Genomic DNA, 113878 nt, shown 5'->3' with positions numbered 1-113878 from the left:
CGGATCCTCCTCAGCCGAATCCTCCCCAGCCGGACGTTCCTCGCTCACGCTCAGACCGGGTCAGCGGAAAGCGCGAGTTCGCGCTCGACCACCGTGGCCAAGTCCTCGGCCTCGCGGCGGGCCTGCTCCTCGTCGGAGGCCTCCACCATCACACGGACCACGGGCTCGGTCCCCGAGGGACGCAGCAGCACCCGGCCGGTCTCTCCCAGGCGGGCCTCGGCGTCAGCCACGGCGGCCTGCACCTCGGCGTCTCCGGCCGCACGGTCCCGGTCAACGTCCTTGACGTTGATGAGCACCTGCGGGAGGCGATCCATCACGCCGGCCAGCTCGGCCAGGGTCTGGCCGCTCTCCGCCATGCGCGCGCCCAGCTGCAGGCCGGTCAGCACGCCGTCACCGGTGGTGGCGTAGTCGGAGAAGATCACGTGGCCGGACTGCTCGCCGCCCAGGGAGTAGCCGCCGTGCTTCATGCCCGCCAGCACGTACCGGTCCCCCACCTTGGTCTCCACCAGGCGGACGCCCTCGCGCTGCATGGCCAACTTCAGGCCGAGGTTGCTCATCACGGTCACCACGAGGGTGTCCTCCTTGAGGCGGCCGCCCTCCTTGAGGGCCACCGCGAGGATCCCCATGATCTGGTCCCCGTCCACCACCGTGCCGGTGGCGTCCACGGCCAGGCACCGGTCGGCGTCGCCGTCATGGGCGATGCCGAAGTCCGCACCGGTCTCCACCACCTTGGCCTGGAGCTTCTCCAGGTGGGTGGAGCCGTAGCCGTCATTGATGTTGATACCGTCCGGGTCCGCCCCGATCACCACGACGTCGGCGCCGGCGGCCTTGAAGACCTCCGGCGAGCACCCAGCGGCGGCACCGTGGGCGCAGTCGAGCACGACCTTCAGTCCGTCGAGGCGGTGCGGCAGGGTCTTGAGCAAGTGCAGGATGTAGCGGTCCTCGGCGTCCGCGAAGCGCTGGATGCGCCCGACGTCGGCGCCCGTCGGCCGGTGCGGCTCCTCGTCCATCTGCCGCTGGATGGCGTCTTCCTGATCGTCGGTGAGCTTCTCGCCACCGCGCGCCAGGAACTTGATGCCGTTGTCCGGGGCCGGGTTGTGGGAAGCGGAGATCATCACGCCGAAGTCCGCATCCAGGTCGTCCACCAGGAAGGCGGCGGCCGGGGTGGGGAGCACGCCGGCGTCGTAGACGTCCACACCCGCACTGGCCAGACCGGCCGAGACCGCAGAGATGATGAATTCACCACTGATGCGGGGGTCACGGGCCACCACGGCGACCGGGCGACGCCCATGGGTCTCCTGGTGCCCCAGCACCACGGCGGCGGACTGGGCCAGCTGGATCGACAATTCGACGGTCAGGATGCCGTTGGCCAGGCCACGGACGCCGTCGGTTCCGAATAATCTGCTCATCACCGTGGATTCTATGCCCCCTGACTCGATAATCCTCGCCACGGCGTGGCTCAGTTCCGTCAGGCCAGCATCAGCAGACCCCGGACCACGGCCACGGCACCACCGAGGCCGGCCAGGGTGATGGCCACCGTCCGCGCGGTTCCCAGCGAGACCTTCCCGGCCAGCCAGGCACCCAGCCGGATGCCGACCACCACGGTGACCACGATGATCGGGAACAGCCACCACGGCGGGAGCTGGTCGAACGTGGTGGCGCCCACCGCCAGCTTCGTCGCCACCGAGAAGATCCCCATGGTCATGAACGTCGGTTGCATGGTGGCGGCGAAGGACCGCTGGTCCCAGCGGGCGAACCTCGAGTACATCACCATGGCCGGTGCTGCCACGCCGGCACTGGTGTTGAGGAATCCTCCCACCGCTCCGGCGGCGGCGGTCAGGAATCCCGAGCGGATCCTGGGCACGGACGGCGTCCCGAAGGTCAGGGCCAGGGCCACCAGCACCACCGCGCCGATGACGATGTTCAGCCACGCCGCATCGAGTTCCCGCACCATGAAGGCCGCCGGGACCGCGCCCAGCAAGGCCATGGGCAGGAACAGCAGGTAGCGCTTCCAGTCCACGTCTCTGATCACGGCCAGCATGATGAGGAAGCCGGAGACCACCGTGGTCGAGTTCGTCACGAAGACCCCGAGCGCCGGCCCCATCAGCAGGGCCAGCACAGGTGCCACCACCAGCCCCACCCCAGTTCCGGAGAGCCGCTGCAGCGTCGAGCCGACCAGGATGGCGGCCACGGCAGCGAACACGAGCCCCAGGGTCACCGTTGGATCACCCCTCCCATCGAATAGAGCCGCGCCAGATGGTACTTGGCTGGTGTGGCCAGGGCGGCTCGGGCCAGGGTGTCACGTCCACGGCGGACCCCGGCCCACAGCGGGCGCCCCAGCACCATGTTCACCTCCGCCATCCGGGCGGCCCGACGCGCGGCGCGGAGCCGGTCCCGCTCGAAGGACGCGAAGTCCGAGGGCCCCTCGGATAACCCGCTCAGCAGAGGCGCGAGGGCGAGTGCGTCCAACCAGCCCACGGTCATGCCCTGGCCGCCGATCGGGCTGATCGCATGCGCCGCATCACCGATGACCACCGTCCGGCCCGCCACCATCCGGCGGGCCAGCTGCCGGTACACCGTGAAGGCGCTGATCATGGTGGCCGTCGCGGCGTCAGGCAGTTCCGGTACTTCCGGTAGGCCCGGTAGTTCCGACGCGTTCTCACCCCGGCGCTCACCCCGGCGTTCGCGGACCAACGCCACCAGGCCCCCAACACTCTCCGGCCGCTGCTGCCGGCCGGTGTGCACCACCCAGCGGCGCTGACCGCCGGGCAGCGGAAAGGACTCGACCACGCCGTGCCGATGCAGGTGAATCACCGCGGTTCGGTCAGCGGTCGCCCCAGCCGCCGAGTCAGCGGCCGGCCCAGCCACCGAATCGGCGTCCGGCTCAGCGACGGGTGCAGCAGGACCTGCCGATGCGGTGTCCGCGAAATCCCCCATGAGGTAGCTGTCTCCCCAGTCCCGCCGGTCCACGCCGATGCCGGCCAGCCACCGCACCGTGCTGTGGGCGCCGTCGGCGCCCACTACCACCCGGGCCGACCAGTGGCGGGTCTCCCCCTGCACCGTCCGCGCGGTCACGAGAACCGGAGCGCCGGCGTCGTGGTCCTTGACCGCCACGACCTCGACGCCGCGGTGCACGGCACCGGGGACGAGCCGCTCGAGGTGCTCGGCCAGCAGCTGCTCGGTCCGTGACTGCGGCAGGGTCAGGACGAACGGGTACCGCGGATGGGCGCGATCGAAGGTGATCTCGCCCAGCAACCGCCCGTCCCCGTAGCCGACCCCGCGGCGCACCGTGATGCCTTCAGCCACGGCGGCCCGGTCCAGGCCCAGGACCGCGAGCGCCTCCAGGGCCGGCGGATGCAGGCCGATGGCCCTCGAGTGCTCGGGAGGGTGCTCGCGGCGCTCCAGCACAGCCACGTCCACGCCCCGGGCCGCGAGGAGTCCGGCGAGGAACAGGCCGACGGGGCCGGCCCCGACGATGAGGACTTCCGTGCGTTCCATCCGGGTTCCCGGCTCAGAGTCCGTAGTGGCGGGCCTGTTGCAGCGCCTCCGCCGCACTGGCGGCACCCAGCTTGGCGTACAGGCTGCTCAGCTGCGCCTTGATGGTGTTCTCCGAGCGGAAGGTGGTCTGGGCCATCTGCCGCCGGGTCATGCCCTGCCGCAACAGGTCCAGGACCGACTGCTCCCGTTGGGTCAGCTCCGGGCGGGGGCTCAGGGACGTGACCGTCATCCCGGTCGATTCCAGCCGGGTGACATCGTCTTGGTCCAGGACACCGGCGGCGTGGAGCACAGGGGTCCACCCCAACTGGTGCAGTCCGGCCAGATCCGCGAGCGCCGCGCCCCTGGCCCGTGCCTCGGCCACGGCGCCGAGCACGTGCTCGTCCGCTGTCTCCGGGAGGGCCCCGGTGCGCGCGAGCACGCCCAGCAGATCGGCGACGGCGAGGTTACGGCTCCCGGTGCGCACGGGCCGGTACAGGACACGCACGGCCTCGTCCGGGTTTCCGGTGCGCAGGCAGCGCAAGGCCTCCAGATTCGCCAGGCTGGGGCTACTCTCCCAGTGCGGGACAGGAGGGTTCTCCCCGGTGACATGCTGGGCCAGGTGGAAGACCTCCGTCAGCAGCCGTTCTGCCAGTGGGGCCCTCGCCGAGTAGGGCCGCTCCTGCCGCCAACCGACCACCAGGCTCGCGGCGGCGTCCGGCTGGCCCCCAAGGGTCTGGGCCAGGGCCAGCACACGGGCGTGGGCGCACCAGTACTCATCCGTGTCCACGTCCTCGGGCAGCAGGTCCAACTGCTCGCGAGCTCCGGCCAGGTCCAGGTCCGCCAGGGCCAGCTCGATCCGGGCCAGGATCCCAGTGCGGGCCACCATCGGGTGACCCCATTTGACGGTGGACAGCGGCTGGACGTGCCGGGCCAGCCAGTCACGGGCCGCCTCCGGGTGCCCCTCGTGCACGGCGAGCAGTGCGAGCTTGCCGCTGGCGTCGGCATACACATAGTCATTGACGCCATCCCGGGTCAAGTAGGCGGCCGCCTCGAAGGCCGCCCGGGCCTCCGGCAGTCGGTCCGCGAGATGCAGCGAGATCCCGGCCTGCAGCTCAGTGAACCCGGCCAACACGGGCCGGACCCCGCTCTGGGTCGTGACCTTCTCCAGCGCCTGGCGCAGTCGTAGCGCGGCGTGACCGGACTCCACGAAGTGCCCGGCCAGCCGCAGGTGACTCAGCTCGAGCATCCCCATGGTCAGCGCCCAGGTGTCCGGCGCCCGGTACAGCCGCGTGGTGGTCTTCTTGAGCCGGTGGGCGGTCTCATCCCGAGCGTAGTCCGGTTCCAGGCTCGGCAGGAGGAACACCATCCGGTCCGGCCCGGCACCGGCCGCCACCCGGGCGGCTACCCCGATCGCGTTTACCCGTTCCAGCACGAACCGGGGCAACCGGGCCATGAACTCGCCCAGCAGCTGCGCGTTGGCGATGTAGAGATCCACCCAGTGTTCGAGCATCAGCTCGGCGATCCGGTTCCAGGATCGCGACTGCAGTGCGGTCTCCATGGCCTGCTCCACGCTTCCGGTGTCCGCCAGGGCCTGCGCCGCCGCCACGTTGAGAGCGCTCGCCCGGTCCGGGTCCTCGTCCCGGAACACCTGCTGCAACAGGTTCCGCACCAGTGCCGGCATGAACCATTCGCCCCGGTCATCCCGGCTCAGCAGTCCCAGCGCGTGCAGCTCCTCCACCGTCGGCAGGGCTCCGGGCAGATCCGGGCTGAACGCCTCCAGCGTCTGCTGGGAGAAGGCGGGCAGGAAGGCGGTGGCCGCGGCCAGTCTCTCCGGATCCCGGTCGGCGAGCCAGCGCAGCAGCGGGGAGAGCAGCGCGGACTGCGCTCCCTCCAGATTGTCCGGATCCGCCAGCAGCACCTCCACGGCGCCCAGCCAGCCGCCGGCCGCGGCAAACGCGCGCGCGGTGGCGTCCGGGCCACCGAGCCCGGCGACCTCCTGATGGGTGAGTATCACGGCGCGCGGCCCGGCCATCGCGCACGCATGGGAGGCGGCCAGCCGGTGCACCGGGACGGTCGGTCCGGCGACGACGGCGACCCGGCCCCCGTGCGGATCGGCCAGCAGGTTGCCCACCAGCTCGATGAACGCCTGGGGCTCACCGGCGGCGTGCTCCCAGTCAAGGATGCGGGAACTGACGCTGGACTCGTCAGCTCCAGGAATCTCGCCTCCCGCTGTGAGCCAACCGCTGGCGAACCGATGCCGGCCGGTCCCTCCCGGCGCCTGCAGGATCAGGAGCCGTTCACGGCTGTCCGGGCGGGCGAGGAATCGTCCCAGCGCCGGGTGTGTCGCGTCGATGGATGTTTCGTCGGCAGGGCCGCGCCGCGGGTCAAGGACCTCATGACGTTCCATCCGTGCGCTCCCCTCGCTCGTCATGGCCGTCATCCTATACGGGGCTAGTCATGGGCCTGATGCGGGACCATGGCCGGGGGTCTGACCGGATCTGCCTACGGTGTGGTGCCTGGAGCCGGCCTCGAACACCGCAAGGTTCCGCCAGGGCAGTTGCGTCTGCACCCGCCAGCCCGGGCGCAGCACGGCGGCGAGTTCATCCGGCGTGTAGCTGCGGCGGATCGAGGCGAGCCCGTCCGGACGGATGAACGAGCCGGGGAACAGCGGACTTGCCAGGCCGGCCCCAGCCGAGAAGAGGGCGTAGGCTGCGGGGCTGCGGCGGATATCTGAGTGAACGGCCCGGTGCACGGCCAGCCGCTCCGAGTCGGCCAACAGGCCTTCGAGCGATTCCGGGTCCAGGTGATGCAGCAGGTGGTTGGACACCACCACGTCATACCGCTCCCCGGCGGCCGCCAGATCCCCGCTGGTGGCCCGGCGGAAGGCCAGCCCCGGCACGGCGGGGCGCGCGGTCGCCCAGGCGTGGGCCCGCGCGTCGGGATCAATGGCGGTGATGTTCACGCGGAAGCCGTCCCGCCGGGCCTGCCGCGCCAAGGCACGGGGCCGGTCCCCGCCGCCGGAGCCGATGTCCAGAACCGTGACGGTGCGGGCCGGGTCCAGCAGCGGGCGGATCCAGCGCCGGTAGGTCAGCTGCCAGCCGGCGACCACCGGGTTGACCACGCCGAAGCCACGGTAGGTACGGTGCAGCGCTTCAAGGTCACAGTCCGGGTAGTCCATCTGCTCGACGGCCTCCGGGCTGCGGGTGCGCAGGTCCGGGACCGGCCCACTCAACCGGCGCGGCCGTACCGGCCTACTCAACCGGCCCCACCGACGCGCGTCATCAGAGCCGACTCCACGGTCAACCCGGGCCCGAAAGCCATGGCGCAGACCCGCTCCCCCTCAGCGGCGGGTTCGGTGCCATCGGTGCCGTACAGCAGGTGCTTCAGCACGAACAGGACGGTGGCGCTGGACATGTTGCCGTAGTCCCGCAGGGTGTCCCGGGCCGGTGCGAGCTGGGCGTCAGTCAGTTCCAGCCGGGCCTGCACCTTGTCCAGGATGCTGCGCCCGCCGGGGTGGATGGCCCAGTGCTCCAGCTCCGCGTAGGGGCGTGCGGCCAGCTCGGGTTCGGCGGCCAGCAGGGGCTCGAGGGCGCCGGTGATGTGCTCGTCGATGATGTGCGGGACATAGGTGCCCAGGATCATCTCGAAGCCGTGATCGCCGATGTTCCACGCCATGGCCTCCTCCCCCACCGGCGTCAGCACCGTGGCGAAGCCGTCCAGCCGCAGGGCCGGCGTCCGGCTGGCGGCCGATCCCTCTCTCGCCTCCGCTGTCTCCCCCGTCACGATCGCGGCGCCCGCCCCGTCCGAGAACAGCGAGGCCCCCACGATGGTGTCCTGGTCGTTGGCCACGCGGACGTGCACGGTGCACAGCTCGGCACTGACCACCAGCACGACGGCGGCCGGGTCCGCCTCGCACAGCGCCGCGGCCTCGCGCAGGGCCGGGATGGCGGCGTAGCAGCCCATGAACCCCAGGTGGATGCGCTTGGTGGTGGCGGCCAGACCGAGGCGGCGGACCAGCTGGTAGTCGGGGCCCGGAGAGAAGAAGCCCGTGCAGGAGACGGTGATGACGTGGGTGACGTCCTCGGGGCCCACGTCGGGGCAGCCCTCGAGCGCACCCCGGGCAGCCCGCTCGTAGAGGTCGTTGGCGTGATCGGTGAAGACCGTGTTGCGGACCCCGGTGCTGGGGTTGAGGATGTGGCCGGTCTCGGGGTCGAAGAAGATTCCGGCACCGCCGCCGGTGCCGCGGCCTCCGTCCTGCCATTCCTCCACGACCGTGTGTCTACGCTCGATGCCCGAGGCGTTGAACGCCGCCGTGACCAACCGGGTGCCCAGCCGGCTCAACCCGGGCTGCGCGGCCAGCACGTCACGCACCTCCTCCTGATACAGCACGGTGGGTGGAACGGCGGTGTGCAGCGATCTGAGCAGGGCGGTCATGCCTCATTGTGTGGGGACGGGGCCGGTGGGGACAACCGTCAGAGACCGAAGTGGCGCGCCCGTTCCACGGCCTCCGCCGCATTGGAGGCGCCAAGCTTGGCGTACAGGCTGCGGATCTGGCCCTTGATGGTGTTCTCGGACCGGTAGGTTCTCCTCGCCATCTCCCGCCGGGACATGCCCGCCCGCAGGGACTGGAGCACCTCGCGTTCCCGCGGCGTCAGCACCGGTGCGGAAGGGACGGTGAGGGTGGGCGTGGGCAGCCGGGCCAGCCTGGCCGCTTCGGCCTCGTCGAGCATCTCCGCCGCCCGGAAGACCGGGGTCCACCCGAGCAGGTGAAAGGCCGCCAGGTCCTCGAGCTCGCCGCCGTGGCGATGGATGGTGGCCAGCCGTTGCACCACGAAGTCGTCCACAGTGTCCGGTGTGGCGCCGCTGAGGGCCAGCACGCCGATGATCGCGGCCTTGTTCCGGTGGCGCTGGCCCGTCCGCACCGGCAGGCGCAGGGCCCGCAGGGCGCCATCCGGATTGTCGTCCAGCAGGCACCGCAAGGCCTCCAGGTTCGCGAGTGACTGATGCTGATCCCACCCGGGCATCTCGGTGCGGTCCCCGGTGCCCATCCGGGCAGCGAGGAAGGCCTCCGCGAAGAGCCGTTCCGCCAGCGGTGATTGCGCGGCGGAGGGCCGTTCGCGGCGCCATTCGGTCACCCGCTGGGCCGCCTCGTCGCTGCGGGCGGCGTGGTTGGCCACCCGGGCCAGCAATGCGGCGTGGCTGGCCCAGAATTCGTCCGTGTCCGGTTCGGCGGGCAGCCGGTCCAGGACGGCCCGCGCGGCGGGCAGGTCCACCTCGGTCAACGCGATGTGGACGCGGGCGAGCTCAGCCGCGAAGCCGACCAGGGACCGGCCCCACTTCAGCCGGGCGAAGGGCTCGTCCACCTTCGCCAGCCACTCCCGGGCGGGGGCCGTGTTCCCCTGCTGAGCGCACAGGAGGGCCAGCTTGCCGGCGGCGTCTGCCAGCACGAAGTCCACGCCGCCGTGCTCGGCCCAGTGGTAGGCCGCCTCATAGGCGGCTTTGGCCTCCGGGAGCCGGTCCGCCAGGTGCAGGGAGATGCCGGCCTGCAGCTCCACCACCGCGGTCATCACGGGCCGGACCCGGCGGAAGCCCAGCGCCACGCCCAAGGCCTCCTGGAGCCGGACTACGGCCTCGGCAGACTCGTCGAAGAGCCCGGACTGGCGCAGGTGACTCGCCTCGATCATGCCCAGGGTCAGGGCCTGCTGGTCCGGCCTGCGGTACAGCTTGGCCGTGGTGGTACGGAGCTGACGGGCCACCGCATCCCTGGCGTGGTCCGGCGGGCCGGCTGAGGGTGAGAACCGGATGGTGTCCGCATTGGTGGCGGACAGCAGGCGGGAGAGGAGTCCGGTGGCGTCCATCCCGCCCAGGTCCACCCGGGGCACGTATTTGACCGCTGCTGCCAGGGCGGGTGCATTCTGCACATAGAGGTCCGGCCAGTACTCCAGCAACAGGTCCCACAGCCGCCTCCAGGCCCGGCCGCGGACCGCCAGTCCGACGGCTGCCTCGACCTCTCCGGCCGCGGACAACGCCTCCTCAGCGGCCCGGAGCAGCTCCGGAACCAGGCGCGGGTGGTCCTCCTCCATGGAATCGCGCAGGCAGTTGCGGACCAGCGGGGGCATGAACCATCCACTGGTGGTGTCCCGGACGATCAGTCCCAGGGCCTCGAGCTCCCGCATGCTGGGCATCGGCCCCAGCCCGCGCGGGTTGAAATACTCGATGACCTGTTCTGTCAATGCCGGCAGGTACGCGACCTGGCCGAAGCTGCCGTCCGCATCCCGCGGGTGAAGCCATTGCCGGAGGCCCGAGTACAGGGACCGTTCGGCCGCCTGGAAGCCCCGTGGATCGGCCATGAGGATGGTGGCCGGGACGAGCCAGCCGCCCGTGAGCCGGTGGATCCGCTGCGGCGTCAGTGGCAGCGGCGGAGGTGGGAGATCCTGCCGGTCACCCCCGGTGCCCGTGCTGGCCCTCGCCTGTGTCAGCAGCTGTGAGGCCAGAGCGCGGATCTCGGCCTCCGTCAGGAGCATGTCCCGGACCTTGACGGTCCGCACCGGGAAGGCGGCGGCCAGGTGACCCACCGGGGCCCCCGGGCCGGCGACGACGGCGACGCGGCCGGCGTCGTCCTCCTCCAGGAGCGCTCCCACCCGGCTGATGACCTCGTGGCCGTTCGTCCAGCGGGCCTGCTGCGGCTCCCAGCGGAGCACCCGGTCCGGGCGTTCCGCCCAGCCGTGGGCGAACCGTTGCGCCCCCGTACACGGGGGCGCATCGACCACCAGGATCCGCTCGCCGGAATGGGGCAGGGCCAGGAACCGGTCGAGGGCGGGGTGGGTCTGTGACGCGGAGTCGGCCAGGGATGGGAACGTCGAGGAGGGGTCTGGCATGCCGGGTCTCGAGTGCTCGTAGGTGCGGTGCTAAGGAAATCCAAGAGTCGCATATTCGAAAGGAATTGTCCCCTGATGACTGACTTTCATTTGCTCATAACGGTGTTTTCTATTCCGATCAGATGCCGTTCTGCCGTCGGTTTCCGAGCACCCGGACGTCTTGATGCGTGCCCTGAGGCGGCGGTGTTCCTCCCGGGGCTCAAGTTACGGAAGGGTAAGCTACCGACCAGACCGTGGCCGGGGTCACCGCGCACAGCGCCGTCGACTCAGCGCTGTCCCGTGGCACCACACGTCATCACTCCGCCACTCCACCATTCGAAGGGACATCCTCGTGAGAGAGACCCGATTCAGGACCGCCGTGAGGGCCCTCCTCGCGGCGTTCGCCACGTTGGGGGTGCTGCTGCTCGGCCTCGCCCCCGCAGCCACCGCCTCCGGGACGGACGGCCCGGCCACCACGCCGGTCACCGCCGCTGGGACCGAGGCCAGTGGTTCCGAGGCCGGCGGCACCGGCGAGACCTACGTCATCGGCACGGACACCACCTTCGCGCCCTTCGAGTTCCGCCAGGGCGGCGACCTGGTCGGCATCGACATCGACCTCATGGAGGCGATCGCCGAGGACCAGGGCTTCGAGGTCGAGTGGCGCTCGCTCGGCTTCAACGCCGCGCTGCAGGCCCTGGACTCCAACCAGGTGGACGGCGTGATCGCCGGCATGTCCATCACGGAGGAGCGCCAGGAGGTCTACGACTTCTCCGAGCCCTACTTCACGGGCACCGTGACCCTGGCGGTCAACGAGGGCGACGAGTCCGAGATCTCCGACTGGGAGGACCTGGCCGGCAAGCAGGTCGTGGTCAAGACCGGGTCCATCTCCGAGGAGGTGGCCAACGAGCGCCAGGACGAGATCGGCTTCGAGGTCACGGCCCTGGACCAGACCACCACCCTGGTCGAGTCCGTGAAGTCCGGCAACGCGGATGCCCTGATCGACGACTACCCGGTGATCGCCTACGGCGTGCAGCAGGGCTCCGGCCTCGTGACCGTCGGCGAGCAGGTGGAGGCCGGCGACTACGGCTTCGCCGTCAACCAGGGCCAGAACCCCGAGCTGCTGGAGAAGTTCAACACCGGGCTTCAGGAGCTGCGGGCCTCTGGGGAGTACGACGAGATCCTCAACGAGTACCTCGGCGCCGAGGACGATGGCGTGGACCCGAGCTCCTTCTGGGGCTTGATCGTCACCTCGCTGCCGTCCCTGCTCAACGGCCTGGGCAACACGCTGCTGGTCACGGGCATCTCCTTCGTGCTGGCCATGGTGCTGGGCCTGGCGTTCGGGTTCATGAAGATCGCCCGCAACCCCGTGCTGAGGGGCATCGCGGTCACGTTCATCAGCATCTTCCGCGGCACGCCCATCCTGGTCTGGGCGTTCTTCTTCTACTTCGGCCTGCCCCCGCTGATCGGGGTCCCCGTGAACATCTGGGTGGCCGGCGTGATGACGCTGACGTTCAACGGTGCGGCGTACATCGCGGAGATCGTCCGTGGCGCCGTGCAGTCCGTGGACCCGGGGCAGGCCGAGGCCTCCCGCTCCCTGGGGCTGGGCCACGGCAAGACCATGCAGCGCGTGGTGCTGCCGCAGGCGTTCAAGATGATGACGCCGTCCCTGATCAACCAGCTGGTCATCATGCTCAAGGACTCCTCGCTGCTGCTGGCCATCGGCTTCGCCGAGCTGCTCTACCAGGCCCAGCAGATCTACGCGGCGAACTTCCGCGTCACCGAGGTCCTGCTGATCGCCGCCCTGCTGTACTTCATCGCGATCACCGCCCTCACCCAGCTCGCCAACTACGTGGACAGGAAGGTCAACAGATGAGCACCGCGACCACAGACAACTCCGGCGGGCGCGTCGTCGGCGAGCGCGTGATGGTGGACGTGCAGGGCCTGGAGAAGTCCTTCGGGGACAACCACGTCCTGACCGGCATCACCGACCAGATCCGCGAGCGCGAGGTGGTGTGCGTGATCGGCCCCTCGGGCTCCGGCAAGTCCACCTTCCTGCGCTGCCTGAACCGGCTCGAGGAGGCGACGAGCGGCACCGTGCAGGTCGGCGACTACGACCTCACGGATCCCCAGGTGGACATCAACAAGGTCCGCCGGCACATCGGCATGGTCTTCCAGCAGTTCAACCTCTTCCCGCACATGACGGTGGCGGAGAACATCATGTTGGCCCCCGTGGAGCTCGGGAACCTGACCAAGCCGGAGGCGCGCAAGCGCGCCGAAGAACTGTTGGACCGCGTGGGTCTGGCGGACAAGGCGGACGCGCGGCCGGCGTCGTTGTCCGGGGGTCAGAAGCAGCGCGTGGCGATTGCCCGCTCGCTGGCGATGAGCCCCAAGATCATGCTGTTCGACGAGGCCACCTCCGCCCTGGACCCCGAGATGGTGGGCGAGGTGCTGCAGGTCATCCGCGACCTCGCCGCCGAGGGCATGACCATGGTGCTCGTGACGCACGAGATGGGCTTCGCCCGCGAGGTGGCGGACCGGGTGCTGTTCATGGACGGCGGGAAGATCGTGGAGTCCGGCACCCCGTCCGAGATCTTCGACCACCCGCAGCAGCCTCGACTACAGGAGTTCCTCTCCAAGGTCCTCTGACTCATCTGCCCGTACATGGCCGCCTGGGGCCGGAGGGCGGGGCGTAGGCTCGTCGGCGTGTCCCAGCCCGCCGCCCGTCCCGTCCCCACCGGCCCCTACCGGCGGATGCCGTTGCAGCCGGCCGGCTCCGTGCCGGTGGACTTCACCAGCGTGGGCATCGCCGAGTCCCTGGACACGGCCACCCGCTGGCCGGACCACTCGCACACGGTGCATGAACTGCTCTGGAACGACGCCGGCCCCTCCACCCTGCGCGCCGGACCGCGGACCTGGACGGTCACCCCGGCGATCGGGCTCTGGTTGCCTGCCGGGACCGTGCACTCCGCCGAGGCCCCGGCAGGCACCGTGTACCGGGCCACGTACTTCTCCCTCGAGGTGGCCGGGGAGGCGGCCCGCCCCCTGCCCACCGAACCGGTCTCCCTGCGGGTCACCGGACTGCTCCGGGAACTGCTGCTGCGGCTCGGCGAAGAGGGACTGAACGAGCACTCACGCCGGTTGACCGAGACCATGGTGCTGGACGTCCTGGCCCCGGCCCCGCACCAGTTCCTCGTCCACGAACCCACCGCCGGGCTCCTGCAGCCGATCGTGGCCGCCGTCCTGGCCGACCCCGCCGACGCCCGGACCCTCGGTGACTGGTCGCAGCAGCTCAAGGTCAGCGAGCGCACCATCACGCGGGCGTTCCGGGCGGAGACCGGCTTGGGCTTCGCCCGCTGGGTCGGCTCGGTACGGATCCAGCGGGCCACCACCCTGCTGGCGGACGGCGAACCGCTTGAGGACATCGCCGAGGCCATGGGCTACCGCAGTCCCAGCGCCTTCGGTGCGGCATTCCGCAAGCTGACGGGCACCACGCCGAGCTCGCTCCGGGGCTGAGCCTCCAAGCCAAGTTGTCCGAAATGCGACAGAACCCTGCGGTTCATCGCGATTGCTCATTAGCGCACGTCTGTCTACATTATTTAGGCAAGCCTTACCTGACAGTGGCCCGACTGTGGAGCCACCGTCTCTGTCTCAGCCAGCCTCAGCCAGCCTCAGTCCGTTTCATCAGAGTGGAGTCATCATCGTGCGCACCTCCCGTCCCGTCGCAGCCCGCCCCTTCGCCGCCTCGGTTGCCGCCGTCGGCCTCGTCCTCGCCCTGTCCGCCTGCGGATCCGGAACGGCGGACCCCGCTGCGGACTCCTCGGCCGCGGCCGGATCCTCCGCGGCCGGTTCCTCCGAGGGCGCAGAGTCCGGCCAGCAGTTCCCCATCGAGGTGGAGCACGCCTTCGGCACCACCACCATCGAGTCGAAGCCCGAGCGGGTGGCCACCGTGAACTGGGCCAACCACGAGGTGCCGCTGGCCCTGGGCGTGGTCCCCGTCGGCATGGCCGCCGCCAACTTCGGTGACGATGACGGCAACGGCGTGCTGCCCTGGGTCGAGGACGAACTCGCCGAGCTCGGCGCCGAGACCCCGGTGCTGTTCGACGAGACGGACAGCATCGACTTCGAGGCCGTCGCGGACACCGACCCGGACGTCATCCTGGCCGCCTACTCGGGCCTGACCCAGCAGGACTATGACACCCTGTCCGAGATCGCCCCCGTCGTCGCCTTCCCGGAGACCGCCTGGGGCACCGACTGGCGGGACATGATCCGCCTGAACTCGCAGGGCATGGGCATGGAGGCCGAGGGTGACGCGCTGATCGAGGATCTCGAGGGCCAGATCACGGAGACCGTCTCCGAGCACCCCGAGCTCGAGGGCACCTCCGCCATGTTCCTCACCCACGTGGACACCGCCGACCTGTCCACGGTGAACTTCTACACCGGCCATGACACGCGGACCATGTTCTTCGAGGACCTCGGCATGACCGTGGCCAAGTCCGTCCAGCAGGTCACCGATGAGACCGACCAGTTCTCCGGCACCGTCTCCGCCGAGCAGGTGGACCAGTTCGACGACGTCGAGGTGATCGTGACCTACGGCGATCAGTCCCTGGTGGACACCCTCGAGGCGGACCCGCTGCTGTCCCAGATGCCGGCCGTCGAGAACGGGGCCATCGTGGCCCTGGACGGAACGGGCCCGCTCGGCACTGCCTCCAACCCGACGCCGCTGGCCCTGCCCTACGTCCTCGAGGACTACGCGGACCTGCTGGCCGAGGCCGCCGCGAAGTCCGAGTGACCCTGTCCGCGTGACCCTCACCGCCACCTCCACCGCGACCCGGCCGTCCCGACGCCGGCCCGGCACCGACGCGCCCCGCTCACCGGCGTTGCCCACGCGCACCGCATGGCGTCGCCGCCTGGCCTGGCTCGGGGCCGGGCTCGTGGTGCTGGTCCTGCTCTGCGCGGCCTCCGTCGCCATCGGCTCCCGCACCGTGGACATGCCCGCGATCGTCGAGGCGCTCGGCTCGCTCGGCGAGCCGGTCGAGGGGCTGGACCAGGCCGCCGTCGTGAAACGCATCCCACGCACCGTGCTGGCCCTGGTGGTGGGTGCCGCGCTGGGCGTCGCCGGCGCCGTGATGCAGGGCGTGACGCGCAATCCGTTGGCCGATCCGGGCATCCTCGGCATCAACATGGGCGCCTCGCTGGCCGTGGTGGTCGGCATGGCGTGGTTCGGGATGTTCGCCGCGCACCATATGATCTGGATGGCCATCCTCGGCGCCGCCTTGACCGCCGTGCTGGTCTACGCGATCGCCTCGGCGGGCCGCAGCGGGGCCTCCCCGCTCAAGCTGGCCCTCGCCGGGGCGGCCCTGACCGCGGTGGCCACCTCTTTCATCACCGCCGTGGCCATGCCCCGCGGGGACATCTCCGCGAACATCCGGTCCTGGCAGATCGGCGGGGTCGGCGGAGCGGCCTGGGACGCGATCGGCCTCGTGGCCCCGTTCCTGGCGGTCGGGATGCTGCTGGCGCTGGCGAGCGCCCGCAGCCTGAACTCCCTGGCCCTGGGCGACGACCTCGCCGCCGGCCTGGGCGAACGCGTCATGCTCGCCCGCGGGCTGGCCGCCCTCTCCTCCGTGCTGCTGGCCGGCGCCGCCACCGCCGTGGCCGGGCCCATCGGCTTCGTCGGCCTCGTGGTACCGCACGCCTGCCGCCTGCTCGCCGGCCCGGATCACCGCTGGCTGTTGTCCTACTCCGCCGTCGCCGGCGCGGGCCTGCTGCTCGCCTCGGACGTGCTCGGCCGCATCATCGCCCGCCCCTCCGAGATCGACGTCGGCATCCTCACCGCCCTGATCGGCGCGCCGTTCTTCATCCACATCGTCCGCCAGCGGAAGGTCCGCGAACTGTGACCGCGACCCTCACCCCCACCGCATCCACCGGCTCACCCACTGGCTCCCCCGCCGGCACCCTCGCGAAGGTGACGGGCGCGCGGCTGGGGCGGCGCCGGCGTCGTGCGCTGGTGATCGGCATCCTGTCCGTGCTCGTGGTGGCGGTCTTCGCCGCGTCCCTGATGGTCGGGCGGACCTTCTACGGGCCCGCCGAGGTGCTCGGCGTGGTGTTCGGCCAGGACGTGGACGGGGCCACCTTCACCGTGGGCACGCTGCGGCTGCCGCGCGCGGTCCTCGCCGTGGTGGCCGGCGCCTGCTTCGGACTGGGCGGCGTGACGTTCCAGACCATGCTGCGCAACCCGCTGGCCAGCCCGGACATCATCGGCATCTCCTCGGGCGCCTCGGCCGCGGCGGCGTTCGCGATCATCGTGCTCGGGATCGACGGTCCGGCCCGCTCCGCGTTCGCCATCGTGGCGGGACTGGGCGTGGCCCTGCTGATCTACCTGCTGTCCTCGAAGGGCGGGGTGGCCGGCACCCGGCTGATCCTGGTGGGCATCGGGATCGCGGCGATCCTCACCTCCCTCACCAACTACCTGCTCTCCCGCGCCGGATCCTGGGACCTGCAGGAGGCGCTGCGGTGGCTGACGGGCTCGCTCAACGGGGTGGGCTGGGAGCAGGTGCTGCCCACGTTGGTGGCCCTGCTGGTCCTCGCCCCCGTGCTGCTGGGCCAGTCCGCGAACCTGGAGTCCCTCACCCTGGGCGATGACACCGCGGCCGGGCTCGGCGTCCGGGTCAACCGCACGCGCCTGGTGGCGGTGATCGCCGCCGTGGGCCTCGTGGCCTTCGCGACGGCGGCCTGCGGTCCGATCGCGTTCGTCGCCTTCCTGTCCGGTCCCATCGCGGCCCGGCTGCTCGGCCCGAATGGCTCCCTCCTGGTGCCCTCCGCCCTGGTGGGGACGCTGCTGGTGCTCGTGGCCGACTTGGTGGGCCAGTTCGCCATCGGCACCCGCTACCCCGTGGGCGTGGTGACCGGCGTGCTTGGAGCGCCCTTCCTGCTGTACCTGATCGTCCGCCAACACCGCATCGGAGCCACCTCATGACCACCCACCTGAACCTCACGGCCAGCACCCACGAACTGCGGGCCGAGGGGTTGGCCGTCGGCTACGGCGAGCGGCATGTGCTCTCCGGCCTCGACCTGGAGATCGAGCCGGGCACCGTGACCTCGATCGTGGGGGCCAACGCCTCCGGCAAGTCCACGCTGTTGCGGACCCTGTCCCGGCTGCTCTCCCCTGCCGGCGGCCAGGTGCTGCTGGACGGCCGCTCGGTCCACTCGATGCCCTCGAAGGAACTGGCCCGGGTGCTCGGCCTGCTGCCCCAGTCCCCGGTCTCCCCGGACGGGATCACGGTGGCGGACCTGGTGGGCCGCGGCCGGCACCCGCACCAGCGGATGTTCCGCGCCTGGAGTGCTGCTGACGACGCCGCTGTGGCCCACGCCCTCGACGCCACCGCCACCGCGGACCTGGCCGACCGGCCCGTGGACGAGCTCTCCGGCGGCCAGCGCCAACGGGTGTGGATCGCCATGGTGCTGGCCCAGCAGACGGACCTGCTGCTGCTCGACGAGCCCACCACCTTCCTCGACGTCAGCCACCAGATCGAGGTGCTGGACCTGCTCGCGGACCTCAACCGGGACCGCGGCACCACCATCGTCATGGTGCTGCACGACCTCAACCTCGCCGCCCGCTACTCGGACCGGCTCGTGGCATTGGAAGGCGGCAGGGTCTACGCGGCCGGGCCGGCCTCCGCGGTCCTCACCGAGCAGTGCGTGCAGGACGTGTTCGGGCTGCGCAGCCGGATCATCGACGACCCGGTGTCCGGCGGTCCCCTGGTGGTCCCGGTGGGCCGGCACCACGTTGCTGCCGGCTGACGGACCTGACACGGGGTACCGTGGACTGTTGCCCGTCCGGCACCTGTTGCTGTCCCCAGCGTGCTATCCCCAGCCGAAAAGTCCTCATGTCCCTGCCCCACGCGTACCCCGGTGCCCGTCCGACCTCCCGTCCCCGAGCCCAGTGGGTGGACACCGCCAAGGGGATCTCGATCCTGCTGGTGGTCCTGCTGCACACCAGCCTGTGGCTGCGCCAGGCGGACATGGACCGGATCCCCGCCTTCAGCACCCTGAACACCGCGTTCGAGGACCTGCGTATGCCGCTGTTCTTCGCCATGTCCGGGTTGTTCGCCGCGAAGTGGCTGGCCGCGGGGTGGGGCGACTTCCTCCGCACCAAGGCCTCGCTGCTGGTCTGGGTGTTCCTGCTGTGGCAGATCCCCGTGATCGCCTACCGGATCATCGGTGGGCACCTGCTGCCGGGCATGGTGCACACGGACCTGGGGACGCAACTGGAGACCTGGGCGTGGTCACCGCTGCGGGCCAACGCCGAACTGTGGTTCCTGTGGGCCCTGGTGCTGTTCCTCCTCGCCGGGCGTCTGTTGCAGAAGGTCCCCACCGGGTGGGTGGTCGGCTCGGCCGCGGCGCTGTCCGTGGTGTGGTCCGGGCTGGTCTGGCCGGGTGCCACCGGGCTGGAGGGCGGCGAACTGCGGCACCTGGTGGGCACCGGACTCTATGAGGCCCCGGCCTATTTCCTCTTCTTCATCGCCGCCGCGCGCGGCAGCTCCCGAGTGCGCGACGGCGTCGCCCGGGTCCCCCAGACCGTGTGGGCCGCCGTCGCGGTCGGCTGGCTCGTGACCTTCGCCTGGCTCGGGGCCTTCGAGGACCAGCGGGACCAGCCGGGCGTCGTGTTCCTGTGCCAGGTCTGCGGGGTGATCGGCGGGATCGCCCTCGCGGTGTCCCTGCAGCGGATTCGCCCGGCGGCCCGCGCGCTGGCATTCCTGGGCCGGCACACGCTGGAGGTGTACCTCTCCCACACCACGATCGTGGTGGCCCTGGCCTCCGTGCTGTATCTGACCGGTTCACCCCTGCTCGCGGCCCCCTGGGCGGCGTGGACGGTGGTGGCCGTGGCCCTCGCCGCGATCGCCCTAGGGCTGCTGCTGGGCCGGGCGGCCCGGAGCACCTGGCTGCTGGAGCCGCCGGCGGTCCTGTGGCGACTGTCGGGCTCGCTGTGCCGAACCCCTGACTCCCCGGCCGCCCCGGCCACGTCAGCATCGTCGCACTCCCCGGCCACATCGGCGGCCTCCCCACACTCCCCCGTCTCGCCAGTCGATACCGGTTCTCCCTCGCCTCGGACCACCACAGCTCGGCGTTGACCACAGCACGTCGGTAGTACGGCAGTGACCGCCACCCACCGGTGGTTCACGTCCGGAGTGCTCGCTACAGTGGGCGGCACGTGATCGACGACAGGAGACGAGCATGACTCCAGCACCCGAGACGAACACCGACCGCTTTCCCGAGCACATCCCCGCCCAGCAACAGCAGCCGCCGGGCGTGCAGTCGCAGATGACTCCGCTGCCGGATTGCGGCGAGACCAGCTACCGGGGTTCCGGCAAGCTGGAGGGCCGGGCCGCCATCATCACCGGCGGGGACAGCGGAATCGGCCGGGCCGTGGCCATCGCCTTCGCCCGCGAGGGTGCGGACGTGCTGATCGCCTACCTCAATGAGGACGAGGACGCGCAGGACACCGCGCGGTACGTCGAGGAGGCCGGACGCCGCGCCGTGCTGGTCCCCGGCGACCTCTCGGATCCAGCCCACTGCCGCAGTGTGGTGCAGAGGGCCGTCGACGAGTTCGGCCGGCTGGACGTGCTGGTGGCCAACGCCGCGTTCCAGATGAGCCACGAGAACCTCGAGGACATCTCGGACGAGGAGTTCGACCACACGTTCCGGCTCAACGTGGGCCACTACTTCTACCTGGCCAAGGCCGCGCTGCCGCACCTGAAGCCCGGGGCCTCCATCATCGGCACCTCCTCGGTGAATGCGGACTCCCCCAGCCCGACCCTCGCTCCCTATGCGGCGACCAAGTCGGCCATCGCCAACTTCTCCGCGTCCCTGGCGCAGCTGCTCGGCCCGAAGGGCATCCGGGTGAACTCGGTGGCCCCCGGCCCGATCTGGACTCCGCTGATCCCGTCCACCCTGCCGGAGGACCAGGTCAAGGACTTCGGCCAGCAGGTGCCGCTCGGCCGCACGGGCCAGCCCGCCGAACTCGCCCCGGTCTACGTGATGCTGGCCAGCGACGACGGCAGCTACGTCTCCGGGGCGCGGGTGGCCGTCACGGGCGGCTCGCCGATGCTGTGAGCGGGGAAGCTGTGAACGGGGCGGCTGTGAGCGGGCGCATGACACTGGAGGACCGCCGCGACGGCTATGTGGACCTGCGCTCCTATGCCGCGATCGGCAACGGCCGGACCGTGGCCCTGGTGGCGCATGACGGCTCCGTGGACTGGTTCCCCGTGCCGGACCTGGACTCCGCCCCGGTGTTCGCCCGACTGCTGGACGCGGACCACGGCGGCTGCATCGAGTTGGCTCCGGACGAGGAGGCCCTGAGCGCCGCGGGCGTGGAGGTGGCTGCCGATCTCGGGGTCCACCGCGAGTACATCCCCGGGACGAACGTGCTGCGCACCACGTACAGCACCCCGGTGGGCACCGTGCGGGTCACCGATTCCGTGAACATGGGCTCCACCGGCGCCCTGCCCTGGACGGAGCTCGCACGCTGCGTGGAGGGCCTCGACGGCCAGGTGCCGATGCGGTGGCGCGTGGTCCCGGGGACCATGCTGAACACCGCCTCCCCGTGGGTGCAGCAGACGGACCAGGGCCCGGTCATCCGCGTCGGCGAGGTCTCCCTCGCCGTGCGCGGCGAGGACATCGGAGCGCACGACGCCGGCCCCCAGACCCTCTCCGGCCGGTTCACCTCCGGCGAGGGGACCGAACACCTGCTGGCCGTCGTCGGGACCGCGGCGGAGCCGCTGCGCCTGCCCGAGCCGCACGCGATCCGGCGCAACGTGGACCTGAGCGTGGACCTGTGGCGGCGCTGGACCGACCTGCTGGAGTACGACGGTCCCTACGAGGACGAGGTGCGCCGCAGCGCTCTGGTGCTGAAGCTGCTCGGCCACAGCCCGTCCGGGTCCATCGCGGCGGCCGCCACCACCTCCCTGCCGGAGAACCGCGAGGGCACCAAGAACTACGACTACCGCTTCGCCTGGATCCGTGACGCCACCTACTCGCTGCACGCCCTCCTGCGGCTGGATGAGCAGGAGGACGTGCACGCCGCCGTCTCCTGGCTGTTGCGGCTGGCGCGGGAGCAGCAGCCCCGGCTGCACGTGCTGAACCGGCTCAACGGGCACGTCCCGGAGGCCGGCACCACGGAACTGGAGGTGCCCGGCTGGCGCGGCATCGGCCCCGTGGTGTCCGGCAATGACGCCGCCGACCAGTTACAGCTCGGCGTCTACGGGGACATCTTCGACATGGCGACCCTGTACGTGGGCGGCGGCAACGTGCTGGACGCCGAAACGGCCCGGATGCTGTCCGGACTGGCGGACGCCGTGTGCGACCTCTGGATCCGGCCCGATGCCGGCATGTGGGAACTGCCCGAGCACCGGCACTACACCAGCTCGAAGATGGGCTGCTGGGTGGCGCTGGACCGGGCCATCACCCTGGCCGACGGCGGGCATCTGCCGGGCACGGACGACCGGTGGCGGGATGAGCGGGACCGGATCCGGGCGTGGATCGACGAGCACGGCTGGTCCGAGGAGCGCGGCGCCTATGTCATGTACCGCGGGAGCGAGGAACTGGACGTCTCCGTGCTGCTGCACACGATCAGCGGGTTCGACACCGGCCCGCGGATGTCCTCCACCATCGATGCCCTGCGCGAGGAACTGGGCCGCGGACCCCTGCTGTTCCGGTACAGCGGGATGGACGCGGAGGAGGGGACCTTCACGGCGTGCGGCTTCTGGTGCGCGGCCGCCCTCGCCCTGGTCGGGCGGCGGGCCGAGGCCCGGGAGCAGATGGACGCAATGCTGGCCCTGGCCAACGACGTCGGCCTGTACACCGAGATGATCGATCCTGCGGATGACTCGTTCCTGGGCAACATGCCGCAGGCCTTGAGCCATCTGGCCCTGCTGGTGGCCGCGCTGACGCTGAACGGTCAGTGAGGGAACGGACGGTGAAGTAACGGGCGGTGCGGCAACGGGCCATGCGGGCCGGCCGCCGGGGCGCTCATTGCATCACGTCGTTGCGTCCCACCGTTGCATCACGTCGTTGCACAATACGGCATGATTCCGTAGATTAATTAGGCGTGCCTAACCTACTATCGTCAGGCACGCGGAGGCCCCCGCCTCGTTCCCTACGGAAAGCAGACCATGACCGCGACCGCGACCCAGACGTACCCCTCGACCCGCGCCTACCAGACCCGGGTGACGCGGATCAACCGGCTCGGCGAGCACTTCGTCCGGTTCACCTTCGCCGACGACGACTTGCAGTTCTTCGGCACCGGCGGCCTCGATCAGCGCATCAAGCTCATGCTGCCCCGTGCGGACGGCACCCTGCCGGACGTGGGTCTGTTCTCCGACCCCGCCCCCGCGATGATGGAGTGGTACACCCGCTGGCGTGAGCTGCCGGACGCCGAACGCAACGCGATGCGCACCTACACCGTCCGCGCGGTTCGCCCGGAAGTCCGCGAGATCGACGTGGACTTCGTGCTGCACGGCACCGCGGGGCCAGCGTCCGCCTGGGCGCTGGGGGCCGCCGTCGGGGACGAGATGGTGATCCTCGGGCCGGATGAGCGCTCCGAGACGCGCGGCCGTGGCCGCAGCGGGGGCATCGAGTGGGACCCGGGCTCGGCACGCACGGTGCTGCTGGTGGGCGACGAGACCGCCGCCCCCGCGATCTGCGCCATCCTGGAAACCCTCGACGAGAGCTTCAGTGGGCACGTGTTCATCGAGGTACCGGACGCCGGGGATGTCCTGCCCGTCTCCACGCCGGCCGGGGTGCAGCTGAACTGGCTGGTCCGCGGTGACCGTCCGCACGGCGAGGTCTTGACCGAGGCTGTACAGGCCTGGGGCCGCGAGTTCGGCGCGGAGGTGGCCGGCGCCGCGGCTACGGGCCTGGGCGCCGCTGGGACCGGAACCGACAGCGCTGCTGGCGCGGCCGGCGTCGTGGGCGAGACCGATGTGGAGGCGGCCGAGTCGGAGGCGACCCTGTGGGAGGTCCCGCCGGAGAGCCCCCATGGCCACTGGTACGCGTGGCTGGCCGGCGAGGCCGGCACGATCACCGGGTTGCGCCGCCATCTGGTCAAGGGCCTGGGCATCGACCGGAAGTGCGTCTCCTTCATGGGCTACTGGAAGATCGGCCGCGCCGAGGGCTCCTGACGTCCTCTCGTTTTCAGCCGCCGAACCAGGCGCGGGACAGCTCTGCGTAGTGCCCGCCGGCCGCCCGCAACTCCTCGTGGGTCCCGGTCTCCACGATCCGCCCGGCTGACATCACCAGGATCCGGTCTGCGGCCACGGCCTGGCTGAGCCGGTGCGCCACCACCAGCCCGCTACGGCCTTCCAGTACCCGGACCGCGGCGATGTCCAGCCGGCGGGCTCCGGCCGAGCTGGCCTCCGCCGTGGCCTCGTCTAGCACCACCAGCTGCGGGTCGGCGAGCGCCACCCGGGCCAGGGCGAGCATCTGCAGCTGCATGGGATCCAGCCGGTAGCCGCCCTCCCCGACCTCGGTGTCCAGGCCCTGCGGTAGGTGCGCCACCCAGCCGGCCCCCACGGACTCGAGGGCCGCCTCCAGTGTTGTTCGATCAGCCTCCGGCCGGGCCACCCTCAAATTCTCGGCCACCGTGGTGGCGAAGCCGTGCACCTCCTGGAAGACCATGGTGATGTGCTCGCGCAGGCTGCCCGGATCGGCCTCGACCAGCTCAACCCCACCCAGTCGCGCCGTCCCGGACGTCGGTGCCACCAGTCCCGCTGCGATCTGCGCCAGCGTGGACTTGCCCGCCCCGGTGGTCCCGACGACGGCCACCACCTCCCCCGGCCCAATCGTCAGGTGGACGTCGTGCAGGGCGGGGGTGCCGTCGTCGTAGGTGTGGGAGACGTCGGCCAGTTCCAGCGTGCCGCCGTGCAGCCGCGCGGTGCGCTCGGGTACCGGCAGGGAGACGACGCCGGCCATCCGGGCCAGTGAGGCGCCGGCGGACTGGACCTGGTCGAACATGCCGACGAGTGCCCCGATCGGGTTGAACAGCCGGTGGAACAGCAGGGCCGCCGTGGTCACGGCGCCGGCGGTGATGTATCCGGCGGAGACGAGCAGGAACCCGGCACCCAGGATGGCCCCGAGCACCACGGCCTCGGCCCGGTTGTTCCGGCTGAACGCGCGGGTGAGGAAGCCGAACACCCCGATGGAGAGGTCGCGGGCCTGAGCAGAGGCGGCGTGGATGCGCTCGAGTTCCGGGCCCTGGGCGTCGTAGGCGCGCAGGGTCCGGGCGCCGGTGATCCCGCCCAGCAGCCGGGAGGCGCGGGTGCCGAAAGCGGCCCGTTCCTCCCGGTAGATCGGCCCGGAACGGGGCAGATACCAGCGCAGGGTGGTCCAGTACATCGGGATGGCCAGCAGTCCCACGAGCCCGAGCCTCCAGTCGACGGCGGCCAGGCCCGCGGCCGAGACCACGACCGTGAACAGCGACTGCACCACCAGCGGCACCACCGTGGTGGCCGCCTGGCTGACCTCACGGGCGTCCTCGGCCACCCGGGACACCAGATCGCCGGTCTCGGTGCCGTCCAGCCGCGAGGAGCCGATCCGCAGGGCCCGGTCCATCACGGCCTCGCGCAGCCCCGCCACCGTGGGCTCGGCGGCACGGGCCAGCCAGGCCTGGCCGGCCCAGGCGCAGGCGGCGGCGATGAGGCCCGCTCCAGCCACGGCGGCCGCGGCCCACCACACGGCAGCGGCGGGGGCGTTGGCACCAGGGCCACCGGCAGTACCTGCAGCCGCGTCAGCGTCAGCAGCAGCCGGGGTCTGCTCGGCTCCGCCGACTCCGGCGGCCAGCAGGACGTCCACGAGCCAGCCGATCATCCACGGTGCCACCAGGCCGGCGACGGCGGCCAGCAGGCCCGCGATCCCCACCAGCCACACGAACGAGCGTTGGCCGCGGGTGTTCCGCCAGAGCAGGCGGAAGGATTCTCTCGGCCGAGCCAGGGGAAGGGCCAACGGCTGGGCGGTGTCCACACTCTGAACAGTCATCGGGCCACCGCCATCCGGTAGTCATCCGAGGTCTCCAGCAGGGAGTGATGCGTTCCGGTGGAGGTGGCGCCGTCCCTGTGCACGTGCACCACGGTGTCCGCGACGGTGAGGAAGGCCGGCGATGAGGTCACCACCACGGTGGTGCGTGGGCCTGTGAACGGGCCGGTGCGTGTGCCGGTGCGTGGGCCGGGGCGTGTGGTGGCGGATCCGGAGCCGTTCTCAGCGCGATTCCCGGCGGCGGCCTCGGAGCGCAGCGACTTCACGGCCTGGGCGATCTGGAACTCGGTGACGGCATCCACCGCGCTGGTCGGCTCGTGCAGGATGAGCACCTCCGGATCGGCGTGCAGAGCGCGGGCGAGGGCCAAGCGCTGACGCTGGCCGCCGGAGAGGTTGCGGCCGCCCTCGTCCACCCGGTGCTCCAGTCCGTCCGCGAAATGGCCGATGATCTCGGTGACGCCCGCGGCCGCCAGCACCGCCGGATCGATCTGGGAGCCCCCACGGTCCGGGAGCTCGATGGCGACCCGGGCACGGTGTGTGGCCTGGGCACGGTGTGTGGCTGCGTGTGAGCGGCCCGACCCCTCGTCGTGGTGCAGGATGATGTTCGAACGCACGGTGCCGGCGAACAGGTCCACCCGGTGCGGCGCCACCACCAGGTGGTCGGCCAGCCGTGGCACCAGGCGACTGCGCGGATGCCCACCGATCAGCACCGTTCCGGCTTGGTCCCCCAGACCATCCACGGCCTGCAGGATGGTCTCGGCCTGGGCCGGATCGTCCACCACCAGTCCCAGGAAGCGGCCCGGCGGCACCTCCAGGTTCAGCTGAGATGACAGATTTGGCCGGGATGACAGGTCGAGCCGGGCTGACCGATCCAGCCGGAGCGCACCACCGCGCTGGACACCTTCCTTCACCGGAACCTGTCCATCGCGCTCGGCCGGGGAGCCGGCGTCGTGCTCGGGAGGCGTGACCAGCGCCAGACCGGTGATGCGCAGTCCCGCCGTCTCCGGGACCTCGTCACCGGTGTCTTCGGCCGGAACCGCGGTGAGGAAGTCCGCGATCCGCCGGGCCGCGCCGTGAGAGCGGGCGAACGCACCGATCATGTCCGTGATGGTGCGCACCGGCTCCTGGAAGAACACCGCGACCCCGACCACCGAGACCAGGGCGCCGATCGCCAGGTCCCCGGACAGCACGCGCTGGCCGGCCACCACCAGTACCAGGGCCAGCACCAGGGCAGTGCCGAGGGCGCCGATCGCCTCCAGCCGCCCGCTGCGCTCAGCCGTCACGACGCCGGCCCGACCGGCCCGCTGCGACGCCTCCCGGTAGTGCGCGCTCGCCCAGCGCTCACCGCCTCCGGCGCTGAGGACCCGCAACCCAGCCAGGATGTCACCGGCCCGGCGGCTGGCCAGGCCGATCGCCTCCTGCTGCGCGGTGGAGTGCCGTGAGATGGAGCGGGAGGCCAGGGCCACGAGCAGCAGGCTGAGCGGCACGCCCACCAGCACCACGAGGCCGACCATCACGTCCGTGGCCAGCAGGTACACCGAGACCGCCACGAGGCCGATGATCGCGGAGCCGCCGCCGGCGATCTGCCGGAACACCTGGGCGGTGACGTCCGCGTCCGCCGAGGACAGGGACAGGATCTCGCCGGCGTTGGACCGGGCTGCCACGGCCCCGGAGGCGAGCGGCACCTCGGCGACCTCCACCCGCAGCGCGTGGGCCTCGTGATGCAGCGCGGTGTTGGCGAGCCGGGCGCCGAAGCGGTAGCCCAGGGAGAGCACGGTGAACAGCGCCGCGATCCCGAGCAGGGACAGGAGCATCGCCCGCCCGTCCAGAGGGACAATCGCCACGTCCACGATGATCCCGATGGCGATCGGCACGAAGGCCTCGCACACCTGCCACAGCGTCATCAGAGTCAGGCTCCCCGCCACCCGTCCCCGACGACGGCGGATCGCGCGCCACAGCAGTCGGCCGGCGGTGGCGGGTGGTTTGGTGGCGGGCGGTTTGGTGCCGGGCGGCCGGGTGGTGAGTACAGCCTGAGGAGCCTGAGAAGCCTGCGGATCAGGCGATGTCGACATGCTCGGACTCCTTGGGGGTGATGGCCAATCTGTCCATTGTCGTATGGAGTCGCCCGGGCGGTGACATCGGTGGATTCAGCCGTCACCGGTGCGCGCGCGGGCCGGCAGGGATGGCCAGGATGAACTGGCGGGCGCAGCGGGGCAGGCAGGGAGTACCGAGCCGATGCCAAGCAGGACCGGGCCGGCGTCGGCGTTTCTCCGGGGTTTGACGTAGATCACGTGCGTACGGTGGGGGCACCGTCTCAAGTCGACCACCACCAGCGGTCCGTCCCTCGCGTGCTTCCCCGGCAGTCCCCCGCGAGAGGGCGAGCCGTCCTGAATGGAGCCTGACGTGACAGACCACATCACCGCACCAGTGCCCGCAGCCGCGTCCACACCCGCATCCACACCCTCGCCCACAGCTGCAGCCGCAGCCGCATCCGCGTCCGCGCCCGCGGCCGTGCCCGGGCCCTCCCGGCCGGCACGCTTGTCCCGCGTGTCTCGCTTGTCCCGACGACGGCTGCTGCAGGGCACTGCCGCCCTGGGCGGCGTCATCGCGTTCGGGACCGCGGTCTCCGCCTCCACCACACCGGCGTTCGCCGCCACCGTGAGCCGCCCGGACATCATGTCCACGAACGACTGGGGCGCCTCGGCCGCCCAGGGTTCGCTCCCCATCCTCACGCGCCGGCCGACGCACTTGGTCATCCACCACACCACGCACGTGAACTCGGACGACTTCTCCAATGCCGCCGCCAAGGAGGTGGCCCGGCTGATCCAGCGGAACCACATGACGAACGGCTGGGCGGACACGGGGCAGCAGTTCACCATCGCCCGCGGCGGCCAGATGCTCGAGGGCCGGCACGGCTCGCTCGACGCCGTGGTGGACGGGACCCGCTTCATCGAGGGCGCACACGCCTACGGCTTCAACGACCAGTCGGTGGGCATCGAGGTCGACGGGATGTACACCAACGACGTCCCGACGGACGCCCAGTGGAGCTCGCTGGTGCACCTCAGCGCCTACATCTGCCAGCGGTACGGTCTTCACGTGGACCGGATCATCGCCCACCGGGACGTGCCCGGCGCCCAGACCCTGTGCTGCGGGGACGCCTTCTACGGCAAGCTCTCCGCCCTGCGTGCTGAGGTGGCCTCGGCGCTCGCCAACGGGGTCGACGGCGGCTCGGGCCCCTCCGGCGACTACCCCACCGTCCGCCTCGGTGACGAAGGCGATGCCGTGCGCCGGGTCCAGGTCACCCTCGATGTCATCGGCCACGATCCCGGCGTGGCTGACGGTGTCTTCGGCCCCGCGACCGAGAAGGCCCTGCGCGAGTACCAGTCGTTGCTCGGCACGGGCGTGGACGGCATCGCCGGCCCACGGACCTGGGGAGCCCTCGCGACGCACCACGCCGCCGGATCGACCGTGACTTCCGGGGACAGCGGCACCGAGGTCGAGTACCTGCAGCGAGGCCTCAAGGCCTCCAGCGGCGTCGACCTGGCCACCGACGGCCTCTTCGGGGACCAGACGGAGGCCGCCGTCTCCGCCTATCAGAAGGCCCGCGGGCTGACCGTGGACGGGGTGGCCGGCGCCGAGACATGGGCCGCCCTGAAGCACGGGCAGTAGCCTACCGGGAGTAGGCGCCTCGCGGGCAAGACAAAACCCCGTGGCCGCGGTTCCACGAAGGGAACGGGACCACGGGGTTCCGTGGGCTGACGCTCGGCGGGTGACCGGCCGGCGTCGTGCGCGGGATTGCTCCTGCGCTACTGCATGCTGGGCGAAACCGCCGAAGCGGTCCCACCCACCAGGGGCAGCGTGAAGATCAGCGCTTCGAGAACTGCGAGGCCTTGCGGGCCTTCTTGAGGCCGGCCTTCTTGCGCTCGACGACGCGGGCGTCACGGGTCAGGAAGCCAGCCTTCTTGAGAGCGGCGCGGTTGTTCTCGCGGTCGATCTCGTTCAGGGCGCGGGCGACACCGAGGCGCACGGCACCGGACTGGCCGGAGGGGCCGCCGCCGGTGATGCGCACGATGACGTCGTAGGCACCCTCGAGCTCGAGGAGCTTGAACGGATCGTTGACTTCCTGCTGGTGCAGCTTGTTCGGGAAGTAGTTCTCGAGGCTGCGGCCGTTGATGGTCCAGGCGCCGGAGCCCGGGACCAGGCGCACGCGGGCGATGGCCTGCTTGCGGCGACCCACGGCGCCGCCGCCGACGGTCAGCGCGGGGCGCTCAGCGACAGCAACGGTCTCGGGGGCATTGGTGGACTCGGAGGTGTAGCTGGTCAGCTCCACTTCCTCGGTGGACTCATTCTCATTGAGAGTCATGGTTCTCCTTGAAAGATTGTGGTGGTGCTGACCCGTTACTGGGCGACCTGGCCGATTTCGTACGTCTTGGGCTGCTGGGCGGTGTGGGGGTGCTCGGCACCGCGGTACACCTTGAGCTTGTGCAGCTGCTCAGCGGCGAGGGAGTTCTTCGGGAGCATGCCGCGGACGGCCTTCTCCACGGCGCGCACCGGGTTCTTCTCCAGCAGCTCCGCGTAGGAGACAGAGGAGAGACCACCCGGGAAACCGGAGTGGCGGTAGGCGCGCTTCTTCTCGAGTTTGGCGCCGGTCAGGGCCACCTTCTCGGCGTTGATGATGATGACGAAATCGCCCATGTCCATGTGGGGGGCGAAGGTCGGCTTGTGCTTTCCGCGCAGCAGTGTTGCGGTCTGGCTGGCAAGACGACCCAGCACGACATCAGTGGCGTCAATGACGTGCCACTGGCGGTCGGCATCGCCGGGCTTCGGGGTGTACGTACGCACGTTGTTTGCCTTCGTGTTCGGTGTCGGTTACAGATTCCCGGCCCGCGGCGGTGAGTCCGTGGGCCAGTCACTGAGTTCATCGGTGCGCAGCCGGTACGCCAGGTGAGGACTGGAGTGAGGCCGGGTCCGAAAGCTTCCCGGCGGCGCCCTGGGCTATTGCGACCATGCAACCAGGCCACCCGAGGGTACAGCGAATCCGGGAAAGGACACGCACAACGAAGGTCAATACTACCGTGTCCGCGCAGTAGGGGCAAAGCAGCTGGAAATCAGGGGGAATCAGGGGGCATCGGGGGGAGTGAAGTGTGGCGGGCTCCTCCACAGATGACTGATCACGGCGTGTCATCCACAGATTTCCAGAAGCCCTTTTCGGTGTCCGCAGGGTGTGATCGAATGGACTTATTCGAACACCTGTTCCCATATGGCAAGCGGGAGATCAGCAGCCACTCCCACCAGTCGCGGCGAACAGGTACGGGAAAGCAAGTCAGGGAAAGGAGGGCGGGAATGACCGACGAACACGAGTACCAAGACGGACTGGAGCGCCAGGACGAACACAAGGACGAACACAAGAGCCAGCACAAGGACGAGCACAAGGACGAGCACCAGGATGTGGACGATCATGGTTCAGGGACCGCCCCACTCCCTTCTCTGGACGAGCTCCCGCTCGGTCACCTGACGGCCTTGTTGCAGGAGGCCACCAGAGCCGTGGTGCATCGGCTCTCCGGTCCCGACGTCTTGCGCGAGTTGACCGCCATGACTGCCCCCGATGACAGTGGCGGTCGGGACTGGGGAGCCATGCTGTCCGTCCTTCCCGACGAGCCGGATCCGGACGCGGAACCAGGGCTGGACTCCGCCTCTGCCTCTGCTTCTGCCTCTGTCCCGGCCCCTGCCATGAGCGCGGAAGCTGCCGTTCATCCCACAGCTGTCACCCTCCCGATGCTGCACCAGGTTCTGGAGACCGTGGGGCGATCCGTGGCGACGGCCCAGATGACCTTGACGGGACACACGGTGGACGCCTTCGACAATCCACCAGAACGCCATCGCCTTCTCGGACTCCCTCAAGGGAAGACCGCCTTCCGAGATGCAACCGATTACCTCAAGCTCGCTCTGCGGATCGACGGCACCGAAGCCCGGCGCCGGACGCGTTGGGCGGCCACCCTGCGGCCGACCCGCACGCTGTCCGGCGAGCCCCTGCCTCCCGTCCTCCCCCGACTGTCCGCCGTCGTCCACGAGGGAAAATTGGACCGTGCCGCCGTGGACATCATCACCACGGCCTTGGACAACGTCCGGCAGATGGCCCGTCGCGTGGGGGCCGATCCACAGGGCGTCTCCGACCTCCTGGATGACGGCGAGGAACGCCTGGTGGCGCAGGCCGAGTCCGTGGACCCGGGCACGCTGCGCAAAGTCGCGGCCCATTGGCTGCAGTGGGCCGAAGGGGCCCTGGATCCCGACGGCGCCGAGCCGAACGACGCCACGCTGCCCCAGCTACAGGGCCTGATCCGCAAGGGTCATCGCAATGGACTGCACCAGTGGCTGCTCGCGGTCAACGATGAACAGAACGAGTACCTGCTGACGGTGGCGAACGCCGCCACCAATCCCCGTGCGCCCTACCGCGGCCAGTCGATGGAGGACGCGGACGGTGGCGTCCCTGGGAGCGAGCGTTTGGATCAGCTGTTGACGGCGGAGGTCCAGTCCGAAGAGGACGGTTCCTTGACGGCGGTCACGGCCGTCGACCCGCGCTCAACCCAACAGAAACAACTCGACGGGCTGATGGCGTGCATCGCCGGCGGCCTGGCCATGATCGAGTCGGATCAGCTTCCCTCGACGGGTGGCACCCGCCCCCAGGTCTCGGTCCTGATCGACTTCCACACGTTGCTGGGCGATCTGGAGAAAGCCGGCACGGTCACCGCTGAAGACCTCCTCCAGTTCGAGTCCTCAGCAACGTTCACCGGTCCGATCCACCCCGCCACGATTCGGGCCATGGCCTGTGATGCGGACATCCTGCCGGTGGTGCTCGGATCGAGCAGCGAGGTGCTCGACGTCGGCCGCGCGCAGCGTCTCTTCCCCGCCCGGCTCCGGCAGGCGATCGCTGCCCGCGATGGAGGCTGCGCCGCACCCGGCTGTTGGATCCCGGCGCCGTGGTGCGACGTGCACCATGTCGAACACTGGGAACACGGCGGACCCACCTCCGTCGACAACGGGGCTCTACTCTGCAACCACCACCATCACGCCGTCCACGCCGGCGCATGGGACATCGACATGGCCTCCGGCCGGCCCTGGTTCATACCGGCCCCCTATCTTGATCCACGTCGACAACCACAGCGCAATCGGTTCTGGCGGAGATAGACCCATGGATCTCGGCCAGCAATTACACAACGGTCCGACGCGCCCGTGTCCCAGCGGCGCGGGCGGCCAGAGCACGGGGATCGGATCCGACGTCGGGGTATTCGACGTGCTCCAGGACCAAGGCGTGCGGCGGTGCGAGCCGCGTCTGCGAGTCCCGGACCATGGCCTCCAGACGTTCGCTGACCCAGCCTGCAGGATGGCGCCCCTCCCCCACCTGAACGACGGCCGCCACGAGGGCACGGACCATGTTGTGACAGAACGCGTCGGCCTGCAGTCGGGCGGTGATCAGTCCGGATTTCCCGTCGCGGGTGAAACCGAAGTCCTGCAGTTCACGGATGGTTGTGGCGCCGTCCCGTGGCTTGCAGAAGGTCAAGAAGTCGTGGAGACCGAGCACGGCTTTCGCTTCGGCGTCCATCAGCTCGGCATCCAGCGGTTCCTTGTGCCAGTACGTGGATCGACGGTTCAGCGGGTCTCGCGTCTCGGAGGAGTCGCTGATGGCGTACCGGTACGAGCGCCACAATGCCGAGAACCGCGCATCAAAGCCCTCGGGTGCCAAGGACGCCCCCGTCACCACCAGCGCACCCCGTTCGCGGCTCAGAGCGCCGCTGAGACGCCGCACCAAGGTCGACGCCGGCCCGGCCTCGTCCGGATTCCGTGTCACCGCCTTCCATTCGGCCTCCGTCAGATCGAAGTGCACCACCTGACCACGGGCGTGCACCCCGGCATCGGTGCGACCGGCGACCACGGTGCGAACGGGGCGGCGCATGATGGTGGCCAGCCCGTCCTCGAGGACGCCCTGAACGGTCGGCAGCCCCGGCTGAGTGGCCCACCCCCTGTAGTCGGTGCCGTCATAGGCCAGGTCCATCCGGACACGGACAAGGGCGGGATCAGACGGCGTGGGCATGGGGATCATTCTAAATCCCGGGCCAGAATGGACAGAATGGAGAACCTTGCGCCGTGGGTGGCCTATCTGTTGAACGTGCTGCCCGGGGTGGCGCTGATCGGCATCATCGTGGCCCTGCTGCCGCGGCAGGCGCACGGGGTGCGAATCCTCCTCCTGGTCCTCGGGTTCATCTTCGTCCGCGATGCAATGAGCCCCCATGGGCTGTGGACGTTCGGCATGGTGGGTCCGTCCGGCACGGTTGGCCCGTCCGGCATGGTGGGTCCGTCCGGCATGGTGGGTCCGTCCGGCATGGTGGGTCCGTCCGGCACCTCGTCGTCAGCGGATTCGTTCGAGCTGCCCGTTCTGTGGTTGCGCTTCACTGACGACCCGGTTGCCCTTCTGGTGATGACCGTGGCGTCGCTGGCACTCGCAGCTGCGATCGTCTTCGCGTGCCGGGACCTGCGGTGGATCGTCCTGTGGACGGGGCCACGATGGTGGACCTCAGCACTCGTAGGCCTGGTGGGCGTCGTGGTGATCGCGCTGCCCTTCCTGTACCTTCACGGCACTCTGGTCGAGTGGTTCCCCATCCTGGACGGCACCCCCTTGGCCCGTCCCTTGGTTCCGGTAGAGCAGCGCGGCGGGACGGGGGCCGCCGGCGTGGTGGTCCTGCTGGCTGTCTTCGCCCTGTGCGGAAACCTGGTGGAGGAGGTCCTGTTCCGCGGCTTTCTCCAGGCCCACCTGGAGGACCACCTGCCAGGGCGGTCCGGCCGCTGGCGCGCAGCACTGCTCTCAGCCCTGATCTTTGCCGCCGGGCACCTGTTCCTCGCCTACAACCTCACCGGCGTGGGGTGGCCGCTGCTCGCCTTCACCCTGTTCGAAGGACTCGTCTGCGCCGTCATCGCGATGCGTCACGGCGTCCTCGGGGCGACCGTGGCACACGGCGGCGCCATCTTCCTGCTGACGTCCGGGCTCCTCTGATGTCCTCCGACCCACCCCTTGCCGCCTGTCCTGTATTCGTCTGCCCTGGCCCTCGCTGCCTGCCTGCCTGCCTGCTTGCCTGCCTACCTGCAGCGATCCGTACCCCGCCTCGGGTTCCGGCGGGCAGCCCACGCTCCAACGACGCGACCGTTAAACCCAACGACCCGTCCCTCCGCACGTGATGTGCGTCGGAACGGGTCGTCCAGATGGTGTCTGGAGAATCCTCTGCAGACAGCCGGTTCAGACCGAGAAGATCACTTCTCTTCGGTCTTCTCCTCAGCGGCAGGTGCCTCAGCGGCTTCGGCTTCAGCAGCCGGAGCCTCAGCAGCCGGAGCCTCGGCGGCCGGAGCGTCGGCAGCCTCGGTCTCAGCGACCTCAGCCTCGGCCACGGGGGCCTCAGCCGGCGCAGCGGTCTCGGCGGCCTTCTCGGCCTCCTTGACCACAGCCTGCTTCGGGGACACCGGCTCCATGACGAGCTCGATGACCGCCATCGGGGCGTTGTCGCCGTGACGGTTGCCGATCTTGGTGATCCGGGTGTAGCCACCCTCGCGCTCGGCCATGGCCGGGCCGATCACCGTGAACAGCTCGTGCACGATGGTCTTGTTGGTTCGGTTCTTGGCCGAGATGATGCCCTGGACCTTGCGACGCGACGCCAGATCGCCCTTCTTGGCGAAGGTGATCAGACGCTCGGCGAAGGGACGCAGGCGCTTGGCCTTGGTCACCGTCGTGGTGATCTTCTTGTGCTCGAACAGGTTGGCCGACAGGTTGGCCAGCATGATCCGCTCGTGGGCAGGGCCGCCGCCCAGGCGCGGTCCCTTAGTGGGGGTAGGCATTGGTGTTTCTCCTCAGATGGACCCTGACGGCTGCCGGCCATCAGGACACTATTGGTGGTGGTACAGCGAGTGAAGAGAGTGACTCAAGACCCGGCCGAAGCCCGATCCCGGTTCACGGCTCAGTACTCGCCGTAGGACTCCTCGGACTCCTGGGAGTGCAGCGAGGGGTCATAGCCAGCCGGGGAGTCCTTCAGGGACAGACCCAGTTCGGTCAGCTTTTCCTTGACCTCGTCGTTGGACTTGGCTCCGAAGTTCCGGATGTCCATGAGATCGGCCTCGGAGCGAGCAACGAGCTCGCCAACGGTGTGGATGCCCTCGCGCTTCAGGCAGTTGTAGGAGCGCACGGTCATTTCCAGGTCTTCGATCGGCAGTGCCATATCGGCGGCCACCGTGGTGTCCGTCGGGCTCGGGCCGATCTCGATGCCTTCGGCCTCCAGGTTCAGCTCACGGGCCAGGCCGAAGAGCTCCACCAGGGTGGTGCCGGCAGAGGCCACGGCGTCACGCGGAAGCATGGACTCCTTGGTCTCGACGTCGAGGATGAGGCGATCGAAGTCGGTGCGCTGCTCCACGCGGGTGGCCTCGACCTTGAAGGTGACCTTCAGGACCGGCGAGTAGATGGAGTCGACCGGGATCCGGCCGATCTCCGCGTCACCGGTCTTGTTCTGGGCTGCAGTGACGTAGCCGCGGCCACGCTCGACGATGAGCTCCATGTCGAACTTGCCCTTGCCGTTCAGGGTGGCAATGTGCAGGTCCGGGTTGTGAACCTCGACTCCGGCCGGGGACGTGATGTCCGCAGCGGTGACGACGCCGGGACCCTGCTTGCGCAGGTAGGCGACCACGGGCTCATCGTGCTCGGAGGAGACCGAGAGCTTCTTGATGTTCAGGATGACCTCGGTGACGTCTTCCTTCACACCGGCGACGGTGCTGAACTCATGCAGCACCCCATCCACGCGGATGCTGGTGACAGCAGCGCCCGGGATGGAGGACAACAGGGTCCGGCGAAGGGAGTTTCCGAGGGTGTAGCCGAAACCGGGCTCCAGCGGTTCGATGATGAACCGGGAACGGTTGTCGGCAACGACTTCTTCAGTCAGCGTGGGGCGCTGTGCAATGAGCACTGACATTTCCTTTCGGCGAGCGTCCGCCATATGACGCACACGATGGGTGGAAACGAATGGGGTGGGCGGGAGTGCACCGATGCGCACGCCCCGGCTGGCCGGAAAGGCCCGGAACCAGCCGAGGGGCGTGCGCTCGGTACGAGGTCAGACGCGGCGGCGCTTGGCCGGGCGGCAACCGTTGTGGGCGGAAGGGGTGACGTCCGAGATGGAGCCGACCTCGAGGCCAGCGGCCTGGAGCGAGCGGATCGCGGTCTCGCGGCCGGAGCCGGGACCCTTCACGAAGACGTCAACCTTGCGCAGTCCGTGCTCCTGAGCGGCCTTGGCAGCCTTCTCGGCAGCCATCTGTGCGGCATAGGGGGTGGACTTGCGGGAGCCCTTGAATCCCACATCGCCGGCCGAGGCCCACGAGATGACAGCACCGGTGGTGTCCGTGATGGACACGATGGTGTTGTTGAAGGTGCTCTTGATGTGGGCCTGGCCCACAGTGATGTTCTTCTTGTCCTTGCGACGAGGCTTGCGGGTGACCGCAGCACGTGTCTTGGGGGGCATGTGTCTCTCCTACGAAAGCTGGTGTTGTGCGGAAGTGACTGTCTTGCTGGGGAGAAGCCGGAGGCAACCGTGAATCGGGAATGCGGCGCGGAGGCCGTCCCGTTCCGGGTGACTACTTCTTCTTGCCGGCGACAGTCTTCTTCGGGCCCTTGCGGGTACGGGCGTTGGTCTTCGTGCGCTGGCCGTGCACAGGCATGCCGCGGCGGTGGCGGATGCCCTGGTAGGAGCCGATCTCGACCTTGCGGCGGATGTCGGCTGCCACCTCGCGGCGCAGGTCACCCTCCACCTTGAAGTTGGCCTCGATGTAGTCGCGCAGGGCAACCAGCTGTTCGTCGGTCAGGTCCTTGACGCGAGTGTTCGGGTCGATGCCCGTCGCTTCAATGGCCTGCTCGGAGCGGGTCTGGCCCACACCGAAGATGTACGTGAGAGCGATGACGACGCGCTTTTCGCGCGGGATGTCGACGCCTGCTAGACGTGCCATATGGCCGTCCTCCTTGTTCTTCTGAAGCAAAGGTCTGCACCAGCACGTCCCCTCCCCCGGGAATCTCTTCCCTGCGGTGCCCTGGTGACGGTTCCGGCGAAGTTCCGGAGTTTCATTCCGCCGACCGGCGTTGCCGCGGTTCGGGTCCCCGGCCCTTGCGTCCAGGGGTTGCCGTCCACCTCGGCCCCTGCTGGACCCGGAGGGGTTCAGGCAGGAATCCGTGGATTCCGGCTGTGCTGCTGTTTGGTCCGGTTGGACCTGGTCATCCGGTTGTGCTCCGGTCGACCTGAGGGTGCTGCGCGTGGACGATCCCGTCGAAAGACGAGGTCAGCCCTGGCGCTGCTTGTGGCGTGGGTTCTCGCAGATCACCAGGACGCGGCCCTTACGGCGCACCACCTGGCACTTGTCACAGATCCGCTTCACGCTCGGCTGAACCTTCATGGTTCCTCCTCCAGCGCTTGCTGTTTAGTGGTGGATGGGTTTACTTGTAGCGGTACACGATACGACCCCGATTGAGGTCGTACGGGCTAAGTTCCACGACGACCCGGTCCTCGGGGAGGATTCGGATGTAGTGCTGACGCATCTTTCCCGAGATCGTGGCCAGAACAACATGCTCGTTCTGCAGACGGACGCGGAACATTGCGTTCGGCAATGCTTCACTGACCGTGCCCTCGACCTCGATGACACCTTCCTTCTTAGCCATGTCCTCCACTTACGTTGTGCCAGACTCCACGCGTCGGCGCGGGCGGTGCATCCGGGCCTCAATCGACTCGAATACTCCACGTCCGTTGGACGGATGAAACCAGGCGGGGATGTTTCCGGCTGACCACCAGGGCGCAATCCAGGGGTACCCCGGGAATTCCAGAGGGACTCCCGAGAACACGGCGCACCGCAGAGACAACCAGCAAGCAATACTACTGGCTTCGGACACAGAAGTGAAATTCACCCGCGTCAGAGTTGACCCCTCTTCGGGTAGAGGGTAGAGCCACAGGGGGTAGAGGGTAGAACCGCAGAAAAAGAGGTACGGCAGCGTTCTACGCTTGCGCCCTACTCCCCGATGGGAACGGGCACCACGCCGAGCGGGGCGAGGTCGGCCGCGCCGCCGTCGGGCATGGTCAGCACCCAGATGCCGCCGCGATGCCGCGCGACCGAGTGCTCCCACTGGCTGGCGCGGGCCCCGTCACGGGTGACCACGGTCCAGTCGTCGGCGAGGACGTCCGTGGCCAGGCCGCCGCGCACGAGCATGGGCTCGATCGCCAGGCACAGCCCCGGCTTGACCTTGGGTCCACGGTGCCGGGACCGGTAGTTCAGCACGTCCGGGGCCTGATGCATGGCTGTGCCGATGCCGTGGCCCACGTAGTCCTGCAGGATGCCTAACGGGGCGCCGGGCTGTGAGGAGACGAAGTCATCGATGGCATCTCCGATGTCACCGACGTACTTGGCCGTGGCCAACGCGGCGATGCCGTGCCACATGGCCTGGCGGGTGATCTCGGACAGCCGCTCGTCCTCGGGATCGGCCGTGCCAGCTGCCGAGGAGCCGAGAACGACCGTGCGGGCCGAGTCGGAGTGCCAGCCGTCGATGATGCAGCCACCGTCGATCTTCAACACGTCCCCCGCCTTCAGGACGCGCACCCCCGGGATCCCGTGCACCACTTCCTCGTTGACCGAGGCGCAGATGGTGGCCGGGTAGCCGTAGTAACCCAGGAAGTTCGGCGTGGCACCGGCCTCCTCGAGAACCGCAGCGAACACGGCGTCGACGGCGGCCGTCGTCGTTCCCGGGACAGCCGCCGCGACGGCCGCGTCCAGGGCGCGGTGAAGGACCATTCCGGCACGATGCATCGTCTGCATCTGCGGGACGGACTTCAGTTCGACCTGACGGCGGTTCATCACAGCGGTTTCTCGGATCCTTCGCTACTCGGCTTCTGGACTACTCGGGTTCTGGATTACGTGGGTTCTGGACTACGTGGGTTATGGATCACGCAGGGAAATTACTCGGGGTTCTCGCCGTCGCCCTGGCCGATCGGCTGGACCACGGGGAGGTTGCCGGTGCGCTCACGAACGGAGTACACGGCCTGGAGCAGGCGCTCGGTGATGTCGTCGATCTGGCCGGTGCCGTCCACGCGGGCCACGATGCCGCGGGACACGTAGGACTCGATCACAGCCTCGGTCTGCTGGTGGTAGAGGTCCAGACGGTGCTGGATGACCTCGGCCGTATCGTCGGCACGCCCCTCGGTCTCGGCACGGTTGAGCAGTCGAGCGACGAGCTCCTCGTCCGGCACCGTCAACTCGATGACGACGGTCAGCGCCTGACCGTCCTCCGTCAGGAAGCCGTCGAGGGCCTCCACCTGACCGGCGGTGCGCGGGTAACCGTCCAGCAGGAAGCCGTGCTCGGCGTCGGACTGGCGGATGCGGTCGGCGACCATGCGGTTGGTGACCTCGTCCGGGACGAAGTCGCCATTGTCCATGTACTTCTTGGCTTCCTTGCCGAGCTCCGTCATGTCCTTGACGTTGTCCCGGAAGATGTCGCCCGTGGAAATGGCCACGATGCCGAGCTTGTCCGCAATACGGGAAGCCTGGGTGCCCTTGCCGGACCCGGGAGGGCCCATCATCAGCATGCGGGTCATAGGTATTCCTTACTGTCGATCAGCGTGAATATTCGGTTTTCAGGAGTACGGGACGTGCCCACCGGAGTCGAGGTCCGCTACCGCAACAGGCCCTCGTAGTTGTGCTGCTCCATCTGCGCATTGATCTGCTTGATGGTCTGCAGCGCAACGCCAACCATGATGAGGATCGAGATGCCGCCGAACGGGAAGTTCTGGTCGGCGTTGATGAGCACGAAGGCGATCATCGGGATCATCGCCAGGACACCAAGGTACATCGCGCCCGGGAAGGTGATCCTGCTGATGACGTACTCGAGGTACTTCTCGGTCGGACGGCCCGCGCGGACACCGGGGATGAAGCCGCCGTATTTCTTCATGTTGTCGCTGATCTCCACCGGGTTGAACGTGATCGTGACGTAGAAGTACGTGAAGCCGATCGTCAACAGGAAGAACAGGATCATGTAGACCGGGTGCGAGCCGGTGCCGAAGTACTCGGAGAGGAAGATGACCCACTGCGGCGGGGTGGTGCCGTCCTGCGGGGTGTTGAACTGGATGAGGATGCCCGGGAGCATCATGATCGAGGACGCGAAGATCACGGGGATCACGCCGGCCATGTTCACCTTGATCGGGATGTACGTGGACGTCCCGCCCACGGTGCGGCGGCCGATCTGCCGCTTGGCGTACTGCACGGGGACGCGGCGCTGGGACTCCTCCACGAACACCACGGCCATGATGGTCAGCAGGCCGACGATCAGCACGATGCCGAACACACGCCATCCCTGGGTGGACCAGATCTGGCCCAGGCCGGCCGGGAAGCCGGCGGCGATGGACAGGAAGATCAGCAGGGACATGCCGTTGCCGACGCCGCGCTCGGTGATGAGCTCGCCGAGCCACATGATCAGGATGGTGCCGGAGGTCAGCGTGAGGATCATCAGCAGGATCACCGGGAGGCTGTCATCCGGCACAATCGGCAGGTTGCAGCCGAGCAGCGCGCCGGTGCGTGCCAGCGAGACGATCGTGGTGGCGTTCAGCAGCGCCAGGGCCACGGTGAGGTAGCGCGTGTACTGGGTCAGCTTGGACTGGCCCTGGGCGCCTTCCTTCTGCAACTCCTCGAAGCGGGGAATGACCACCCGCAGCAGCTGCACGATGATGGCCGCCGTGATGTAGGGCATGATGCCGAGGGCGAAGACGGAGACCTGGAGCATCGCGCCGCCGGAGAACATGTTCACGAACGAGTACAGGCCGCCCGTGGTGTTGCCCTGGTCCAGGCAGACCTGCACGGTCCCGTAGTCGACACCGGGGGCAGGGATGAACGCCCCGAGCCGGTAGATGACGACGATCCCTAGGGTGAACCAGATCTTTCGCCTCAGGTCGGGCGTCCGGAAAACCCGGGCAATCGCGCTGAACAAGCGTCCTCCTGGAGGTGGATGGTGCTGTGGTTGGACGCGGAAAGAAGAACTGGCGAAGGGTTGCCTTCGGCAGAACCGTTGCCGGAACCACTGACCGAGTCTAACGGAAAGAAGAAGGCCCCCGTGCCGCTATCCACGTAAAACGCACGTGGACGGCGGCCCGGGGGCCAACTTTCGGTTAACGCGGGGCTACGCCGAGCCTCCACAGAACCGGTTCAGAACCGGTTCAGAACCGGTTCAGAACCAGACTGAATCCAGTTCAGAGGGTCTCGGTGGACCCACCGGCGGCGGAGATCTTCTCCGCTGCGGAGGACGAGAAGGCGTTGGCCTTCACGTTCACCGCCACGGTGATCTCGCCGGTCCCGAGGACCTTCACCGGCTGGTTCTTGCGGACCAGGCCCTTGGCGATCAGATCGTCCACGGTCACGTCGCCGCCGGCCGGGAAGTGCTCCGACAGCTTGTCCAGGTTCACGACCTGGAATTCGACCTTGAACGGGTTCTTGAAGCCACGCAGCTTCGGCAGACGCATCTGCAGCGGCACCTGGCCACCTTCGAAGCCGGCCTTCACCTGGTAGCGCGCCTTGGTGCCCTTGGTACCGCGACCAGCGGTCTTGCCCTTGGACGCCTCGCCGCGACCCACTCGGGTCTTGGCCTTCTTGGAGCCGGGGGCCGGACGCAGGTCGTGGACCTTGATCGCGTTCATCCCCTCGGCAGTGCTGTCAACTGAGCGTTCATCAGCCATGGTTGACCTCCTCAACCTTCACCAGGTGCGGCACGGTGTTGACCATACCCACGGTGACCGCATCGGCCTTGCGGTTGACCGTGTGGCCGATCCGCTTGAGGCCGAGGGACCGCAGGGTGTCGCGCTGGTTCTGCTTACCGCCGATGGCGGACTTGATCTGGGTGATTTCCAGCGTGGCATCGCTTACGGCGACGTTCTTACGCGTGCTGAAATTAGCCATTGGCGGCACCTGCCTTCTCGCTCTTCTTCGCGCGATCCTGCTCCATGGTGCGGAGCATCGCGTGAGGAGCGACCTCGTCCAGGGTCTTGCCACGACGGGCAGCCACGGACTGGGGCTCCTCCAGCTGCTTCAGGGCATCCACGGTGCCGCGCACGATGTTGATCACGTTGGCGGACCCCATCGACTTCGACAGCACGTCGTGGATACCTGCGCACTCCAGCACGGCGCGGACCGGACCACCGGCGATCACGCCGGTACCCGGGGAAGCCGGACGCAGGAGCACCACACCGGCGGCGTCCTCACCCTGCACGAGGTGCGGGATGGTGGAGCCGACGCGCGGAACGCGGAAGAAGGACTTCTTGGCCTCTTCCACACCCTTCTGGATGGCTGCCGGAACTTCCTTGGCCTTGCCGTAGCCGACGCCCACCAGGCCGTCGCCGTCGCCCACGATCACCAGGGCGGTGAAGGAGAACCGACGACCACCCTTGACGACCTTGGACACACGGTTGATGGCCACGACGCGCTCCAGGAACTTGTCCTTGTCGTCGTCGCGACCGCCACGGCCACCACGGTCGTCGCGGCGTCCGCCACGGCCACCGCGGTCGTTGCCGCCGGCGTTGCCGCCACGGTCGTTGCCGCGGCCGCGGTCGTTGCCACCACGGCCGCCGCGGTTGCCCTGGCCCTCAGTGGACTGGCTGGCCGAACCGGCAGCGGTCTCAGACGCGCCGCCAACGGCAGTGTTCTCGGTGTTTTCGGTCACCTGAGTGTCCTTCTTGTTGCTCTCGGTGTTCGACTCGCTCACAGCTGCAGCCCACCTTCCCGGGCACCGTCAGCGACGGCGGCCACGCGACCGTGGTACTTGTTGCCGCCGCGGTCGAAGACCACGGCCTCAATGCCAGCGGCCTTGGAACGCTCGGCCACCAGCTCGCCGACCTTCTTCGCCTTGGCGGACTTGTCGCCCTCGAAGGCGCGCAGGTCGGCTTCCATGGTGGAGGCCGAGGCCAGGGTGACACCGCGGGTGTCGTCCACGACCTGCACGAAGATGTGACGTGCAGAGCGGTTGACCACCAGACGGGGACGGACGGCAGTGCCGGAGATCCGCTTGCGAACGCGCAAGTGGCGGCGGGTGCGGGAAACGAACTTCCCCTTGCCCTTCACTTTCAGCGTGGACATTACTTACCTGCCTTTCCGGCCTTGCGGCGAATAACCTCGCCTGCGTAACGCACACCCTTGCCCTTGTACGGGTCAGGACGGCGCAGCTTGCGGATGTTCGCAGCGGTCTCGCCGACGCGCTGCTTGTCGATGCCGACCACGGTCACCTTGTTGCCCTCGACCTTGAAGGAGATTCCCTCCGGGGCCTTGACGGGAACGGGGTGCGAGTAGCCGAGGGCGAACTCGAGGTCCGAGCCCTTGGCGAGCACGCGGTAACCGGTGCCGATGACCTCGAGCTGCTTCTCATAGCCGTCGGTGACACCGACGATCATGTTCGAGATGAGGGTACGGGTCAGGCCGTGCAGCGAACGCGATTCGCGCTCGTCGTTCGGGCGGGTCACCGTGATGGTGCCCTCCTCGAACGAGACCTCTATCGGGCTGGCCACAGCGTGGCTCAGCTCGCCCTTGGGGCCCTTCACGGCAACGTTCGATCCGTCGATCTTGATCTCGACGCCGGACGGCACGGTAATCGGAAGACGTCCAATACGTGACATGTCTGTTCTACCTTTCTTCCGTCTTAGCCGTTACCAGACGTAAGCGAGGATTTCCCCACCTACGCCCTTCTTGGCTGCCTGGCGGTCGGTGAGCAGACCGGAGGAGGTGGACAGGATGGCGATGCCCAGGCCGCCCAGCACGTGCGGCAGGTTGGTGGACTTGGCGTACACGCGCAGACCGGGCTTGGAGATGCGGCGCAGGCCGGCGATGGCCCGCTCGCGCTGAGGACCGAACTTCAGCTCGATGACGAGCTTCTTGCCCACCTGGGCGTCCTCTTCCTTGTAATCAGCGATGTAGCCCTCGGACTTGAGGATGTCGGCCACGCGAATCTTCAGCTTGGACGACGGCATTTCCACGGAATCGTGGAAGGCCGAGTTGGCGTTGCGCAGACGCGTCAGCATGTCTGCGACAGGATCTGTCATGGTCATGTGGGCTTCGTGCCCTTCCTCGTTGCGGTTTCCCTTCCCGGTACACCGGTGGGGACCTGCAACGTAGATAATTACTTCTGAGTGGACTTCGTGGGCTGGTCGAACGGCTGGAACGGGAAGCCGAGCGCCTTGAGCAGCGCGCGTCCCTCGTCGTCCGTCTTGGCGGTGGTCACCACAGTGATGTCCATGCCGCGCACGCGGTCGATCTTGTCCTGGTCGATCTCGTGGAAGACCGACTGCTCGGCCAGACCGAAGGTGTAGTTGCCGTTGCCGTCGAACTGCTTCGGCGACAGGCCGCGGAAGTCACGGATGCGCGGCAGCGCAAAGGTGACCAGGCGGTCCAGGAACTCCCACATGCGGTCGCCACGCAGGGTCGCGTGGGTGCCGATCGGCATGCCCTCACGCAGCTTGAACTGCGCGATGGACTTGCGGGCCTTGGTCACCTGCGGCTTCTGGCCCGTGATCTGGGTCAGGTCGCGGATGGCGCCATCGATGATCTTCGAGTCCTTGGCGGCCTCACCGACACCCATGTTCACGACGACCTTCACGAGGCCGGGGATCTGCATGAGGTTGGCGTAGCCGAACTCCTCCTGAAGGGTGCCGCGGATCTCTTCGCGGTACTTGTTCTTCAGGCGCGGGGCCACCTTCGGGGCGGTGGTGTCTGCAGTCTGCACCTCAGTCATCACAGCTCCTTTCCGGAGGCCTTGGCGAAGCGGACCTTGACGGTCTTGGACTCGCCGTTCTTCTCCACGGTCTCGAAGCGGTAACCCACGCGGGTCGGCTTCTGGGTCTCGGGATCCACGACGGCCACGTTCGAGACGTGAACGGGGGCCTCGACGACCTGCAGGCCGCCTTCGGTGGAACCGTTGTTGTTCTGGCCGGCACGCAGGTGCTTGGTGACGCGGTTGACGCCTTCCACCAGCACCCGGTCACGGGACGGGAAGACACGCAGGACCTTGCCCTGCTTGCCCTTGTCCTTGCCGGCGATGATCTGGACGAGGTCGTCCTTCTTGATCTTCGACATGTGTCAGATCACCTCCGGTGCCAGCGACACGATCTTCATGAACTTCTTGTCACGCAGCTCGCGGCCCACGGGGCCGAAGATGCGCGTGCCTCGGGGCTCGCCATCGGTCTTGAGGATGACGGCGGCGTTCTCGTCGAACTTGATGTAGGAGCCATCGGGACGACGGCGTTCCTTCTTGGTCCGAACGATGACTGCCTTGACGACGTCGCCCTTCTTGACGTTGCCGCCCGGGATGGCGTCCTTCACGGTGGCGACAATGGTGTCACCGATACCTGCGTAGCGGCGTCCGGATCCACCGAGAACACGGATGGTCAAGATTTCCTTGGCACCAGTGTTGTCGGCGATCTTAAGCCGCGACTCCTGCTGAATCACTCGTTACTCCTGTCGTCGCGCTGGTTCTCCCCCGAAGCCGGGCGAGCCTTGCGGAACGGATATTTTGATGTTCCCGGGCCACTTACCCCTGCCCCAGTGGCGTATGGGCCGGTTGCAGAGCCTTCCGGCCCCCCTGTCAGACGGGGACCAGCGCTGCAACAACCGTCCATCCGCAGGGCAAGGCCGAGGCGGCTGATCGAGAAGTTTTGCGAAACCCTTGGCGCGCGGGGTGGATAGTCCCGCCAACAAGGGCGCACAGATGGTCCATCTTAGCCCACCGGGCACCCAGCGGACTAATTGACCTTCTGTGGTACCGGACCACCACCAGGACTTCCGCCACCAGCACTTCCACCCCAACGCACGACGCCGGCCGTCACCGCACGTATGCGGTGCCGGCCGGCGTCGGGCTGGGCTTGTCCTGAGGTTGTGGTGACCTCGCGCTTACTTGGCGCGCTCGGTGACCTCGACCAGGCGCCACCGCTTGGTGGCGGAGTACGGACGGGTCTCGGCGAGGATGACACGGTCGCCGACGCCGGCGGTGTTCTCCTCGTCGTGGACCTTCAGCTTCTTAGAGGTACGCAGGACCTTGCCGTACAGGGCGTGCTTCTTCAGGTCCTCGACCTGCACGACGATCGTCTTGTCCATCTTGTCGGACACGACGATGCCGCGGAGCGACTTGCGGTAGCCACGCTCCGAGGCCTCGTTGGCTGCAGATGCGTTCGCGTTCTCGGTCACTTGGCCTCCTCCTCGGTCTTCTCGGTCTCCTCGGCCGCAGTGGCCTTGGTGCTCTTCTTGACGGCCTTCTTGGAAGCCTTGTCAGCCTTCGCGTCCGCGACGTCCTCGGCCGGAGCCTCGACGTCCTCGCGGATGCCCAGCTCACGCTCACGCAGGATCGTGTAGATCCGAGCGATGTCGCGCTTGACGGTCTTCAGACGGCCGTGGTTGTCCAGCTGGCCGGTGGCCGACTGGAAACGCAGGTTGAACAGTTCCTCCTTGGAGCGCTTGAGCTCCTCGGCCAAACGGGCGTTGTCCAGGCCGTCCAGGGCCTCGACATTCAGTTCCTTCGAACCGGTAGCCATGATCACTCACCACCCTCTCGGCGGACGATACGTGCCTTCAAAGGCAGCTTGTGCATAGCCAGGCGCAGCGCCTCGCGGGCCACGTCCTCGCTGACGCCGGAGAGCTCGAAGAGCACGCGACCCGGCTTGATGTTGGCGACCCACCACTCGGGGGAACCCTTGCCGGAACCCATGCGGGTTTCGGCCGGCTTCTTGGTGAGCGGACGGTCCGGGTAGATGTTGATCCACACGGTGCCGCCGCGCTTGATGTAGCGCGTCATGGCGATACGAGCGGACTCGATCTGACGGTTGGTCACGTAGGCCGGCGTCAGGGCCTGGATGCCCCACTCGCCGAACGTGACGGCCGTACCGCCCTTGGCCATGCCCGAGCGCTTCGGGTGGTGCTGCTTGCGGTGCTTGACTCGACGGGGAATCAACATCAGGCATTGCCTCCTTCAGCGGGCGCAGAGGAGCCTGCAGCAGCCGAGTCCTGACGCGGGGCGCGGTCGTTGCGACGGCGACGATCGCCACCACCGGGACCACCGGGTCCACGGCGGTCGCCACCACGGGCACCACGGCCGGACGGTGCAGCAGCTTCCTTGGCGGCCAGTTCCTTGGCCGTCAGGTCGCCCTTATAGATCCAGACCTTCACGCCGATGCGGCCGAAGGTGGTCTTGGCTTCGAACTTGCCGAAATCGATGTTCGCGCGCAGGGTGTGCAGCGGCACACGGCCTTCGCGGTAGAACTCCGAGCGCGACATCTCCGCGCCACCCAGGCGACCGGCGCACTGGATGCGGATGCCCTTGGCACCGGCACGAGTGGCGGACTGGATGGCCTTCTTCATCGCACGGCGGAACGCCACGCGGGAAGCGAGCTGCTCGGCGACACCCTGGGCGACCAGCTGGGCATCGATCTCGGGGTTCTTGACCTCGAGGATGTTCAGCTGGATCTGCTTGCCGGTGAGCTTCTCGAGCTCGGTGCGGATGCGATCGGCCTCGGCGCCGCGGCGGCCGATGACGATGCCGGGACGAGCGGTGTGGATGTCCACACGCACACGGTCACGGGTCCGCTCGATCTCCACCTTCGAGATGCCGGCGCGCTCCATGCCGATGGTCATCAGCTCGCGGATCTTGATGTCTTCCTTCAGGAAGTCCTTGTACCGCTGGCCTTCCTTGTTGGAGTCAGCGAACCAGTGCGAGACGTGGTCGGTGGTGATGCCGAGGCGGAAACCGTTCGGGTTGATCTTCTGACCCATGGGTTACTTCCCCTCCTCTTCCTCGGTCGCAACGACCACGGTGACGTGGCTGGTGCGCTTGTTGATGCGTCCGGCGCGGCCCTGGGCACGCGGCTGGAAACGCTTCATGGTCGGTCCTTCGTCGACGAAGGCCTCAGTGATGAACAGGGCGTCCTCGTTGAACGCCATGCCCTCGCGGTCGGCCTTGACCCGGGCGTTGGCCACCGCGGAGGCGACCAGCTTGTACACCGGCTCCGAAGCGCCCTGCTGGGCAAACTGCAGAATGGCCAGTGCTTCGTTCGCCTGCTTGCCACGGACAAGGTTGACGACGCGCCGGGCCTTCATCGGCGTTACACGCAGGTGGCGCGCAATTGCCTTGGCTTCCATTGCTTTCCTTCTTTCGAGTGTCTCGGACGGTCAAGCCCCGCGTCAGCGGCGCTTGCCCTTCCGGTCGTCTTTCACGTGACCGCGGAAAGTCCGCGTGAGTGCAAACTCGCCGAGCTTGTGCCCGACCATCGACTCGGTGATGAACACCGGGATGTGCTTGCGTCCGTCGTGCACCGCGATCGTGTGCCCGAGCATGTCGGGGATGATCATGGACCGGCGGGACCAGGTCTTGATGACGTTCTTGGTGCCCTTTTCGTTCTCAGCGTCCACCTTGAGGTAGAGGTGCTGATCAACGAAGGGGCCCTTCTTCAGGCTACGTGGCATGTCTCCAGGCTCCTATCGCTTGTTCTTGCCGGTACGGCGACGGCGCACGATGAGCTTGTCGCTTTCCTTGTTCGGGCGGCGGGTGCGGCCCTCTGGCTTGCCATTGGGGTTGACCGGGTGACGACCACCGGAGGTCTTGCCCTCGCCACCGCCGTGCGGGTGGTCGACGGGGTTCATGACCACACCGCGGACGGTCGGGCGAACGCCCTTCCACCGCATGCGGCCGGCCTTGCCCCAGTTGATGTTCGACTGCTCGGCGTTGCCGACCTCGCCGATGCTGGCGCGGCAGCGCACGTCCACGTTGCGGATCTCGCCGGAGGGCAGACGCAACTGGGCGTACTTGCCTTCACGGGCGACCAGCTGGATGGACGAACCGGCCGAGCGGGCCAGCTTGGCGCCGCCGCCCGGACGCAGTTCCACCGCGTGGATGACGGTGCCGAGCGGGATGTTGCGCAGCGGCAGGTTGTTGCCGGGCTTGATATCCGCGGTCGCGCCAGCCTCGATGGTGTCACCCTGGTTCAGCTTGGCCGGGGCCAGGATGTAGCGCTTGGTGCCGTCCACGTAGTGGAGCAGGGCGATGCGGGCGGTGCGGTTCGGGTCGTACTCGATGTGAGCGACCTTCGCCGGCACGCCGTCCTTGTCATGACGACGGAAGTCGATGACGCGGTACTGGCGCTTGTGGCCGCCGCCCTTGTGGCGGGTGGTGATCTTGCCGGAGTTGTTGCGTCCGCCGCTCTTGGTGAGCGGGCGAAGCAGCGACTTCTCCGGGGTGGTCCGGGTGATTTCTGCGAAGTCGGCCACGGACGAGCCGCGAAGGCCCGGGGTGGTCGGCTTGTATTTACGGATAGCCATGTGTCAGTTCCTCGATTAAGTGGTCTCCGCTACGCCTCAGGCGAGCGGACCTCCGAAGATGTCAATCGTGCCCTCTTTGAGCGTCACGACCGCGCGCTTGGTGCTCTTGCGGGAGCCCCAACCGAACTTGGTGCGCTTGCGCTTGCCGGCACGATTCAGGGTGTTGATCGAGTCAACCTTGACGGAGAAGATAGCCTCAACCGCCTGCTTGATCTCGGTCTTGTTGGAGCGCGGGTCGACCAGGAAGGTGTACTTACCCTCGTCGATCAGGCCGTAGCTCTTTTCCGACACGACCGGGGCAATGACCACGTCGCGGGGATTCTTGTTGATGGAGCCGCTCACTTGGCATCCTCCTTCTGTGCGCCGGCCTTGGCCACAAACGCCTCGTAGGCAGCCTGGGTGAAGACCACGTCATCGCTGACCAGCACGTCATACGTGTTCAGCTGATCGAAGTACAGGGTGTGCACCGACTCCAGGTTGCGGGCACTCAGTGCCGCAGTGTCGTCAGCACGCTCGATGACCAGCAGGACGTTCTTGCGTCCCGCGGTCAGCGCGGACAGGACGGCCTTGGCACCCTTGGTGGTCGGGGTACCGGCGGAGACCAGTTCCTCGATCACGTGGACGCGGCCGTTACGAGCGCGGTCAGAGAGGGCGCCACGCAGGGCGGCAGCCTTCATCTTCTTGGGGGTGCGCTGCGAGTAGTCACGCGGCTCGGGGCCGTGGACCACACCGCCACCCACCATCTGCGGGGCGCGGATCGAACCCTGACGGGCGCGGCCGGTGCCCTTCTGCTTGAACGGCTTGCGGCCGGCACCGGAGACCTCGCCCCGACGCTTGACCTTGTGGGTGCCCTGGCGAGCGGCGGCCAGCTGGGCCACCACAACCTGGTGCATCAGCGGCACGTTGGCCTGGACATCGAAGATCTCGGCGGGCAGGTCGACGGCGACGGTCTTCACGTCGGCCTTGGCTTCTGCGTTAGTTGCGTTGGTAGCCATCTGCTCATGCTCCCTTCACTGCAGTGCGAACCAGGACGACCCGGCCGCGGGGACCCGGGACGGCGCCCTTGATCAGCAGCAGGTTCTTCTCCACGTCAATGCCGTGGAGGGTGAGGTTCTGGGTGGTCTGGCGAACGGCGCCCATGCGGCCCGGAAGGCGCTGGCCCTTGAAGACGCGGCCCGGGGTGGACGCGCCACCGACGGAACCCGGCTTGCGGTGGTTCTTGTGGGCGCCGTGCGAGGCGGACACACCGGCGAAGCCGTGACGCTTCATGACACCGGCGAAGCCCTTGCCCTTGGTGGTCCCGACGACGTCGACCTTCTGGCCGGCCTCGAAGACCTCGACGGTGACATCCTGGCCGAGGGTGTACTCGGCGGTGTCACCGGTGCGCAGCTCGACCACGTGACGGCGCGGGGTGACCCCGGCCTTCTCGAAGTGGCCGGCGAGCGGCTTGGTGACCTTGCGCGGGTCGATCTGCCCGTAGGCGATCTGGACGGCGGCGTAGCCGTCGGCCTCCGCATTGCGCAGCTGGGTCACAACGTTGGGTTCAGCTTGGACGACAGTGACGGGGATGAGCTTGTTGTCTGCATCCCAGACCTGGGTCATGCCGAGCTTCGTGCCCAGCAGGCCCTTAACGTTTCGCGTGATGGTCATAGTTTCTCAGCACCTCCCTCTCAGAGCTTGATTTCGATGTTGACGTCGGCCGGAAGGTCGAGGCGCATGAGCGAGTCGACAGCCTTCGGCGTCGGGTCGATGATGTCGATCAGCCGCTTGTGCGTGCGCATCTCGAAGTGCTCGCGGCTGTCCTTGTACTTGTGGGGAGAGCGGATCACGACGTACACGTTCTTTTCAGTCGGCAGCGGCACTGGGCCCACCACCGTTGCGCCTGCGCGCGTGACCGTGTCGACGATCTTCCGAGCCGAAGTATCGATGACCTCGTGGTCATACGACTTCAGCCGGATGCGGATTTTCTGTCCCGCCATGGCGTCATGCCTCTTTCGTCCTGTGCTTCGTACGCGTTACACGTACCTGTCCCTGTGTGCGACGGGCCCGGCGAACCGGCCCCGCGCTTCTATATCCACCCGCGCAGACCAAATCCGGAGAACCGGGTTCCTCGCCCTGCCGGGGCTTCGACCCACGCGGTCGGGCGTGTCGTGATCCGCTCCGCAGACATGCGTGAACATGCCAGAGACACAGCTGACCACAGGACCGCCAGATCCAGATGGGGATTGTGCGTTGATTTGGTCTCGGGCGGCAGAATCTGGACCTCACGGACACCACTCCACACACGCCCAAGCACTTGAGCAACTGATCCAGTATGACAGATCCGTGCCCCAGGCGCTAATTCAGCTGAGCGTCAACACCCTCAGTCGAACCACTCACCTGGCGGGCCCGCCATCAGCAACAGCGAGAACACCACCACCACGACGCCGGCCGTCACGACCGCGGCCAGGATCACGTTCCGCAGGACCCAGGCCTCGAGCGATTCCCAGAAGCCCCGGGGGCCAAGGTCACCGGTGCGCCCATCCACCAGTCGCCAGGTGGCGTCCGGTTCCCCGCGCCGGGCCAGCGACCGTTCGAACGGAAGGGTGGCGAATGGCACCGCCGCCAGCAGGACGGCCGCGGCTCCGCGACCGGCGCTCCACCGCTGGTTGATCCACACGCCGACGGTCACGACGCAGTAGCAGAGGAACACGAAACCGTGCACTCCCCCGGCGGCGGGCATCAGGACCTCGGTGGCGCCGGAGTACTTCAGCACCATGGCCAGGATCAGGAGGGCCCAGGTGAACATCTCCGCCGTCGCGAAGACCCGGTAGACCGCCCGGGGTCCCGGCAGGATGGTGCCCTTCCTCGCTGGCGTGCTCTGGGTTGAGCTGGAGGGTGTGGTGGAGGGTGTATTGGCGGTTGAGCTGGAGGGTGCACCGGAGCGTGTCCCGCCGGTGCTGGTGTCCTTGTTCGGGTTCACTGGTGGTCGTTCGCTCGCTTGATGCGCTTCGCACGGTCGATCTCGCGGCCGAAGGTCTTGCGCAGTCGAACGATCGCGAAGACCACCGCGGCGATGATCACCAGGGCAATGAGGAATTCCATAAGTCCAGCCTACCGGCCTCTGGTGCCCTCTGCTTGGTCACGGTCCGAGCCCACGCCCCGGTCCGAGCCCAAGCCCCGTCCAAAGTCCAGGTGCCGGCCCGGGGCCACGCCCATGTCCGGAGTCACGCCCGGGTCTCCGGCGGACTGCCGGGCCTCGTCCGGGCCTCCGGCAGACTGCCGGGCCTGGTGACGTCGCAATTGCCGCACAGCCAGCACGATCAGGACGAGCCCCAGCAACGCGAGGTAGAGGTAGGTATATCCGCGCAGGTACCACAGCACAGACATCGCGACCCCCGCCGCGCCCCACCACGTGAGGAGTTGTTCGCGACGAGTCAGGCCGAGCACCACGAGCAGGGCGAAGCCACCCAACACGGTCAGCTGCATGAGGGCGGTGCCGTTCGCCAGGACATAGAGTGCCGCGAGCGTGAAGACGCCTGCCGCCGCACCGAAGTAGGCCAAGGGGCGGCGGAGACCTGTCTCCGCGCCGCCTGCCTGCGACCGGACTACCCCGAGGCCGCCCGCCTCCAAGCCGCCCCTCTCCTGCGTCGGATCCTGTCCCGATTCCTGCCCCGATTCCTGCTTCGATTCCATCCCCGGGTCTTGCCCCGGAAGGGACCTTTCGCGCAGCACGTGCCGGAATCCGAGTCCCACCAGCACGAGCACCAACAGCTGGACATTCCACCAGACGGCGCGGCCCGGGTCGTCGGGGACAGCGGTCTGCCACCACGCGCGCGACGCGGCCGCGAACGTCAGCAAGACCGCCGCGTCCCGCCCCCAGAGGACCCACTGAGTCTGCCCGCCCAGGGTTTCGGCCCACAGCAGCGTCCTCCCCCAGGTGTCGACGGTGAGCCAGATCCCCGCTACTGCCACAGCCAAGGCGGTCCAGACGACGGCGTTCCCGGGCAGGCCGGCGCGCGGCTCGAGGGCCACCACTGTGCCCAGCGCCAGCACGAGCATCACAGCCAGTCCGCCCTGCCACAGGGTCGCCTGCCGCTGACGGGCACCTGGCTCGAGGGTCACCGGAACTACCGGGATCTCAGCCGACCCCACGGTTTCAGCTGCTTGAGCTGCTTGAGCTGCTTGAGCTGCTTGAGCTGCTTGAGCTGCTTGAACAGCTTCCACCGTCGCCAATGTCCTCTGACCCTGGCGTGCATCCACCACCGCCCACAGCCCCAGGACCGCCGCCGACAGTACGCCGATGATGACGGCCGTCCACGTCTCGTCCGGGAACCACCACCCGCGCTCATTCCACCAGGGCAAGAGCAGCGACCCGGACACGGGCACACCGAGGACTGTCCCGGCGACCAGCGCCACCATGCCCCGCGTCCGGGCGAAGACGTACAGCACCAGTGCCCCCACGGCCACCGTCATCCCCAGTACGCCGAAGTGCGGATCCCGGTCCACCTCGCCGGTCAGGCCCAACACGAGGGCTATGGCCCACCCGGTCGCCGCGGCAGCCGAACGGAAAAGGGCGAGGTCGTTCAGCCAGGGCCAGGAGGCCAAGGAGGCCGGTTCGCTACCGGCTCTCGGCACCAGCCGCCCCGTCGAGACCGCGATCTCCCAGGCGGCAACGGACAGGGTGAGCAGCAGGATCAAGGCCGCGGCGGCCGACGTCGGGAACAGGGCGGCCGGCAGCCAGCCACCCGTCAGGTCGAACCAGGCGCTGGCCACCACCACGAGTCCCCCTGCTCCCGCCAGCACGGCCCAGTGACCGCCGGCGGAGACCCGCAGCACCAGCCCGGCCCCCATCAGGGCCAGTGCCATGACCATGAGCGCGGCGCGGTCGCCCTCCCCTGCTGCGAGCTCCACGAACCCCAGGACGATCACCGCGCCCGTCACCAACCAGGACGCGGAGGGGGCCGTGAGGAACCCCGGCGACCCCCCGCTCTGGTCCGAGCCCGGCAACCGCCGCGCAAAGCGGGAGCGCAAGGCCAAGCCGATCACCAGGGCCACGACGGCGGCGGCACGGGCCGCGGACTCGTTGCCTCCGAGCCGGTCCACCACCGTGGAGACCAGCACGGCGGACGAGGCCTGGCCGGCCAGCAGGACCACCGTGCGGGTGGCCTGCGGCAGCCGGCCCCGGGTGAGGACGGCGACCGTCACCAACCAACCCGTCAGCAGCACCAGTGCGATCACCACGTGCCAGGACGAGACTCCGGTGGCGGGATCAGAGGTGCTGGAAGTACGAGCCGCCTCGGCCACGCCGGCGAACCGAAGCGTTGCGGTGAGCAGCGTCAGTCCGCCCACGATCAACACGATGCTGCGGCAGATGAGCTGCCGGTCCCCCATGCGTCGTGCGGATGGTCGTGTGAGGGATCGTGTGAGGGGTCGCCGGGCCGGCCTGGCTCGCCGTTCCACGGCGCGCCGGTACCCAGCCACCGTAGGGCCACCGCTGCCGTGATCCCGGCGAGGACATACCAGCCCAGCAGCACACCACCCTGGGACAGGGACGGCGTGAGCAGGAGGAGCACGGCCAGCAGGCTGGCTCCTGACCAGACCACCACCGGCAGCATCGCATCGGCTGGCGAGGCACCGCCCGCTGGCTCCTCTCTGCCGGACGGCTGCCCTGTGGCTACCTGCCCCTCGGCGTCCGTTGTGAGACCAGCGCGCACCGTCAGCGGTCCCTGGTGCAGGGCTGTCACCGTGGCCCAGAGCACCGCGGCGAGGGCGGTCAGGGTCAGCGCTGCTCCGCCGGCCGGGTCCGCCCAGCGTGAGGCGGCCAGGTACACGAGGGCGACACCGCTGGCGGCGATGACGTGGGGAACGAGGCGGGTGTCGATCCGGCGGTGCTGGCCGCGGCGCCGCAGCAGAACCAGGGAGACGGCCTCGACCACCATGATCACGAGAAGGATGATCTCGAGATTCCAGCCGCGGCCATCACCGGCCCCGGCGTAGCGCTCCGGGCGAATCTGGGGGTTGATCAGCAGCGGTGTCAGGGCGACCGGCGTCGTCACCTGCCAGAGCAGGTTGGCGGCTCCCGGTGCCCCCACCTCACCCAGACGGTTGGTGTGGAGGAACAGCAGCGAGAACACCGCCGTGGTGACCACCACGACGGCCGCGGCAACGCCGATCCCCGGCGTCAGCCGCAACAGCCCTTCTGTCCCGAGCACCGGCCCGGCCAGCGCGGCAAGCTGGGACGAGGCCGCCAGGGCCACGGCCACCAGCCAACAGCCCGCGTGGTCCACCATCGCCGCCACCCCGACCGGCAGGTAACCGTGGTCGCCGTCTCCGCGCCACACCAACGGGATCTGCAGGCAGAGGTACACGACCAGCGAGGTCAGCAAGAGATCCGCCGACCAGTCCAGCATGAGCGCCCACGGGACGAGTGCCACCAGGATTCCGCACCGCACGGCGTAGGTCGCCGCCAGTCGGTATCGCTCCGGCCCGATCACCGCAGCGGTGGCATAGTAGGCACACGCCGACAACAGGAGCAGGAACATCTGCACCGGCTCGATCCAGACGCCGACGACCAGCCCCAGGACCACCATGCCGGGCACGATCCATTGATGGGTCCGCGCGAACGCCGTCCGGAAGGCTATCGGCAACCAACGGTTGCGGCCAGATCCCTCAACCGAGATCCACGCCATCAGAACCGCAAGGCCGATCGAGGCGATGAGGGCCCACACCAGGCCCCGCTGCACGGCGGCGCCGGAGGCCATGACGGTGCTGAGCAGGAACGGCACGGTCAGGTAGGCCACGATCCGGCTGTCGAGGCGCACTGCCGCGAACACCATCATGACGGTCCCTACCGCCGAGGTGAGCAGCCAGGAGAGGTCCGGATCGTGCAGGACGAGCACATCCAGGGCCACCCCGGCCACGGGCACCAACGCCAGCCCCGTCCCGGTGAAGGCGGTGGCCGCCGGTCGCAGGGTGCGGCTCCTCGCATGCACCACCAGTCCCGCACCATAGAACAGGCCCACGACGACGGCCAGTCCTGCGACCCTGGCCGTCACCGGCAGCGCGGCCCCGATGAACAGAGAGGCAGCTGCCACCAGCAGGAGGCATGCGGTGTACAGGGTGATGTTGACGTTGCGCCGATCACGCCGCGCCTTCTCCGCCGCCTGTTCTTCCGGCGTCTGAACCGGGATGGACGATGCCGGGGGCAGGGAGGCACGAGGGAACGCTGGCGGGGAGGACGGAAGGGAGGGCGGAGGCGAGGACGGAAGGGAGTAAGGAAGGGAGGGTGGACGGGCGGGTGGACGGAAGGCCGGAGGGGTGGCTGGAGCGAAGGGTGCAGCGACGTGATCAGCCGGGCCTACCGGATCAACCGGAGATCCAGATCCGATGGGGACACCAGGCCCCGTTGGCGCACCAGAGGTCGTTGGCGCACCAGAGGTCGTGGGGGTACCAGAGGTCGTGGGGACACCGGAGGAGGCTGGGATGGCCGAGGCGGCCGAGCCGGCGTCGTACCCCTGCTGCCACGCGCGGGCCAGGTCCGAGCGCGAGTACGTCCCCACCCCCTCACCGGGTGCCTTGGTGGGCCCCCGGCGGACCACGAACCGGGCCACGGCAGCACCGACGAGCAGCCCGAATACCAACGCTATGAAGATCCCCACACCCACAGCGTACGATGCCAGCGCAGGTCAGACCCGCTTATCCACAGGCCGGAGGGCTTCAGGTCAGCGTCGGACGGAAAGTGGCGCCAGTCGAACGGAAGGCAGCGTTAAACGCCAGAACCCCTCCGGCCGAAGCCGAAGGGGTTCTCGCTGATGCTTGGCTGACGCCTTAGATCACTTGAGGATCTTGGTGACGCGGCCGGAGCCCACGGTGCGGCCACCCTCACGGATGGCGAAGCCGAGGCCCTCTTCCATGGCGATCGGCTGGATCAGCTCGACCGACATTTCGGTGGTGTCGCCCGGCATGACCATCTCGGTGCCTTCCGGCAGCGTGATGACGCCGGTGACGTCGGTGGTGCGGAAGTAGAACTGCGGGCGGTAGTTCGAGTAGAACGGGTTGTGACGGCCGCCCTCGTCCTTGGACAGGATGTAGACGTTGCCCTCGAAGTTGGTGTGGGGGGTGATGGAACCCGGAGCCACAACAACCTGGCCGCGCTCGACGTCCTCACGCTTCAGACCGCGAAGCAGCAGGCCACAGTTCTCGCCGGCCCAGGCCTCGTCGAGCTGCTTGTGGAACATCTCGATACCGGTGACCGTGGTCTTCTGCATGTCGCGGATGCCCACGATCTCGACCTCGGAGTTGATCTTCAGCGTGCCACGCTCGGCGCGGCCGGTCACGACGGTGCCGCGGCCGGTGATGGTGAAGACGTCCTCGATCGGCATCAGGAACGGCTTGTCCTTGTCGCGGACCGGATCCGGGATGAAGCTGTCCACGGCGTCCATCAGGTCCTCGACGGACTTGACCCACTTCTCATCGCCCTCGAGGGCCTTCAGGCCGGAGGTGCGGATGACCGGGGCCTCGTCGCCGTCGAACTCCTGGGAGGACAGCAGTTCGCGGACCTCCATCTCGACGAGCTCCAGGAGCTCCTCGTCCTCGACCATGTCGGACTTGTTCAAGGCGACCAGCAGAGCGGGAACGCCAACCTGGCGGGCCAGGAGGACGTGCTCACGGGTCTGGGCCATCGGGCCGTCAGTGGCGGCGACCACGAGGATGGCACCGTCCATCTGGGCAGCACCGGTGATCATGTTCTTGATGTAGTCCGCGTGGCCCGGGGCGTCCACGTGGGCGTAGTGGCGCTTCTCGGTCTGGTACTCCACGTGCGAGATGTTGATGGTAATGCCGCGCTGACGCTCTTCCGGCGCCGAGTCAATCGTCGCGAAGTCGCGGGCCTCGTTGAGGTCCGGGTACTTGTCGTACAGGACCTTCGAGATAGCGGCGGTCAGCGTGGTCTTACCGTGGTCAACGTGGCCGATGGTACCGACGTTAACGTGCGGCTTCGACCGCTCGAACTTTGCCTTCGACACAGGTTCCTCCTAGAACTGTTCATCTGAAGAGACTTCTCAGACACGGGTGGCGTGCTGACAACTTGGGAAAGTCTACTTCGATCTGTCTGCTGGTGATAATTCTCCGGATTGCGTCAGGACCGGTCCTGGATCAGGCCACTCGGACCGCCTTTTCCGCGGACCGACCTTCCGTCCTGTGGTGGTTCCATCCTCCGGAGTGCGGACGGGCCACCTGTCCGGTCCGGTGGCGGATCCCCTGGGAGTACCAAGGCTTCCGCCACCCTTCCGAACACGTTCTGTGACAGCTGACTACTCGCCGCTGTTCTTCTGGATGATCTCGTCGGCCACGGCCTTGGGGACCTCGGCGTAGGAGTCGAAGGTCATCGAGTACACGGCACGGCCCTGGGTCTTGGACCGCAGGTCGCCGATGTAGCCGAACATCTCGGACAGCGGGACATTCGCCTTGACGACCTTGACACCCTGCGCGTCCTCCATGGACTGGATCTGGCCACGGCGGGAGTTCAAGTCGCCGATGACATCGCCCATGTACTCCTCCGGGGTGCGGACCTCCACGGCCATCAGGGGCTCGAGGATGACCGGGTTGGCCCGGCGGATGCCTTCCTTGTAGACCATGGAGCCGGCAAGCTTGAACGCCATTTCCGAGGAGTCGACATCGTGGTAGGCGCCGTCGAGAAGGGTGGCCTTCACGCCGACCATCGGGTAGCCGGCCAGGATGCCGAACTGCATGGCGTCCTGGATGCCGGCATCCACGGAGGGGATGTACTCGCGCGGGATGCGACCGCCGGTGACGGCGTTGACGAACTCGTAGAACTCGCCCTCGGAGGTGTCCATCGGTTCGAAGGCCATCTGCACCTTGGCGAACTGGCCGGAACCACCGGTCTGCTTCTTGTGCGTGTAGTCGACCTTGTCGACCTTCTTCTTGATGGTCTCGCGGTAGGCCACCTGGGGCTTGCCCACGTTGGCCTCGACCTTGAACTCGCGGCGCATGCGGTCCACGAAGACGTCCAGGTGCAGCTCGCCCATGCCGCCGATGACGGTCTGACCGGTCTCATCGTCGAGGTTCACGGTGAACGTGGGGTCCTCGGCGACGAGCTTCTGGATGGCGGTGGAGAGCTTCTCCTGGTCGCCCTTGGTCTTCGGCTCGATGGCCACGGAGATCACGGGCTCCGGGAAGGACATCGACTCGAGGATGATCGGGTCGGTGGTCGAGCACAGGGTGTCACCGGTGGTGGTGTCCTTGAGTCCGATCACGGCGTAGATGTGACCCGCCACGACCTCCTCAACCGGGTTCTCCTTGTTCGCGTGCATCTGGAACAGCTTGCCGATGCGCTCCTTCTTCCCCTTGGTGGAGTTCAGGATCTGGTCACCGGGGTTCAGACGTCCGGAGTACACGCGGATGAACGTCAGCTGGCCGAAGAACGGGTGCGCCGCGATCTTGAAGGCCAGGGCCGAGAACGGGCCTTCCTTCGAGGGCTCGCGGGTCAGCTCCTTCTCCTCGTCCTTGACGTCGTGACCGGTGATGGCCCCGGCGTCCATGGGGTTCGGCAGGTAGGAGACCACGGCGTCCAGCATCGGCTGCACACCACGGTTCTTGAAGGCAGAACCACAGAAGACCGGGTACGCCTCGGCGTTGATGGTCAGGTGGCGCACGCCGGCCTGGATCTCCTCGTTGGAGATCTCCTCACCCTCGAGGTACTTCATCATGAGCTCTTCGGAGGTGTCGGCGACGGCCTCGATGAGCTGGGCGCGGTACTGCTCGGCCTTCTCCTGGAGGTCGGCCGGGATCTCGCGGGTCTCGTAGGCGGCACCCATGGTGACGTCACCCTTGGAGTCGCCCTCCCAGACGAACGCCTTCATGGACAGCAGGTCCACCACGCCGACGAAGTCGTTCTCAGCACCGATCGGCAGCTGCATCACGAGCGGCTTGGCGCCGAGGCGGGACACGATGGTGTCCACGGTGTAGTAGAAGTCGGCGCCCAGCTTGTCCATCTTGTTGACGAAGCAGATGCGGGGCACGTTGTACTTGTCTGCCTGGCGCCACACGGTCTCGGACTGCGGCTCCACGCCCTCCTTGCCGTCGAACACGGCGACGGCGCCATCGAGCACGCGCAGGGAGCGCTCCACCTCGACGGTGAAGTCGACGTGGCCCGGGGTATCGATGATGTTGATCTGGTTGTCGTCCCAGAAGCAGGTCACCGCGGCGGAGGTGATGGTGATGCCGCGTTCCTTCTCCTGCTCCATCCAGTCCGTGGTGGAGGCGCCGTCGTGGGTCTCGCCCAACTTGTGGTTGACGCCCGTGTAGAAGAGGATGCGCTCGGTGGTGGTGGTCTTGCCGGCATCGATATGCGCCATGATGCCGATGTTGCGGACCTTTTTGAGGTCGGTCAGCACGTCCTGTGCCACGGTGTCTCCCTAAGGTTTGGTGGGTGGGTCCTGTAGTGATGCCGGTAGCCGGTGCCGGCAGCGAGTGCAGGCGGCACGGCGCCCGGAAACCGCCGTAACGGTTTCCGGGCGCACGAGAATCACCAGCGGTAGTGGGCGAATGCCTTGTTGGACTCGGCCATCTTGTGGGTGTCCTCGCGGCGCTTGACCGCGGCACCGAGACCGTTCGACGCGTCGAGGATCTCGTTCATGAGGCGCTCGGTCATCGTCTTCTCGCGACGGGCCTTGGAGTAGCCCACGAGCCAGCGCAGGGCCAGCGCGGTGGAACGACCCGGCTTGACCTCGACGGGCACCTGGTAGGTGGCGCCGCCGACGCGGCGGGAGCGGACCTCGAGGGCCGGGCGGACGTTGTCCATGGCCTTCTTGAGGGTGGCCACCGGATCGGCGCCGCCCTTGTCACGAGTACCCTCGAGGGCACCGTAGACGATGTGCTCGGCGGTGGACTTCTTGCCGTCCACCAGCACCTTGTTGATCAGCTGGGTGACCAGCGGGGACCCGTAGACCGGGTCGACGACGAGGGGGCGCTTCGGCGCAGGACCCTTACGTGGCATTACTTCTTCTCCTTCTTCGCGCCGTAGCGGCTGCGGGCCTGGCCGCGACCCTTGACACCCTGGGTGTCCAAGGCGCCGCGGACGATCTTGTAGCGGACGCCCGGGAGGTCCTTCACACGACCGCCGCGCACCAGCACGATGGAGTGCTCCTGCAGGTTGTGGCCCTCGCCCGGAATGTAGGCGGTGACTTCGATGCCGCCGTTGAGGCGGACACGGGCCACCTTGCGCAGTGCGGAGTTCGGCTTCTTCGGGGTGGTGGTGTACACACGGGTGCACACGCCACGGCGCATGGGGTTCCCCTGCAGTGCAGGAGCCTTGGTCTTGACGACCTTCGGTGAGCGGCCCTTGCGGACCAGCTGCTGAATCGTAGGCACTCTTGGTCTCTCCGTTGTTCGGTTCCAGGTTGGCTGCTTTCACAGCTGTCCTGCTTCCAGCCCGGCGGGCGCACAGGACGGGCCCGCGTCAACCTGGACTGCTGATGGTCGTTTCTTCGCACCCGAGGGGGTTCAGCGAGAACGACCGCAGGCGTGCAAAAGTGTGGCATTCGTTGCGCAAGAACCCCGCAACCCGGACTGTGTCCCTATTGCCACACAAAAACAATTGAGACCAGCCTACCACCCCCTGGGTGTAGCGGTGAAACTGAGGGTCGGCGAGAGGGCGGGGAGGGGGTTGGGTGGGGATGAGGTCGGGTGGGGACGGGCTCGGATCGAGAAGGGTCGAACAGAAGGGGCGGGTGGAGAAGGCGTGGGTAGCGAGTGGACCGGCCCGGCTACTCCCGGGGCGCCGGGTGGTTGCGGAACACCCGACGTGCCTTCAACTCGGCGGCGCGAAGATAGAGCTCGCGCCGTAGGTCACGGTCCGCGGCGTAGGAAAAGGGCCGCACGACCCGCCCGGCTCGCTTCGCCTCCCGGATGCGTTGCCGTTGTGCGTCGGTGGCGTACTGGTCGACCAGGGAGAGCGGGATGGTGGTGATGAGGGCGGGGCCGGTGGTGGTCACCCGCCCCTCGTCCAGCCGCAGGTCCGTCTTGAGGTCCAGGTTCAGATACTCCTCCACCAGGTACGGGGCCGGGTTCGCCCCGGCGGCCGTCAGGTAGTAGTGGTTCCGGCCCAGCCGTGGGTTCATCTCCAGGAACTGGGCCACGCCGGTGCGGGGATCGACCTTGGTGTCGAACATCGCGAAACCGTGCCAGTCGAGCGCCTCCATCAGGGCGATCCCCTGGTCCGCGATCACCGGATGTGCGGAGGCCAGCACCGCTCGAGCGTTGCCCTCCAGGCCGGGGGCATGATCCTCGACGATGACCTCTCCGTAGGACACGAGCCGGGTGGAACCGGTGCGGTCACGGAAGAACGTGGCGATACCCAGCTGCGAGTCCGGCCCGGGCACCATCTCCTGCACGATCAAGGATCCTCGATAACCGGCCGCGCTGGCCTTGCCGAGAAGGGCCTCAACCTCGGCGGCTCCCCCTCCCCCGGCGTCGGAGCTCCCGATCACGTGCACCTTGCGCCGGCCCTCGAAGCGGATGTCCGCCCATGCCCCGCCGTCGCCGGCCTTGAGGATCACGGGGTAGGTCAGGCTCAGCCCGGCAGCGAACCGGCGCGCGGCCTCGGGGATATGGGAGCCGGCGTCGTAGGTGGCGGTCTTCGGGTACGGCACCCCGTACTGCTCGCACAGCGCGTAGAAGTTCTCCTTGAGGGCTGCCGCGTCCAGGGCGTCCTCATCCGGATAGGGAACGGTGTAGCCGGCGGCCTCGAGGGTCTCGCGGTGGCGTACGGCGAAGCGCACGAGGTGGTCATAGCTGGCCAGCAGCAACAGCGGGCGGCGGGGCTCCCCGCGCAAGCGCCCGGCGACCCGCACGAGGGCGTCGATGACGGGCTGCTCCTCCGTCATGGGCCCAGCCGGGAACGCCTCCAGGATGGCGGAGTGCTTCAGGTTGCGGTTCAGGGACGTCGGGACCAGCGCGGAGATCACGCCGTAGGCCTCGTGGAACTCCCGGGCCAGGGAGTACGCACCCACGTCTCCCCCGGTGATCACCGGCACGAAGGGCTGCCCCGCGGGTATGACTGACTGACTGGCTGAAGGTTTGGCCGAGGAGGCAGCGGGGTCTTCCATGGCTTCGATGCTACCGGCGGCTAGGGTGGGGGTCGTGCCAGATCTAGCTTCCCCGTTCGGTTCCCCCGCCCCCTCCGGCCAGGTCTCCCGGCCCCTGACGGTCCGGCGGATCACTCCCGCAGACCATGGGCGGTTCCTGGCGGATCACCCCGGGGCCTCCTTCCTCCAGAACCCGCAGTGGCCCGGGGTGAAGATCGACTGGCGCGGGGACTCCCTGGGCTTCTTCGACGGTCAGAGCCTCAAGGCAACGGCCCTGGTGCTGTTCCGCCGGCTGCCCGTCCCGGTCCCGGTGCTGAAGAAGCGCTCCCTCGCCTATATCGCCGAGGGTCCGGTGTTCGACTCCTCCGCGGTGCAGCTGGAGTCCGTGTTGGTGCCCCTGGTGCAGTACCTCAAATCCCGCGGCGCGTTCCTCGTCCGCGTGGGTCTGCCGGGCGTTGTGAACCGCTGGGACGGATCCGAGGTCCGCAAGGCCCTGGCCGCGGGTACGCACGGCTCGGTCACCGACCTCACCCCCCTCCACACCGACCCTGCCGCCGAGAACGTCCGTTCCCGCCTCCTGGCCTTGGGCTGGCAGGCTCCGTCCGAGTCGGAGGAGTTCGAGGCCGGGCAGCCCCAGTTCCAGGCACGCATCCCGCTGCAGCCGGAACTGGACATCGCGTCCGATGGCACCATGGCGGAGCCCAACAAGAACGGTGAGTCCCCCGCGCTGGAGGCCGCCCTGAACCGGATGGACTCGACGTCCCGCCGGCAGACCCGCAAGTCGACCCGGTCCGAGCTCACGGTGTCCGTGGGCACGGTGGAGGACCTCCCGGCGTGGCAGGCCCTCTACGAGGAGACCGCGTCACGCGACGGCTTCACGGGGCGCCCGCTCGCCTACTTCCAGCGCATGTTCGCCGAGTTGAACTCCAGTGACTCCGGTGGCTCCGGTGGCTCCGGGGGCAAGGCCGCGGACACCGCAGTGGACACCGAGTGCACCCTGTACCTGGCCCACTTCGGCGAGCAACTGCTGGCCGCCGCCATCTACGTCCGCCAGGGCCAGTTCGGGTGGTACGTCTACGGGGCCTCGTCCTCGGAGGAACGCAAGCGCTACGCCCCGCGAGCCCTGCAGCTGCGCCAGATCCAGGACTCCCTCGCCGCCGGGTGCACCTGGTACGACCTCGGCGGGATGAGCCCCTCACTGGACCCGGACTACGAGCTGGCGGGGCTGACCCGGTTCAAGACGACCATGGGGGCGGACGTGGTCCAGACACTCGGCGAGTGGGACTACCCCGTGAACCGGTGGCTGGCCCGCGGCTTCAATCTGTACATGTCCCGCCGGGGCTAGCCTCCCTGTCAGTGCCCGAACGTCTCCGCGTCCTGGCGCGTCTCCGACGGAACGCCGGCGTCGAGCGCATCGACGGCCGCGAGGTCATCGACCGTGAGCTCGAACGAGAACACGTCCAGGTTCTCGCGTTGCCGCTGCGGGTCGGCCGACTTCGGGATGGCGATCCTCCCCTGCTGCACGTGCCAGCGCAGCACCACCTGCGCCGGCGTCCGCCCCAGCCGTGAGGCGATCGAGGTGATCTCCGGGCGGCCGAGCAACTCGCTCCCCCGCCCGATCGGGGTGTAGGCCGCCGTCAGGACCCCGGCCGCGGTGTTGGCCTCCTGCACGTCCGGCTGGGCATCGGTCGGTTGGCAGTGGATCTGGTTGACGCTCGGCACCAGCCCCGCCTCCAGCACCCGCTGCAGGTGCGCCGGCGTGAAGTTGGAGACGCCCCAGGACCGGATGAGTCCGGACTCCGTCAGCTCGGCCAGCGACTCGCACGCCTGCACATACCGGTCCAGGCCCGGGTTCGGCCAGTGCACCAGGTACAGGTCGAAGTAGTCCAGCCCGGCCCGCTCGAGCCCGGCTTCGAGGCCGGCGCGCACCGTGTCCACCGGCCCATGCCACTCCCGGTTGAACTTGGAGGTCACGAAGACCTCGTCCCGGCTGATCCCGGAGCCGACGACGGCGCGCCCCACCGCGTCCTCGTTCCGGTAGTTCTCGGCCGTGTCCACGTGCCGGTACCCGGCCTCGAGCGCACTCGCCACCGCCTCGGTGCAGTCTGCGCCGGTCAACGGCCAGGTGCCGAGCCCGATCAGGGGGATCTGGACGGCGGGGAGCACGGTGCCGTCGTCGTTGTTGCCGGTGTTGCTGTAGATGTTGTTGCCGATGTTGGTGCCGGTGCCGGAAAGCTGAGCGTATCTCTGGGTGACCATGGCACCCAGCCTGTCACGCCGACGTCGAGAAGTTCCACCGGGCCTTAACACACAGAGTGACCTGGCCCCGTCTGGTGAGACGGGGCCAGGTCACTCTGTGTGGTGCTGAGTCAGCGATCAGCCGCGGAAGTCGCCGCCCATGCCGTAGTCGTCCAGCGAGATCGCGTGGAACTCCGGCGTGGCCGAGGAATCCAGGCCCGGGTAGTCGAAGTCCGCGAAGCCGGCCGGCCCGGTGAACAGGTTGGCCTTGGCCTCCTCGGTGGGCTCGACGTTGACCTTGGTGTAGCGATCCAGGCCGGTGCCGGCCGGGATCAGCTTGCCGATGATCACGTTCTCCTTCAGGCCCAGCAGCGGATCCGACTTGCCCTCCATGGCCGCCTGCGTCAGGACGCGGGTGGTCTCCTGGAAGGATGCGGCGGACAGCCACGAGTCGGTGGCGAGCGAGGCCTTGGTGATACCCATGAGCTCGTCACGACCGGAGGCCGGCTGGCGACCCTCCGCCACGGCCTTGCGGTTCGCGGCGGTGAAGCGGGCGCGGTCCGTCAGCTCGCCCGGCAGCAGGTCGGTCTCGCCCGACTCGATGACGGTGATGCGGCGCAGCATCTGGCGGACGATGACCTCCACGTGCTTGTCGTGGATGCCCACACCCTGGGACTGGTACACGTCCTGGACCTCCTGGACCAGGAACTTCTGGGCGGCCCGGGGACCGAGCACACGCAGCACCTGCTTCGGGTCCACGGCACCGGCGACCAGCTGGGTACCGACGCCCACGTGCTCGCCATCGGACACCAGCAGACGCGCACGGCGCAGCACCGGGTAGGCGATCTCCTCGGAGCCGTCGTCCGGGGTGAGCACCAGCCGCAGTTGCTTCTCGCCGTCCTCGATGACCACGCGGCCGGCGACCTCGGAGATCGGGGCCACACCCTTCGGGGTACGGGCCTCGAAGAGCTCTTGGATACGGGGCAGACCCTGGGTGATGTCGTCTGCGGAGGCGACACCACCGGTGTGGAAGGTACGCATGGTGAGCTGGGTTCCCGGTTCACCGATGGACTGTGCGGCGATGATGCCCACGGCCTCGCCGATGTCCACGAGCTGACCCGTGGCCATGGAGCGGCCGTAGCACTTCGCGCAGGTCCCGACGGCGGACTCGCAGGTGAGCACGGAGCGCACCTTGATCTCGGTGACACCCGCGGCGATGTAGGCGTCGATCGCCACGTCGCCGATGGCTTCGCCGGACTGGCCCAGGACGGTGCCGTCCTCGGAGGTGACATCGACCGCGAGGGACCGGGCGAACGAGGAGTTCTCCACGGTCTCGTGGCGCACCAGCTCGCCGTCGGCGTTCGGCACGCCGATGATCTCGGTCAGGCCGCGCTCGGTGCCGCAGTCCTCCTCGCGGACGATGACGTCCTGGGACACGTCCACCAGACGACGGGTCAGGTAACCCGAGTTGGCGGTCTTCAGCGCCGTATCCGCGAGGCCCTTACGGGCACCGTGGGTGGCGATGAAGTACTCGAGCACGGACAGGCCCTCACGGTAGGAGGACTTGATCGGACGCGGGATGATCTCGCCCTGCGGGTTGGCCACGAGGCCGCGGATGCCGGCGATCTGCCGGACCTGCAGCCAGTTACCACGCGCACCGGAGGTCACCATGCGGTTGATGGTGTTGAGCTTCGGCAGCCCCGCCTGCATGGCGGCGGCAACCTCGTCGGTGGCCTTGTTCCAGATGTCGATCAGCTCGGAACGGCGCTCCTCGTCAGCGATCAGGCCCTTCTCGTACTGGGCCTGGACCTTGAGGGCCTGGTCCTCGTACCCGGCCATGATGGAGGCCTTGTCGAAGTCCGAGGTGATGTCCGAGATGGCCACGGTGACGCCCGACCAGGTGCCCCAGTGGAAGCCGGCGTCCTTGAGGTTGTCCAGCGTCGCGGCGGTCTGCACCATCGGGTACCGCTCGGCCAGGTCGTTGACCAGTGCGCCGAGGGTGCCCTTGGTCGCCTGCGTGGACAGCCACGGGTAGTCGACCGGGAGCAGCTCGTTGAACAGCACCACGCCGAGGGTCGTGTCCAGCACCACCGGGGAGCCCTCTTCCCAGCCCTCGGGGGCCGGGCTCTGGGCGGACGGGATGAAGCCTTCCACGGTGATCTTGACCGGTGCGTTCAGGTGCAGCTGGCCGGCGTCGAAAGCCATGATGGCCTCGGCGACCGACGAGTACTCCGTCCCGGCGCCGACCTCGTCCTCACGCACGGTGGTGAGGTGGTTGAGGCCGATAATCATATCCTGGGCCGGAACGGCTACGGCGCGGCCATCGGAGGGCTTCAGGATGTTGTGGGAGGACAGCATCAGCAGTCGCGACTCGGCCTGCGCCTCCGGGCTCAGCGGCAGGTGCACTGCCATCTGGTCACCGTCGAAGTCGGCGTTGAAGGCGCCACAGACCAGCGGGTGCAGCTGCAGTGCCTTGCCCTCCACCAGCATCGGCTCGAAGGCCTGGATGCCGAGGCGGTGCAGGGTGGGTGCGCGGTTCAGCAGCACCGGATGCTCGGTGATGACCTCTTCCAGCACGTCCCACACCTGCGGGCGGAAGCGCTCCACCATCCGCTTGGCGGACTTGATGTTCTGGGCGTGGTTGAGGTCCACCAGGCGCTTCATCACGAAGGGCTTGAAGAGCTCCAGGGCCATCTGCTTCGGCAGGCCGCACTGGTGCAGCTTCAGCTGCGGGCCCACCACGATCACGGAACGGCCGGAGTAGTCCACGCGCTTGCCGAGCAGGTTCTGGCGGAAGCGTCCCTGCTTGCCCTTGAGCATGTCGGAGAGCGACTTCAACGGACGGTTGCCCGGCCCGGTGACGGGACGGCCGCGACGTCCGTTGTCGAACAGCGAATCGACCGCTTCCTGGAGCATGCGCTTCTCGTTGTTCACGATGATCTCGGGAGCACCGAGGTCCAGCAGACGCTTCAGGCGGTTGTTGCGGTTGATCACGCGGCGGTACAGGTCGTTCAGGTCGGAGGTCGCGAAGCGGCCACCGTCCAGCTGCACCATCGGGCGCAGCTCCGGCGGGATCACCGGGACGGCGTCCAGGACCATGCCCAGCGGGGAGTTGTCCGTGGTGAGGAACGCGTTGACGACCTTCAGGCGCTTCAGGGCCCGCGTCTTGCGCTGGCCCTTGCCGGTCTTGATGACCTCGCGCAGGAACTCGGCCTCGGCCTCGAGGTCGAAGGTCTCCAGGCGCTTCTTGATCGACTCGGCGCCCATGGAGCCCTCGAAGTACTGACCGTACTTGTCACGCATCGCACGGAACAGGCCCTCGTCGCCCTCGAGGTCGGCGACCTTGAGGTTCTTGAAGCGGTCCCAGATCTTCTCCATCCGGTCCAGCTCGGCGTCGGCCCGCTTGCGGATCTGCGCCATGGTCTTGTCCGCGGAGTCACGGGCCTTCTTCTTCTCGGCGGCCTTGGCCCCCTCGGACTCGAGCTTGGCGAGGTCCTTCTCCAGGTCACCGGCGACGGCGGCGATGTCGGCATCCCGGGTGTCCGTCAGGTGACGGGTCTCCTGGTCATGCTCGGCCTGCAGGTTCGGCAGGTCGGCGTGGCGTGCCTCCTCGTCCACCGAGGTGATCATGTAGGCCGCGAAGTAGATAATCTTCTCGAGATCCTTCGGGGCCAGATCCAGCAGGTAGCCCAGACGGGAGGGCACACCCTTGAAGTACCAGATGTGGGTGACCGGGGCGGCCAGCTCGATGTGGCCCATCCGGTCGCGACGCACCTTGGAACGGGTCACCTCGACGCCGCAGCGCTCACAGATGATGCCCTTGAAGCGCACGCGCTTGTACTTGCCGCAGTAGCACTCCCAGTCCCGGGTGGGGCCGAAGATCTTCTCGCAGAAGAGTCCGTCCTTCTCGGGCTTCAAGGTGCGGTAGTTGATGGTTTCGGGCTTCCTGACCTCGCCGTAGGACCAATTGCGGATCTCGTCCGCGGTCGCGAGGCCAATGCGCATGAGGCCAAATGATGAGTTGTCGTTGGACATGGTCCGTTGAACTCCTGATTCCTTGCGTTTTCGAATCGTGGATGAAGTCTGGGGTGGGACGGGGAACGGGTGTTGCTCAGACCTCTTCAACCGAGCTGGGCTCGTTGTGGGACAGGTCGATGCCCAGTTCCTCGGCGGCCCGGAAGACTTCATCCTCCGAGTCACGCATTTCGATCGCGGTGCCGTCGGCGGAGAGGACCTCCACGTTCAGGCACAGCGACTGCATTTCCTTGATGAGGACCTTGAAGGACTCCGGAACGCCCGGCTCCGGGATGTTCTCGCCCTTCACGATGGCCTCGTAGACCTTCACACGACCGTGGATGTCATCGGACTTGATGGTCAGCAGTTCCTGCAGGGTGTAGGCAGCGCCATACGCCTCCAGGGCCCAGACCTCCATCTCACCGAAGCGCTGGCCACCGAACTGTGCCTTACCACCCAGCGGCTGCTGCGTGATCATGGAGTACGGACCGGTGGAGCGCGCGTGGATCTTGTCATCCACCAGGTGGTGCAGCTTCAGCATGTACATGTAGCCCACGGAGACCGCGTCCGGGAACGGCTCGCCGGAGCGGCCGTCGAACAGGGTGGCCTTGCCGTTGGTGCCCATCAGGCGGTCGCCGTCACGGGTGACGTTGACGTGGCCGAGCAGGCCCTCGATCTCGTGGGCCTCGGCACCGTCGAACACCGGGGTGGCGACGTTGACCGGACCGGAGGAGCGCGGGAAGTTCGGCAGATCCTTGATCCATTCCGGCTCGCCCTGGATGTCCCAGCCGCGGGAGGCGGCCCAGCCCAGGTGCAGCTCCATGACCTGGCCCAGGTTCATGCGGCCCGGAACGCCCAGCGGGTTCAGGATGATGTCCACCGGGGTGCCGTCCTCGAGGAACGGCATGTCCTCCATCGGCAGGATCTTGGAGATGACGCCCTTGTTACCGTGGCGGCCGGCCATCTTGTCACCGTCGGTGATCTTGCGCTTCTGGGCCACGTACACGCGGACCAGCTGGTTCACGCCCGGGGGCAGGTCGTCGTCCTCGTCGCGATCGAAGATGCGCACGCCGATGACGGTGCCGGACTCGCCGTGGGGCACCTTCAGAGAGGTGTCACGCACTTCGCGGGACTTCTCGCCGAAGATGGCACGCAGCAGGCGCTCCTCGGGGGTCAGCTCGGTCTCGCCCTTCGGGGTCACGCGGCCGACCAGGATGTCCCCGGCCTCGACCTCGGCACCGATGTGGATGATGCCGCGCTCGTCGAGCTGCGCCAGGACCTCGTCGGAGACGTTCGGGATGTCCCGGGTGACCTCTTCCGCGCCCAGCTTGGTGTCGCGGGCGTCGACCTCGTGCTCCTCGATGTGGATCGAGGTCAGCACGTCGTCCGAGACCATGCGCTGGGACAGGATGATGGCGTCCTCGTAGTTCAGGCCCTCCCAGGGCATGAACGCGACGAGAAGGTTCTTGCCGAGCGCCAGCTCGCCGTGGTCCGTGGCAGGGCCGTCCGCGATGATGGACAGCTTCTCCACGCGGTCGCCCTCGGTAACCCGGACACGCTGGTTGTACGCGTTGCCCTGGTTGGAGCGGGCGAACTTCATGATCGGGTAGTGGCGCATCGTGCCGTCGTCGTTCATGACGGTCACCATGTCCGCAGCCACCTCGGTCACGACGCCGGGGGCATCGGCCGTGATGGAGTCGCCGGCGTCGACGGCGATGTACTTCTCCATGCCGGTGCCCACCAGGGGCGCCTCGGCCTGGAGCAGCGGCACGGCCTGGCGCTGCATGTTCGCACCCATGAGAGCGCGGTTGGCGTCATCGTGCTCGAGGAACGGGATCAGCGCCGTGGCGGCGGAGACCATCTGGCGTGGGGAGACGTCCATGTAGTCGATGTCTTCCACGGAGGACAGCACCGGCTCGCCGCCGCCGCCGCGCTGGCGGCAGAGCACGAGGTCCTCGGCGAAGGAGCCGTCGTCGTTCAACGGAGCGTTGGCCTGGGCGATCTGGGCTTCCAGCTCGTCGTCGGCGGTGAGGTAGTCCACCTGCTCGGTCACGATCCCGTCCACGACCTTGCGGTACGGGGTCTCGATGAAGCCGAACGGGTTGATGCGCCCGAACGTGGCCAGCGAGCCGATGAGGCCGATGTTCGGGCCTTCCGGGGTCTCGATGGGGCACATGCGGCCGTAGTGGGACGGGTGCACGTCACGGACTTCCATGCCGGCACGGTCACGGGAGAGGCCGCCCGGGCCGAGCGCGGACAGACGCCGCTTGTGGGTCAGGCCCGCCAGCGGGTTGTTCTGGTCCATGAACTGGGACAGCTGGGAGGTTCCGAAGAACTCCTTGATCGAGGCCACCACGGGGCGGATGTTGATCAGGGTCTGCGGGGTGATCGCCTCGACGTCCTGGGTGGTCATGCGCTCACGCACGACACGCTCCATACGGGACAGGCCGGTGCGGATCTGGTTCTCGATCAGCTCGCCCACGGCGCGGATGCGACGGTTGCCGAAGTGGTCGATGTCGTCGACCTCCACGCGCACCTCGACATCCTCGCCGGCGCGCTTGCCGGTGATCGTCTTCTCGTTGGCGTGCAGGGCCACGATGAAGTGGACCATCTGGACGATGTCGTCCTGCGTCAGCACGGAGGCGTGCGGGTCGGACAGCGGCATGTCCACGCCCAGCTTGCGGTTGAGCTTGTAACGGCCCACCTTCGCCAGGTCATAGCGCTTCGGGGTGAAGTACAGGTTGTTCAGCAGGTTCTGTGCGGCGTCCACGGCGGCGGGCTCGCCCGGGCGGAGCTTGCGGTAGATGTCCAGAAGCGCCTCGTTCTGGCCCTCGGTGGGGTCCTTCTCGAGGGTGGCGCGGATCGAGTCGTACTGGCCGAACTCCTCGAGGATGCGGGACTCGGACCAACCCATGGCCTTGAGCAGCACAGTGACCGGCTGCTTGCGCTTGCGGTCCAGGCGGACGCCGACCTGATCGCGCTTGTCCACCTCGAGCTCGAACCAGGCACCACGGGACGGGATGATCTTCGCGGTGAAGATGTCCTTGTCACTGGTCTTGTCCGGGGTGCGCTCGAAGTAGGCACCGGGCGAGCGGACGAGCTGGGACACGACGACACGCTCGGTGCCGTTGATCACGAAGGTGCCCTTGTCCGTCATGAGCGGGAAGTCGCCCATGAACACCGTCTGCTGCTTGATCTCGCCGGTGTTGTTGTTCATGAACTCGGCCTTGACGTACAGCGGAGCGGCGTACGTGGTGTCGCGCTCCTTGCACTCGTCGACCGGCATCTTCGGGTCCGAGAACTCCGGATCAGTGAAGGACAGGGACATGGTGCCCTGGAAGTCCTCGATCGGGGAGATCTCCTCGAAGATGTCGGCGAAGCCGGACGTGACCGCCACGGAGTCGTCGTTGATCTCGCGAGCGTAGGCCACCCGTTCGGCCCAGCGTTCGTTGCCCACGAGCCGGTCGAACGACTCGGTCTGCAGGGCCAGCAGGTCCGGGACCTCCAGCGGCTCATGAATCTTCGCGAACGAGATTCGGCCGGCACTGGCGCCGGAGCGGGGCGAGACGCCCCCGGGGAAATTAGCGGTTTCGGTATTTGAGGTGCTCGAGGCGACCAAGAGGGATCCTTCCACAGACCGTCTTTACTTCCGTGCACTCCCCCACTGGTCCACAGCACCGGGGCCCACCGCTATTTGAAGGCCAGACCGAATGCCACACCGAAATGCCCCCCGGACGCGACCGGTGGCATGACAAAGTGGACTTCAGGGGAGACGTAAGGAACCATACTAACTTTCGGCACGCCCGAAGTCCAGCCGGTCCTGTTCCCGTGGCTGTGAATATGCTAGGAACCCCAGAATCCAGAGAATCCCTAGGAGACCGGCGTGCGGGCCCGCGCCAGTCGCCGCCCCACCACCGGCCACGTCCCGACGCCGGCCGTCACTGCTCGCTGCAGGCGCGGTCCCAGCGGGCGTTCGACCCACCGGTGCAGCAGCCACGCGGCACCGAGGACCGCGGCGAGGGTCAGGACCAGCACCACCTCACGCGGCAGGTACGGCGAGAGCAGGAAGATCAGCCACCACCCCCACAGCTGGTGCAGAAGGTAGACCGGGTAGGTCAGCTGTCCCGCCAGAGTCATCCCCGGCACCCGGAGGGAGGCCAGGGGGGTCAGCACGATGAGCGCGACCAGGACGAACAGCCCGGCGACAACGGCCACGAAGGCCCAGAAGGGGTAGTCATAGCCGGTGAGCTTGAGCGTCTCGGCCTGCTGGACGCGGGCGGACCAGAGGCCGCCGGCACCCGCGTTCAGCACGAACGCCGCCCACCGCAGCGGCGTGTGGCCGAATTTGAACAGCAGGAACAGGGCCATCCCACCGGCGAACAGTGCCGAGTACTGGGGGAAGAACACGTGCTCCACCCAGCCGATGGGCTGGCCGGCCCCATGCAGGCCGAAGTACAGCGCGTTGCCGACGATCGGCCACGCAAAGGTGAACACGAGCACCCGGCGGACCGTCATGCCGATGAGGGTGAAGGCGAGGATCCAGAGGTAGAACTTCATCTCCACCCACAGGGTCCAGTACACGCCGTCGATATGCCCGACGCCGAGGCCACCCTGGAACATCGTCAGGTTCGCCAGGATGTCCACCGGCGACCGCTGGGAGCCCATCTCCGGCCAGAGGACGAAGGTCAGCGTGGCGGTGGCCAGCACCGCGACCCAGTAGGCCGGGTACAGACGCCCCACCCGGGAACCGATGAACCTCGCCGGCGACTTCCCATAGGATGAGAGCAGGATCACGAAACCGGAGATGACGAAGAAGAGCTGGACGCCGAGCGCCCCGACGGAGCTGAACTGGCTCAACCACGGCCACGCCTCGGCGGCCGGTTCCCCGTGGCGGCCCCAGTGATCGTGGTGCCAGGCGGTCCAGTGGAAGAGCACCACGGCGAGGGCGGCGACCAGGCGGAGCCCATCCAGCGGGGCGAGGCGGGGCCGTGGCCGGTCTGCTCCCTGATTTCCTGCCCGATCATCTGCCCGGCGGCCGACCTGGTGATCAGCCTGCCGATCAGCCTGGTGATCAGTCTGCTGACCAACCTGCTGATCTACCTCGATCCGCGGCAGTTCCGTCGTCGCGACCATGGGCCGGCGCCCTCCCTCACATACCGAGCCGCGCCGCGCTCAGGTTCCCGTCCCCCGCGCGTCGGGCTCTGCTTGCATCCCGTCCTTGATGATTTCGTTACCTTACGAACCCCGTCTGGGCGGTCGCTGGGAATCCGGTGAGAACAGGCGAATGAGCAGGAGGATGAGCAGGAGGACGAGAGCAAACTGACCGGGGGTTAAAGCAGTCCGGCCCCACCCTCCCCGCCGGAGCGGGTCGGATGGGACCGGACTGAAGGAGACGAACAGCGGCTCAGGCCGCCGTCATCACTTGAGGGTGACGGTGGCGCCGGCGCCCTCGAGGGTCTCCTTGGCCTTGTCGGCAGTCTCCTTGTTGACGCCCTCCAGGACGGCCTTCGGAGCGGAGTCGACGAGGTCCTTGGCTTCCTTCAGACCCAGCGAGGTCAGTGCGCGGACCTCCTTGATGACGCCGATCTTCTTGTCGCCAGCGGACTCGAGGACCACGTCGAACTCGGACTGCTCCTCGGCAGCCTCGCCGGCATCGCCAGCGGCCGGAGCGGCGCCGGCAACGGCGACCGGAGCGGCTGCGGTCACTTCGAACTTCTCCTCGAAGGCCTTGACGAACTCGGACAGCTCGATGAGGGACAGCTCGGAGAAGGCCTCGAGCAGCTCTTCGGTGGACAGCTTAGCCATGGTGGGCTCCTTTACTTCCGTGTGATCACGGATGAGTTTTCACGGATGTGATGGTGTGGGTGGCCGCGAGAGCGGCCGGGGTGGTGTTACTCGGCGGTCGGCGCAGCTGCGCCACCCTGCTCCTCGACCTTCGCGCGCAGGGCGTCCACGGTGCGGACTGCCTGCGAGAGGGGGGCCTGGAACATGTAGGCGGCCTTGTACAGGTTGCCCTTCATGGCACCTGCCAGCTTGGCCAGCAGAACCTCGCGGGACTCAAGGTCCGCCAGCTTCTTCATGCCGGCCTCATCGAGGAACTGGCCCTCCATGTAGCCGCCCTTGACGACCAGGGCCTCGTGGTCCTTGGCAAAGTCACGCATCGCCTTGGCCGCGTCCACCGGATCACCGGAGACGAAGGCAATAGCGGACGGGCCGGTCATCTTGCCCTTGAAGGCATCGACGCCGGCCTGATCGGCCGCAATCTCGGTCAGCGTGTTCTTCACCACGGCGTAGGTCGCATTCTCACCGAGTGCACGGCGGAGCTGCTTGAGCTCGGCCACGGTGAGACCACGGTACTCCGTCAATACTGCTGCGGTGGAGGAGCGGAACAGTTCCGCCAGCTCCGCCACAACAGCGTTCTTTTCAGACGTCGCCATGGCACTCCTTCCATTGCTGTGGGGCCGGTACCCCCTGACAATGAAAAACGCCCCGTGCAGGTGCACAGGGCGTGGCGTTGACGTCACGGCGGACCTGGGTCCAGCCATCCTTCACGCGTTGCTCGGTTTCACCTGCGCAGGTCGCCTCCATCGGGAGGGCTTTACGGACGGGCATCCAGAGGTTCAGGGAACATCCGGGTACCTGCCGACCGGCGGTCTTTGGTGCAACCGATCTTAGGCCCGACGCCGGCCATTCACCAAATCGGGCGGGTCCAGGTAAGCAGATCGTCCAGCCCCTACCGGCGCACCGCAGACAGGATGGAAGCCGAGGAGGGGGACGTGGACGCCGGACCGGTCGAGCCACGGACCTGCAGTCCAGAGGCCAGCCGGAGCTGGTGCACGGTCCGCTCTCCCGCCATGCGGGCCAGCAACAGGTCCACGGCCGCGCGGCCGGCCTGCTCCACCGGCGCGTCCACACAGGTCAGACCCGAATGCACGAAATCCGAGCCATAGGTGTTGTCATAGCCGGCCACGGAGACGTCCCCCGGGACGTCCACACCGTTGGAGATCAGGTGCCGGAGGATGCCGACGGCCAACTGGTCGTTGTAGCCGATGATGGCGGTCGGCCTCCGCGCCCAGGCCAAGGCGGCCGCGGCGGCCCCCTGGCCGATCAGCGGCTTGAACGGCCCCGTGGTGATCAACTCGATCCCCAGGGTCTGGGCCACCTCGTCCTGGGCCTTCTGCCGCAGGACGTTGCTCCACGCATTGTGCGGCCCCGCGCAGTACACGATCCTCCGGTGCCCCAAGGCATGCAGGTGCTCGATCAGGTGCCGGCTGGAATCGGCATCCCCGGCCACCACCGAGCTGATGCCGGCGACCTCCCGGTTGAAAAGGACCAGCGGCCGGCGCCGTGCCATCTCCCGCAGCTCGGCATCAGAGGTCCAGCGGGCCGCGGCGACCACACCGTTCGCATCCCCGGTCAATCGCTCCAGGTGCGTCCGCTCCATGGTGGCGGATTCCTCGGCATCGCCGAGGGTCACGAGGTAGCCGGCCGAACGAGCCTGGCTGACGGCACCCTTGACCAGGTCCGAGAAGAAGGGATTGGCCAGGTCCTGCACCAACAGGTTCACCGCGCGGGAGGCGGCCGCCGGCGCAACGGCGGCAGGCCGCGGAGGCTCACGCCGGTATCCCAGCCGAGCGGCCGCTTCCATGACCCGCTCCACGGTCTGGAAGTTCACCCGGTCGGGGCGCGTGAAAGCGCGGGATGCCGTGGACGCGGCCACACCGGCCGCCCGGGCCACGTCTTCAAGGCGGATCCTCGCCGCAGCGGCGTCGTCCCGTTCAACATCCATGGTGTTGTCAACTTTTCGCGTGAGGTGGAGTGGGCCGGCATCGTCTCACCCGGGGCGGATGCCACCGACTGGACATGCAGGATCTTTCCACCCTTTGCCGCGATCCGTCCAGCACGAACTTCTCCACTGATCCGCTTGATGACAGGCCAGACGTCACGAAGGTGGCGTCACAGTCCGCTCATTTCCGCAATTTTTGGCAATCTGCTGGCAATCACTTTCGCTTCGTGTCATTCTTCTGTCCACCTTGACTGATGTGAGCGCCATCACCGGTCTCAACACCGTTCATCTCAAGGGCACATCACCGCACCCGTCTGATCACCGAGTTATCCCCGAGTTATCCCCCAAGGAGCCGGACATGAAACAACGCACCCTGATGACCTCCGCGGCCACCCTGGCCGCCGCCGGACTGCTGCTGTCCGGTTGCGCCTCGAACTCCGGAGGTGGCGGCGGAGGCGACGAGTTCCCGACCGAGGACATTCGCCTCGTCGTCCCCTGGGCCGCCGGCGGTTCCGGCGACCTCTCCGCCCGCACCCTGGCCCCGCTGCTCGAGGACGAGCTCGGCGTCAGCGTCATCGTGGAGAACCGCCCCGGCGCGAACGGCTCGGTGGGCTACAACTGGCTCAAGGAGCAGGAGCCGGATGGCTACAACCTGTCCATGCTGGGCGCCGAGGTGGCCACCCTGCAGTTCATGGACTATGACATCAAGCCGGCCGACTACGCCTTCCTCGGCAAGATCCTCGAGGGACCCGGCGCCATCGCCGTCAAGGCGGACAGCCCCTACGAGACCCTGCAGGACCTGATCGACGCCGCGAAGGCGGCCCCGGGCGAGATCACCTACTCCTCCCCCGGCGTCGGATCCGTGTGGGACAACCCCGCCCAGGGCTTCCAGGAGATGGCCGGCATCGAGCTGACCAACGTCCCCTATGACGGCTCCGCCCCGTCGATCGCCGCTGCCGCGGCCGGTGACGTGGACTTCTCCATCGACGCCATGGGCTCCCAGAAGGCCCAGGTGGACGGCGGCGAGCTTCGCTACCTGGCCGTCCTGGCGGATGAACGTGTGGAGGAGTTCCCGGACGTGCCCACCGCGGCCGAGCAGGGCGTCGACCTGCAGAACGCCTCGTTCACCGGTCTGATGGCTCCTGCCGGAACCCCGGACGACGTCGTCCAGACCCTCTCGGACGCCATCGTGGCGGCCACGGAGGACGAGGACTACCAGTCCGTCATCGAGCAGTCCAACCTGGTCCCCGTCTCCGTTCCGGCCGGGGAGTTCACCGAGTTCATCCAGGCCGAGGAAGAGCGCTACGGCCCGTGGATCGAGCTCGCGAAGTCCAAGCAGGGCTAATCGTGTCCTCGACTGACACCTCTGGCTCCACGACCGGCTCCACGGCCGGTTCTTCTGCGGGGACCGCGGAGCGTCCGGGTGATCATCCGGAGGACCTGGTCCTGCTGAAGAACCTGCCGTACCGGCTGCGGGAATTGATCCCCGTGGCCGCGTCGGTCGGCCTCGGGATCACGATCCTCGTCCTGGTCGGTGGCATCACCGACCGGGGCGGGGACGCCCTGGGCCCACGGTTCTGGCCGACCATGCTCGCCTGGGCGTTGATCGGCCTCGGCGTCCTGCTGGTGTTCACGAACGTGCTGCGCGGGGTCCGCCCCTCCGACATCCCCGAGGACATGAACTGGTCCGGCATCGGCCGGATGGTCGCGACCTTCGCCGTGCTGATCGGCTACCTGCTGCTCTTCAACGTCCTGCAGTTCTGGCTGATCACCATGGTCGTCACCGTGGTGCTGCTCTTGCTCTACGGCATCCGGAACTGGAAGGTCCTCGTCTTCCTCCCGATCATCATCGGTGCCCTGCTGCACCTCTTGTTCATCGTCCTCCTGAAGGTGCCCCTGTGATCCCCGAACTCCTTCTCCAGCTGCCGCAGCTGCCTCAACTGCCGCAACTGCCCCTGCCCATCGCGGCGACCGCCGTCACCGACGGCATCGGCGTGGTCCTGCAGTGGGACACCCTGCTGTACATCGGCCTGGGCATGCTCGTGGGCATGCTGGTCGGCGCATTCCCCGGCGTCACGGCCACCATGGCCGTGGCCCTGGCCTCCGGCTTCACCCTGACCATGGATCCCATCCAGGGCCTGGCCGTCCTGCTGACGATCTACGTGGCCGCCCAGTTCGGCGACCGGGTACCGGCCATCCTCATCAACACCCCCGGTACCCCGGCCTCGATCGCGACCACCTTCGACGGCTACCCCCTGGCCAAACAGGGCAAGGCGGGCCTGGCGATGACCGCCTCCGCCTTCGGCTCCGCGTTCGGCATGGTCATCGGCATCATCGTGCTCTCGCTGTTCGCCATCCCCCTGGCCGGCCTCGCCCGCCAGTTCGGGCCACCGGAGATGTTCGCCCTCGTGGTCTTCGGCCTGACGATGATGATCGGCGTCTCCTCCGGCCGCATCTTCAAGGGCCTGGTCGCCGGCGCCTTCGGTCTGCTGCTGGCCACTGTGGGCCGTGACCCGATCACCGGTGACCAGCGCTTCACCCTCGGGATCCTGGAGCTCAACGGCGGAGTGCCCTTCATCCCCGTGATCATCGGACTGTTCGGTGTGGCCGAGGTCCTCAACCAGATGGTCACCCACCGCCGCAACGCGGTCCAGGACAAGCCCATCAACCAGCTGGGACAGTGGATGCCGGACCGGGCGATGTTCCGCCGGCTGGTCAAGCCCATGGGCATCGGCGCCGGCACCGGCTCCGTCGTCGGCCTGGTTCCGGCCGTCGGCGGGGACATCGCCGGCATCATCGCCTGGGACAACGCCAAGCGCTTCTCCAAGCGTAAAGACGAGTTCGGCAAGGGCTCCATCGAGGGCCTCACCTCCGCCGACACCTCGTCCACCGCCACCCTCGGCGGCTCCGTCACCACCACCATGGCGCTGGGCGTGCCGGGCGACTCGGTCATGGCCGTCCTGATCGGCTCCATGATGATCTGGGGCATCCAGCCGGGCCCGGCCCTGTTCACCAACGATCCCTCGCTGGTCTACACCCTGGCAACAATCCTGCTGGTGGCCACCGTGCTCTCGCTGGGCCTGTCCCTGGTCCGCATGAAGTCGATGGTGAAACTGCTCGAGCTGAAGAACCAATACCTCTGGATCATCATCCTGGTGTTCTGCATGGTCGGCACCTACTCCATCAGCAACTCGGTCTTCGACGTCTTCGTCATGCTGATCATGGGACTGATCGGGTTGTTCATGCTCCGCTTCGGCTTCCCCGCTGGACCGGCCGTCCTCGGCCTGATCCTCGGCCCCCTCGCGGAGTCCAACCTGCGGCGCACCCTGATCGGCGACGGCTGGTCCGGATTCCTCACCAGCCCCATCGCCCTGGTGCTCTTCGCCATCTCGGCCGCAGCACTCCTGCTGCCCCCGCTGCGCCAGATGCGCCTGCGCCGCAAGCAGGCCCTGAAGGACAAGGACGAGGGACTGTCCGTCCTGATCCCCTGACGGGATCTCCACCACCAACCACACCACCAACGACGACGGCGCCCCCTTCCATCAGGAAGGGGGCGCCGTTGCCTGTCGTCACCTCAGTGAGCCGATCGGCTCAGAACACCACCGGCTTGCCGGTGCGGGAGGATTCGTACACCGCCAGGAGGATGCGCAGGGACTTGGTGGCCTCCTCGCCCGTCACGGCGGGGGTGCCGCCGGCGCGGACGGCATCCACGAAGTCGGCCACCTGGGCCCGGTGCCACGGGATGAGGGCACCGTTGATGGTGGCCAGGTCCACGTTGGGGTTGAGCGAGGACGGCCAGGTCTCCTGGGCGCCGACGCTGTCCCCGGCCGCCCAGATGTCCACCCGGCCGTCGGTGCCCTCCGGGAATTCGGTCACCTGCGCGGTGGCGCCCGTGGAACCGGTGACGCGGACCTGGACGCCCAGTGACGGGGTGACGGCGGTGGAGGCCTGCACGGTGGCGATGGCCCCGGAGGCGAACCTCAGGGTCGCCACGGCCGAGTCCTCGACCTCGATGTGGTCGCCGTGCGCGAAGGTCGCCATGTGCCCGTGCACCTCGACCACCTCGCCCATGAACCACTGGAGCAGGTCGATGTAGTGGATGCCCTGGGTCATCAGCACCCCGCCGCCGTCCGAGTCCCAGGTGCCCCTCCAGGCTGTGGCGGAGTAGTACTCGGGTTCCCGGTGCAGCAGCACGGAGCAGTGGCCGAGGATCGGGGTGCCCAGCGTACCGTCGTCGATGGCCGTCCGGATCCGCTGGGCGGCGGGCCAGAACCGGCGCTGGAACAGCACGCCGAAGGTCACGGAGGCCTCGCGGCAGGCGGCTACCATCCGCTCGGCGGCCGCGAGGTCGATCGCGATGGGCTTCTCGCACAGCACGTGCACACCGGCGGCGGCCGCCTCCGTGACGACGGCCTCGTGGGTGGGGTGCGGGGTGCACACCGAGATCAGGTCGATCCCGCGCCCGTCCTCACCGCGCCAGCCCAGCAGATCCGTGACGGAGCCGAAGGCGTGCTCGATCCCATGGGCGGCGGCGACCGCACCGGCCCGCTCGGCGTCGATGTCACAGAGGGCCACCACCTCGACGTCCTGCAGGGCGCGGTAGGCCTCCAGGTGGTTGCGGAAGATCGCACCGCCTCCGGCGATGCCGACGCGCAGAGTGCGGACGGCCGACTCGGCGGTGGGTTCAGTGATGCTCTCCGAGCCTGTGGCGCTCATGCGTGGACGTCCTCCGTTGCGCTTCCTGCGGTCTGGGAGCCGGCATCCCCGCCGGTCTCCCCGCCGAGACTGGCTTGGGGCAGGCGGGTCCGGGAGAGGTGCCGGCCAGCGGCGTAGGCGCGGGTGACGGCCGAGCCGATCGTGGCCCCGCCGCCGGGATAGGCGTCCTTGAAGACGGTCGCCGAGCAGTTGCCGGCCGCGTACAGTCCCGGCAGCGGAGCCCCGTTCCAGTCCAGGACCCGTCCGTCCAGGTCGGCGCGCAGGCCGCCCGCGGTGCCCAGGGCGCCGGGATGCAGCTGCACGGCGTAGAACGGCGGGGCCGTGAGCGGTGCCAGGCAGGGGTTGGGGAGGTTCTGCGGGTCTCCCAGGTGCCGGTCCTGGGCGGAGGACCCCCGGCCGAACTCCGGGTCCTCGCCGCGTTCCGCCGCCGGGTTGAAGCGGGCCACGGTCTCCTCGAGGCCGGCCGGGTCCACCCCGATGAGCTGCGCCAGCTCGGCCAGCGTGTCCGCCCGGACCATCCAGTCCGGGGCCTCGGCCGGCTCAGCGAAGACCGGGTTCCCGGCGACGGGGTACCGGGAGACGAACCGCGAGTCCATCACCAGGTACGCCGGGATGTTGGCGTACTGGGAGGTCGCGGGGTCGATGTTCGCGAAGACCCGGGAGAAGTCGTGGTAGTTCAGGGCCTCGTTGACGAAGCGCCGGCCGGCAGAGTTCACCACGATGCCACCGGGCAGGGTGGCCTCCACATTGCCCATCCGCCCCGAGGGACGGCCGTCATAGGTGGCGCCGTGGGCGGTGATCACCGGCACGCCCCAGATGTCCGTGGTCTCCGTGAAGGAACCGCCCACGGACAGGCCCAGCTTCAGTCCGTCTCCGGCATTGCTCGGCGCGGAGATCGGGGTGACGGGGAATTTCAGCAGGGTGCCGGTCAGCTCGGGCGACCATTCGAAGCCGCCGGAGGCGATGACCACGGACGCGGCCGCGATCTCCCGCTCTCCGGCCACGGTCACCTGCCAGCCGCTGGTTTCAGTGTCGGTTTCAGTGTCAGCAGCACGCCGCAGTCCCGTGGCGGGGGCAGGAGCCGCGATCACGACGCCGGCCTCCCAGGCCGAGGCGGTCAGGGCACCCGCCAGCGCGCCGCCCATCGTGCGCACCCCGCGCTCGGCGCGGCCGGCGAGCAGGGCGGGATCGGGAGCCGCGCCATGCAGCTGGTCCCGCTCATCCATGGTGATCAGCGGCAGGTAGGTCGGTGGACGCAGCGTCTGGGCCAGTCCCGGCACCACGGAGGGATCGAACTCCCGGTGGTCCAGACCGCGGCCCCCGGCCGTGGCTCCGGGCCATTCCATGTGATAGTCGGGCCGGAAGAGCGGGGCGTAGTCCACCCGCGTGTTCTCATCCAGGAAGCGGACCGCCTCCGCGGCAGTGGAGACATACCAGGAGATCTCCTCCTCGGAGAGCTTCCCACCCGTGGCCGCGCGCAGGTAGGCGGCGGCGTCCTCAGGTGTGTCCGTGAAGTCACGCGATCCCATGAGGTGGTTGTCCGGGGCCCACATCACCCCTCCCCCGGCGGCGGTGGTGCCGCCGAGCCGGTCCGCCTTCTCCAGCACCAGGACCGAGGCACCGGCCTGGCGGGCCACCAGGGCCGAAGTCATCCCGGCACAGCCGGAGCCGATGACCACCAGGTCATAGCGCTCGGCGAGCTCCGGGACGGGGGTCAGGAGGGGGCGGTCTGCGGCGGGGCGGGTCTCGGTCATGGCCTGGTGTCTCCTTCAGTGGGGTCTTCCGCAGGGAAGTCGATCGCGATTTTCCCGACGCCGGCCGTGGGGTCCACGAGGGTCTCGAAGGCGGCGTCCAGATCCTCGAACACGAAACGGTGGGTCAGCAGGGCACCGATGCTGTCCTGGTGGCGATCCAGCAGCTCCAGCGCCTGGCCGATGAGGTTCTGCGAGTTGCGCGAGCCGAGCAGGTCGATCTCCTTGACCGGCAGGGTGCGCAGGGTCAGGCGCAGTTCCGCGTCGGAGATGCCGACACAGACCACACGGCCCGCCGTGGCCACCAGCTCCACCCCGGTGGCGACCGAGGCGGGGGCGCCGGTGGCGTCGATGACGAGGGACGGGCCGTCGCCGCGGGTGAGCTGGTCCAGCTCAGTCCGCTGCGCCGCCGTCGGGAAATCCCCGGGAGTGACGGTGAAGGTGCGGTCCGCGCCGAGGGCCGTGGCCAGCGCCAGCCGGGCCGGGTTCATGTCCGAGACGGTGACGTCGCAGCCGAGGTCCTTGAGGTAGACGGTGGCCAGGAGGCCGATCGGCCCGGCGCCGGAGACGAGGACCTTCTCGCCCGCCTGGGCGCGGCCGCGGTTGACGGCCTGCATGGCGATGGAGGCTGGCTCGGACATCGGTGCCAAGGACAGCTCCAGTCCGTCCGGAACCCGGTACAGCTTCTCCAGCGGGACAGCTTGCTCTGTCACCAGCGAGCCGTCCTCGTAGCAGCCGTAGACGCTCATGTGCCGGCAGGCGTTGACGCGTCCGATGGAGCAGGCGTGGCACTGCCCGCAGTAGAACATCGGGGAGATGGCCACCCGGTCGCCCACGGCCCAGCCGCCGGTCCCCGAGCCCGCGTGCACATCCGTGTCCGAAGGGTCGAGCGCGACGATCGTGCCGGCAGCCTCATGGCCCTGGATGATCGGCAGCTCGGTGGCGTAGTCGTCATCCCAGATGTGCGCATCGGTGCCGCAGAGGGTCACGGAGGCCATTCGGATGACCGCCGTGCCGGGCGCCGGCACCGGTGCCGCGATGCTGCGGTACTCGATGGTGCGGCGGCTCGTGGTCACGGCGGCGGTCGCCATGCTGGCAGCGCTGGCGGCAGTGCTGGCGGCGGGATCGGTGCTGGCTGCCGGGGCGGGGGTGGTCGAGGTCATGTGATTACTCGGCGCCCTCGATCGAGCCGAAGGCGATGTTCCACTTGCGCACCGTGCGCTCGGCGACGAAGCCGCCCTGGAAGAACGGATCGCCGTCCATGACCGAGGAGACCTCGTCCACGGACTCGCCCTTGATGATCAGCAGGGCGCCCAGCGGATCCCCCTCGGTCAGCCGTCCGGAGACCAGGAGCGTGCCCTGCTCGTGGAGCCCGGACAGGAACTCCACATGGGACGGGCGGGTGGCGACCATCTCCTCGGTCTCGGGGACGTAGGCGTAGGTGACGGCGTAGGCGGCCATGGGTACAGCTCCTCGGGTTGATGCACGCCGGTCTTGTGACCGGCATTACAGACCATCGTGCCGGGAAGAGACCCTCCACCGCCTCCGCCTTCCCATTGAATGGCAATGCGGAGTTCGGCCCTCATCCGGTCCTCAGGACGGCTCCCAGCCTGCGGATTTCCCCCGCGAGCCCATCTGGCGGGACAGCCCCCGCGCCGCAGCCAGCAGGACGGGGGCCTGGATCTGGAGGTTGATCTGATCCACCTCGGCGACGATCGAGATGGCGCCCAGGACCCGGCCTCCCGGTCCGAAGACGGGCGCGGCCGTCCCCGAGGAGCCGGGCACGGTGACCCCGCGCAGGTGGGCATAGCCGTCGGTGCGGGCCTGCGCCAGCCGGCGGCGCAGCCCCACCTCGGTGATGCCGGAATTGCGCGTGGCCTGGTCCCAGGTCGAGGTGAGGTACCGCTCCTGGAGTTGGCGCGGTGAGTGCGCCAGGATAGCCAGTCCCGGGGCTGTGGAGAGCACCGGCAATCGACCGGCGACCTTGGTCAGGTCCGTCGGGACGTCCTTGCTGATCAGTCGTTCCAGATAGATGATCGTGCCGTCGTCGTGGTCCATGATGGCCAGCGAGGTGTTCTGGCGTTGGGTGACATGCACGGCCTCCATGAATGGCAGCGCCGCCTGGCCGAACTCCTGATAGGTGGAGCTGCGCTGACCCAGTTCCCACAGCACCAGGCCGATCCGGAAGCGGCCGTCCGGGGTGCGCCGCAGCAGCCCCTCCTCGGCCATGTCCCCCGCCAGGCGGTGGGCGGTGGAGGAGGACAGGCCCGTGCGGACGGCCAGTTCGGAGGCCGTGAGTTCCGGGTGATCGGCATCGAAGGCGTGCAACACCCGCACGAGGCGCTGGATCAGCGATTCGCCGGAACGTGAGTTGGCCATCAGGAGCTCCCGGTCCTGGTGGTCTGCAACGGCTTCCCGGGCGGCGTCCGGGCCGAGGTCCGCAGCGAGGTCCGCAGCGTGCTGGAGGAGGCCAGCACCAGGGCCAACAGCGTGACGATGGCCCCGGTCATGACCTGCCAGGTCACCTCGGCGCCGCGCGTGGGCCACACCGCGTCCACCACCAGTGACCCGGCCAGTTGGCCGGCGACGAGCCCGAGGGTGAAGAGCAGCGAGCCGATGGTCCGCGTCAGCAGGGCCCCGCCGATCACCACCACGGAACCCAGCAGGCCACCGGTGTAGTACCACCAGTCCCCCGGGCCCCAGGGCAGTCGGGCCAGGCCTCCGGCCGCGATCTGCGGCGCGGCCACGGCCAGCAGGGCCATCGTCCCGATCAGGTAGTTGAACAGCACGAGCGGCTCGATCCGGCCCACGGCCGCACCCATCACCGCGTTCATCGCCATCTGGGGTGGCTGGAGCAGGCCGCCGGCGAGGACGATCAACAGGGGCAGGCCCAGGGCCAGCAGCAACTCAGAGCCCGGGGCCACTCCTGCACCCCCGGCACCCCCGAACCCGCCTCCGAACAGGCGCGGGGAGAGCGCCAGCCCGACGCCGGCCAGTCCCGCGAGCACGCCCACCGCCCTCCGCAGGCTCAGGCGGTGGCGCCCGGCGGGCACCCACCCGAGCGTGTCCATCAGCGTCGAGGAGAGCATCTGCCCGGAGATGAAGACGAGGGAGAACAGCGCGACCCCCACGAGGTCCACGGTGACGGCCTGGCCGTACACGGCGAAGGCACCGAGGAGCCCGGAGAAGACGAACACCCACGGGAACCGCCCCGTGGCCGCACCCCGGACCAGCTGGACCACCCCGCGGCGGTTCACCCGGACCAGGCCGTTGACGAGCAGCATCAACACCAGGCCGGAGCCGAACGTCACCGTCGCGGCCAGGGAGGCATCCCCCAGCTCGGCCCTCAGGGCACCGGTGATCCGAGCCTGGACCGCAATCGCCACGCCGCCGGCCAGCGCCAGGAGCAGTGACAGGGTCCTGCCCATGGGTGTGCCTCCTCGTCAGGCGGTCAGTCGGTCCCGGCCGCGTGGCGTGCGGCCACCCAGCCGAAGGTCATGCCGGAGCCGACCTGGGAGCCGGCCCCGGGGTATTCGCTGCCCATGACGGAGGCAGCGTCATTGCCGGCAGCGTACAGGCCTTCGAGCGCCTCGCCGTCCCGGCCCATCACCTGGGCCTGGGCGTTGATCTGAATCCCATAGGCGGTGGCCAGCGGGGTCGGCACCACGGCCACGGCGTAGAACGGGCCCTGCCGGATCGGTCCGATGTTCGGGTTCGGCGTGTGCTCCGGGTCCCCGGCCACCCGCCCGAACATCAGCTCACCCTTCTGGAAGTCCTCGTCCACACCGGACTCGGCGAATCCGTTGTACCGGCGGACGGTCTCCTCGAGGCCGGCGGGGTCCACGCCAATCCCCTCGGCCAGCTCCCGCAGGGTGGAGCCGCGGTGGAGGTAGCCGCTGTCGATGTACTTCTGCAGCATCGCGGCGGGCAGATGCGGCATGGTGATCATGCCGAGGCCGTACTTCGCCAGGGTGCGCGAGTCCACCACGAGCCAGGCCGGGACGGTCGGCACCGTCTGGTGCGAGGCATACATGGCCCGCACGAAGCGGTGGTAGGAGTGCGATTCGTCCACGAAGCGCCGGCCGGCGGAGTTGACGGCGATCAGGCCGGGCTTGGCCCGGTCCCAGATGTGCGGGAAGACCACGGTGGAGCCGTCCGCCCGGGTCCCGATCGAGGACGGGAACCACAGCGCGTTCTCGCCGTTGTCCGTCCCCGCCGCCGCGCCGACGGCCTCGCTCAGGCGCAGGGTGTCACCCGTGGCGCCCTCCCCCGCACGGGAGAATTGCGGCGTGGGCTCCGGGAGGAACCTCTCCCGCAGCTCGGGGCTCTGGGCGAACCCGCCCGCGGCCAGCACCACGCCGCGCCGGGCCCGGATCCGCAGTTCGCGGCCTCCATGGCCCACGACGGCGCCCGTCACCCTGTCATGGTCCCGCAACAGCTTCGTGGTGTACGCGTTGCGCCACACCTCACCGCCCCGGCCGAGCACCTCGGCGTACATGCGGGCCACGAGGGCATTGCCCATCACCAGCCGGGTACCGCGCGGATTCCGCACCATGTCCAGGGCCCAGCGTGCCCCCAGGCTCAGGGCCGTGGCGCCGGCCTTCGCCGTCTTGCCGGCCTTCTTGGAGAACAGGCCCAACAGAGTGCCGACCTCGGCCCGACGCAGCATCATGGTCCCGCCCATGAGCGCGAACTCGGGCACCGGGGGCCGGACGTGGCGGAAGCGGTTCCGGCCCAGCGTGCGGCCGTCGAAGGGCTCCGGCTCCAGGGCGCGCCCGGTCTGGCCGGTCTCCGGCAGCTCCGAGTGGTAGTCCACCACGGCGGGTGACCGCCGGAACGTCACCCCCAGATCCTCCATATAGCGCAGCATCGCGGGACCGTTGTCCAGGTACGCCTGACGCAGCGCCTTGTCCGACTTGTCCCCCACCAACCGGTCGAGGTAGCGCTCGGCCTTCTCGGCGTCGTCCGTGATGCCGTCCTCACGCTGGAAGTGGTTGTTGGGGATCCAGCAGGTTCCGGCCGAATAGGCCGTCGTGCCGCCGATGTAGTCGGTCTTCTCCAGGACCAGCACCGACAACCCCTCCTGGACGCCCGTCAGGGCGGCAGCGAGGCCGGCGGCACCGGTGCCGAGCACCAGGAGGTCCACCTCGTGATCCCACGGCGCGAGCGTCGGAAGCGTCGTTGCGGAAGGGTTCTCGGTCATGGGCCTGCCTTGTTCTGCCTGAGTTGCGTTGGTCTGCGTTCTGCCCAGGGCTGCGTCGAAACTGGATACGGTGCCGCGCCCGTGACGCGGCTCACGGTCCATCGTCGCCCACCTCCACCGCAGCCGGGAGGTTGATTCCCATTGAATAGGAACCGCAGGAGTTGGAGTGGGGAGCCTCTCTCAGGCCTTCTTCTGCCAGGCGGGGTGCGTGGCCACCGGCACGAAGCCCAGCTCCTGGTTGGCGCGTAGGATTGCGCCGTTCTCGGCGGCGTTCCAGGTGTAGAGGCGTTCGGTCTCAGGCCTCAACCGCAGCAGCTGCGAGACGTTGACGGCCTTCAGGAGCACAGCGAGTCCCCGGCCCCGGTGCTCCGGGAGGACCAGGGTGTTGCCCTGGTAGGCCGCCTGGGGCAGGTCGGCGAAGGTCTCGATGTCCGAGTGCCCGACGAGCTGACCGCTCGACCGGTCGCGTGCCGCCGTCGTGATGTTGGTCAGTCCCATCTCGCGGCGCGCCCGCTCCTCGGCTCGCAGCCGGGGCACATCCCAGTGCTCGGCCACCCGCTCCAGGGCACCGGCGGGCGCCTCGGCCGCCATCCGGCCGAGCAGCCCGGCCATCGCACCGGCATCCTCCTCCGAACAGGCCCCCTCCCAGCCGACCAGGTCATAGCCGTGCTCCTCGGCGGCGCCGGAGCCGGATTCGGCCACCAGGGCGGCACCGGCTGCCTCCCGCAGATCCAGCACGGACGTCCACTCCATTTGGGCCAGCTCGTAGCCGTGGGCGGCGGCGAACGCCGCATCCGGCGCCTGCCAGCGGACCCGGTCCCGGCCGGCGTCGGGCACCGATTCCGACGGTGTCCGGACCACCGGGGTCAGCCCGGTCTCCAACGAGGTGCCGGAGACGAACACCGGACCGGATCCGACGGCGGCCGGGTCCACCAGGGCATTGTCCGTCCAGGACTGCAGGACGGTGCGTCCGCGCCGCACCGCTTCGGCCTCGGCCTCGCGCAGCAGGGCAGACCCCACCCCCCGACGCCGGAAGTCGGGGTGCACGGCCACGTTGACCTCGGCTGTGGTGGGCTGGGGGGTCGGCTGGGCATCCGCCGAGGCGCCCGGCTCCCAGGGCAGGCTCAGGGCGGCATACCCGATGATGCGGTCCGGGCGGTCCCCGGCCAGGGGCTCGCGGGCGACGGCGTAGGAGGTGCGCACGTCATCCCGGGAGGTGGCCCCGGCCAACTGGTTCTCCGGGGAGACGTAGAAGTCGTTGTTGCCCCAGAACAGGGACGTCACCAGGTTGGCGAGTTGTGTCACCTGCAGGAAGTCCGCCGTGGTGGGCGGCATCGGCAACCGCGTCTGGTCCAGGGCGTCGGGAAGGTCCAGCCATTTGATCCTCATGGTGTTCATGATGCCGCACCGGGCTGTGTGACCGGGTGCTTTAACGCATCAGGGCCGGAACCGCGATCTCTCGCTGGTTCCGGCCCTGATGATGAAGCTGGTGAAACGCTGCTGATGAAGCCGTTGATCAGGCCTGAGCGGACGCCTCAGTCTCGATCTTGACCACGTTCGGGTCCACCCGGATGCCGGGGCCGAAGGTCGTCGAGATGGTGGCCTTGGAGATGTACCGGCCCTTGGACGCGGACGGCTTCAGGCGCAGCACCTCCTCCAGGGCGGCGGCGTAGTTCTCGGTCAGCTTGTCAGCATCGAAGCTGGTCTTGCCGATGATGAAGTGCAGGTTCGAGTGCTTGTCGACGCGGAAGTCGATCTTGCCGCCCTTGATGTCGGTCACGGCCTTGGCCACGTCCGGGGTCACCGTGCCGGTCTTCGGGTTCGGCATCAGGTTGCGCGGGCCGAGGACCTTGCCGAGACGGCCGACCTTGCCCATCATGTCCGGGGAGGCCACGGCGGCGTCGAAGTCGGTCCAGCCGCCCTGGATCTTGGCGATCAGGTCGTCCGAGCCCACGAAGTCGGCGCCGGCGGCCTCGGCCGCTGCGGCCTTGTCACCGGTGGCGAAGACGACCACGCGGGCGGTCTTGCCGGTGCCGTGCGGCAGGTTGACGGTGCCGCGCACCATCTGATCGGCCTTGCGGGGATCGACGCTCAGGCGGAAGGCGACCTCCACGGTGGCGTCCGACTTGGACGGGTTGGTGTCCTTGGCCAGGGCGATGGCCTCGACGGGACCGTAGATGTCCTCGCCGATCTTCTCCTGAGCCGCCTTGTATGCTTTGCTGCGCTGTGCCATCTGCTTGTTCTCCTTATGCAGTCGTGGTCTGCGGGTCGCGCGCGACCCTGCCACTGGAATGAGCTGTGTTGCTGGGTACTGAAAGTGCTGTTTCCGTCAGCCTTCGACGGTGATGCCCATGGAGCGGGCGGTGCCGGCGATGATCTTGGCCGCAGCCTGGACATCGTTGGCGTTGAGGTCTTCCATCTTGGTCTGGGCGATCTCCTCGCACTGGGCCTGGGTCAGCTTGCCGACCTTGTCCGTGTGCGGGGTGGAGGAGCCCTTGGCGACCTTGGCAGCCTTCTTGATGAGCTCAGCGGCCGGCGGGGTCTTGGTGACGAAGGTGAACGAACGGTCTTCGTACACGGTGATCTCGACGGGGACGACGTTGCCACGCTGGGATTCCGTCGCAGCGTTGTACGCCTTGCAGAACTCCATGATGTTCACGCCGTGCTGACCGAGCGCAGGGCCGATCGGAGGGGCCGGGTTGGCGGCTCCTGCCTGGATCTGCAGCTTGATCAGGCCTGCGACCTTCTTCTTGGGGGCCATAATCGGGTCCTTCTTCTGTAACTTCTTGCGTGTTCCCCGGAGCACAGGAGCGTGTTCCGGAGCTGGTGGCCACCGTGGCGCGGTGACCGGTCCGCCACCGTCCGGCCAAAGCAGCCGAAGCAACCGGAGGGGGCGAAGTCTGGGGGTGCCTACTACCGGATCTTCGTGACCTGGTTGAAGGACAGGGTGACCGGAGTCTCGCGCTCGAAGATGGTCACGAGGACCACGAGCTGCTGGGACTCGACCTTGACCTCGGAGATCGTGGCCGGCAACGTCTCGAACGGGCCGTCGTTGACGGTGACGGACTCGCCGACCTCGAAGTCGACCTCGATGGCCGGGGCGGACGTCTCGGAACCCGCCGGGGCGGGCCGGCCCTCGGCCTGGGCGGCCTTGGTGGCCTCCTGCATGACCGAGGGGGCCAGCATGGAGTGGATCTCGTCGAGGGAGAGCGGGAACGGGTCATGGGCGTTGCCCACGAATCCGGTGACGCCCGGGGTGTGGCGGACCACGCCCCAGGAGGCGTCCGTCAGGTCCATGCGGACGAGCACGTAACCGGGGATGCGCACCCGGTTGACGAGCTTGCGCGTGGTGTTGCGGATCTCCACGACCTCTTCCATGGGGACTTCGATCTCATAGACGTAGTCCTCCATCTCCTGGGTCTGGACTCGCGTCTCCAGGTTGGTCTTCACGCGCTTCTCGTAGCCCGCGTAGGTGTGGATGACGTACCAGTCTCCGGGCTGGCGACGCAGGCGGGTGCGGAGCTCCTCGGAGGGGTCGACCTCCGGCTCGGCCTCGGCGGCCGGCTCGGCCTCGACCGGCTCCACGTCCAGGGAATCCTCGCCCGCCAGGTCGGCGTCGGGCCGATCGGCGGACTCAGCGCCGCTCTGGGCCAGGTCTTCCTCCTGCAGGGTCATCTGGCCCTGGTCCTCGGCGGATGCCTCAGGGGTGACCTCACGGGTCTCAGCCTGGGGATCGACCTCCGGCTCGGCGGCCTCGTCGTAGCTCTCGTCGATGCCGTCGGCCTCGATCGCCGGGTCCACGGCGACCTGCGGGTCGACGTCAGCCTCCGGCTCCTCGGAATCGGCCGGCTCAGCCGGTACGACGGGCTCACCGGCGACGGCGGCGTCCTCAGCAGTCTTGGGGTCCTGAGACGGCTGGGACTGCTCCTCTTCGAGAGCGTCAGCCTCAGCGAGGGCGTCGGCCTGCGGTTCGAGTTCCTGCTCGGACACTGGTTCCTGCTTTCTTCACGCGTTCAACGTACTTCCGGCAGGGCATGCGTCCACCGGCGGGAAGCGTCAGGCGCTGCCGTCGCCGAAGACGAAGGAGGCGCCCATGCCGAACAAGAAGTCCAACAAGGTCACCAGCAAGATCATGAAGATCACGAAGGCGAGCACGACGCCCGTGAGCTTCACCAGCTCCTCACGGGTGGGGGTGACGACCTTCTTGAGCTCGTCCACCACCTGCCGCAGGAACAGGGCGATTCTGCCGAAGAGACCTCGCTTCCGCGGCGTGCCGGGGTTCTGGTTCCCGGTGCTGTTCGCAACTGCCTCGGTCACGTGGCCTCACTTGCTAGGTCGACACTGAAACTGTCCTGCCGGGGGCTTCTCGGATCACCGAAAGACCACCCTGCGCAGGGTAGACAGGACTCGAACCTGCAACCTGCGGTTTTGGAGACCGCTGCGCTACCAATTGCGCCACTACCCTAGGGGCCGGACGTGATTTCCCACGGCACGGCTCAGCCTGGTGCTTTTCAACACCGGGGATCAACTTTACGCCATCGGGGGCAGTGAGTCGAACCGGCCACTTCTCCAGGGTGCTCAGACCGGCACACACGGGCACATACCGGCACACACAGCCACAGCTGTGCCGCGTACCACTAGGCTGGATCGCGACGACCCCCGGAAACCGCCCGCCGGAAGGACCCCATGTCTAGCTCGCTGTCCACCTCGCAGCCCACCCCGCCCCGCAGCCGCGTCTCCGAGCGCATCGGCTCGATCGCCGAATCCGCCACCCTCGCCGTCGACGCCAAGGCCAAGGCTCTCAAGGCCGCCGGGCGACCGGTGATCGGCTTCGGCGCCGGTGAACCTGACTTCCCCACCCCGGGGTACATCGTCGAGGCTGCCGTGAACGCCGCCCAGGATCCCAAGAACCACCGCTACTCCCCCGCCGGCGGCCTGCCCGAGCTGAAGCAGGCCATCGCGGAGAAGACGCTGCGTGACTCTGGATTCGAGATCGAGCCCCAGCAGGTCCTGGTGACCAACGGCGGCAAGCAGGCCGTCTACAACACCTTCGCGACCCTGCTGGATCCGGGCGACGAGGTCATCGTCCCCACCCCGTTCTGGACCACCTACCCCGAGTCCATCCGCCTGGCCGGCGGCGTGCCGGTCGAGGTGTTCGCCGGCCCGGAGACCGGCTACAAGGTCACGGTGGACCAGCTCGAGGCCGCGGTCACCGAACGGACCAAGGTGCTGTTGTTCAACTCCCCGTCCAACCCCACCGGTGCCGTGTACGACCCGGAGGAGACGGCCGCGATCGGGCAGTGGGCCGTATCCCGCGGCCTCTGGGTGGTCACCGACGAGATCTACGAACACCTCACCTATGACAACGTCCCCTTCACCTCGATCGCCGCCGCCGTGCCGGAGATGTCCGAGCAGGTCATCATCCTCAACGGCGTGGCCAAGACCTACGCCATGACCGGCTGGCGCGTGGGATGGATGGCCGGCCCGGTGGACATCATCAAGGCGGCCACCAACCTGCAGTCGCATGCCACCTCGAACGTCGCGAACGTCTCCCAGCGCGCAGCCCTCGCCGCCGTCGCCGGCCCGCTGGACGCCGTCGAGGAGATGAAGACGGCCTTCAACCGCCGCCGCAAGGCCATCGTCGAGGGTCTCAACGCGGTGCCCGGATTCTCCTGCCCGACGCCGGCCGGCGCCTTCTACGCGTACGTGGACGTCCGCGGCGCGCTGGGCGATGGACACCAGCACCAGACATCAGCGGAGCTGGCCGGCTACATCCTGGACGAGGCCGAGGTCGCCGTCGTGCCCGGCGAGGCCTTCGGCCCCTCGGGCTTCCTGCGCCTGTCCTACGCCCTGGGCGACGACGACCTCGCCGAGGGCATCGACCGGATCCAGCAGCTCCTCGCCCGCTAGCCTCCCCTCCCAGCTCACCCCTGCCCGTCGGCCCTCCCCCTGGCGGACGGCGGCCCGCGCAAGTGCGGATCGAATTGGGGGTTTTGATCCGCAGTTGCGTCGCCTAGGGTGTCCTGTATGACGCTTCTGCGGATCTCTGAGGCAGCCCGCTTCCTGGGCGTGAGTGACGACTCCGTTCGCCGATGGGTCGCCTCGGGCCGGCTCAGCGCCCACACGGACGGGACCGGCCGGGCCGCCGTCGACGGTGTCGAGGTGGCCCACTTGGTCAAGGACGGCAACAGCACCCTCAACGACTCCGATGACGACGGCGTCCCCTCCTCAGCACGGAACCGCTTCCACGGGCTGGTGACGGACGTGGTCATGGACACCGTCATGGCCCAGGTGGAGCTGCAGTGCGGCCCTTTCCGGGTGGTCTCCCTCATGAGCGCGGAGGCAGCCCGGGAACTCGGTCTCGAGCCCGGGATGCCCGCCGTGGCCGTCGTGAAGGCGACCACCGTCATCGTGGAAAAAATGGAACGCACGGAACGCACGGAACGCACAGGACGGGCGGACGGCTGATGCGGGGCCGTACCGGACACCATCTGGGTGTCGCCCTCGGTCTCATCGTGGGATCCGGTGTGGTCCTGGCCGGCTGCAGCGCGCCCTCAAGTGGCTCCGCGGAATCCGGCACCACCCTCACCGTCTTCGCGGCAGCGTCCCTGGGCGACTCCTTCGAGGAGCTGGCGGACGGCTTCGAGCAGGAGAACCCGGGAGTCGAGGTCGAGTACAACATCGCCGGCTCGTCCTCCCTCGCGGAGCAGATCCTGGCCGGCGCCCCCGCGGACGTCTTCGCCTCGGCCGACGAGCCGAACATGCACACGGTGGTGGCGGCCGGGGAGAACTCCGGGGAGCCGGAACCGTTCGCCACCAACGTCCTGACGCTCGTCACCCCCGCTGATATCCCCGCCGACACCCCGGCCAATACCCCCGGCATCACCTCCCTCGAGGACGCGACGGCCGAGGGCGTGAAGCTCGTGGTCTGCGCCCCCCAGGTCCCGTGTGGCCGCGCCGCCCTCGCCTTGGCAGAGGACGCCGGCGTGGAGCTCTCCCCGGTCAGCGAGGAGGCCAGCGTCACCGACGTGCTCGGCAAGGTCACCTCCGGCGAGGCCGACGCCGGCCTGGTCTACGTCACGGACGCCCTGGGAGCCGGTGAGTCAGTCAACGCCATCGAGCTCGAGAACGCCGACTCCGCCGTCAACACCTACCCCATCACCGTGCTGGCCGCTGCCGCGGAGAACGGCTCGGAGCACCCTGAACTGGCCCAGCGCTTCGTCGACTATGTGCTCTCCGAGGAGGGCCAGTCGGTGCTCGAGGCCGACGGGTTCGGCGCTCCGTGACGACGGCTCGTCCGAGGCGCGCGGCAGGGTTGACACGGGGCCGAGAGGCACGGAACCGAGAGGTGCGGGTCCGCCCGCCGGCCGGGCTGGCCGTCGTCGGGATCCTGGGCGGGGCTGTGCTCCTGGTGCCGTTCGTCGCCCTGGTGGCCGGCGTGGACCTCACCCGGCTGCCCGGACTGCTCAGCTCACCCTCCGCCCTGGACGCCCTCGGGCTCTCCCTGCGGACCGCGCTGACGGCCACCGCGATCTGCTTGGTGATCGGCACCCCGCTGGCCCTCGTGCTCACCCGGCTGGACTTCCCGGGCCGCAGCTTCGCCCGGTCCCTGGTGCTCCTGCCGCTGGTGGTCCCGCCCGTGGTCGGCGGGATCGCGCTGACCGAGGCGTTCGGGCGGCGCGGACTGATCGGCGAGCATCTGCAACTGCTCGGGATCGACATCGCGTTCACGTCAGCTGCCGTGGTCATGGCCCAGGTCTTCGTGTCCCTGCCGTTCCTGGTGGTGGCGCTCGAAGGCGCCCTGCTGACCCGCGGTGAGGCCCATGAGCGCACCGCGCTGTCCCTGGGGGCCTCCCCCCTGCGCACGTTCCTCACCGTGACGCTGCCGCTCCTGGTACCCGGGCTCGTCGCCGGACTGGTGCTGACCTTCGCCCGCGCCCTGGGCGAGTTCGGGGCGACGATCACCTTCGCCGGCTCCCTGCAGGGCACCACGCGCACCCTGCCGCTGCAGGTCTACCTCGAGCGCGAGACCGATCCGGAGGCGGCCGTCGCCCTCTCCCTCGTGCTCGTGGTGGTCGCCCTCGTGGTCATCACCGTGGCCTATGGGCGCCGGGATAGACGCCGGGACGACCGGCAGACGGGCGCACGGGCATGACGGGGTGGAGGGCGGGAGCCGGGACAGCCCTGGACTGCAGCGTGGTCGTCCCCGAACGCGGGGTGGACGTCACCTTCACCGTGGACGAGGGCCAGACCATGGCCCTGACCGGGCCCAACGGCTCCGGCAAGTCCACGGTGCTGTCCGCCCTCGCCGGCTGGCTGCGCCCGGAGACCGGGCACGCCCAGCTCGGGGACAGGACCCTTTTCGACGAGCACACCTGGATCCCGGCACGACGCCGGAATGTCGGCTACCTGACGCAGGACCCCCTGCTCTTCCCCCACCTCACGGCCGAGGCGAACGTCGCCTTCGGGCTGGCCCGCGCCGGCGTCGTGGGCCGGAGGAACCGACGGGACGTGGCCCGGGACTGGCTCGGGCGGGTGGGCGTGGGGCAGCTGGCCTCACGCCGGCCCGGGGAGATGTCCGGCGGCCAGGCGCAGCGCACGGCGATCGCCCGGGTGCTGGCCTCAGGGCCGGAGCTGGTGCTGCTGGACGAGCCGTTGTCCGCCCTGGACGCCCAGGTGGTCCCGCAGATCCGCGAGCTGCTGGCCGAGGTCCTGACCGGGCGGACCACGGTGCTCGTCACGCACCACGAGGCGGACGTGGTGGCGCTGGCGGATGCGGCTACAACAATCCCCGCTCCCCCGCCCAGCGCGTGAGCTCGTGGCGGTTGGAGAGCTGGAGCTTGCGCAGCACGTTGGACACATGGGTCTCGATGGTGCGCACGGAGATGAACAGGTCCTTCGCGGCCTCGCGGTAGGTGTAGCCACGGGCGATCAGCCGCATGACCTCGAGCTCACGGGCCGAGAGCAGGTCGAGCTCCTCGTCCCGCACGGCCACGTCCGCGGTGCCGAAGGCGTCCAGGACGAAGCCGGCCAGCCGGGGCGAGAACACGGCGTCGCCGCCGGCCACCCGCTGCACGGCCGCGGACACCTCGGCCCCGGAGATGGTCTTGGTGACGTAGCCGCGGGCGCCGGCGCGGATGACGGAGACCACGTCCTCGGCGGCGTCGGACACGGAGATCGCCAGGAACCTGACCTCCGGGGCCAGGTCTTGGCAGGACGCCGCGACCTCGGCCCCGCCGCCACCCTTGCCGCCGGGCAGGTGCACGTCCAGCAGCACCACCTCCGGCTCGAGTTCGTGGATGATCCGGATGGCCGAGTCGACGTCACCGGCCTCCCCCACCACCGCGATGTCCGCCGGATCCAGGTCGGCCTTCAGGCCGGTGCGGAAGATGGCGTGGTCGTCGACGATGACAACGCGTGTGGTCATGGTGCTGCCCCTTCTGTGGTCTCTTCTGTGGCACGGCCTGCTGCGTGCTCGGGCACCGGAAGGTGCAGGCGCACCTCCGTGCCGCCCGCGCCGGTGGAGATGGTGGCCGTGCCGCCGGCGCGCTCCATGCGGCCGATCACGGATTCGCGGATGCCGAGCCGATCCTGCGGGATGGCGTCCAGGTCGAAGCCGTCGCCCCGGTCCTTGACGAAGATCTCGACGGCGGCCGGGCCGGCTTCGGCGTAGACGCGCGCCGGCCCCGCGTGACGCACCGCGTTGAGCATGGCCTCTCGGGCGGCCTGCAGCAGCGGGTCGAGCCAGGGCCCGGCGGCCACGCCGACCGTGACGACCTCGATCGGCTGGCCGTGGTCGTCCTCGATGGCGGCCGCCAGGTCCTGCAGCCGGTCCGTCAGGCTGCCGTCGGGGCGGGTCGGGTCGGCGTAGAGGTACTGGCGCAGGTCCCGTTCCTGGGCACGGGCCAGCCGGGCGACCATGGCGGAGTGGTCCGCGTTCTTCTGGATCAGCGCCAAGGTCTGGAGTACGGAGTCGTGCAGGTGCGCGGCGATCTCCGCGCGTTCGGTCTGCACGGCGAGCGCGGACGACTTCGCAGCGGCGTCCCGCCACAGCTTGATCACCCACGGTGCGGCCACGAGCACGACGCCGGCCAGGATGACGATGGCGACCACGAGACCCAGCCACATGTCCTGGGCACCGACGAGCCCGGCGGCGAGCGCCAGGATGCCGGCCATGACCAGCAGCAGGCCGAGCACGAGGGAGGTGATGCGGTGGGTCCTCCCGGCCCGGTCCGTGGCATCGCCCCGGAGGGAGTCGAGCTGCAGCCAGGCCAGCGCCACCCCGAGGAGCACGACGGCGACCGGCCCGATCAGGCCCCAGTTCAGCCGGATTCCGGTCATCTGCAGACCGAGGGCCGCGGCCAGCACGAGGAGCACGATGCCGACGATGACCTGCCAGCCGCGGCCGGCAGAACTGCCGAGCCGGTCGCCCAGCCGGTCCCCGAGGGCCCACGTCCGGGTCTGCTCGGCGGCTCCACGCACGGGTTCGGCTGCCCCGACGACGGCCTCCTGCTCATCCGGGACGAAGATCCACAACCAGGCGTAGAACACCACGCCGACCCCGCTGAGCAGCGCCAGGGCCACGACCCCGAACCGCACCCAGGCCACGGGCAGACCGAGATAGCGGGCCAGGCCGGCGCAGACGCCGGCGATGGCCCGGTGCTCCCGGGGTCGGGTGAGGACAGTGGTCATGTCTCCATCCTGCCTCAGTCGGCGGCATCCGGGTGGTGCCACGGACGGAGATCCGGGGGTTCTCCGGGTCCGATCAGGGGCTCCCCGGATACCACCCGGGACGCGCAGACGGGACGATGGAGTCATGAACGAGAACCCCGCCCCCAGCAGCACCAGCGGTTTCTACACCTGGATCGACTCGCTGCACACCGTGCGCTCCCCCCACCGCTGGATGGGTGGCGTCGTCGCCGGCCTGGCCGACCGTATCGGCATGGACCGCACCCTGGGCCGCGCCCTGTTCGTGGTCCTGACCCTGCTCACCTCCGGACTGACCGTGCTGTTCTACGGCCTCGCCTGGATGTTCCTGCCCGAGCCGGACGGCCGCGTCCACTCCCGGGAGGCGGGCCAGGGACGGTGGACCGGCGGCATGACCGGAGCCCTCGTCTTCACCGTGCTCGGCATCGGCAACCTCTTCAACTGGCCTGGCTTCCTCGGCAGGAGTGACGGCTTCTGGAGCTTCGGCAGCGTGATCGGCCTGGGCATCATCGGCTTCTTCGTCTGGCTGGTCCTGTCCCAGAACGGCGAGCGCGGCCGCCCTCGGGAGCTTCCGTCCGGCACCGACCCGGCTGCCGGTTCGGAACCCTCCCACCTCGAAAATCAGCCCAGCGCCCAGCCCACCCAGCCACTCTACGTGGCTCCCACGGATACCGGTTGGTACTCGACCCCGGCTGAAACTTCCCCCCGTTCCTCGGAAGGACCCGAACCCATGAGCGCCACCGCCTCGTACCCCCACCAGCCCGACTACCGACGCACCGACCCTGCTCACCCGGCTTCGACAGTGCCGCCGACTCCCCCGGTCGACCGCACCCCGCCGTCGCTCTCCGGCGCGACCCAGCTGGTCGTCGTCGGGCTGGCGGTGCTGGCCGGCGCCGCGGTCTCACTGCTGCGCTATCTCGACGTCTTCACGGCGTCCTGGCCCATCATCTGGGCCGCCAGCCTGGCCACGGTGCTGGCCGTCATGGCGATCGGCATCATCGCAGGGGCCATCGCCGGCCGTGGCGGTGGCGGACTGACCGTCACCACCGCGATCCTCGCGATCCCCGTGGTGGGTGCGACCGCCGGCTCCTACGTCCAGGACGGCCCGTGGGGCACCACCTGGACGGACACCGGCAACTGGGACGGCGGCGTGGTCACCGGCAACGTCACCGAGGGATACGAGCTGAGCTTTGGCGAGGGCACCATCGACCTGCGGCAGCTCACCGGAACCAGTGCCGCCGAGGCCACCCCGGTGGACGTGAACCTGAGCTTCTCCACGGCCGACCTCGTGGTCCCGAACAACGTGGACGTCTTCCTGGAGGCAGACAGTTCCTTCGGCAGCGTCAACTCCCCCTCCGTCGGGACCGACGACGCCGGCCGCCTTCAGGTGGTGGACGCCCCCGGGGACGAGCAGATCGTGGTGGAGGCGGACGTTTCCTTCTCCACCCTGAACGTGCGCGCCGAGGCCCCGACCACCACCAGCACCACCCAGAACTGACGTCGATTAATTAGGACTGCCCAGGAGTGAATGACATGAGCACCCATCCCCACGACTTCTCCTACGACCCCACCCACGACGAGGACCAGGCCCTCGAGGACGAGATCACGCGCGGCACCATCCACGACCGGGACTACGCCGCCCACCGCACGGACAGCGATAGCCAGCCGGCCGACGTCGGGCCGGAGAAATCCGCCCTCCGCACCGGAACCCTGGTGTGGGGTGTGATTGCCCTGCTGCTGGCCCTGTGGTCACTGTCCGTGACCGTGCTTGACTGGAACCTCGACCCGGTTCTGGTGATGATCGGCCTGGCCGTGGTCGGCGGCGTGGCCCTGGTCGCCGGTGGCATCGCCGGCGCGGCCCGCAGCAAGTCCTCCTAGTCCACCCAAACCACAAACCAAAACGCATCGAGGAGCACCATGGACACCTTCTACCGTTCCCTGAGGAGCATCCCCTTCCGCCGCGGCCCGAAGCGGTGGGTCGGCGGCATTGCCGGCGGACTCTCGGCAAAATTCGGCTGGGACCCCACGCTGGTCAGAATCGTTATTCTGCTCAGTTTCATCCTGCCGTTCATCGGCGTTGCCACATACCTGGTGGCATGGGTGCTGCTGCCGTGGCAGGACAACACGATTCCGTTGGAGCGTGTGTTCCCCGGAACGCAACGCCCGCTCTAGCCCGCCCTCATCCCCTTCAGAAAGGCACCACATGCGCGTCGGTCTCCTCACCAGCGGCGGGGACTGCCCCGGTCTCAACGCCGTCATCCGCTCCGCGGTCCTGCACGGGATCAAGTCCTACGACTACGAACTGGTCGGCATCCGGGACGGCTGGCGCGGGCTGATCGAGGGCGACGTCGAGGACCTTCCGCGCCAGAAGGTCCGGGGGCTGGCCCGGACGGGCGGCACCATCCTCGGCACGTCCCGCACCCACCCGTACGACCACCCGGGCGGTGGGCCGGAGAACATCACGGCGCGGATGGCAGAGCTGGGCCTGGACGCGGTGGTCGCCATCGGCGGCGAGGGCACGCTGGCCGGCGCGAAGCGGCTGTCCGACGACGGCGTGCCCCTGGTCGGCGTGCCGAAGACCATCGACAACGACCTCAAGGCCACGGACTACACCTTCGGTTTCGACACCGCGGTCTCCATCGCCACCGATGCCATGGACCGGTTGCGCACCACGGGCGAGTCCCACCACCGCTGCATGGTCGCGGAGGTCATGGGCCGCCATGTCGGCTGGATCGCCCTGCACTCGGGCATGTCCGCCGGCGCGCACGCGATCCTCATCCCGGAACAGCGCACCTCCATGGAGCAGGTGTGCGAGTGGGTGAAGCAGGTGCACGACCGTGGACGGTCACCGCTCGTGGTGGTGGCCGAGGGCTTCATCCCCGAGGGCCACGACGATCCCCTGTCCGAAGCCGGCGCGGACGCTTCGGGGCGCGCTCGGCTGGGCGGGATCGGCGAGTGGGTCACGCAGCAGATCGAGGAGATGTCCGGCATCGAGACCCGCAGCACCGTCCTCGGGCACATCCAGCGCGGCGGGGCACCCACCGGCTTCGACCGCGTCCTGGCCACCCGCTTCGGCATGGGCGCGATCGACCTGGTGGCGCAGGGCCGATTCGGCCAGATGGTCGCCCTCAACGGGACCGAGATCGTCCAGGTGTCCCTGGGCGCCGCCCTGGACGGCCTCAAGGAGGTCCCCCAGCACCGCTACGACGAGGCCAAGGTGCTGTTCGGCCGGTAGCCGGCGAGCCGGCGTCGTGCCCGGGGTAGCGTGGAGGGCATGCCCGTCAACGCCCACACCCGCCAGATCATCGAGTTGGCCTGGTCCCGAATCCTGGGGCTGGACGACGGTGCCTTCACTGCTGCCTCATCCTCTTCACCCTCTGGCGGGCGCCGGATCGAGGTGCCGACGGATGCCGACTCGCAGCCGGGCGAGGACGACCAGATCGCCACGTTCGTCCGGCTGTACGGGTCCTCCGTGCTGTACGGGCCGGCCTGGCTGTTGGAGGCCGCCCGCGGCCTGCACGACGAGGAGCTCGCCCTCGAGTCCACCATGATCCGGCTGGGTGCCGGTCATTCCGCCCGCTCCCTCGGCGAGTGGGTGCTCTACTACGCCGAGGACATCCCGGACATCGCCCGCTCCTCCTCCGTCTCGGTGTCCTACGAGGCCTCCGACGCCCGGGAACTCGAGGCCCAGTGCCCCGCGGACGACGTCACCGAGGTGGGCCTGTCCGGCCTGGACTCCACCTTCACCCTCATTCCCGACGACGGCACGGGCACCCCGACCGGCCAGCCGGTCGCGGGCGCGGGGTACGAGGAATGGCAGGGCCTGATAGGCCATCTCGGGGTGTTGGTCCGGCCCGATGTCCGCCTCAAGGGCCTCGGTGCCTACGCGGGGGCGATCGCCATGGAGGAGGCCTTCACCGAGGGGCTCATCCCCCAGTGGCGGGCCGCCCTGGGCAACACCGGCGCGCAGCGGGTGGCGGCGTCGCTGGGATTTGAACTCGCCGGCTCGCAGACGACGGTGCTGTTCAACCAGTAGGGGCTCGCGGGACCGTCGGTGCTGGTCACTCAGTCGGTGCTGGTCGCTCAGCCGGGTCCCGCCCTACCCTGTTGACATGTCCCTGAGATGGTATTCGACAGTGGTGGAATCAACGGATCACCGGGCCCTGGCGCGGTGGTGGGCGACGACGCTCGACTGGGAGATCGCCTATGAATCCAATCTCGAGTCCGTGGTGATCCCCCGCTGGTCGGCCGAACTCTCGGACTCGTTGCCGTTCCACCGCGTTCCGCCCGGCATGGTCTTCGTCCCGGTGGAGCAGCAGAAGTCCGGCAAGAACCGCCTGCACTGGGATTTCGCGCCCCATACCTCGGACGACCGGGACGCGGAAATCCACCGTCTGGAGGCGCTGGGGGCCACCCTCATCGACGTCGGCGAACCGGAGGACGCCACCTGGACTGTCCTCGCCGATCCGGATGGCAATGAATTCTGCGTGCTGTCCGCTCGCGACGAGTAGCCGACCGGCAAGACCAGACACTCCACTGGCGCAACCACGCCCACCATCCGGCGGGACCAGGTCCTCCACAGCGAGCGGAAAGCAGGGAAGCAGGGAAGCAGGGAAGCAACTTATCCCCAGTCGGGACCGCGCCTCTTTACCGTGTCCGCCATCAACCATAGAGTAGTACACATGTTCGAATCGGCGGAACGCGCACCAATCCCAGGAGACACCTCCGGGCGCGCCGATGCCAGCCAAACAGCCGAGATGTTGACGGTAGTCACAATCGAGGACGCCCGGTCGCTCATCGCCCTTCGCGCGTCCCTCGCTGGCATGATTCCCGCCGCCACGATATCCGCCAACCTCGAGGTCGGCCCTGGGTCCTGCGATCAGGATTCCACCACCGCCAACCCTGCCGACCCTGATGCAGCGCACACTCCCCAGCGTCGCTTCGGGCCGAGCGACGAGGACCTGGCTGCCGTAGCACGCGAGGCCGAGGCCATCACCCGGATCCGCGCCTTGGAGGATCTCAAGGCCGCCTGTGCTGCGGCCCAAGCCCGCGAGACGGCAGCCCTCCACCAGCATCGGCACCGCGATGAGGCGGCTCGCGGCATACCGGCGTCCCAGCGAGGGCGCGGACTGGGAGCTGAGGTCGCGCTGGCTCGCCGCGTGAGCCAACAGCGCGGCAGCATCCAACTGCGCCAGGCCCTCCACTTCACCGGGGATCTGACGAACACCCTCTCCGCCTTGCAATGCGGCCAGATCAGCGAGGAACATGCCGCTACGGTGGAACGGCACACCCATTGGCTTCCCGAGCAGGCCCGCCGGAGCGTCGATTCCACGCTGGCAGACCGACTCCCCGTGCTGGGAATCCACGATCTCAAGCTGGAGACCCAAGCGCTGGCACATCGCGCAGATCCCGAGACGGCAGCGGAGCAATACGACCAAGCCGTGGCCACCCGGCATGTGAACCTCAAGCCCGCTGAAAACGGTATGGCCTACCTGACGGCTCTCCTGCCCGCCCTGGAAGCCGCTGCCTGCTATCAGGCCCTGACCGACCAGGCAGGGTCGGCGGTGGCCTTCGGAGAAGCAGAGGGGCGCAGCCCCCAGCAGGTCCTCACTGACGTCATGGTCGAACGCCTCACCGGCCGCAGCACGGACGAGGCCTCACCGGTGGAAGTCCAGCTCATCATGACGGACGCCGCCCTGTTCGCCGGTGACAACGAACCTGCGTGGATCCCCGGTCACGGGCCCCTCCCGGCCGCCGTCGCCCGGAAACTACTCGCCGGCAGCATCCCTCAAGGCGGGCCTTCGGACGGTGCTTCAGGCGGGGCTTCGGACGGGACTGCGGGCAGGACTTCGAATGAAGCGTCAGACGGGTCGACCCATAGCACCCGCGACGTCGATCTCGCCGATCGACCATCCGCCACCGGACCATCCGCGCACCCCGAGGCCGCCGAGATCGCCGAGACCGCGGAGATCGCCGAGGCCAGGGTGTTCCTGCGCCGGCTCTACACGTCACCCGAGACCGGACAGCTGGTGGCAATGGACTCGCAGCGCCGCGAGTTCTCCGGAAAGCTACGTCGCATGATCGTTCTGCGGGACAATATCTGCCGCACGCCGTACTGCGGGGCGCCCATCCGCCATATCGACCATGCCATGCCTCATCGCCAGGGCGGCCCCACCAGTTACAGCAATGGTTCCGGCCTCTGCGCTCGCTGCAACTACACCAAGGAACACCCTGGATGGTCTCATCGAGCATCCCCGGACGAACTCGAGATCACGACCCCAACGGGGCACCGCTATTCCAGTCGGTCCCGGCCACTCTCCGCACCACCCAACGCATCCGTACCTGATTCGTCCGCAACGCCGCATGCAGTCGCACCACCCAGTGCGTCCGCACCTGCCATCACCGCTGCCCGCTCCCCGGAGCCCAACCCTGTCATTCCTGTCATTGGCGGTGAAGGAGGCGCCGGCGCTGACGATGGAGTTGCCGGACGTCGGCGCGGAACAAGGGACCCGGCCTGCGCCACGGCATCCCCCGTGACGGTGAGGCTGCCTGCATCCACGCCGCTCCTCACAGGGGGCTGGCGCAGGGATCACGAAGGCCTCAGAGCCGCTGACTGCCTCAGAACCAAAGAGCACATCAGAAACGTTGACCATATGAGGCCACGGATCCGGCCCGGAACACGGGTGGAATACGCGAGGGCTGCTTAGGCGGACCGGCCAGGCCGAGGCCGGCTGGGGTTGGACCGACTGAGATGGGGGCCGGCCGGGGCAGGTCCGACTGAGGAAGGATCGACTAGGCCGAGGCCAGCTGGACCGACTGAGTTAGGGCCGGCTCAGCGGGCACCCTTGCGCAGGAACCCGGACTGACGCCCGACGACCTGGCCGGCCTGCGGAGAGACCACGGTCTCCTGGGTGGCCGCGGTGAAGGACCATCCGTCCTCGGCGTTGCCGTCACGGAGCAGGAGCTCGGCCGTGGGGTCGGTGTTGCGTTTGAGGATGGCCAAGGCAATCGGGCCCATCTCGTGGTGCTGGGCCACCGAGGTGACCGTGCCGACCGAACGGGCCGTGGCAGCCTCCGCCTCGGATTCGGGACGCACAATGACGTCAGATCCAGGGGCAGGCAAGGTGTGGCCGGAGCCGTCGAGTTGCAGGAAGGTCAGCCGACGAGGAGGGCGTCCCAGGTTGTGCACGCGGGCAATCGTCTCCTGGCCCTTGTAGCACCCCTTCTCCAGGTGCACGGCGGTGCGGACCAGATCGATCTCATGCGGGATCGTGCGCTCATCGGTGTCCATCCCGTGCCGCGGCCGCAGGGCGGCGATGCGCAACGCCTCGGAGGCCATCGTCCCGGCGAGGGTCCACCCCTCGGGCAGGGCGGAGCCCTCTCGCGGCGTTGTACGACTCGATGGTTCAGCCAACTCCTCCAGCAACGGCACCGGCACCAGGTACTCGTTCCAGGACCAGTCCGCGGCGGGGTGCTGGGCAGGATCCGGATCATCGGTGTAGGGGAAGCCGCCCTCGCCGATGCGCGGCCACGGGTCCTCCCACCGGGTGATGTCTTCCCGCTCATCCCACCCGGGAACCGCGGCGGTGGATCCCACCACGGCGATCTCGCCGGTGCGGTCCGCGATCTCCACGCGGGAGGCGAACTTCATCTTCTGCAGCCAGTCGGCCAGGCCGGCATTCTCCCCGGGCTCGACGGTGAGCCAAGTGGTCTCGCCGTCGTCCACCAGGTGGCAGTCGAATTCGATGCGGCCCTGGACGTCCAGGAAGAGGGTCTCGGTGGACACACCCGGCGCCAGTCGGTCGAGCTTCTGACTGGTCAGCACGTGCAACCAGGTCAGGCGGTCCGGCCCGGAGACGGTCACGACACCGCGGTGGGAGAGATCGACGACGGCGGTGCCGGCTTCTAGGGCCCGCTGCTCAGCAGTGGGCTGGCCGTAATGGGCGGCCACGGGGGCGTCGGGGCCGTTGCCGGCCACTGCTCCAGGAACAGACAACATGCGGGGCCTCAGTCTCAGTCAGGTACGGGGCGTGCCGGGGGCCAGGCGCCCCTGGGTGGGATCGGGCATCCGGTCCAGGATGGCCGAGGCGTGCGGTTCTTCACCGGCACCGGCGTGGTGGGTGGCGTCCCACCGCCAGAACAACTGCCCGTTGACCAGGCCCATGATCCGGGAGCCACCCTCGTAGGGGCCGGCCGCCGAACCGCGCAGCACGGAATCGGTCTTCAGCTGCAGTTGCGGGCCCTTGATGACACCGTAGTAGAGCTCGGTCAGGGAACCAGGATGGGAGATCTGCGCGGTGATGGGGAAGGACCCGTCCTCACGGCGGAAGGCCTCCACATCATCAGCGGACCGGAGGACCGGAACCACGTCCCCGGGGCTCATGCCGGGCCCGACGTCGCCATCGCGGCGGTCACGGTCCAGCGACCAGAAGCCGTTCTCGACGGTCAGCGGCCGGAGTAGGGTGCCGTCGGCCTCACACAGCCAGGATTCGGCGCGGTACTCGATGAACGGCAGACGATGGTCGGTGAAGTCGACCCGCTGGTAGAAGATCTCGGTCCCGTCCTCGCCGGAACCGAGGCGGCCCTGCCCCTCCCACGCGCCGATGAGCCAGGACAGCGGAGCGAGCTCCGGGGTCAGGTCAAAAGGCAGTTCAGTGGGCACGAAGGCTCAGCGCTGGCCCTTGTACAGGCCGGAGACCACGAGCACGGCGAATGCGGCCATGGCCAGCCCGGCGATGACGAGAAGAACAGTGAAGAAGACCTCGAGTGCAAGAAGGGACATGCCCCGATCCTACTCCAGACGGGCGGGCGCCGCGTGCGGGATTACTCGAGCCGCGTGCCGTCCGCGTCCCGGCCTGCCACATGGCGTCCGTGCTGAACCTGCTCGAGCCAGAAGGTGACGAACTCGTTGGAGGGGTAGGTGTCCAGATCCCTCTGGATCGCCTGCAGGATCTGGTCCCCGTCCTGCTGGTCCACGGCGTCGATCCGCAGGACCTCCTCCTCGTCGCTGCGCCGACGCACCACCACGGAGACTCCGACGACGTCCGCACCGGAGCCCCCCAGGACTTGGGTCAGCACGCCGCCGACGAAGCGGAAGACCCGCTCGAAGGCGTCGTCACCGCCCTCTTCCAACGCCACCGTGTAGTTCGCGGCGGCCATTTCCTCAGACATGGTTTCTCCTCCCGCCGGTCAGACCGGCATGATCCTGAACACAAAATAGGTCAGCAGTCCCACGACCGCCACGGGTGCCACGCCCAGGGCCACCGCGGCACGGTTCCCCAGCGGCCTGCCCATCCCGCGGTCCGGGGCGGTGCGTCCGGTCAGGACGAGCACCAGCCCGCCCAGCAATCCGGCCACCACGGCAGCGGGCAGCGGCAGCACGCCCCAGGAAGCCGGCCACAGCGGCTCCAGAACCAGGGGAACGACGCCGGCCAGCACCAGCGAGAGTCCAGCGGCCAGACCGCGGCCGCCCCGGCTCGGGAACGGCACCAGCCCCGCCAGGGCCGCGAGCGCCACTGAGAGACCGACGGAGAGGGCAAGCGGGCCGGCGTCGTACCGGGCGAGGGCGACCCACCCGGCGCCGGCACAGATGACGACCACACCGGTGATGGTGCCGGCTGTGGACTCCAGCCGCTGGGGGCTGCCGGAGCCGCGGAAGAGCTGGACCATGAAGGCAGCCACCACGCCCAGCGCCACGCAGACGGCAATGGGTTCGATCAACGACGCCCCGAAGGCGGTGGGTCCCTCTCCGGGACCCTGACCGGGCCACAGCGACACGGCTCCGACGGCCGCCAGCCCGGACACGCCGAGAACAGCCGTGAGTGACTTCCGGGCCGGTGCCCCTAGCATCTGGGGCCATCCCAGCGCGGCCGCGATGACCAGGACCGCGGCGATTCCGACCGAGAACCACGGTCCGCCGAGGGAGGCGGCTCCCACGAGCACGGCGGTGATCGCGGCCGCGGTGGCCAACAGTGGATGCTTCACGCGTCCATCCTGCCATTGTCCAGGTCCGTATAATCGTCCTGACCCGGAGAGGAGTCCACCTTGGCCTTGTTGCTGTTGCTCTCCGGAGCGTCCGCCGAACCCGAATCGATTCTCGAGTCTCTCGCCTTCCTCGACCACCGCACCGTGGCCGGCCCACCGCGGGCCGAGGCGCTGCTGCGCCACCCCGAGGCCGACGTCGTCCTGGTGGACGCGCGCCGCGACCTGACCGGCGCCCGCAACCTGTGCCGGGCCCTCTCGACCGCCTCTCCTGGGCTGCCCCTGCTCCCGGTGCTGACCGAAGGCGGCCTGGCAGGCTTCTCCCCCGCGTGGGGGGCCCGCGACTTCCTGCTGGACACGGCGGGCCCGGCCGAGGTGACGGCCCGGCTGCGATTGGCCACCCTCCCCGCCCCCGGGGACGACCAGGGCGCGGACCAGCCGATCCGCGCCTCCGGGATCTTTGTGGATGCCACCACCTACACGGCCCAGGTCAACGGCGTGCCGATGAACCTCACCTTCAAGGAGTTCGAGCTGCTCAAGCACCTCGTGCAGCACCCGGGCCGGGTCTTTACACGTGAACAACTCCTCCACGAGGTGTGGGGCTACGACTACTACGGCGGCACGCGCACGGTGGATGTCCATGTGCGCCGACTGCGCGCCAAGCTGGGCCCGGACCAGGAGCAGTTGATCGGCACCGTGCGGAACGTGGGATACCGCTTCGTTCCGCGCGACAGCTCGGGAGAATAACCCGCACAACGACTAGGGTTGGCCCATGGACCACCCGCACGAATCCCCGTCCTTGTCCACCAGTGCCGGCCGCCTGGATTCCGGGCTGTTGCGCGACCTGACCGCCCTGGCCGAGGCGGCCGAGTCCGCCGACGGCAATCCCCCGTTCTCCGACCAGACCTGGGTCGAGCTGCGCACCACGGACGATTTGGACCAGGTCCGGACCGTCACCGCGTGGCTGGACCACCAGGATGGCCGCGACGGTGAACTGGCGGGCGCCGCCGTGGCCATCTCCGCGGGGCCGGACGCCGGACCCGGAACCCTCGAACTGGTGGTGCACCCCAGCTGCCGCTCCCAGGGCGTGGCGACCGCCCTGGCCCGGGAGCTGGATGCCGGCTTGACCGAGAAGTACAACGCCTGGGCGCATGGCAACCATGCCGCGGCGGCCCGGCTGGCCGAGCAGTTCGGCTACACGCCGGTCCGCGAGCTGCTGCGGTTGCGCCTCACCCACCAGGTGGCCCAGGACGACGTGGAGAACGGTTCCCACCGCACCAGCGTGTGGGACGGCACCGCCCCCGAGGGCATCACCCTGCGGTCCTTCGTGCCCGGCGCGGACGATGCCGCGTTCCTGGAGACGAACGCCGCAGCCTTCGCCCACCACCCCGAGCAGGGCTCGCTGGACCAGACCGACTTGGACGCCCGGAAGTCCGAGCCATGGTTCGATCCGTCCGGGTTCATCCTGGCCGAGGACGCCGATGGGACGCTGCTGGGCTTCCACTGGACGAAGATCCACCCCGGCGCCGACGGGCATCCGCCGCTCGGCGAGGTCTATGTGGTCGGCGTCAGTCCCCAGGCGCAGGGCCGCGGCCTGGGCCGGGTGCTGACGGTGGCGGGCATCCGCTACCTGCAACAGCAGGGCGTGGAGGCGGTGATGCTCTATGTGGACGCGGACAACACCGCGGCCGTGGAGCTCTACCGCAAGCTCGGTTTCGTCCGCTGGGACACCGATGTGATGTACACCCCGCGCGGGTAGTCCATCTCGAGGCCACCGGGCGTTCAGCGCCGGATACGATGGGCCGCCACGCCCCTTTTTCGGAAAGTGGATCCCGCATGCCCCAGACTGCAGCCCGCTCGACCGCCGACTTCCACGACGTTGCACCCACCGCCCCGGTCCTCGCTGCAGGAGTGGTGCCCTGGCGCACCTCGGGGCAGGGGCTCGAAGTCCTGTTGATCCACCGCCCCCAGTACGACGACTGGTCCTGGCCCAAGGGCAAGCTGGACGACGGCGAGACCCTGCCGGAATGCGCGGTGCGGGAGGTCCGCGAGGAGATCGGGCTGGTGGTCGACCTGGGGCTGCCGCTGCCGACGACCCGCTACACCATCGGCGCCGCCAAGACGCCCAAGGAGGTCTGGTACTGGGCCGCCGAGGCCTCCCGGACCACCCCGGTCCCGGACGGCCGGGAGGTGGACCGCACCGAGTGGATGAGCGTCAAGAAGGCCCGCGCCGCCCTGACCAATGCCACGGACCGCGAGCCGCTGGAGGCCCTGTTCGCAGCCCACCGCAACAAGACCCTGCGCACCGCCCCGTTCATCATCCTGCGCCACGCGAAGGCGAAGCCGCGCTCCTCCTGGTCGCGCGCGGAGGACCAACGGCCCCTCGCGGCCACGGGACAGCGACAGGCGATGTCCGTGCGTCGCCTGCTGGGAGCCTGGAACCCGGACAAGGTCATCACCTCGCCCTACCTGCGCTGCGTGGAGACGGTGACCCCGTACGTGAAGGACACCAAGCGCGGGTTCAAGGAGATGGCTGCCTTCACCGAGAAGACGGCGAAGAACAAGCCCAAGAGGTCGCGCAAGGAGATGGCGACCCGGCTCGGCAAGCAGCGCTCGACCCTGCTGTGCACCCATCGACCGGTGTTGCCGGAGATCCTCGAGGTGCTCAAGGACGGGGTGCTGGCGGACGGGGTGCCGGATTCCCAGGACGCCGTGCTGGCCGCCCTGCCCCGCAAGGATCCCTACCTGAAGCCCGGTGCGGTCATCGTGGCCCACCAGGCCCTGGATGCCGGCGGGAAGATCGTGTCGATCGAGGTCTACGACGTCTGGGACGACTGAAGTAGCCTCATCGCATGAGCACCCAGGGCAGCAGTACCGAGACCCCCAAGATCGTCCATGACGACCTGCGCGTGGAGCGCGACCCGGACCGCGGCCGGATCGAACTGTGGCAGAAGGAGCAGTTCATCGGCTTCCTCGGCTACACGGAGCAGACCGTGGGCGAGGAGACCGTGGTGATCCTGCAGCACACCATCATCGATGAGGCCTTCGGGCGCCGCGGCTACGCCCGCGCGCTGGTGACGATCGTGCTGGAGCGACTCAAGGCCGAGGGCTTCCTGATCGTGCCGGAATGCTCCTACGTGCAGGACTACCTGCGGCGCTACCCCGAGTACGAGCCGTTGGTCTTCAAGGGCGGATTCGAGGGCAACCAGTAGTTCACACCCCTTTCGAATGTGTCAATGGATTGATACATTGACACATAGTCGAAGGGGGAGCACATGGGCAACGCCATGGGATGGGTCGGGTCCACCGGTATAGGACTGGCCGTGGGACTGGGCCTGCTCTACGTCGTCCTGCGCGGCACGGCGTGGAGCCCCGGCCGCGGCGACCCCGTGCGGGCCGTGCGCACCCACGCGATGATCGCGGCGCTCATCGCCCTCTTCGCCTCCGGCACCTCCAGGCTGTCCACCCTGGCCACCCCGGAGCAGGCGGAGGTCTTCAGCAACGGGCTCAGCAACGGCGCGTTCCCGGTCGCCACCGAGACCGACGGGGAGACCGTCCGGAGCATCATCAGCGCTCCGCTGCCTCCCCTGCCGTGGTACGAGTCGCTCGGGATCGCCCTCGGCCCGGTGATGGCCTTCGTCCTGGTGTACGCCGTG

Annotated in this window: 112 protein-coding genes and 1 tRNA gene (2 of these 113 running past the window's edge); 36 read left to right on the top strand and 77 right to left on the bottom strand. The window is 68.6% G+C overall.

Annotated elements, in window-relative coordinates; all coding sequences use genetic code 11:
* The 8 genes in view from IEX49_RS10450 to IEX49_RS10415 are tightly spaced (at most 59 nt apart) and all read right to left on the bottom strand, a layout consistent with a single transcriptional unit that may run on beyond the window.
* A protein-coding gene (locus tag IEX49_RS10450) for a hypothetical protein (protein WP_188806084.1) crosses the window boundary here: on the bottom strand, positions 1–48 show its beginning. 225 nt of this gene lie to the left of the window's left edge; the window shows 48 of its 273 coding nt (coding positions 1–48); it begins with the start codon at positions 46–48; its stop codon lies beyond the left edge, outside the window.
* A gap of 2 nt (positions 49–50) precedes the next feature.
* Complete coding sequence (glmM, locus tag IEX49_RS10445; protein WP_188806083.1) at positions 51–1409, bottom strand: phosphoglucosamine mutase; 1359 nt, start codon at positions 1407–1409, stop codon at positions 51–53.
* Between the two features lie 59 nt (positions 1410–1468).
* A complete protein-coding gene (locus IEX49_RS10440) occupies positions 1469–2218 on the bottom strand; it encodes a sulfite exporter TauE/SafE family protein (protein ID WP_308421931.1) in 750 nt (249 codons plus the stop codon).
* On the bottom strand, positions 2215–3498 hold the full coding sequence (locus tag IEX49_RS10435) for an FAD-dependent oxidoreductase (protein WP_188806082.1): 1284 nt from the start codon (positions 3496–3498) through the stop codon (positions 2215–2217). Before IEX49_RS10435 ends, IEX49_RS10440 begins: the two co-directional genes overlap by 4 nt.
* Positions 3499–3511: 13 nt before the next feature.
* Positions 3512–5908 carry a helix-turn-helix transcriptional regulator gene (locus IEX49_RS10430; RefSeq protein WP_188806081.1) on the bottom strand — a complete coding sequence of 799 codons (2397 nt, stop codon included), beginning with the start codon at positions 5906–5908 and terminating at the stop codon, positions 3512–3514.
* Positions 5909–5932: 24 nt separating this feature from the next.
* Positions 5933–6709 carry a class I SAM-dependent methyltransferase gene (locus IEX49_RS10425; RefSeq protein WP_229672528.1) on the bottom strand — a complete coding sequence of 259 codons (777 nt, stop codon included), beginning with the start codon at positions 6707–6709 and terminating at the stop codon, positions 5933–5935.
* Positions 6710–6732: 23 nt separating this feature from the next.
* Positions 6733–7911: a type III polyketide synthase gene (locus IEX49_RS10420; protein ID WP_188806080.1), complete on the bottom strand. Its 1179-nt coding sequence runs from the start codon at positions 7909–7911 to the stop codon at positions 6733–6735.
* Positions 7912–7949: 38 nt separating this feature from the next.
* A complete protein-coding gene (locus tag IEX49_RS10415; protein WP_188806079.1) occupies positions 7950–10355 on the bottom strand; it encodes a helix-turn-helix transcriptional regulator in 2406 nt (801 codons plus the stop codon).
* A 331-nt stretch (positions 10356–10686) separates the two neighbouring features.
* Between IEX49_RS10415 and IEX49_RS10410 the strand changes: the two genes are divergently transcribed.
* The 11 genes from IEX49_RS10410 to IEX49_RS10360 all read left to right on the top strand — a co-directional run bounded on the left by IEX49_RS10410 (position 10687) and on the right by IEX49_RS10360 (position 23509).
* Positions 10687–12207: an amino acid ABC transporter substrate-binding protein/permease gene (locus tag IEX49_RS10410; RefSeq protein WP_229672527.1), complete on the top strand. Its 1521-nt coding sequence runs from the start codon at positions 10687–10689 to the stop codon at positions 12205–12207.
* Positions 12204–12980, top strand: coding sequence for an amino acid ABC transporter ATP-binding protein (locus IEX49_RS10405; protein WP_308421930.1), 777 nt, complete (start codon positions 12204–12206; stop codon positions 12978–12980). Before IEX49_RS10410 ends, IEX49_RS10405 begins: the two co-directional genes overlap by 4 nt.
* Before the next feature lie 57 nt (positions 12981–13037).
* Positions 13038–13847 (top strand): helix-turn-helix transcriptional regulator, encoded by an 810-nt coding sequence (locus IEX49_RS10400; RefSeq protein WP_229672526.1) that lies wholly within the window; start codon positions 13038–13040, stop codon positions 13845–13847.
* 187 nt (positions 13848–14034) lie between these two features.
* A complete protein-coding gene (locus IEX49_RS10395) occupies positions 14035–15123 on the top strand; it encodes an iron-siderophore ABC transporter substrate-binding protein (RefSeq protein ID WP_188806077.1) in 1089 nt (362 codons plus the stop codon).
* A 10-nt stretch (positions 15124–15133) separates the two neighbouring features.
* Positions 15134–16228: a FecCD family ABC transporter permease gene (locus IEX49_RS10390; RefSeq protein WP_373286717.1), complete on the top strand. Its 1095-nt coding sequence runs from the start codon at positions 15134–15136 to the stop codon at positions 16226–16228.
* Positions 16225–17307 (top strand): FecCD family ABC transporter permease, encoded by a 1083-nt coding sequence (locus tag IEX49_RS10385; protein ID WP_188806076.1) that lies wholly within the window; start codon positions 16225–16227, stop codon positions 17305–17307. The genes IEX49_RS10390 and IEX49_RS10385 overlap by 4 nt, the downstream gene beginning before the upstream one ends.
* Positions 17304–18131, top strand: a complete 828-nt coding sequence (locus IEX49_RS10380; RefSeq protein ID WP_188806075.1) for an ABC transporter ATP-binding protein — start codon at positions 17304–17306, stop codon at positions 18129–18131. The genes IEX49_RS10385 and IEX49_RS10380 overlap by 4 nt, the downstream gene beginning before the upstream one ends.
* Positions 18132–18217: 86 nt before the next feature.
* Complete coding sequence (locus tag IEX49_RS10375; protein ID WP_188806074.1) at positions 18218–19462, top strand: acyltransferase family protein; 1245 nt, start codon at positions 18218–18220, stop codon at positions 19460–19462.
* 103 nt (positions 19463–19565) lie between these two features.
* Entirely contained in the window at positions 19566–20444 is an 879-nt protein-coding gene (locus IEX49_RS10370) for an SDR family oxidoreductase (protein ID WP_188806073.1), read from the top strand.
* A gap of 38 nt (positions 20445–20482) precedes the next feature.
* Positions 20483–22294 carry a glycoside hydrolase family 15 protein gene (locus IEX49_RS10365; protein WP_188806072.1) on the top strand — a complete coding sequence of 604 codons (1812 nt, stop codon included), beginning with the start codon at positions 20483–20485 and terminating at the stop codon, positions 22292–22294.
* Between the two features lie 207 nt (positions 22295–22501).
* Entirely contained in the window at positions 22502–23509 is a 1008-nt protein-coding gene (locus tag IEX49_RS10360; RefSeq protein ID WP_188806071.1) for a siderophore-interacting protein, read from the top strand.
* A gap of 13 nt (positions 23510–23522) precedes the next feature.
* Here IEX49_RS10360 and IEX49_RS10355 read toward each other — a convergent pair whose 3' ends face one another.
* On the bottom strand, positions 23523–25361 hold the full coding sequence (locus tag IEX49_RS10355; protein ID WP_188806070.1) for an ABC transporter ATP-binding protein: 1839 nt from the start codon (positions 25359–25361) through the stop codon (positions 23523–23525).
* The gene (locus tag IEX49_RS10350) at positions 25358–27262 is read right to left on the bottom strand and encodes an ABC transporter transmembrane domain-containing protein (RefSeq protein WP_188806069.1); all 1905 of its coding nucleotides are present in this window, start codon (positions 27260–27262) and stop codon (positions 25358–25360) included. The genes IEX49_RS10355 and IEX49_RS10350 overlap by 4 nt, the downstream gene beginning before the upstream one ends.
* 643 nt (positions 27263–27905) lie before the next feature.
* Here IEX49_RS10350 and IEX49_RS10345 point away from each other — a divergent pair.
* Positions 27906–29027, top strand: a complete 1122-nt coding sequence (locus IEX49_RS10345; protein WP_188806068.1) for a peptidoglycan recognition protein family protein — start codon at positions 27906–27908, stop codon at positions 29025–29027.
* 196 nt (positions 29028–29223) lie between these two features.
* Here the strand turns inward: IEX49_RS10345 and rpsI are convergent, their stop codons facing one another.
* Both rpsI and rplM read right to left on the bottom strand, forming a co-directional pair.
* Positions 29224–29721: a 30S ribosomal protein S9 gene (rpsI, locus tag IEX49_RS10340; RefSeq protein ID WP_188806067.1), complete on the bottom strand. Its 498-nt coding sequence runs from the start codon at positions 29719–29721 to the stop codon at positions 29224–29226.
* Positions 29722–29756: 35 nt separating this feature from the next.
* A complete protein-coding gene (gene rplM / locus IEX49_RS10335) occupies positions 29757–30200 on the bottom strand; it encodes a 50S ribosomal protein L13 (RefSeq protein WP_115931866.1) in 444 nt (147 codons plus the stop codon).
* Positions 30201–30701: 501 nt separating this feature from the next.
* On the opposite strand from rplM, the gene IEX49_RS10330 reads away from it, so the two are divergent.
* Positions 30702–32543, top strand: a complete 1842-nt coding sequence (locus IEX49_RS10330; RefSeq protein ID WP_188806066.1) for an HNH endonuclease signature motif containing protein — start codon at positions 30702–30704, stop codon at positions 32541–32543.
* Between the two features lie 22 nt (positions 32544–32565).
* On the opposite strand, the gene truA is transcribed toward IEX49_RS10330, so the two are convergent.
* Positions 32566–33456 (bottom strand): tRNA pseudouridine(38-40) synthase TruA, encoded by an 891-nt coding sequence (gene truA, locus IEX49_RS10325; RefSeq protein ID WP_188806065.1) that lies wholly within the window; start codon positions 33454–33456, stop codon positions 32566–32568.
* A 27-nt stretch (positions 33457–33483) separates the two neighbouring features.
* On the opposite strand from truA, the gene IEX49_RS10320 reads away from it, so the two are divergent.
* Positions 33484–34404 (top strand): CPBP family intramembrane glutamic endopeptidase, encoded by a 921-nt coding sequence (locus tag IEX49_RS10320; RefSeq protein WP_188806064.1) that lies wholly within the window; start codon positions 33484–33486, stop codon positions 34402–34404.
* A gap of 254 nt (positions 34405–34658) precedes the next feature.
* Here the strand turns inward: IEX49_RS10320 and rplQ are convergent, their stop codons facing one another.
* The 38 genes from rplQ to IEX49_RS10135 all read right to left on the bottom strand — a co-directional run bounded on the left by rplQ (position 34659) and on the right by IEX49_RS10135 (position 63847).
* Positions 34659–35237 carry a 50S ribosomal protein L17 gene (gene rplQ, locus IEX49_RS10315; protein ID WP_188806063.1) on the bottom strand — a complete coding sequence of 193 codons (579 nt, stop codon included), beginning with the start codon at positions 35235–35237 and terminating at the stop codon, positions 34659–34661.
* A gap of 119 nt (positions 35238–35356) precedes the next feature.
* Positions 35357–36352 (bottom strand): DNA-directed RNA polymerase subunit alpha, encoded by a 996-nt coding sequence (locus IEX49_RS10310; RefSeq protein ID WP_188806062.1) that lies wholly within the window; start codon positions 36350–36352, stop codon positions 35357–35359.
* A gap of 144 nt (positions 36353–36496) precedes the next feature.
* Complete coding sequence (gene rpsK, locus IEX49_RS10305) at positions 36497–36901, bottom strand: 30S ribosomal protein S11 (RefSeq protein ID WP_115931872.1); 405 nt, start codon at positions 36899–36901, stop codon at positions 36497–36499.
* Positions 36902–37013: 112 nt separating this feature from the next.
* The gene (rpsM, locus tag IEX49_RS10300) at positions 37014–37382 is read right to left on the bottom strand and encodes a 30S ribosomal protein S13 (RefSeq protein ID WP_188806061.1); all 369 of its coding nucleotides are present in this window, start codon (positions 37380–37382) and stop codon (positions 37014–37016) included.
* Positions 37383–37709: 327 nt separating this feature from the next.
* Positions 37710–37823: a 50S ribosomal protein L36 gene (gene rpmJ / locus IEX49_RS10295; protein ID WP_010145295.1), complete on the bottom strand. Its 114-nt coding sequence runs from the start codon at positions 37821–37823 to the stop codon at positions 37710–37712.
* Positions 37824–37863: 40 nt separating this feature from the next.
* On the bottom strand, positions 37864–38085 hold the full coding sequence (gene infA / locus IEX49_RS10290) for a translation initiation factor IF-1 (protein ID WP_010080397.1): 222 nt from the start codon (positions 38083–38085) through the stop codon (positions 37864–37866).
* A gap of 344 nt (positions 38086–38429) precedes the next feature.
* Positions 38430–39269 (bottom strand): type I methionyl aminopeptidase, encoded by an 840-nt coding sequence (gene map, locus IEX49_RS10285; protein ID WP_188806060.1) that lies wholly within the window; start codon positions 39267–39269, stop codon positions 38430–38432.
* Positions 39270–39370: 101 nt separating this feature from the next.
* Positions 39371–40006: an adenylate kinase gene (locus IEX49_RS10280; RefSeq protein ID WP_188806059.1), complete on the bottom strand. Its 636-nt coding sequence runs from the start codon at positions 40004–40006 to the stop codon at positions 39371–39373.
* 77 nt (positions 40007–40083) lie between these two features.
* A complete protein-coding gene (gene secY / locus IEX49_RS10275; protein WP_188806058.1) occupies positions 40084–41391 on the bottom strand; it encodes a preprotein translocase subunit SecY in 1308 nt (435 codons plus the stop codon).
* Positions 41392–41650: 259 nt separating this feature from the next.
* Positions 41651–42133 (bottom strand): 50S ribosomal protein L15, encoded by a 483-nt coding sequence (rplO, locus tag IEX49_RS10270; protein ID WP_188806057.1) that lies wholly within the window; start codon positions 42131–42133, stop codon positions 41651–41653.
* A complete protein-coding gene (rpmD, locus tag IEX49_RS10265; RefSeq protein ID WP_188806056.1) occupies positions 42126–42353 on the bottom strand; it encodes a 50S ribosomal protein L30 in 228 nt (75 codons plus the stop codon). Before rpmD ends, rplO begins: the two co-directional genes overlap by 8 nt.
* On the bottom strand, positions 42346–43113 hold the full coding sequence (rpsE, locus tag IEX49_RS10260; RefSeq protein ID WP_373286715.1) for a 30S ribosomal protein S5: 768 nt from the start codon (positions 43111–43113) through the stop codon (positions 42346–42348). Before rpsE ends, rpmD begins: the two co-directional genes overlap by 8 nt.
* Positions 43114–43151: 38 nt before the next feature.
* On the bottom strand, positions 43152–43526 hold the full coding sequence (gene rplR / locus IEX49_RS10255) for a 50S ribosomal protein L18 (RefSeq protein ID WP_188806054.1): 375 nt from the start codon (positions 43524–43526) through the stop codon (positions 43152–43154).
* On the bottom strand, positions 43526–44059 hold the full coding sequence (rplF, locus tag IEX49_RS10250; protein WP_188806053.1) for a 50S ribosomal protein L6: 534 nt from the start codon (positions 44057–44059) through the stop codon (positions 43526–43528). The genes rplR and rplF overlap by 1 nt, the downstream gene beginning before the upstream one ends.
* Positions 44060–44089: 30 nt before the next feature.
* Positions 44090–44488, bottom strand: a complete 399-nt coding sequence (rpsH, locus tag IEX49_RS10245; protein ID WP_159552324.1) for a 30S ribosomal protein S8 — start codon at positions 44486–44488, stop codon at positions 44090–44092.
* Positions 44489–44559: 71 nt separating this feature from the next.
* Positions 44560–45171, bottom strand: a complete 612-nt coding sequence (gene rplE, locus IEX49_RS10240) for a 50S ribosomal protein L5 (RefSeq protein WP_188806052.1) — start codon at positions 45169–45171, stop codon at positions 44560–44562.
* Positions 45171–45512, bottom strand: coding sequence for a 50S ribosomal protein L24 (gene rplX / locus IEX49_RS10235; protein ID WP_115931885.1), 342 nt, complete (start codon positions 45510–45512; stop codon positions 45171–45173). The genes rplE and rplX overlap by 1 nt, the downstream gene beginning before the upstream one ends.
* A 3-nt stretch (positions 45513–45515) precedes the next feature.
* Positions 45516–45884 (bottom strand): 50S ribosomal protein L14, encoded by a 369-nt coding sequence (rplN, locus tag IEX49_RS10230; protein WP_115931886.1) that lies wholly within the window; start codon positions 45882–45884, stop codon positions 45516–45518.
* Positions 45885–46325: 441 nt separating this feature from the next.
* Entirely contained in the window at positions 46326–46619 is a 294-nt protein-coding gene (rpsQ, locus tag IEX49_RS10225) for a 30S ribosomal protein S17 (protein WP_115931887.1), read from the bottom strand.
* The gene (gene rpmC, locus IEX49_RS10220; protein ID WP_188806051.1) at positions 46616–46963 is read right to left on the bottom strand and encodes a 50S ribosomal protein L29; all 348 of its coding nucleotides are present in this window, start codon (positions 46961–46963) and stop codon (positions 46616–46618) included. The genes rpsQ and rpmC overlap by 4 nt, the downstream gene beginning before the upstream one ends.
* A 2-nt stretch (positions 46964–46965) precedes the next feature.
* On the bottom strand, positions 46966–47382 hold the full coding sequence (gene rplP / locus IEX49_RS10215; protein ID WP_115931888.1) for a 50S ribosomal protein L16: 417 nt from the start codon (positions 47380–47382) through the stop codon (positions 46966–46968).
* Positions 47382–48197 carry a 30S ribosomal protein S3 gene (gene rpsC, locus IEX49_RS10210; RefSeq protein ID WP_188806050.1) on the bottom strand — a complete coding sequence of 272 codons (816 nt, stop codon included), beginning with the start codon at positions 48195–48197 and terminating at the stop codon, positions 47382–47384. Before rpsC ends, rplP begins: the two co-directional genes overlap by 1 nt.
* 3 nt (positions 48198–48200) lie before the next feature.
* Positions 48201–48563, bottom strand: a complete 363-nt coding sequence (gene rplV / locus IEX49_RS10205; protein WP_188806049.1) for a 50S ribosomal protein L22 — start codon at positions 48561–48563, stop codon at positions 48201–48203.
* Between the two features lie 42 nt (positions 48564–48605).
* Positions 48606–48887, bottom strand: a complete 282-nt coding sequence (gene rpsS / locus IEX49_RS10200) for a 30S ribosomal protein S19 (protein ID WP_115931891.1) — start codon at positions 48885–48887, stop codon at positions 48606–48608.
* A 12-nt stretch (positions 48888–48899) separates the two neighbouring features.
* Positions 48900–49739, bottom strand: a complete 840-nt coding sequence (rplB, locus tag IEX49_RS10195) for a 50S ribosomal protein L2 (RefSeq protein ID WP_115931892.1) — start codon at positions 49737–49739, stop codon at positions 48900–48902.
* A gap of 36 nt (positions 49740–49775) precedes the next feature.
* Complete coding sequence (gene rplW / locus IEX49_RS10190; RefSeq protein WP_115931893.1) at positions 49776–50081, bottom strand: 50S ribosomal protein L23; 306 nt, start codon at positions 50079–50081, stop codon at positions 49776–49778.
* Entirely contained in the window at positions 50078–50734 is a 657-nt protein-coding gene (gene rplD / locus IEX49_RS10185; RefSeq protein WP_188806048.1) for a 50S ribosomal protein L4, read from the bottom strand. Before rplD ends, rplW begins: the two co-directional genes overlap by 4 nt.
* Before the next feature lie 4 nt (positions 50735–50738).
* Complete coding sequence (rplC, locus tag IEX49_RS10180; protein WP_188806047.1) at positions 50739–51389, bottom strand: 50S ribosomal protein L3; 651 nt, start codon at positions 51387–51389, stop codon at positions 50739–50741.
* Between the two features lie 20 nt (positions 51390–51409).
* On the bottom strand, positions 51410–51718 hold the full coding sequence (gene rpsJ, locus IEX49_RS10175) for a 30S ribosomal protein S10 (protein ID WP_010145320.1): 309 nt from the start codon (positions 51716–51718) through the stop codon (positions 51410–51412).
* Between the two features lie 383 nt (positions 51719–52101).
* A complete protein-coding gene (locus tag IEX49_RS10170) occupies positions 52102–52701 on the bottom strand; it encodes a DUF3817 domain-containing protein (RefSeq protein ID WP_308421929.1) in 600 nt (199 codons plus the stop codon).
* The gene (locus IEX49_RS17020) at positions 52698–52823 is read right to left on the bottom strand and encodes a hypothetical protein (RefSeq protein ID WP_268237711.1); all 126 of its coding nucleotides are present in this window, start codon (positions 52821–52823) and stop codon (positions 52698–52700) included. The genes IEX49_RS10170 and IEX49_RS17020 overlap by 4 nt, the downstream gene beginning before the upstream one ends.
* A gap of 9 nt (positions 52824–52832) precedes the next feature.
* Positions 52833–55112, bottom strand: a complete 2280-nt coding sequence (locus IEX49_RS10165) for a hypothetical protein (protein ID WP_188806046.1) — start codon at positions 55110–55112, stop codon at positions 52833–52835.
* Positions 55073–56815 carry a hypothetical protein gene (locus IEX49_RS10160; RefSeq protein ID WP_188806045.1) on the bottom strand — a complete coding sequence of 581 codons (1743 nt, stop codon included), beginning with the start codon at positions 56813–56815 and terminating at the stop codon, positions 55073–55075. The genes IEX49_RS10165 and IEX49_RS10160 overlap by 40 nt, the downstream gene beginning before the upstream one ends.
* A gap of 738 nt (positions 56816–57553) precedes the next feature.
* Positions 57554–58744 carry an elongation factor Tu gene (gene tuf / locus IEX49_RS10155; RefSeq protein WP_188806044.1) on the bottom strand — a complete coding sequence of 397 codons (1191 nt, stop codon included), beginning with the start codon at positions 58742–58744 and terminating at the stop codon, positions 57554–57556.
* Between the two features lie 288 nt (positions 58745–59032).
* Positions 59033–61147 carry an elongation factor G gene (fusA, locus tag IEX49_RS10150; RefSeq protein ID WP_188806043.1) on the bottom strand — a complete coding sequence of 705 codons (2115 nt, stop codon included), beginning with the start codon at positions 61145–61147 and terminating at the stop codon, positions 59033–59035.
* A 119-nt stretch (positions 61148–61266) separates the two neighbouring features.
* Positions 61267–61737 carry a 30S ribosomal protein S7 gene (gene rpsG, locus IEX49_RS10145; RefSeq protein WP_115931898.1) on the bottom strand — a complete coding sequence of 157 codons (471 nt, stop codon included), beginning with the start codon at positions 61735–61737 and terminating at the stop codon, positions 61267–61269.
* On the bottom strand, positions 61737–62111 hold the full coding sequence (gene rpsL, locus IEX49_RS10140) for a 30S ribosomal protein S12 (RefSeq protein WP_091692838.1): 375 nt from the start codon (positions 62109–62111) through the stop codon (positions 61737–61739). The genes rpsG and rpsL overlap by 1 nt, the downstream gene beginning before the upstream one ends.
* 395 nt (positions 62112–62506) lie before the next feature.
* Positions 62507–63847: a carboxylate--amine ligase gene (locus IEX49_RS10135; protein ID WP_188806042.1), complete on the bottom strand. Its 1341-nt coding sequence runs from the start codon at positions 63845–63847 to the stop codon at positions 62507–62509.
* A gap of 34 nt (positions 63848–63881) precedes the next feature.
* Here IEX49_RS10135 and IEX49_RS10130 point away from each other — a divergent pair, with 34 nt between their 5' ends.
* Positions 63882–65171 carry a lipid II:glycine glycyltransferase FemX gene (locus IEX49_RS10130; RefSeq protein WP_229672524.1) on the top strand — a complete coding sequence of 430 codons (1290 nt, stop codon included), beginning with the start codon at positions 63882–63884 and terminating at the stop codon, positions 65169–65171.
* A gap of 8 nt (positions 65172–65179) precedes the next feature.
* Here IEX49_RS10130 and IEX49_RS10125 read toward each other — a convergent pair whose 3' ends face one another.
* The 7 genes from IEX49_RS10125 to IEX49_RS10095 form a co-directional block, all read right to left on the bottom strand.
* Positions 65180–66085, bottom strand: a complete 906-nt coding sequence (locus tag IEX49_RS10125; protein WP_188806041.1) for an aldo/keto reductase — start codon at positions 66083–66085, stop codon at positions 65180–65182.
* Between the two features lie 117 nt (positions 66086–66202).
* The gene (locus tag IEX49_RS10120) at positions 66203–70099 is read right to left on the bottom strand and encodes a DNA-directed RNA polymerase subunit beta' (RefSeq protein ID WP_188806040.1); all 3897 of its coding nucleotides are present in this window, start codon (positions 70097–70099) and stop codon (positions 66203–66205) included.
* A 76-nt stretch (positions 70100–70175) separates the two neighbouring features.
* Complete coding sequence (gene rpoB / locus IEX49_RS10115) at positions 70176–73697, bottom strand: DNA-directed RNA polymerase subunit beta (protein ID WP_188806039.1); 3522 nt, start codon at positions 73695–73697, stop codon at positions 70176–70178.
* 251 nt (positions 73698–73948) lie between these two features.
* Positions 73949–75211, bottom strand: coding sequence for an acyltransferase family protein (locus tag IEX49_RS10110; RefSeq protein WP_188806038.1), 1263 nt, complete (start codon positions 75209–75211; stop codon positions 73949–73951).
* A 285-nt stretch (positions 75212–75496) separates the two neighbouring features.
* Positions 75497–75883 (bottom strand): 50S ribosomal protein L7/L12, encoded by a 387-nt coding sequence (rplL, locus tag IEX49_RS10105; protein ID WP_188806037.1) that lies wholly within the window; start codon positions 75881–75883, stop codon positions 75497–75499.
* Positions 75884–75969: 86 nt separating this feature from the next.
* Positions 75970–76515 carry a 50S ribosomal protein L10 gene (gene rplJ, locus IEX49_RS10100; RefSeq protein ID WP_188806036.1) on the bottom strand — a complete coding sequence of 182 codons (546 nt, stop codon included), beginning with the start codon at positions 76513–76515 and terminating at the stop codon, positions 75970–75972.
* Positions 76516–76811: 296 nt separating this feature from the next.
* Positions 76812–77867: a LacI family DNA-binding transcriptional regulator gene (locus tag IEX49_RS10095; protein ID WP_188806035.1), complete on the bottom strand. Its 1056-nt coding sequence runs from the start codon at positions 77865–77867 to the stop codon at positions 76812–76814.
* A 355-nt stretch (positions 77868–78222) separates the two neighbouring features.
* Between IEX49_RS10095 and IEX49_RS10090 the strand changes: the two genes are divergently transcribed.
* The 3 genes from IEX49_RS10090 to IEX49_RS10080 are packed head-to-tail and all read left to right on the top strand — an operon-like array spanning position 78223 to position 81355.
* The gene (locus IEX49_RS10090; protein WP_188806034.1) at positions 78223–79209 is read left to right on the top strand and encodes a tripartite tricarboxylate transporter substrate binding protein; all 987 of its coding nucleotides are present in this window, start codon (positions 78223–78225) and stop codon (positions 79207–79209) included.
* A 2-nt stretch (positions 79210–79211) separates the two neighbouring features.
* Entirely contained in the window at positions 79212–79766 is a 555-nt protein-coding gene (locus IEX49_RS10085; protein WP_188806033.1) for a tripartite tricarboxylate transporter TctB family protein, read from the top strand.
* Positions 79763–81355, top strand: a complete 1593-nt coding sequence (locus tag IEX49_RS10080; RefSeq protein ID WP_229672522.1) for a tripartite tricarboxylate transporter permease — start codon at positions 79763–79765, stop codon at positions 81353–81355. Before IEX49_RS10085 ends, IEX49_RS10080 begins: the two co-directional genes overlap by 4 nt.
* A 100-nt stretch (positions 81356–81455) precedes the next feature.
* Here the strand turns inward: IEX49_RS10080 and IEX49_RS10075 are convergent, their stop codons facing one another.
* The 3 genes from IEX49_RS10075 to IEX49_RS10065 are packed head-to-tail and all read right to left on the bottom strand — an operon-like array spanning position 81456 to position 85329.
* Positions 81456–82580, bottom strand: a complete 1125-nt coding sequence (locus IEX49_RS10075) for a Gfo/Idh/MocA family protein (protein ID WP_188806032.1) — start codon at positions 82578–82580, stop codon at positions 81456–81458.
* Entirely contained in the window at positions 82577–84334 is a 1758-nt protein-coding gene (locus IEX49_RS10070) for an FAD-dependent oxidoreductase (RefSeq protein ID WP_188806031.1), read from the bottom strand. Before IEX49_RS10070 ends, IEX49_RS10075 begins: the two co-directional genes overlap by 4 nt.
* Complete coding sequence (locus IEX49_RS10065) at positions 84331–85329, bottom strand: zinc-binding dehydrogenase (protein WP_229672520.1); 999 nt, start codon at positions 85327–85329, stop codon at positions 84331–84333. Before IEX49_RS10065 ends, IEX49_RS10070 begins: the two co-directional genes overlap by 4 nt.
* A gap of 4 nt (positions 85330–85333) precedes the next feature.
* On the opposite strand from IEX49_RS10065, the gene IEX49_RS16835 reads away from it, so the two are divergent.
* Positions 85334–85498, top strand: coding sequence for a hypothetical protein (locus IEX49_RS16835; protein ID WP_229672518.1), 165 nt, complete (start codon positions 85334–85336; stop codon positions 85496–85498).
* On the opposite strand, the gene IEX49_RS10060 is transcribed toward IEX49_RS16835, so the two are convergent.
* From IEX49_RS10060 to IEX49_RS10015, 10 genes are all read right to left on the bottom strand, one after another.
* Positions 85499–85792 (bottom strand): YciI family protein, encoded by a 294-nt coding sequence (locus tag IEX49_RS10060; RefSeq protein WP_188806029.1) that lies wholly within the window; start codon positions 85790–85792, stop codon positions 85499–85501.
* Positions 85793–85924: 132 nt separating this feature from the next.
* Positions 85925–86710, bottom strand: a complete 786-nt coding sequence (locus IEX49_RS10055; RefSeq protein WP_188806028.1) for an IclR family transcriptional regulator — start codon at positions 86708–86710, stop codon at positions 85925–85927.
* The gene (locus IEX49_RS10050; protein WP_188806027.1) at positions 86710–87759 is read right to left on the bottom strand and encodes a DMT family transporter; all 1050 of its coding nucleotides are present in this window, start codon (positions 87757–87759) and stop codon (positions 86710–86712) included. The genes IEX49_RS10055 and IEX49_RS10050 overlap by 1 nt, the downstream gene beginning before the upstream one ends.
* Before the next feature lie 23 nt (positions 87760–87782).
* The gene (locus tag IEX49_RS10045) at positions 87783–89534 is read right to left on the bottom strand and encodes an FAD-binding protein (protein WP_188806026.1); all 1752 of its coding nucleotides are present in this window, start codon (positions 89532–89534) and stop codon (positions 87783–87785) included.
* A gap of 180 nt (positions 89535–89714) precedes the next feature.
* The gene (locus tag IEX49_RS10040; RefSeq protein WP_188806025.1) at positions 89715–90923 is read right to left on the bottom strand and encodes a GNAT family N-acetyltransferase; all 1209 of its coding nucleotides are present in this window, start codon (positions 90921–90923) and stop codon (positions 89715–89717) included.
* 127 nt (positions 90924–91050) lie between these two features.
* Positions 91051–91767: a 50S ribosomal protein L1 gene (gene rplA, locus IEX49_RS10035; protein ID WP_188806024.1), complete on the bottom strand. Its 717-nt coding sequence runs from the start codon at positions 91765–91767 to the stop codon at positions 91051–91053.
* A 96-nt stretch (positions 91768–91863) separates the two neighbouring features.
* Positions 91864–92295 carry a 50S ribosomal protein L11 gene (gene rplK, locus IEX49_RS10030; protein WP_115931918.1) on the bottom strand — a complete coding sequence of 144 codons (432 nt, stop codon included), beginning with the start codon at positions 92293–92295 and terminating at the stop codon, positions 91864–91866.
* Between the two features lie 152 nt (positions 92296–92447).
* Positions 92448–93308 carry a transcription termination/antitermination protein NusG gene (gene nusG, locus IEX49_RS10025; protein WP_373286718.1) on the bottom strand — a complete coding sequence of 287 codons (861 nt, stop codon included), beginning with the start codon at positions 93306–93308 and terminating at the stop codon, positions 92448–92450.
* Positions 93309–93590: 282 nt separating this feature from the next.
* Entirely contained in the window at positions 93591–93851 is a 261-nt protein-coding gene (secE, locus tag IEX49_RS10020; RefSeq protein WP_188806023.1) for a preprotein translocase subunit SecE, read from the bottom strand.
* 75 nt (positions 93852–93926) lie between these two features.
* Positions 93927–93999: transfer RNA gene (locus tag IEX49_RS10015), tRNA-Trp, on the bottom strand.
* 221 nt (positions 94000–94220) lie between these two features.
* On the opposite strand from IEX49_RS10015, the gene IEX49_RS10010 reads away from it, so the two are divergent.
* The 5 genes from IEX49_RS10010 (at position 94221) to IEX49_RS09990 (ending at position 98348) form a co-directional block, all read left to right on the top strand.
* On the top strand, positions 94221–95444 hold the full coding sequence (locus IEX49_RS10010; RefSeq protein WP_188806022.1) for a pyridoxal phosphate-dependent aminotransferase: 1224 nt from the start codon (positions 94221–94223) through the stop codon (positions 95442–95444).
* Between the two features lie 117 nt (positions 95445–95561).
* Positions 95562–96002 carry a TOBE domain-containing protein gene (locus IEX49_RS10005; protein WP_188806021.1) on the top strand — a complete coding sequence of 147 codons (441 nt, stop codon included), beginning with the start codon at positions 95562–95564 and terminating at the stop codon, positions 96000–96002.
* Positions 96002–96820, top strand: coding sequence for a molybdate ABC transporter substrate-binding protein (modA, locus tag IEX49_RS10000; RefSeq protein WP_188806020.1), 819 nt, complete (start codon positions 96002–96004; stop codon positions 96818–96820). Before IEX49_RS10005 ends, modA begins: the two co-directional genes overlap by 1 nt.
* A gap of 62 nt (positions 96821–96882) precedes the next feature.
* Positions 96883–97689 (top strand): ABC transporter permease, encoded by an 807-nt coding sequence (locus tag IEX49_RS09995; RefSeq protein WP_188806019.1) that lies wholly within the window; start codon positions 96883–96885, stop codon positions 97687–97689.
* Positions 97690–97730: 41 nt separating this feature from the next.
* Entirely contained in the window at positions 97731–98348 is a 618-nt protein-coding gene (locus IEX49_RS09990) for a sulfate/molybdate ABC transporter ATP-binding protein (RefSeq protein WP_188806018.1), read from the top strand.
* On the opposite strand, the gene IEX49_RS09985 is transcribed toward IEX49_RS09990, so the two are convergent.
* A complete protein-coding gene (locus IEX49_RS09985) occupies positions 98314–98961 on the bottom strand; it encodes a response regulator (RefSeq protein WP_115931925.1) in 648 nt (215 codons plus the stop codon). The genes IEX49_RS09990 and IEX49_RS09985 overlap by 35 nt on opposite strands.
* Positions 98958–100226, bottom strand: a complete 1269-nt coding sequence (locus IEX49_RS09980; protein ID WP_188806017.1) for an ATP-binding protein — start codon at positions 100224–100226, stop codon at positions 98958–98960. The genes IEX49_RS09985 and IEX49_RS09980 overlap by 4 nt, the downstream gene beginning before the upstream one ends.
* A gap of 124 nt (positions 100227–100350) precedes the next feature.
* On the opposite strand from IEX49_RS09980, the gene IEX49_RS09975 reads away from it, so the two are divergent.
* From IEX49_RS09975 to IEX49_RS16830, 7 genes are all read left to right on the top strand, one after another.
* Positions 100351–101739 carry a PspC domain-containing protein gene (locus IEX49_RS09975; protein ID WP_188806016.1) on the top strand — a complete coding sequence of 463 codons (1389 nt, stop codon included), beginning with the start codon at positions 100351–100353 and terminating at the stop codon, positions 101737–101739.
* 35 nt (positions 101740–101774) lie between these two features.
* Complete coding sequence (locus IEX49_RS09970) at positions 101775–102119, top strand: hypothetical protein (protein ID WP_188806156.1); 345 nt, start codon at positions 101775–101777, stop codon at positions 102117–102119.
* A gap of 39 nt (positions 102120–102158) precedes the next feature.
* A complete protein-coding gene (locus IEX49_RS09965; protein ID WP_188806015.1) occupies positions 102159–102413 on the top strand; it encodes a PspC domain-containing protein in 255 nt (84 codons plus the stop codon).
* A gap of 31 nt (positions 102414–102444) precedes the next feature.
* Positions 102445–103476 carry a 6-phosphofructokinase gene (locus IEX49_RS09960; protein ID WP_188806014.1) on the top strand — a complete coding sequence of 344 codons (1032 nt, stop codon included), beginning with the start codon at positions 102445–102447 and terminating at the stop codon, positions 103474–103476.
* Positions 103477–103515: 39 nt separating this feature from the next.
* Positions 103516–104277, top strand: a complete 762-nt coding sequence (locus IEX49_RS09955; protein ID WP_188806013.1) for a GNAT family N-acetyltransferase — start codon at positions 103516–103518, stop codon at positions 104275–104277.
* A gap of 76 nt (positions 104278–104353) precedes the next feature.
* Complete coding sequence (locus IEX49_RS09950) at positions 104354–104752, top strand: VOC family protein (RefSeq protein ID WP_188806012.1); 399 nt, start codon at positions 104354–104356, stop codon at positions 104750–104752.
* Between the two features lie 171 nt (positions 104753–104923).
* Positions 104924–106948, top strand: a complete 2025-nt coding sequence (locus tag IEX49_RS16830) for an HNH endonuclease (protein WP_229672516.1) — start codon at positions 104924–104926, stop codon at positions 106946–106948.
* Positions 106949–107073: 125 nt separating this feature from the next.
* Here IEX49_RS16830 and ygfZ read toward each other — a convergent pair whose 3' ends face one another.
* From ygfZ to IEX49_RS09925, 4 genes are all read right to left on the bottom strand, one after another.
* On the bottom strand, positions 107074–108240 hold the full coding sequence (ygfZ, locus tag IEX49_RS09940; RefSeq protein ID WP_188806011.1) for a CAF17-like 4Fe-4S cluster assembly/insertion protein YgfZ: 1167 nt from the start codon (positions 108238–108240) through the stop codon (positions 107074–107076).
* An 18-nt stretch (positions 108241–108258) separates the two neighbouring features.
* Positions 108259–108903, bottom strand: coding sequence for a nitrobindin family protein (locus IEX49_RS09935; RefSeq protein WP_188806010.1), 645 nt, complete (start codon positions 108901–108903; stop codon positions 108259–108261).
* 161 nt (positions 108904–109064) lie between these two features.
* Positions 109065–109412, bottom strand: a complete 348-nt coding sequence (locus IEX49_RS09930) for a hypothetical protein (RefSeq protein WP_188806009.1) — start codon at positions 109410–109412, stop codon at positions 109065–109067.
* A gap of 18 nt (positions 109413–109430) precedes the next feature.
* A complete protein-coding gene (locus IEX49_RS09925; RefSeq protein WP_188806008.1) occupies positions 109431–110225 on the bottom strand; it encodes a hypothetical protein in 795 nt (264 codons plus the stop codon).
* Between the two features lie 60 nt (positions 110226–110285).
* On the opposite strand from IEX49_RS09925, the gene IEX49_RS09920 reads away from it, so the two are divergent.
* The 5 genes from IEX49_RS09920 to IEX49_RS09900 all read left to right on the top strand — a co-directional run.
* Positions 110286–110969, top strand: coding sequence for a winged helix-turn-helix transcriptional regulator (locus IEX49_RS09920; RefSeq protein ID WP_188806007.1), 684 nt, complete (start codon positions 110286–110288; stop codon positions 110967–110969).
* A 25-nt stretch (positions 110970–110994) separates the two neighbouring features.
* Positions 110995–111981, top strand: coding sequence for a mycothiol synthase (gene mshD / locus IEX49_RS09915; RefSeq protein ID WP_188806006.1), 987 nt, complete (start codon positions 110995–110997; stop codon positions 111979–111981).
* A gap of 77 nt (positions 111982–112058) precedes the next feature.
* Positions 112059–113060: an NUDIX hydrolase gene (locus tag IEX49_RS09910; RefSeq protein ID WP_188806005.1), complete on the top strand. Its 1002-nt coding sequence runs from the start codon at positions 112059–112061 to the stop codon at positions 113058–113060.
* 14 nt (positions 113061–113074) lie between these two features.
* Positions 113075–113434, top strand: coding sequence for a GNAT family N-acetyltransferase (locus IEX49_RS09905; RefSeq protein ID WP_188806004.1), 360 nt, complete (start codon positions 113075–113077; stop codon positions 113432–113434).
* 63 nt (positions 113435–113497) lie between these two features.
* Positions 113498–113878, top strand: partial view of a hypothetical protein gene (locus tag IEX49_RS09900; RefSeq protein ID WP_188806003.1) — the 5' portion only. The gene runs 1491 nt beyond the window's last position; 381 of the gene's 1872 nt are visible here — the first part of the coding sequence; it begins with the start codon at positions 113498–113500; its stop codon lies beyond the right edge, outside the window.

Origin of the sequence: Citricoccus zhacaiensis (assembly GCF_014645315.1) — a bacterium.
GTDB classification, from domain to species: domain Bacteria; phylum Actinomycetota; class Actinomycetes; order Actinomycetales; family Micrococcaceae; genus Citricoccus; species Citricoccus zhacaiensis.
The sequence above is the reverse complement of the archived record's forward strand: the minus strand, read 5'-3'. Positions and strand labels throughout refer to the sequence as shown.

Excerpts from the sequence above, each read along its gene's own strand:
- IEX49_RS09980 (WP_188806017.1), bottom strand. The coding sequence starts at position 100,226 with ATGACCACTGTCCTCACCCGACCCCGGGAGCACCGGGCCATCGCCGGC.
- IEX49_RS10430 (WP_188806081.1), bottom strand. The coding sequence starts at position 5,908 with ATGACGAGCGAGGGGAGCGCACGGATGGAACGTCATGAGGTCCTTGAC.
- IEX49_RS10280 (WP_188806059.1), bottom strand. The coding sequence starts at position 40,006 with ATGACCCGCATGCTGATGATGGGCCCTCCCGGGTCCGGCAAGGGCACC.
- IEX49_RS10350 (WP_188806069.1), bottom strand. The coding sequence starts at position 27,262 with ATGACGCTGTGGCAGGTGTGCGAGGCCTTCGTGCCGATCGCCATCGGG.
- IEX49_RS10420 (WP_188806080.1), bottom strand. The coding sequence starts at position 7,911 with ATGACCGCCCTGCTCAGATCGCTGCACACCGCCGTTCCACCCACCGTG.
- IEX49_RS10090 (WP_188806034.1), top strand. The coding sequence starts at position 78,223 with ATGAAACAACGCACCCTGATGACCTCCGCGGCCACCCTGGCCGCCGCC.
- IEX49_RS10050 (WP_188806027.1), bottom strand. The coding sequence starts at position 87,759 with ATGGGCAGGACCCTGTCACTGCTCCTGGCGCTGGCCGGCGGCGTGGCG.
- infA (WP_010080397.1), bottom strand. The coding sequence starts at position 38,085 with ATGGCTAAGAAGGAAGGTGTCATCGAGGTCGAGGGCACGGTCAGTGAA.
- rplV (WP_188806049.1), bottom strand. The coding sequence starts at position 48,563 with ATGGAAGCCAAGGCAATTGCGCGCCACCTGCGTGTAACGCCGATGAAG.
- rplE (WP_188806052.1), bottom strand. The coding sequence starts at position 45,171 with ATGACTGAGGTGCAGACTGCAGACACCACCGCCCCGAAGGTGGCCCCG.
- rpsJ (WP_010145320.1), bottom strand. The coding sequence starts at position 51,718 with ATGGCGGGACAGAAAATCCGCATCCGGCTGAAGTCGTATGACCACGAG.
- IEX49_RS10040 (WP_188806025.1), bottom strand. The coding sequence starts at position 90,923 with ATGAGGATCAAATGGCTGGACCTTCCCGACGCCCTGGACCAGACGCGG.
- map (WP_188806060.1), bottom strand. The coding sequence starts at position 39,269 with ATGAACCGCCGTCAGGTCGAACTGAAGTCCGTCCCGCAGATGCAGACG.
- IEX49_RS09975 (WP_188806016.1), top strand. The coding sequence starts at position 100,351 with ATGAACGAGAACCCCGCCCCCAGCAGCACCAGCGGTTTCTACACCTGG.
- IEX49_RS16835 (WP_229672518.1), top strand. The coding sequence starts at position 85,334 with ATGACCGCCGTGCCGGGCGCCGGCACCGGTGCCGCGATGCTGCGGTAC.
- IEX49_RS16830 (WP_229672516.1), top strand. The coding sequence starts at position 104,924 with ATGTTCGAATCGGCGGAACGCGCACCAATCCCAGGAGACACCTCCGGG.
- rplX (WP_115931885.1), bottom strand. The coding sequence starts at position 45,512 with ATGTCGAAGATCAAGAAGGACGACCTCGTCCAGATCATCGCCGGCAAG.
- IEX49_RS10365 (WP_188806072.1), top strand. The coding sequence starts at position 20,483 with ATGACACTGGAGGACCGCCGCGACGGCTATGTGGACCTGCGCTCCTAT.
- rpsI (WP_188806067.1), bottom strand. The coding sequence starts at position 29,721 with ATGACTCTCAATGAGAATGAGTCCACCGAGGAAGTGGAGCTGACCAGC.
- glmM (WP_188806083.1), bottom strand. The coding sequence starts at position 1,409 with ATGAGCAGATTATTCGGAACCGACGGCGTCCGTGGCCTGGCCAACGGC.
- IEX49_RS10070 (WP_188806031.1), bottom strand. The coding sequence starts at position 84,334 with ATGACCGAGACCCGCCCCGCCGCAGACCGCCCCCTCCTGACCCCCGTC.
- IEX49_RS10415 (WP_188806079.1), bottom strand. The coding sequence starts at position 10,355 with ATGCCAGACCCCTCCTCGACGTTCCCATCCCTGGCCGACTCCGCGTCA.
- IEX49_RS10135 (WP_188806042.1), bottom strand. The coding sequence starts at position 63,847 with ATGGAAGACCCCGCTGCCTCCTCGGCCAAACCTTCAGCCAGTCAGTCA.
- IEX49_RS10165 (WP_188806046.1), bottom strand. The coding sequence starts at position 55,112 with ATGGGGGACCGGCAGCTCATCTGCCGCAGCATCGTGTTGATCGTGGGC.
- rplQ (WP_188806063.1), bottom strand. The coding sequence starts at position 35,237 with ATGCCTACCCCCACTAAGGGACCGCGCCTGGGCGGCGGCCCTGCCCAC.
- rpsG (WP_115931898.1), bottom strand. The coding sequence starts at position 61,737 with ATGCCACGTAAGGGTCCTGCGCCGAAGCGCCCCCTCGTCGTCGACCCG.
- rpmD (WP_188806056.1), bottom strand. The coding sequence starts at position 42,353 with ATGGCTAATTTCAGCACGCGTAAGAACGTCGCCGTAAGCGATGCCACG.
- IEX49_RS10010 (WP_188806022.1), top strand. The coding sequence starts at position 94,221 with ATGTCTAGCTCGCTGTCCACCTCGCAGCCCACCCCGCCCCGCAGCCGC.
- IEX49_RS09970 (WP_188806156.1), top strand. The coding sequence starts at position 101,775 with ATGAGCACCCATCCCCACGACTTCTCCTACGACCCCACCCACGACGAG.
- IEX49_RS10330 (WP_188806066.1), top strand. The coding sequence starts at position 30,702 with ATGACCGACGAACACGAGTACCAAGACGGACTGGAGCGCCAGGACGAA.
- truA (WP_188806065.1), bottom strand. The coding sequence starts at position 33,456 with ATGATCCCCATGCCCACGCCGTCTGATCCCGCCCTTGTCCGTGTCCGG.
- IEX49_RS10355 (WP_188806070.1), bottom strand. The coding sequence starts at position 25,361 with ATGACTGTTCAGAGTGTGGACACCGCCCAGCCGTTGGCCCTTCCCCTG.
- rplO (WP_188806057.1), bottom strand. The coding sequence starts at position 42,133 with ATGGCTGATGAACGCTCAGTTGACAGCACTGCCGAGGGGATGAACGCG.
- IEX49_RS10360 (WP_188806071.1), top strand. The coding sequence starts at position 22,502 with ATGACCGCGACCGCGACCCAGACGTACCCCTCGACCCGCGCCTACCAG.
- rplR (WP_188806054.1), bottom strand. The coding sequence starts at position 43,526 with ATGTCCACGCTGAAAGTGAAGGGCAAGGGGAAGTTCGTTTCCCGCACC.
- rplP (WP_115931888.1), bottom strand. The coding sequence starts at position 47,382 with ATGTTGATTCCCCGTCGAGTCAAGCACCGCAAGCAGCACCACCCGAAG.
- IEX49_RS09910 (WP_188806005.1), top strand. The coding sequence starts at position 112,059 with ATGCCCCAGACTGCAGCCCGCTCGACCGCCGACTTCCACGACGTTGCA.
- IEX49_RS10065 (WP_229672520.1), bottom strand. The coding sequence starts at position 85,329 with ATGGCCTCCGTGACCCTCTGCGGCACCGATGCGCACATCTGGGATGAC.
- rplA (WP_188806024.1), bottom strand. The coding sequence starts at position 91,767 with ATGGCACAGCGCAGCAAAGCATACAAGGCGGCTCAGGAGAAGATCGGC.
- IEX49_RS09930 (WP_188806009.1), bottom strand. The coding sequence starts at position 109,412 with ATGTCTGAGGAAATGGCCGCCGCGAACTACACGGTGGCGTTGGAAGAG.
- IEX49_RS10005 (WP_188806021.1), top strand. The coding sequence starts at position 95,562 with ATGACGCTTCTGCGGATCTCTGAGGCAGCCCGCTTCCTGGGCGTGAGT.
- IEX49_RS10095 (WP_188806035.1), bottom strand. The coding sequence starts at position 77,867 with ATGGATGTTGAACGGGACGACGCCGCTGCGGCGAGGATCCGCCTTGAA.
- IEX49_RS10045 (WP_188806026.1), bottom strand. The coding sequence starts at position 89,534 with ATGACCGAGAACCCTTCCGCAACGACGCTTCCGACGCTCGCGCCGTGG.
- rplF (WP_188806053.1), bottom strand. The coding sequence starts at position 44,059 with ATGTCACGTATTGGACGTCTTCCGATTACCGTGCCGTCCGGCGTCGAG.
- ygfZ (WP_188806011.1), bottom strand. The coding sequence starts at position 108,240 with ATGTTGTCTGTTCCTGGAGCAGTGGCCGGCAACGGCCCCGACGCCCCC.
- rplJ (WP_188806036.1), bottom strand. The coding sequence starts at position 76,515 with ATGGCGACGTCTGAAAAGAACGCTGTTGTGGCGGAGCTGGCGGAACTG.
- IEX49_RS10060 (WP_188806029.1), bottom strand. The coding sequence starts at position 85,792 with ATGGCCGCCTACGCCGTCACCTACGCCTACGTCCCCGAGACCGAGGAG.
- IEX49_RS10110 (WP_188806038.1), bottom strand. The coding sequence starts at position 75,211 with ATGGTCGCGACGACGGAACTGCCGCGGATCGAGGTAGATCAGCAGGTT.
- IEX49_RS10125 (WP_188806041.1), bottom strand. The coding sequence starts at position 66,085 with ATGGTCACCCAGAGATACGCTCAGCTTTCCGGCACCGGCACCAACATC.
- IEX49_RS09985 (WP_115931925.1), bottom strand. The coding sequence starts at position 98,961 with ATGACCACACGCGTTGTCATCGTCGACGACCACGCCATCTTCCGCACC.
- IEX49_RS10380 (WP_188806075.1), top strand. The coding sequence starts at position 17,304 with ATGACCACCCACCTGAACCTCACGGCCAGCACCCACGAACTGCGGGCC.
- IEX49_RS10405 (WP_308421930.1), top strand. The coding sequence starts at position 12,204 with ATGAGCACCGCGACCACAGACAACTCCGGCGGGCGCGTCGTCGGCGAG.
- rpsH (WP_159552324.1), bottom strand. The coding sequence starts at position 44,488 with ATGACCATGACAGATCCTGTCGCAGACATGCTGACGCGTCTGCGCAAC.
- IEX49_RS09905 (WP_188806004.1), top strand. The coding sequence starts at position 113,075 with ATGAGCACCCAGGGCAGCAGTACCGAGACCCCCAAGATCGTCCATGAC.
- rplL (WP_188806037.1), bottom strand. The coding sequence starts at position 75,883 with ATGGCTAAGCTGTCCACCGAAGAGCTGCTCGAGGCCTTCTCCGAGCTG.
- rpmJ (WP_010145295.1), bottom strand. The coding sequence starts at position 37,823 with ATGAAGGTTCAGCCGAGCGTGAAGCGGATCTGTGACAAGTGCCAGGTG.
- modA (WP_188806020.1), top strand. The coding sequence starts at position 96,002 with ATGCGGGGCCGTACCGGACACCATCTGGGTGTCGCCCTCGGTCTCATC.
- rplK (WP_115931918.1), bottom strand. The coding sequence starts at position 92,295 with ATGGCCCCCAAGAAGAAGGTCGCAGGCCTGATCAAGCTGCAGATCCAG.
- rplB (WP_115931892.1), bottom strand. The coding sequence starts at position 49,739 with ATGGCTATCCGTAAATACAAGCCGACCACCCCGGGCCTTCGCGGCTCG.
- IEX49_RS09950 (WP_188806012.1), top strand. The coding sequence starts at position 104,354 with ATGTCCCTGAGATGGTATTCGACAGTGGTGGAATCAACGGATCACCGG.
- mshD (WP_188806006.1), top strand. The coding sequence starts at position 110,995 with ATGGACCACCCGCACGAATCCCCGTCCTTGTCCACCAGTGCCGGCCGC.
- IEX49_RS10075 (WP_188806032.1), bottom strand. The coding sequence starts at position 82,580 with ATGAGCGCCACAGGCTCGGAGAGCATCACTGAACCCACCGCCGAGTCG.
- rpsK (WP_115931872.1), bottom strand. The coding sequence starts at position 36,901 with ATGCCCCCCAAGACACGTGCTGCGGTCACCCGCAAGCCTCGTCGCAAG.
- IEX49_RS09965 (WP_188806015.1), top strand. The coding sequence starts at position 102,159 with ATGGACACCTTCTACCGTTCCCTGAGGAGCATCCCCTTCCGCCGCGGC.
- IEX49_RS10120 (WP_188806040.1), bottom strand. The coding sequence starts at position 70,099 with ATGTCCAACGACAACTCATCATTTGGCCTCATGCGCATTGGCCTCGCG.
- IEX49_RS09960 (WP_188806014.1), top strand. The coding sequence starts at position 102,445 with ATGCGCGTCGGTCTCCTCACCAGCGGCGGGGACTGCCCCGGTCTCAAC.
- IEX49_RS10375 (WP_188806074.1), top strand. The coding sequence starts at position 18,218 with ATGTCCCTGCCCCACGCGTACCCCGGTGCCCGTCCGACCTCCCGTCCC.
- rpmC (WP_188806051.1), bottom strand. The coding sequence starts at position 46,963 with ATGGCTACCGGTTCGAAGGAACTGAATGTCGAGGCCCTGGACGGCCTG.
- rpsS (WP_115931891.1), bottom strand. The coding sequence starts at position 48,887 with ATGCCACGTAGCCTGAAGAAGGGCCCCTTCGTTGATCAGCACCTCTAC.
- rplD (WP_188806048.1), bottom strand. The coding sequence starts at position 50,734 with ATGGCTACCAACGCAACTAACGCAGAAGCCAAGGCCGACGTGAAGACC.
- rpsM (WP_188806061.1), bottom strand. The coding sequence starts at position 37,382 with ATGGCACGTCTAGCAGGCGTCGACATCCCGCGCGAAAAGCGCGTCGTC.
- IEX49_RS10435 (WP_188806082.1), bottom strand. The coding sequence starts at position 3,498 with ATGGAACGCACGGAAGTCCTCATCGTCGGGGCCGGCCCCGTCGGCCTG.
- rplC (WP_188806047.1), bottom strand. The coding sequence starts at position 51,389 with ATGACCATCACGCGAAACGTTAAGGGCCTGCTGGGCACGAAGCTCGGC.
- IEX49_RS17020 (WP_268237711.1), bottom strand. The coding sequence starts at position 52,823 with ATGGAATTCCTCATTGCCCTGGTGATCATCGCCGCGGTGGTCTTCGCG.
- IEX49_RS10055 (WP_188806028.1), bottom strand. The coding sequence starts at position 86,710 with ATGGCCAACTCACGTTCCGGCGAATCGCTGATCCAGCGCCTCGTGCGG.
- IEX49_RS09955 (WP_188806013.1), top strand. The coding sequence starts at position 103,516 with ATGCCCGTCAACGCCCACACCCGCCAGATCATCGAGTTGGCCTGGTCC.
- rpsC (WP_188806050.1), bottom strand. The coding sequence starts at position 48,197 with ATGGGTCAGAAGATCAACCCGAACGGTTTCCGCCTCGGCATCACCACC.
- IEX49_RS10320 (WP_188806064.1), top strand. The coding sequence starts at position 33,484 with ATGGAGAACCTTGCGCCGTGGGTGGCCTATCTGTTGAACGTGCTGCCC.
- IEX49_RS10370 (WP_188806073.1), top strand. The coding sequence starts at position 19,566 with ATGACTCCAGCACCCGAGACGAACACCGACCGCTTTCCCGAGCACATC.